Annotated in this window: 71 protein-coding genes; 23 read left to right on the forward strand and 48 right to left on the reverse strand. The window is 44.1% G+C overall.

What is annotated here, in order from left to right; all coding sequences use genetic code 11:
* Nucleotides 1-636: 636 nt before the first annotated feature.
* The 41 genes from Q0135_RS07275 to yajC form a co-directional block, all read right to left on the reverse strand.
* Complete coding sequence (locus Q0135_RS07275) at nt 637-1,947, reverse strand: sugar transferase (protein ID WP_297989507.1); 1,311 nt, start codon at nt 1,945-1,947, stop codon at nt 637-639.
* Between the two features lies 1 nt (nt 1,948).
* The gene (locus Q0135_RS07280; protein ID WP_297989509.1) at nt 1,949-3,313 is read right to left on the reverse strand and encodes a mannose-1-phosphate guanylyltransferase/mannose-6-phosphate isomerase; all 1,365 of its coding nucleotides are present in this window, start codon (nt 3,311-3,313) and stop codon (nt 1,949-1,951) included.
* A complete protein-coding gene (locus Q0135_RS07285; protein ID WP_297989511.1) occupies nt 3,306-4,430 on the reverse strand; it encodes a glycosyltransferase family 4 protein in 1,125 nt (374 codons plus the stop codon). The genes Q0135_RS07280 and Q0135_RS07285 overlap by 8 nt, the downstream gene beginning before the upstream one ends.
* On the reverse strand, nt 4,427-5,530 hold the full coding sequence (locus Q0135_RS07290; RefSeq protein WP_297989513.1) for a glycosyltransferase: 1,104 nt from the start codon (nt 5,528-5,530) through the stop codon (nt 4,427-4,429). The genes Q0135_RS07285 and Q0135_RS07290 overlap by 4 nt, the downstream gene beginning before the upstream one ends.
* Nucleotides 5,527-6,675 carry a glycosyltransferase gene (locus Q0135_RS07295; RefSeq protein WP_297989515.1) on the reverse strand — a complete coding sequence of 383 codons (1,149 nt, stop codon included), beginning with the start codon at nt 6,673-6,675 and terminating at the stop codon, nt 5,527-5,529. The genes Q0135_RS07290 and Q0135_RS07295 overlap by 4 nt, the downstream gene beginning before the upstream one ends.
* Entirely contained in the window at nt 6,668-8,749 is a 2,082-nt protein-coding gene (locus Q0135_RS07300; protein WP_297989516.1) for an alginate lyase family protein, read from the reverse strand. The genes Q0135_RS07295 and Q0135_RS07300 overlap by 8 nt, the downstream gene beginning before the upstream one ends.
* On the reverse strand, nt 8,749-10,038 hold the full coding sequence (locus tag Q0135_RS07305; RefSeq protein ID WP_297989517.1) for a hypothetical protein: 1,290 nt from the start codon (nt 10,036-10,038) through the stop codon (nt 8,749-8,751). Before Q0135_RS07305 ends, Q0135_RS07300 begins: the two co-directional genes overlap by 1 nt.
* A gap of 106 nt (nt 10,039-10,144) precedes the next feature.
* Complete coding sequence (locus Q0135_RS07310; RefSeq protein WP_297989518.1) at nt 10,145-10,843, reverse strand: class I SAM-dependent methyltransferase; 699 nt, start codon at nt 10,841-10,843, stop codon at nt 10,145-10,147.
* Complete coding sequence (locus tag Q0135_RS07315; RefSeq protein WP_297989520.1) at nt 10,833-11,936, reverse strand: hypothetical protein; 1,104 nt, start codon at nt 11,934-11,936, stop codon at nt 10,833-10,835. The genes Q0135_RS07310 and Q0135_RS07315 overlap by 11 nt, the downstream gene beginning before the upstream one ends.
* A complete protein-coding gene (locus tag Q0135_RS07320; protein WP_297989521.1) occupies nt 11,929-12,615 on the reverse strand; it encodes a methyltransferase domain-containing protein in 687 nt (228 codons plus the stop codon). The genes Q0135_RS07315 and Q0135_RS07320 overlap by 8 nt, the downstream gene beginning before the upstream one ends.
* Nucleotides 12,609-13,583: a glycosyltransferase gene (locus Q0135_RS07325; protein WP_297989523.1), complete on the reverse strand. Its 975-nt coding sequence runs from the start codon at nt 13,581-13,583 to the stop codon at nt 12,609-12,611. The genes Q0135_RS07320 and Q0135_RS07325 overlap by 7 nt, the downstream gene beginning before the upstream one ends.
* On the reverse strand, nt 13,580-15,709 hold the full coding sequence (locus Q0135_RS07330) for a bi-domain-containing oxidoreductase (RefSeq protein ID WP_297989530.1): 2,130 nt from the start codon (nt 15,707-15,709) through the stop codon (nt 13,580-13,582). Before Q0135_RS07330 ends, Q0135_RS07325 begins: the two co-directional genes overlap by 4 nt.
* Entirely contained in the window at nt 15,706-16,836 is a 1,131-nt protein-coding gene (locus Q0135_RS07335) for a hypothetical protein (RefSeq protein WP_297989531.1), read from the reverse strand. Before Q0135_RS07335 ends, Q0135_RS07330 begins: the two co-directional genes overlap by 4 nt.
* The gene (locus Q0135_RS11430) at nt 16,829-17,284 is read right to left on the reverse strand and encodes a GtrA family protein (protein WP_367272148.1); all 456 of its coding nucleotides are present in this window, start codon (nt 17,282-17,284) and stop codon (nt 16,829-16,831) included. The genes Q0135_RS07335 and Q0135_RS11430 overlap by 8 nt, the downstream gene beginning before the upstream one ends.
* Entirely contained in the window at nt 17,233-17,919 is a 687-nt protein-coding gene (locus Q0135_RS07340) for a class I SAM-dependent methyltransferase (RefSeq protein WP_297989532.1), read from the reverse strand. Before Q0135_RS07340 ends, Q0135_RS11430 begins: the two co-directional genes overlap by 52 nt.
* Complete coding sequence (locus tag Q0135_RS07345; RefSeq protein WP_297989533.1) at nt 17,906-18,865, reverse strand: glycosyltransferase family 2 protein; 960 nt, start codon at nt 18,863-18,865, stop codon at nt 17,906-17,908. Before Q0135_RS07345 ends, Q0135_RS07340 begins: the two co-directional genes overlap by 14 nt.
* Nucleotides 18,862-20,055: a UDP-N-acetyl-D-mannosamine dehydrogenase gene (wecC, locus tag Q0135_RS07350; RefSeq protein ID WP_297989534.1), complete on the reverse strand. Its 1,194-nt coding sequence runs from the start codon at nt 20,053-20,055 to the stop codon at nt 18,862-18,864. Before wecC ends, Q0135_RS07345 begins: the two co-directional genes overlap by 4 nt.
* On the reverse strand, nt 20,052-21,188 hold the full coding sequence (wecB, locus tag Q0135_RS07355; protein WP_297989535.1) for a non-hydrolyzing UDP-N-acetylglucosamine 2-epimerase: 1,137 nt from the start codon (nt 21,186-21,188) through the stop codon (nt 20,052-20,054). The genes wecC and wecB overlap by 4 nt, the downstream gene beginning before the upstream one ends.
* 140 nt (nt 21,189-21,328) lie before the next feature.
* The gene (gene rfbH, locus Q0135_RS07360; protein WP_297989536.1) at nt 21,329-22,660 is read right to left on the reverse strand and encodes a lipopolysaccharide biosynthesis protein RfbH; all 1,332 of its coding nucleotides are present in this window, start codon (nt 22,658-22,660) and stop codon (nt 21,329-21,331) included.
* A complete protein-coding gene (locus tag Q0135_RS07365; protein ID WP_297989537.1) occupies nt 22,657-23,586 on the reverse strand; it encodes an NAD(P)-dependent oxidoreductase in 930 nt (309 codons plus the stop codon). The genes rfbH and Q0135_RS07365 overlap by 4 nt, the downstream gene beginning before the upstream one ends.
* Nucleotides 23,583-24,368 (reverse strand): aldolase/citrate lyase family protein, encoded by a 786-nt coding sequence (locus Q0135_RS07370; protein WP_297989538.1) that lies wholly within the window; start codon nt 24,366-24,368, stop codon nt 23,583-23,585. The genes Q0135_RS07365 and Q0135_RS07370 overlap by 4 nt, the downstream gene beginning before the upstream one ends.
* A gap of 1 nt (nt 24,369) precedes the next feature.
* Complete coding sequence (locus Q0135_RS07375; protein WP_297989539.1) at nt 24,370-25,098, reverse strand: HAD-IIA family hydrolase; 729 nt, start codon at nt 25,096-25,098, stop codon at nt 24,370-24,372.
* The gene (locus Q0135_RS07380) at nt 25,091-26,881 is read right to left on the reverse strand and encodes a thiamine pyrophosphate-binding protein (protein WP_297989540.1); all 1,791 of its coding nucleotides are present in this window, start codon (nt 26,879-26,881) and stop codon (nt 25,091-25,093) included. Before Q0135_RS07380 ends, Q0135_RS07375 begins: the two co-directional genes overlap by 8 nt.
* Nucleotides 26,878-27,951: a CDP-glucose 4,6-dehydratase gene (rfbG, locus tag Q0135_RS07385; protein WP_297964264.1), complete on the reverse strand. Its 1,074-nt coding sequence runs from the start codon at nt 27,949-27,951 to the stop codon at nt 26,878-26,880. The genes Q0135_RS07380 and rfbG overlap by 4 nt, the downstream gene beginning before the upstream one ends.
* A gap of 11 nt (nt 27,952-27,962) precedes the next feature.
* Nucleotides 27,963-28,736: a glucose-1-phosphate cytidylyltransferase gene (gene rfbF, locus Q0135_RS07390; protein WP_297964260.1), complete on the reverse strand. Its 774-nt coding sequence runs from the start codon at nt 28,734-28,736 to the stop codon at nt 27,963-27,965.
* 11 nt (nt 28,737-28,747) lie between these two features.
* Entirely contained in the window at nt 28,748-29,680 is a 933-nt protein-coding gene (locus Q0135_RS07395) for a glycosyltransferase family 2 protein (protein ID WP_297964258.1), read from the reverse strand.
* A 1-nt stretch (nt 29,681) separates the two neighbouring features.
* Complete coding sequence (locus Q0135_RS07400) at nt 29,682-30,047, reverse strand: GtrA family protein (protein ID WP_297964256.1); 366 nt, start codon at nt 30,045-30,047, stop codon at nt 29,682-29,684.
* Nucleotides 30,040-32,082, reverse strand: a complete 2,043-nt coding sequence (locus Q0135_RS07405) for a glycosyltransferase family 39 protein (RefSeq protein ID WP_297989541.1) — start codon at nt 32,080-32,082, stop codon at nt 30,040-30,042. Before Q0135_RS07405 ends, Q0135_RS07400 begins: the two co-directional genes overlap by 8 nt.
* Complete coding sequence (locus Q0135_RS07410; protein ID WP_297989543.1) at nt 32,075-34,135, reverse strand: glycosyltransferase family 39 protein; 2,061 nt, start codon at nt 34,133-34,135, stop codon at nt 32,075-32,077. The genes Q0135_RS07405 and Q0135_RS07410 overlap by 8 nt, the downstream gene beginning before the upstream one ends.
* A gap of 2 nt (nt 34,136-34,137) precedes the next feature.
* The gene (locus Q0135_RS07415; protein WP_297989545.1) at nt 34,138-34,836 is read right to left on the reverse strand and encodes a 3-methyladenine DNA glycosylase; all 699 of its coding nucleotides are present in this window, start codon (nt 34,834-34,836) and stop codon (nt 34,138-34,140) included.
* Nucleotides 34,833-34,955: a hypothetical protein gene (locus Q0135_RS07420; protein ID WP_297989546.1), complete on the reverse strand. Its 123-nt coding sequence runs from the start codon at nt 34,953-34,955 to the stop codon at nt 34,833-34,835. The genes Q0135_RS07415 and Q0135_RS07420 overlap by 4 nt, the downstream gene beginning before the upstream one ends.
* Nucleotides 34,952-35,935 carry an ATP-binding protein gene (locus Q0135_RS07425; RefSeq protein WP_297989547.1) on the reverse strand — a complete coding sequence of 328 codons (984 nt, stop codon included), beginning with the start codon at nt 35,933-35,935 and terminating at the stop codon, nt 34,952-34,954. The genes Q0135_RS07420 and Q0135_RS07425 overlap by 4 nt, the downstream gene beginning before the upstream one ends.
* The gene (locus Q0135_RS07430) at nt 35,919-38,879 is read right to left on the reverse strand and encodes a DEAD/DEAH box helicase (protein WP_297989549.1); all 2,961 of its coding nucleotides are present in this window, start codon (nt 38,877-38,879) and stop codon (nt 35,919-35,921) included. The genes Q0135_RS07425 and Q0135_RS07430 overlap by 17 nt, the downstream gene beginning before the upstream one ends.
* Nucleotides 38,879-39,772 (reverse strand): M23 family metallopeptidase, encoded by an 894-nt coding sequence (locus Q0135_RS07435; RefSeq protein WP_005872272.1) that lies wholly within the window; start codon nt 39,770-39,772, stop codon nt 38,879-38,881. Before Q0135_RS07435 ends, Q0135_RS07430 begins: the two co-directional genes overlap by 1 nt.
* Nucleotides 39,765-41,408 carry a bifunctional folylpolyglutamate synthase/dihydrofolate synthase gene (locus tag Q0135_RS07440; RefSeq protein WP_297989551.1) on the reverse strand — a complete coding sequence of 548 codons (1,644 nt, stop codon included), beginning with the start codon at nt 41,406-41,408 and terminating at the stop codon, nt 39,765-39,767. Before Q0135_RS07440 ends, Q0135_RS07435 begins: the two co-directional genes overlap by 8 nt.
* Nucleotides 41,389-41,928, reverse strand: a complete 540-nt coding sequence (gene lptE / locus Q0135_RS07445; protein ID WP_177389347.1) for an LPS assembly lipoprotein LptE — start codon at nt 41,926-41,928, stop codon at nt 41,389-41,391. Before lptE ends, Q0135_RS07440 begins: the two co-directional genes overlap by 20 nt.
* A 6-nt stretch (nt 41,929-41,934) precedes the next feature.
* Nucleotides 41,935-44,382, reverse strand: a complete 2,448-nt coding sequence (gene leuS, locus Q0135_RS07450) for a leucine--tRNA ligase (RefSeq protein WP_297989553.1) — start codon at nt 44,380-44,382, stop codon at nt 41,935-41,937.
* 9 nt (nt 44,383-44,391) lie between these two features.
* Entirely contained in the window at nt 44,392-44,733 is a 342-nt protein-coding gene (locus tag Q0135_RS07455) for a DUF6394 family protein (protein ID WP_005872279.1), read from the reverse strand.
* Between the two features lie 9 nt (nt 44,734-44,742).
* The gene (gene secF / locus Q0135_RS07460) at nt 44,743-45,711 is read right to left on the reverse strand and encodes a protein translocase subunit SecF (RefSeq protein ID WP_297879805.1); all 969 of its coding nucleotides are present in this window, start codon (nt 45,709-45,711) and stop codon (nt 44,743-44,745) included.
* Nucleotides 45,695-47,299, reverse strand: coding sequence for a protein translocase subunit SecD (secD, locus tag Q0135_RS07465; RefSeq protein ID WP_297989554.1), 1,605 nt, complete (start codon nt 47,297-47,299; stop codon nt 45,695-45,697). Before secD ends, secF begins: the two co-directional genes overlap by 17 nt.
* A complete protein-coding gene (yajC, locus tag Q0135_RS07470; protein WP_005872282.1) occupies nt 47,289-47,561 on the reverse strand; it encodes a preprotein translocase subunit YajC in 273 nt (90 codons plus the stop codon). The genes secD and yajC overlap by 11 nt, the downstream gene beginning before the upstream one ends.
* On the opposite strand from yajC, the gene Q0135_RS07475 reads away from it, so the two are divergent.
* From Q0135_RS07475 to Q0135_RS07515, 9 genes are all read left to right on the forward strand, one after another.
* Nucleotides 47,537-48,880 (forward strand): apolipoprotein N-acyltransferase, encoded by a 1,344-nt coding sequence (locus tag Q0135_RS07475; protein WP_297989556.1) that lies wholly within the window; start codon nt 47,537-47,539, stop codon nt 48,878-48,880. The genes yajC and Q0135_RS07475 overlap by 25 nt on opposite strands.
* 64 nt (nt 48,881-48,944) lie before the next feature.
* The gene (pyrH, locus tag Q0135_RS07480) at nt 48,945-49,664 is read left to right on the forward strand and encodes a UMP kinase (protein WP_005872284.1); all 720 of its coding nucleotides are present in this window, start codon (nt 48,945-48,947) and stop codon (nt 49,662-49,664) included.
* A 23-nt stretch (nt 49,665-49,687) separates the two neighbouring features.
* Nucleotides 49,688-49,906 carry a DNA-directed RNA polymerase subunit omega gene (locus tag Q0135_RS07485; protein ID WP_291935955.1) on the forward strand — a complete coding sequence of 73 codons (219 nt, stop codon included), beginning with the start codon at nt 49,688-49,690 and terminating at the stop codon, nt 49,904-49,906.
* The gene (locus Q0135_RS07490) at nt 49,884-52,076 is read left to right on the forward strand and encodes a RelA/SpoT family protein (protein WP_297989557.1); all 2,193 of its coding nucleotides are present in this window, start codon (nt 49,884-49,886) and stop codon (nt 52,074-52,076) included. The genes Q0135_RS07485 and Q0135_RS07490 overlap by 23 nt, the downstream gene beginning before the upstream one ends.
* 14 nt (nt 52,077-52,090) lie before the next feature.
* Complete coding sequence (gene tyrS / locus Q0135_RS07495; protein ID WP_297989558.1) at nt 52,091-53,296, forward strand: tyrosine--tRNA ligase; 1,206 nt, start codon at nt 52,091-52,093, stop codon at nt 53,294-53,296.
* Nucleotides 53,296-54,384 (forward strand): nitronate monooxygenase, encoded by a 1,089-nt coding sequence (locus tag Q0135_RS07500; protein ID WP_297989560.1) that lies wholly within the window; start codon nt 53,296-53,298, stop codon nt 54,382-54,384. The genes tyrS and Q0135_RS07500 overlap by 1 nt, the downstream gene beginning before the upstream one ends.
* The gene (locus tag Q0135_RS07505) at nt 54,368-56,167 is read left to right on the forward strand and encodes an N-acetylmuramoyl-L-alanine amidase (RefSeq protein WP_297989561.1); all 1,800 of its coding nucleotides are present in this window, start codon (nt 54,368-54,370) and stop codon (nt 56,165-56,167) included. Before Q0135_RS07500 ends, Q0135_RS07505 begins: the two co-directional genes overlap by 17 nt.
* 633 nt (nt 56,168-56,800) lie before the next feature.
* Complete coding sequence (locus tag Q0135_RS07510; protein ID WP_297989562.1) at nt 56,801-57,469, forward strand: hypothetical protein; 669 nt, start codon at nt 56,801-56,803, stop codon at nt 57,467-57,469.
* The gene (locus Q0135_RS07515) at nt 57,466-57,792 is read left to right on the forward strand and encodes a hypothetical protein (protein WP_297989563.1); all 327 of its coding nucleotides are present in this window, start codon (nt 57,466-57,468) and stop codon (nt 57,790-57,792) included. The genes Q0135_RS07510 and Q0135_RS07515 overlap by 4 nt, the downstream gene beginning before the upstream one ends.
* Nucleotides 57,793-57,896: 104 nt before the next feature.
* Here Q0135_RS07515 and Q0135_RS07520 read toward each other — a convergent pair whose 3' ends face one another.
* Nucleotides 57,897-59,003 (reverse strand): FtsW/RodA/SpoVE family cell cycle protein, encoded by a 1,107-nt coding sequence (locus Q0135_RS07520; RefSeq protein WP_297989564.1) that lies wholly within the window; start codon nt 59,001-59,003, stop codon nt 57,897-57,899.
* A 52-nt stretch (nt 59,004-59,055) separates the two neighbouring features.
* Between Q0135_RS07520 and Q0135_RS07525 the strand changes: the two genes are divergently transcribed.
* From Q0135_RS07525 to Q0135_RS07560, 8 genes are all read left to right on the forward strand, one after another.
* Nucleotides 59,056-60,381, forward strand: coding sequence for an RluA family pseudouridine synthase (locus tag Q0135_RS07525; RefSeq protein WP_297989565.1), 1,326 nt, complete (start codon nt 59,056-59,058; stop codon nt 60,379-60,381).
* A complete protein-coding gene (locus Q0135_RS07530) occupies nt 60,311-60,976 on the forward strand; it encodes a fibronectin type III domain-containing protein (protein WP_297989566.1) in 666 nt (221 codons plus the stop codon). Before Q0135_RS07525 ends, Q0135_RS07530 begins: the two co-directional genes overlap by 71 nt.
* Nucleotides 60,977-60,979: 3 nt before the next feature.
* Complete coding sequence (gene trmB, locus Q0135_RS07535; RefSeq protein ID WP_297989567.1) at nt 60,980-63,178, forward strand: tRNA (guanosine(46)-N7)-methyltransferase TrmB; 2,199 nt, start codon at nt 60,980-60,982, stop codon at nt 63,176-63,178.
* The gene (locus Q0135_RS07540; protein WP_295152369.1) at nt 63,166-63,855 is read left to right on the forward strand and encodes a cell division ATP-binding protein FtsE; all 690 of its coding nucleotides are present in this window, start codon (nt 63,166-63,168) and stop codon (nt 63,853-63,855) included. Before trmB ends, Q0135_RS07540 begins: the two co-directional genes overlap by 13 nt.
* On the forward strand, nt 63,842-64,657 hold the full coding sequence (locus tag Q0135_RS07545; protein WP_297989568.1) for a hypothetical protein: 816 nt from the start codon (nt 63,842-63,844) through the stop codon (nt 64,655-64,657). The genes Q0135_RS07540 and Q0135_RS07545 overlap by 14 nt, the downstream gene beginning before the upstream one ends.
* On the forward strand, nt 64,654-66,036 hold the full coding sequence (locus Q0135_RS07550; RefSeq protein WP_297989569.1) for a peptidoglycan DD-metalloendopeptidase family protein: 1,383 nt from the start codon (nt 64,654-64,656) through the stop codon (nt 66,034-66,036). The genes Q0135_RS07545 and Q0135_RS07550 overlap by 4 nt, the downstream gene beginning before the upstream one ends.
* 546 nt (nt 66,037-66,582) lie before the next feature.
* On the forward strand, nt 66,583-67,383 hold the full coding sequence (locus tag Q0135_RS07555; protein ID WP_297989582.1) for a threonine/serine exporter family protein: 801 nt from the start codon (nt 66,583-66,585) through the stop codon (nt 67,381-67,383).
* A 1-nt stretch (nt 67,384) separates the two neighbouring features.
* A complete protein-coding gene (locus Q0135_RS07560) occupies nt 67,385-67,876 on the forward strand; it encodes a threonine/serine exporter family protein (protein ID WP_297989583.1) in 492 nt (163 codons plus the stop codon).
* Between the two features lie 2 nt (nt 67,877-67,878).
* Here Q0135_RS07560 and Q0135_RS07565 read toward each other — a convergent pair whose 3' ends face one another.
* The 3 genes from Q0135_RS07565 to Q0135_RS07575 all read right to left on the reverse strand — a co-directional run bounded on the left by Q0135_RS07565 (nt 67,879) and on the right by Q0135_RS07575 (nt 70,354).
* A complete protein-coding gene (locus Q0135_RS07565) occupies nt 67,879-68,001 on the reverse strand; it encodes a hypothetical protein (RefSeq protein ID WP_297989570.1) in 123 nt (40 codons plus the stop codon).
* A complete protein-coding gene (locus tag Q0135_RS07570) occupies nt 68,002-69,009 on the reverse strand; it encodes a hypothetical protein (protein ID WP_297989571.1) in 1,008 nt (335 codons plus the stop codon).
* A gap of 184 nt (nt 69,010-69,193) precedes the next feature.
* A complete protein-coding gene (locus Q0135_RS07575) occupies nt 69,194-70,354 on the reverse strand; it encodes a PepSY domain-containing protein (protein WP_297989572.1) in 1,161 nt (386 codons plus the stop codon).
* 463 nt (nt 70,355-70,817) lie between these two features.
* Between Q0135_RS07575 and Q0135_RS07580 the strand changes: the two genes are divergently transcribed.
* Both Q0135_RS07580 and Q0135_RS07585 read left to right on the forward strand, forming a co-directional pair.
* Nucleotides 70,818-73,442, forward strand: coding sequence for a hypothetical protein (locus tag Q0135_RS07580; protein ID WP_297989573.1), 2,625 nt, complete (start codon nt 70,818-70,820; stop codon nt 73,440-73,442).
* Between the two features lie 566 nt (nt 73,443-74,008).
* Nucleotides 74,009-74,902, forward strand: a complete 894-nt coding sequence (locus Q0135_RS07585; RefSeq protein ID WP_297989574.1) for a DMT family transporter — start codon at nt 74,009-74,011, stop codon at nt 74,900-74,902.
* Here Q0135_RS07585 and Q0135_RS07590 read toward each other — a convergent pair.
* Nucleotides 74,863-75,111 (reverse strand): hypothetical protein, encoded by a 249-nt coding sequence (locus tag Q0135_RS07590; protein ID WP_297989575.1) that lies wholly within the window; start codon nt 75,109-75,111, stop codon nt 74,863-74,865. The two genes, Q0135_RS07585 and Q0135_RS07590, sit on opposite strands and share 40 nt — an antisense overlap.
* A 116-nt stretch (nt 75,112-75,227) precedes the next feature.
* On the opposite strand from Q0135_RS07590, the gene Q0135_RS07595 reads away from it, so the two are divergent.
* The 3 genes from Q0135_RS07595 to Q0135_RS07605 all read left to right on the forward strand — a co-directional run bounded on the left by Q0135_RS07595 (nt 75,228) and on the right by Q0135_RS07605 (nt 78,249).
* Complete coding sequence (locus tag Q0135_RS07595; protein WP_297989576.1) at nt 75,228-75,941, forward strand: vWA domain-containing protein; 714 nt, start codon at nt 75,228-75,230, stop codon at nt 75,939-75,941.
* Nucleotides 75,942-76,559: 618 nt separating this feature from the next.
* A complete protein-coding gene (locus Q0135_RS07600; protein WP_297989577.1) occupies nt 76,560-77,666 on the forward strand; it encodes an alanine racemase in 1,107 nt (368 codons plus the stop codon).
* A 142-nt stretch (nt 77,667-77,808) separates the two neighbouring features.
* Entirely contained in the window at nt 77,809-78,249 is a 441-nt protein-coding gene (locus tag Q0135_RS07605; protein ID WP_297989578.1) for a pyrimidine dimer DNA glycosylase/endonuclease V, read from the forward strand.
* A gap of 375 nt (nt 78,250-78,624) precedes the next feature.
* On the opposite strand, the gene Q0135_RS07610 is transcribed toward Q0135_RS07605, so the two are convergent.
* Both Q0135_RS07610 and Q0135_RS07615 read right to left on the reverse strand, forming a co-directional pair.
* Nucleotides 78,625-79,257 (reverse strand): tetratricopeptide repeat protein, encoded by a 633-nt coding sequence (locus Q0135_RS07610; RefSeq protein WP_297989579.1) that lies wholly within the window; start codon nt 79,255-79,257, stop codon nt 78,625-78,627.
* Nucleotides 79,258-79,313: 56 nt separating this feature from the next.
* The gene (locus Q0135_RS07615; protein WP_297989580.1) at nt 79,314-81,941 is read right to left on the reverse strand and encodes a hypothetical protein; all 2,628 of its coding nucleotides are present in this window, start codon (nt 81,939-81,941) and stop codon (nt 79,314-79,316) included.
* Between the two features lie 1,017 nt (nt 81,942-82,958).
* On the opposite strand from Q0135_RS07615, the gene Q0135_RS07620 reads away from it, so the two are divergent.
* The coding region (locus tag Q0135_RS07620) for a hypothetical protein (protein ID WP_297989581.1) at nt 82,959-83,257 on the forward strand (299 nt) is incomplete at its 3' end.

Consider the following 83,257-nt stretch of genomic DNA (forward strand, 5'->3'; position numbering starts at 1 on the left):
GTCGCCATTTAGATCATATGCCTTTAAAGCCTCATATCCATTGGTCGCCTTTTATTCGTAAGTAGTATTTGAGATGGTATGATTACCGAATAGCTCATTTCCATTGTCTATTTTACCGGACGCTATCCCCCTATCCCTCAAACAGATCAAAATTTTATCTGCAAACTGCCCAAATTTTAAAACTCAGCTTTTTGCAATGGGCGATTTAGAATTTTAGAAAGAGCGGTGCGGAAGCGAGGATAAAATTCATCCGCTTTGCGTAAATTTTACGTCGTAGTATTCGAGCAGAAGCGGAAAGCAAAAGTAAAATTTAACGGATAGCGCCACATTTTTATGTGTACTTAAACAATACGATTAACGCTAATACTTTTTCCTAGATACTAGATATTAAAGTTGTCCGCATTAAATTCGCCATCATTTTCGCGTAGTCTTATTTTACGCAAACATGCGATGAAATTTCAAAATTTCAAATTTTACGCCGCAAATTCCTAGCTATTGCCGCGCACTTGTATTGTTATATATGATTTAAATAGTGGCAAATTTAGTCTCGAGCGATTCTAATATCTCGATCGAAGCACTGTATTAAATTTAAAATTTATCTCAAAAAAGAACCTGTCTTAAGGACTCGATAACCGATCAACTTACTCCTTCGCGCGCCAAAACGACTTTGAAGGTTTTTAAGATAATAACGATGTCGTTCCAGATTGACCAGTTTTTCATATACCACGTATCCATGCCCGCCCTGGTCGCAAAATCCACGTCGCTGCGCCCGCTCACCTGCCAAAGCCCCGTAATACCGGGCTTGACGGCGAGTATGAGATCTGCGTATTCGCCCATATCCTTGCGCTCGTATTGCGCGCACGGGCGAGGACCTACGATGCTCATTTCGCCCTTTAGGACGTTGATCAGCTGCGGAAGCTCATCGAGCGAACTTCTGCGCAAAAAATCGCCCAGCTTCGTGATCCGCGGATCGTGCTCGTATTTGTGATATTTTTCAAAATACTCCACCTCTTGCGGATTTTGCTTTAGATACTGAGCTAAAATTTCGTCCCCGTTTTCTTTCATCGAGCGAAATTTCAGGCATCCAAACGGCTTACCGCCGAATCCCATTCTTTGATGCGAAAAAAATATGCGCCCGTCCGGTTCTTTTAGCTTCATCATCAGCGCGATTACGCCGAAAATCGGTACCAGCAAAGGAAGCGCTAAGAAAATTAGCGCCAAATCAAGCCCGCGTTTAAGCGCTAAATTTAGAGGACTTTTCAGAGAATTTCGTATCGCAAAGAGGCTGGTGCGTGATGCAAAAACGCTGTAAATATAGGTCTGCGTGAAGTCGTATGAACGCAGCACGGGGGTGAATAAAATTTCTTTATTTTCCCTGATGTTGCTCTCGATGAGCTCGTTTAAGGCGCTTGCTTCGAGCCTGCTTCCACCGATAAATAGTACGTCGTAATCCCTGCCTAGCGCTCTTACATACCCAAGATATGCGCTTCCTAAAACAGCGCTTTCAAACTCCTCGCCCTCGCCTAAAATTTTCGCCCTCTTTCGCCATAATCCAAATTTAAAAAGCTTCCTTTTCGTTATGAGCTTAAAAATCGGCAAAACCACCGCCATAAAGGCAAAGCTCAAAATAAAGCTGGCGCGCGAAAATTCATAATTGACTTTGATTAAAGCAAGCAGCGCGAGACTTAGCAAAAGCCCCAAGAAGCAGCTTTTTACTAAAATTCTACTCTCGTGCCAAAAATCATACCGCCTCGAATATATCCCCTGATAGAAAAACAAAAATATCATTATGACGTAGGACGGCGCAAAGCCCTGATACCTGCCGATGTCCAGCAGTACGCTATCGCCGTAAAGCAGATTTTTAAGCACCACAGCAAGCCCGAAGCAAAGCCAGATGCCGAAAATATCGACCGCCAAGATTATCAAAACGCAGAGTTGCTTTTTCATCCTAGCTCCTATTAAAATCATCTTGCAGGCGCACGATATCGTCCTCGCCGGTGTAGCTGCCGACTTGAGCTTCGATTAGCACGACGGGAATTTTGCCCTCGTTTGCGAGGCGGTGGACCTCACCCATTCTAATGAATGTCGATTCATTCTCGCGCAGCAAGAAATTCCGCTCGCCCACGGTCACGGTCGCAGTGCCGCTAACGACGATCCAGTGCTCGTTGCGATGATAGTGCTTCTGCAGAGATAGTCGCTTGCCGGGCTTTACGACGATGCGCTTGATCTTGTAGCCGCGCTCATCTTCGAGCACCGTGTAGCTACCCCACGGGCGGTGCGTCGTTACATGCACGCGCGCCAGATCGCTATCTCCGAGCCGCCCTACCACCTGCTTTACCTTTTGGGTAGAGCCTTTTTTGCATATGAGCAGGGCGTCTTTGGTATCGACGATAGCGAGATCCTCGACGTCTATGGCGGCTATCGTGCGGCCCGAGCCGATGATGAGATTGTTTTTGGAATTTAGAGCGATATTTTGCTCGCTTGCAGTGTTGCCGTTCGCGTCTTTAGGCAGTTCGGCGTCTAAACTATCGAAGCTTCCCAGATCGCTCCAGCCGATATCTGCGGGCACGACTTTAGCAAGGCTCGTATGCTCCATAACCGCGTAGTCGATGCTATCTGCAGGGATCTCTTGCATATCGCCTAGTTTAATTCTAATCGGATTTCCCGCGTTAGAATTTTCGTGCGTGCGAACGCAGGCTTCGTAAATTTCGGGGCTGTACGCCTTTAACTCGCTTAAAAATACGCCAGCTTTAAACATAAACATGCCGCTGTTCCAGTAAAAATTCCCCGCCGCTATGTAGCTTTGCGCCGCCACAAGCTCAGGCTTTTCGTGAAATTTTAACACGTCCTCGCCGCTTGCTTCGATATAGCCGTAGCCCGTATTTGCCTCCGTGGGCTTGATACCAAACGTCACCAAAAACCCCTGTTTTGCAAGCTCGCGCGCGCGCAAGACGCTGTTTTTATACGCCGTCTCATTTCTAATTAGATGATCGCTCGGCGTTACGAAAACGATCTCCTCGACCTTTAAGCTCAAACACGCAAGCGCGATCGCAGGAGCCGTGTTTCTGCCGACGGGCTCGAGAAGAAATTTTACGCCGCGCGCGCCCAAGGCCTCAAGCTGATCGAGCGCCAAAAAATACTGCTGCTCGTTCGAGACGACGAGCGTGCTCTCGCATAGCGGAGAGTTTCGCTCGTAGCTCATCATAAAAAGCGAGCGGTCGTCAAAGAGGCGCACGAACTGCTTGGGCATAAGCGTGCGGCTGATGGGCCACAGCCTCGTGCCGCTGCCGCCGCTTAGGATTATATTAGTCATTTAGGCCATCCTTAAATTCATCATATTTTTTCTCGACGTAGCTTTTGATCTCAGCCTCAAAGCGCGCGCGCGAAAATTTTAAAGAATTTTCTCTGATTTTTACAGGCTCAAATTTATCATAATTTTGCTCAAATTTAGCTACGGCGGCGAGCAGTCCCCTTGCATTTTGCTCCATAAAATACAGTCCGCTCTCGCCATCGCGCACCGTCTCGCGGGCGCCGCCACGCCCGAAGCAGATCACCGGCGTACCGCATGCCTGCGCCTCCACCGGCGTAATGCCGAAGTCCTCCTCAGCGGCAAAAACAAACGCCTTTGCCCGCCCCATTAGATCCGTCATCGTTTCATCGCTAGCAAAGCCCAGAAGCTCAACATTTTTACCCGCTTTTGACTTGATTTTTGCCATATCGGGCCCGTCGCCGATGACTAACAGTTTTTTATCCGTCTGCGAAAACGCCTCTACGATGAGATCGATCTTTTTATACGGGACCATGCGCGAGGCGGTGAGGTAAAATTCCTCTTTGGTTTCACGCAGCGTAAATTTATCCACGTCCACGGGCGGATAGATGACGTCGCTGGGCTTGCCGTATGTTTTTTTGATACGGCGCGCGATGTAGCGGCTGTTTGCGACGTAGTGATCCACGCGGTTTGCGGTGCTCGCGTCCCAAAGCCTAATTTTATGTAAAAAATACTTTGCCAGCACGCCCTTTAGACCGCGATCCAGCCCGCTTTCGCGCAAGTACTGATGATACAGATCCCATGCGTAGCGGATCGGCGTGTGCACATATGCGATGTGAAGCTGATTTGAGTGCGTCAGCACCCCCTTTGCGACAGCATGTGAGCTAGATAGCACGACGTCATAGCCACTTAGATCAAACTGCTCGATCGCGAGCGGAAATAGTGGCAAGTAGTTGCGGTATTTGTCCTTTGCAAAGGGCAGCTTCTGGATAAAGCTCGTGTGAGCGTGCTTGCCTTTTAAAATTTTATCTCGATCGGCACCCTTTAAAAAGTCGATGAGGCTGTAAATTTCAAAATCATCCCAGATATTAGTAAAACTCTCAACGCATTTTTCTGCACCCGCATAGGTGCTAAACCAGTCGTGGATAAGGGCTTTTTTCATTGCGACTCCCTAGTTGATCTATTTTCAAATATCTGCTCGTAAATCTTTTCCACTTTACGAATCATAACGCCGATATCAAATTTATCTTTAAAATTTAGCAACGCTTCGGCTTGCATTTTACCGTATATTTTCTCATCGTTTAATAAAATTTCTATATCTCGGCACGCCTGCTGTGCGTCCTCAAACAAAAATCCGCTTTTGCCGTTTTCTACGACTTCGTTATTTCCCACGACGTTTGTCGCCACTATCGGGATACCGAGCGACTGCGCCTCTATGAGCGCATAAGGTAGCCCCTCCCACCTGGAAGTAGACAGATAGACATCCGTAGCGGATAGATACGCGGGCACTTCGTCGGTAAAGCCCGTAAAGATTATATTTGCGCCGTCTTTTTGCGCCATAGATTCAAATTTTGCCCTATCGTTGCCGTCCCCGAGCCACAAAAAAACGATGTTTGAATTATCTTTAAAATTTTTGGCTATCTCGTACGCCAAACTCATATTTTTTTGATATTCAAATCTTGAAATAATGGTAACTACCTTTTTGCCTGACAGATCAAATTTTATCTTGGCATTATCGTCTTTTAAAAGAGCTTTTATGCCGTTATATACGACCTCGCTCTTGCTTTTTTTAAATAATTTAAGCTTTAAACAAACGCTATTTTCGCTATTTGAGACATTTATAAATTTATCGGTAAATAGTGCTAAAAATCGCTCTAAAAAAATATATGCATTTCTTTTCAAAAAACCGTATTCTCCGATATGAACGCCGTGTAAAGTGTGGACTATTTTTAGCCTTGGATTTAAAATTTTAAGTATCCGCGAATAGATGCCAGCACCCTTACCGTGAGAATGAATTATTTTTACATCTTTATCTTTTATGAATTTATTCAGTCCAAGGAGCTTTTTTACGCTAAATTTCCTATGCGGCAGAGCAAATATATCTTTAACCTTTTTTGACTCGTTCCACAGATCATAATAAGGCCTATCTTGCGGACAAGCAAGGTATATCTCTATCTCGCTGGATAAATTATTTATAAGCAGATCGACGTGTTTTGGCCCTCCTCCGTGATCAGCTCTAAGCGTAATAAATAAAATTTTCATTTTTCTTTCTTCGGTGGCAAACTGGCAAGCAACTCCTTAAGTCTGCCTAGCCACGTCATTTTTTCCAGATCAAGAGCTCGTCTCTCTTCTTTGTTTGAAATACAGCTTAAAAACTCCTCTTTATCTCCCGCAAAATGTACATAATTAGCCATATCCTTAATCTGCTCCCACTCTACGCTAACAACTTTTAATCCGCAAGCTAGATACTCATACATCTTTAGCGGATTTATACTATTTACTAAATCAGGATAATCCTTAACATTAAAAGGAATTATACCCACCTGCGAATTATATAAAAACGCAGGAATTTTATTATACGATATAGCTCCCAAAATATGCACGTTTTTTAGCTTCCTAAGCAAGGATAGATCTTTTTGCTCCGGACCTATTATAATAAAACTATAATTTGGCAAATTTTTAGCGCAATAATACACTAAATCCACATCAAACCAATCGTGTATTGCCCCTACGTAAATTACCCTAGGCTCAGAGATATCTTCAAGCTCCTGCGGCAAAGACCTATCGGCGGTCCTAAAAAAATCCAAATCGATACCATTCGGCAGATAGTGCATTTTAGATTTATCTTTTATTTGATCGTATTTTTCTTTTAAATTTTTCGCCGTATAAATGACTGCATTTACCTTATTCGCGATCTTTATCTCGGCGTCAAACTGTGTGTCCGAAACCGCGCCGAAGCCTTTTGAGTAATCAGCTATCCTTAAAATCGATTTTTTATAAGTTATGGTATCTAGCAAAAAACCAAACAATGGGCTATCGAACCACAATATATCAACTTCGCCAAAACCCCGCTTCTTTATAAAATTTAATAAATTTGGATACGTAAAATTTTGCCAATTATTTAAAACAAAATTTGACGATAAAAATGGTCTATTTTGAGGTGTAAAAAGAGAATGTGGAACATAATAAAAAATGCCCCCCGCACTTTCGCCTCCTTTGTTATAAATCCTTTCCCGCTCTTTTAATTCGCTACTATTTGCAAAAATTTTATGTATCGGCGAGATAGGATTTGAGATAAAAAGAACCTCATATCCTAGCTTTTTAAACGCTCTAGCATAATGATGACTGCCGACCTGAAACGGCGAAGTATAGTAATTCGCAACAGCCATTAAAACTTTTTTAGACATTTTTCATCAACCTTCCATACCCATTTGAATAAAACTCAAATTTACTATAATAAAATTCCCTGTTTGCCATATCAATAACCTCCAGCCCGCCCTCTTTTATCTCAAATTTTCTAATAATTTTTACGCCCTTGTATTCTGCGGCTAGGCTTATAAAATTTTCTCCGAAATCCGCCACTTCGCATCTACACTCCGCAAACATTCCAAATAGTCCTATCGCCCCCTCACCCCAACTATTTTGTTCCAAATCGCCTATAATCGGCACGTTGTGTGCCTTGACACTTCTAAATTCATTCCTCCTGCCGGGGATCGGAGTATAAAGATAGGTACCGGGATCCCTCGCTATGTCACGACCATCTATCCACAACTCGTAGCTCAGTTTGTCGTTGTGCGTATGCCCGCCGTGACCCCTTTGCCCGAGCGGCGTAGCGCAGACGGCGAGGTAAAATTTATCTGATTTAAAGATAAAAATCCTGCTGTCTGGATAAAATATATTTTTGATCTCTTGCGAATATGGAATTTTAAATTCCATACTTTTTCGGTGCGGCAGTTCACCGAATTTCACGCCCGAGGCGACCTGTCTTTTGTATGTTTTATCGCCCACTTGCAGCGTGCGCCCCGCAAGAGCTCTCGCAAAACTCCTCTCAAAGCGCATATCATTTTTAAATATCTCATCATCGAAAATTCCGCCCATACAGCTAATTAGCGTGGAGTGGTTTAAGATATTTTCGTCCCAAAAGGGCTCGTCGCTGCCCTCAAAGCCGCTTAAATTTAGATATTTTCGCGCGGCTCGTTCGTTGCTCAAAAACTCGCCGTTTGGGCTAAATTTGAAAAATCTACCGCTGTCGTTATCGCCGAATTGCGGCACTTCACCGTTTGGCTTTGTAATGTCTGCGGTAAATCTGCCGATTTTATACAGCCTGTCCACAAACCACTGCGGCAGCGCGATTTTACCGTCCAAAATTTTAAATTCCTGCTCCTCTAGAGGCAAGAGTTCTGGTTTTTTACGCCAAAGCTTTGCGTCGTAATTTTTTAGCGACGAAATTTTCTCGCTTTTTAGACCCAGTATCAGAGCCGTAGCATACGCCATTAGCTCGCCGCTTAGGCGGTGATAGCTCGTAGAACTCTCGAAATTTCCGCCGTCTTCGTAAAATTCCTTTTTCATTTCGCTAATTACTTCTTGCACGGCAAACGCCAGCCACGCGTCTGTCTCGCCGCCGTCCAAATACGCGCACGCAAACAGCAGGCCCACGATGTCGCTTAGATAGTGATTTGATGTAAGATGCGGCGAATATTCCAGATTATTTACGATATGGAGAGCGTGCTCATAGATGCTATTTGAAAAGGTCTGCCTGAAATTTTGATCCAAAATTCCGCCCTCATCCATCTGGCAAAACATATCGTAAGCAGCCAGCATATTGGCAACTCTAATTCCCACATCCATCGTACAGGTCCAGTTTACGCCCATTCGAGGCGGATTGTTGCGGATAAAATCTAAAATTTGGTTTTTAAATTCCTTTAAATTTTGCTCCTTTAAACTCGGATCCGCCATCGCAAAAATAGCAAGCTGCGGCAGATGCTGCAACCTCGCAAGCTCCCACGGCACCTTTATATCGCTGCCGGGCTTATGGGCTATGCGTTGATCTTTGTACCATTTTTTTTCGCTCCACCGAAAGCCGCTTTTGAAATCCTTCTGCCAATCGATCGGCTCGTAGCCCTCTGGCACATTCGCGGGCGCTGTGACATTCATATCGTATTTGTAGCCCTCAAGCCCGAGCGCCGCGCTATCATAGCTATTTTTTACCCAGCCGCTACCGAGCAGATCAAATTTATGCTCAATGTACATTTTAGATAGATATTTTGCGGCATCCGGATCGATATTTGATACATCTAAATTTTTTATATTTATATAGCTAGTTTTTATGGTCGGAACGTTAAAATTTATGTGAGTATTTTTATTTATAAAATCAATGCGACGTTTGATAAAGTTATTTAAAAAAACAGTTATTTTATTAAATAGCTTTATCAAAACTATGCGAAATGGAGTAGAATATAGTCGCTTTAGATAATATAACATTATGCTTTCCCTATACGCGGACAGCTTTTGTATTCTTTGATTGCCCTAATAGCCAACCAGCTATAAAAAATCAGAGTTAATAGAAATAATAAAACTTCCGATAGCATGTTAAATATTTTAAATATATAAATTATACTAGGAAAGAATAAAAATAACAAATAATAAAAATACCCTAAAAATAATTTTGGATATATTTTTTTGGAAACTATCATATATACAACGAATCTAAAAAATGAAATAACCGCTATACAATATATAAAGAAGTAAAAATCAAAATAATATGCACAAAACAAAAGAGAAGATACGCTTAGCGCTCCTACAAATATCTCCAAATAAGAAAAATAATGACTTTTCCCAGAAATCTGAATATTTAATTCAAGAATTCTCGAAATCAATGTGCAATATCCGCTGAATAAAAATATGAATAGGAAGTGCTGATACTCTATATATTTCTCTCCCGCAAATATATATACGGCATAATATGAGCCCAAAATAAAAATGCACATCATAAATCCATATCCGTTAAAAATTATATTAAGCATCATCTTATAGATTCCGATAAAATTTTTTTCCTTATAAAATTTAAGGACTCTCTGAGAAAAAACTATATAAAGCGGATCAAACATAATATAAATAGTTGATGCGATTTTTTGATAAACCGAAAAAATTCCATTAAATTCTCTATTTAAAAAAACTTTATCAATGATAAATTGCGGGCTTAATGATGATAGGTATGACCCGACAATACCGGGCGCAATTTTTATGGAAAATAAAAAGGAATTTTTTATGATGTGATAATTTACGCCAAACAGCCAACCTTTAATAAAAAAGCTAAAATAACTAACCAGGGAGACAACTGTGCTAGAAAACAACATAGCATATATTATATTGATCGCATTACCCCCTATATCGTAATTTTTTATAATAAAATAAAATATAATTGTTAAGAGTATCTTACTAATTATAATTACTCCATATTGCATATCCTTTTCTTCCAACCTTTTTTGATACTGTATAAGATATATCATGCTATCAGAAAATGACAAAATAGACAAAGCAATAAAAATTTTCCAACTCAATAAATTAAAATAATTTATAATACACAATAACAATATACCCATAATTACATGAGAAAGAAATGTAACATTAACGATGCCGCAAAATAATTTATATCTGGATTCTTCTGTAGAATATTCGTAGTAATATCTTGCGTATCCGGATTTAAATTCTAGCGATAGTAAAAAAGATAAAAATACATATATAGTCATGTACAGTCCATATGCACCCATATCATTCATGCTTAAAGTATGAGCAATATATGAAAAAAATAGTACAGATAAAATTTTTTCAATCATCAAAAAAATAGTATATAAAGATATCGTCTTAAGAAACCTTTTAAGCATTCTCTACTTTCTTAAAAACATAGAAATACCCCAAGGAATTATTTTTATATTTATTTTTAAATACCTTTAATCTACCTATTAGATCTAAAAGTCTAAAAATTACGTTTATCGGCAAGTAAAATATAGGACCCAAAAAGGGTTCTATCCTGAGACTACTTAGTGTATTTCGTATAATTGATATAAAACAAAAGCCTACGTTTGCAAAATCTCCACCATATGTATCATATCTTATAAGTTCTAAATTCACTTTTTTTGCTAGCTTAATCATGGCATTTGGAGCAAATCTAAAAAAATCAAAGGGGGGATTATGTATGCTTGCATTTTGCGCTTCAAGAGCAAAATAATACCCACCATCTTTAAGCACTCTTGAAATTTCATAAAAAGTCTTCTTAATATAAAAAGAATCATCTAAAACAAAAACTGTCATAATTGCATCAAAATTATCATTCTCGCAAGGGATATTTTCAGAGCTACCTATTATATCCGGATTTGCATATTCGCATTCACACACATCAAGACCTACGTAATCAGATTTTTTTAGTAATTTCTTATATGGTTTTTTTCCGCAACCTATATCTAAAATTTTATACTTAGAATCAAAAAAAGAATCTATTGTCGCTATATATTTTATAACGTCTTTTAACAAGAATCTATATCCGGTAATCAAAGAAAAATGTCTGTCAAAATACATCTTTATGTCCCCTATATGTTCCTTCGACCAAATCATTAAAAAGCCATCTATTATTTTTCATAAAGCCTTCATAAATTTCTTTAGTTTGTATGTTTTCTAAGTACCTATGCTTCGAGATAAATGTTAGAAGCATTTTCCAATTACCTTTATATCTTATTTCAAACACTCCGTCTCCCATATCTAAAATATCGGTATTATTATAGCTCTCGTAATAATTAGCACATTCGCTAAAAGTAGCATACCAAACATCTTTATTCCTTAAATAGCCAAAGAGAAAATCTAAAGAATTTATATCATCATAAACATTTGGTGTTTGCCTCTTTCCATCTGGTCTAGCATTCATAAAATGCTCCGCTATACTAATCGCATATCTACTTTTCATCATTTTTTCTATCTTTACGATATTTAGCAAGTGTTTAATTTTACTTTTTATTGCATTTCCTCCATATATAAAAGCATCACCGCTTATATTTGACGGCATTTTTATAATTTTATTATCGCCATACTTCAAAGAAATGTTATTGGTAAAAGGCTTAAAGTCAAAGGACCACCAACGAAATTTTAAGTCAATTAGTCCTCCAACCAAATCCTCTCTGAAACTATAGCACGGAGTCCTTCCTCCCAAAATTTGGTAGCCAAATGTTTTTTTGAAAAGATCTAAATCGTTTTTTATAATATTAAAATATTCGCTCGGAGAATACTGCTCAAATTCTCTGCACCATTTTCTATCCATCAATGTAGCATTTGAATATCCATGATTATGTCCATGGTATGCTATCTCATCAGATCTACCAAGAATAGAATTTAATAGCTTTAAAAAATCATCATTATTGTATATAGATCCAGTTTTACCGTTATCTAAATATGTTGAGTGCGAATTCATTACCAAAAAATATGTAACTCTAATTTCCGGATATTTATTTAATAAATAGTTTACAAAATAATTGTATAGACCTCCATCACCTAATCCAAGATAACCGCAATCACATTGCTCTCTTAAAAAACGTGACTGACATTTTGAATTTGTAATATCGTCTATGCCGAAAATAATGGGGGAGGTTTTATCTAAAAACCATTTCGCTTTACTAATCATCTCTACTCTTTGCTTTAGCAATAAAAAATAGACCGTCATAATTTTGTCTTTTAGTGAACCGGTATACTAATATTCTTTTCAAAATTTTAATATAATCTAAAAAGGATTTTGTCTTAAAAAACATATTTTTGTTTTCTGAGTAATAATAGTCATATTTTTTCTCCACATATCCTTTTCTGTCCAATAATTGCTTTAATGTCTCAAAGCTATACCAACAAACATGCTCTTTATTTAACCATAAATTTTCGAGCTTTCCAGACTTTATTAGTCTAATACGCTCATTAGACCAAGGATTTGGCGTAGTGATGATTAATAATGATTCATCATGCATAAACCTTTTTATACCATCCAGCATTAGGCCAGGATTTTCAATATGCTCAATCAGTTCTCCACATACCACAATATCAAATTTATCTTGATATTCAAGCTTATCCAGTTGAGTAACATCTGCGTAATATGCAATATATCCGTATTTATCTTTCAAAATTTCTACATCTTCTTGCAAATAATCGAAACCGACCAAGGAGCTAGCAACTTCTGCAATTTTACTATGAAGCCAATCGTTGGATTTGATTTTTTGTTCATACAACTTATGCTGTATAAATCCTAGGTGTAAAACTTTTTTATCACAACATATTTTTATTATTTCATCTTTTCTAAAAATCACATTATCTAACATAAAACGTCCTTTACTTTATCACATAAATCATCTAAATTTCTATTTTTAAACAAAATTGTTCCCTCTGGCCTATCACATACATCACTAGCTATCGCAGGGCATTTAAAATATAAAGCCTCTCTAATGCTAAGGGCATCGCCATCGGTATTCGTAGGTCTTATCATTAAACTAGCCTTTTTAAATATAGGCCAAAGCTCTTTTTGCCCAGTCAGAAAATAAAAATTTTCCTCTAAATTTAACTCTTTTATACGCAGATGCATTTTATCTATATACTCCGTATTAACCTTTTCGTTTGCTAGTGCGAAAACAAATCCCAAATTTGGATATACGTTTTTTAGCTTAGCCGTAAGTTCTATGCACATATCAAGTCCGTATAGGTCGGTATTTTTATAAAAAGATATTTGAAATGCGTTTGCCGTTATTATTCGCGTCTTACTTTTTATAAAATCGTAAAAAGATTCTGGGTAGGTAGCTAAAATTTTATCTTCCTCCTCTAACGGCGGCGGCAAAAAAGCATGCTCGATTATAATGCTTTTTGGAATATGCAAATCTCTACTTTTGTAATCGTCTAAAATATGTTTATTAACTACCACCAAAACATCTACGTAATGAAAAAAAACCCTATAAACCAATGCCTTAAATTTAGAAGACTCTTCAAACAACCTTGGATTATGGCTAGTGGCAATTAAATCAAAATTTTTAAAAAGTCTAGCAATCATAAGCATAAAAGCTATCGTTATGCTAAACGAGTGGATATTTATAGCTCGAAATTTTGTCCTACACAATACTGCAAACAAATCGATATATTTTTTAAAACTATTTTTGGACACATCAAATACTTGCGAATTATCTAGCGACTTACTAAGCCTATAAATATAAACCGACACTCCGCCAAGAGGAGGCGGATACGGTCCGATTATTAAAACTTTATCGTATTTTTTAAGCCTATCTTGCACTAACGAACTCATATCAAAAACGAAATCTCCGTCGTCTGCACCATATCCCAAAGCTCTATCGGCCAGTTTTTTTTGCTGCCTTTTAGAGCCCCAAATAGCGCCTCGAGCTCTTCAAGCTGCCCCTTTTGGCTTACGCTCGTTGAAATTTCTTTCAAGCCCACTCCGTATCCTTTTAGGCTTTTATAATCGTCCAAAACGATGCTCTTGCCGTCGAAGTGGATCTCCATAAATTCCTTGCTTAGCTCCTTGCTGCCATTTGCGAAATACTCGATATTTGCCACCGAGCCGTCTTTATATTTTAAGACGATGGATTTATTGTCCTCGGCGCTATATTTTTCATTACTCGGCGTGATAGCTTGCGAAAATACGCTCTCTACTTCGCTACCCGTTAGCGCCGTCATCAGATCTATTATGTGGCACGCTTCGCCCACCATTCTACCGCCGTTTTCATGCACCCAGTGATCCATCGGTATGTAGCCCGCGTTCATTCTATATCTAATTATCATCGGATTTATTCTAGCGCTCGTATGCTTTTTTATCTCCTGCGCATAAGCGCTAAATCGCCTGTTAAATCCCACGAATAAAAGGGGCTTGTCGCCTTCCCCTTCGTAAAATTTCTTTATCTTTTCCAGCTCATCTTTATTCGTCGCAAGCGGCTTTTCTACAAATACGTTTTTGCCCGCTTCAAGCGCCTTTAGAGTAAGCTCCGCATGGCTATCGTGCCTTGTGGAGATGATCACCAGATCAACGTTTTTATCGTTTAAAATATCGTCTAAATTTGAAGTAGCGTAGCTTGCTCCATATTGCTGAGCCACCGCCTTTGCCTTATGTCCGCTTCGGTTCATGATCGCGTAAATTTTATATTTATCCGCAAGCTTTGAGATATTAGGCAGGTGCATCCCGGTAGCAAATCCGCCGACTCCGACGAACGCTACGTTTATCACATCCCTGTTTACTGGCGCGGAACTTATGATGATTTTTTTATCGTGATTTAGATAGCTATCAAGCTCGGCTAAATTTGCCTCGCCGTAATCAAGCAAAACCATAAGCGGCTTATTCTGCGAAGTCTGTAGCGACTCAAACGCCTCCGTTACCTGCTCGATAGGATATTTTGCGTCTATGAGCTTATCCAGCTTGATCAAATTTTCATTTACCAGCCTTAGATACTCGCTCATGTTTCGATTTTCGGTCCATCTTACGTAGCTAAACGGATAATCAAGCCCCTGCTCTTCGTAGCTCTTGTCGTAGCGACCGGGGCCATAGGATGTGGAGATGAGGAAATCAAGCTCCTTTTTATACATATCCTCTCTATTTATCTGCATGCCGGCAACGCCTACAAGCACCACTCTGCCCTTTTTCTTGCACATCTGGAAGCTTTGCGATAGCGGCTCGCTGCTGCTCGTAGCAGCGGTAAATAGCACTCCATCGGCGCCGTATCCGCCGCTCCAAGACGCAACGACGTCTAATAAATCGTCTTTTGACGGGTTTATGACGAGCTCAGCGCCGTACTGCTTAGCTATCTGCAAGCGCCTATCGTCAAAATCGCTGACAGCAACCCTCACGCCTGAAATTTTAAGCATCTGTACCGCAAGAAGCCCTAATATCCCAGCTCCCACGACTACGCAGGTCTCGCCCAGCCTCAGATCGATCCGCCTAACGCCTTGCATCGCTATGCCGCCTAGCGTCACGGTGCAAGCCCGCTCAAAGTCCATATCCTGCGGCATTTTCATAACTAAATTTTTAGGCACGTCTACGTATTCTGCGTGATTCGCAAGCCCTGCACCGGCTGCAGCGACGCGCTCACCGATTTCAAAATTTGAAACGCCCTCTCCGACCGCTATGACGACGCCGCTAAGCGAATAGCCAGTAGGATTTCCGCTATCAAGCTTACCTTTTACCTTCGCATAGACGCTGGCTATGCCGTCGGATTTCACCATATTGATGACTTTTTTTACGTTCTCCGGTTGCTCCAAAGCCCTTCTGATTAGGCTTTTACCGCTATTTGATACGCCGCTTATCTCGGTGCCCGCCGATATGCAGCTATTTACTACTTTTATAAGAACGCATCCCCTTGAAACGCTTGGAGCAGGGATCTGCTCTGCTAAAACCTTACCTTTTTTAACTATTGCTTGTATCACGTTGAAAACCCTTTTTCATTGATATAATTATCTATATAATAGATTGCGAAAATTACGCTAAACGATATAAATCCTATTAGATACTCTATAGAAGGTATAACCAAAAATCCAAAAATCGAATTAAAGCCCAGTGCGCATAAGCACGGAATAAGAAATTCTTTTTTCTTTTTATTTAGTGAGGCACAAAAACAATAAAATCCGATATTTGAAAAAATCAAAAAATATAAAAGCATAACACCGAATTTTGCCCCAAAATTTTGTATCGCAATCATCTTATGTTCTTTAATAAATTTAAATGTTTCATTTTTTAATACCTCTTCATACTCTTTTGATAAATACCCAATACTAGGATCTATCGAATAAACCTTTTGCATAGCTACCTCGTCAAGATAGCGCGGTATATACTCGTTATCCACATATCCTAAACCAACATATACAGAATGCCAAAAAGCATGTTTAGTATTTAAATTAGCATTTTGATTGAGCTCCAACAAATTATAATTAACACTTTTTTCATATATTATATGGAGAATATTGGCAAATAATAAAGTAGCAACTATAAAAAATATATAAAAATATCTTTTTGATATTTTTGAATTTATAATCAAATATACAACTATAAAAAGTATAGTTGGAACAAAAGAATAGGAGCGTATTGAATTTGATATTGCAGAAAAAGCAGATAAAATAAATAGTGCAAGTATTATACTGATTACTTTATTATTATTCATTAAATATAAAAAAATAGGGATAAAAGATGACATAAAATAAAATACTATATAAACATCACCTACTTTATAAACTAGACAAGTAAGTATTAAAGTTACTACTACCGAAATAAATTTGCTCAGTCTTTTTTTTAGAAACAAAAACCAGCCTACACAAAATATCAAAAAACCAAATCCAATAAATAAAACATGAAATACAATAATGATTTCTTCTACATTTAAGTTAAAAATTTTATACATAATCTGTGCAAAATAATATAAACCTTTATCATCCCCTCCTCGTGACAGGTTATCAAAACCATAGTTATAATATGCAATTCCTATAGACCCTGTTTTATCAACGCCATCAATTGCGCATTTTATATCGCTTATCCTTTCTCCCATAATAGTTTTAATCATTTAACATAGCCTTTTTTCTTGGATCACTATGGAAAACCCATTTTTTAGACAGCAAATATCCTATGAAGAAATATATAAAACCTCCAAATATTTGACTAATATACACATTTATATCAAGAAATCGATAAGAGAAGGACATGACAACTAGATTAGAAGCGTACGAAATCCCCATTGAAACTATAAATTTAAATATTTGTAAATTATTCTTCGTTTTATCGTTAAAACTAAAATATTTATTTAAATAGAACGATATAAATATCGAAATAAAATAGCCGATAAAATTGCTTATTTCTGCAACTACCCCAACATAGAGTAAAATAAAAATTATAACATATCCAAATACGGAGTTGATGGCGCCTACACACAAGTACTTCAATAGTGAAATATCGTAGCACATCAAATATGCTTTTTGACAGAGATATAATACTGGCCGCCTAGTGGAAGCCATTTAATAAATTTTTCCAAAAAGGAAAGGCGTTTTAAAATAGGTGGGAAAAATAGTGTATAGGCGCTTGCATTCTTTTTAAATCCGGCCTGCATAAAAATAGTTTGTAATTCCCTTTTTGATAGCAAAACTGCATCATTGTCAAATTCACACGTAGATACCATATACCTTGTAAGCGGATTATACGGATTATGCTCAAAAACTATAACATCACAATTATCGGCAGCTAATTTAAATATGTTTAATGTAATATCATTGCGCAGACTTGGTTCTATATGGTGATATACACCTGCTATAAAAATTACATCAAAACAACCATTATATCTCATTAACTTTTCTTCAGATTCTATAATTGATATCTCTTTATTATTTTGCTTGGCTATTTCCAAACTTTCTTTTGAGATATCAAATCCAAAAATAGACGATTTGCGAAATACTCTTGCTATATACGGCAAATTTCTACCTATACCACAGCCATATTCTAATATTTTTAAATTTTGATTATCTCTTTTTACTATATTACTTAATATTTTTATCTTATATTCTGCGTAATATTTTATATCACCAAAATTCTTATGTTGGTTTTGCATTATAGCATCATAGTCTTTACTGTACTCATCAAAATTAACTTTTTTCATCAATAATATCCTCTATAAAATATCGTGGTCTTCTTTTTGTTTCTTTATAGATTTTACCTATGTATTCACCAATTACACCAAGACACATAAGTTGAATTCCTCCCATAAAGTATATAGGTAAAACAGTAGAGGCCCATCCTTGCACCGTTTTATTAGCAATAACAGAATATAACACACTCCCACCCATTATCAAGCTAACAAAAAAAACGATAAAGCCTATTAGCGTTATCAATCTTAAAGGAACCACGCTAAATGAAGTTATACCGTCCCATGCAAAGGCAAACATCTTTTTTAATGTATATTTTGATTTGCCTGCATACCTGTCTTTAACATCAAAATATATATACTCTGTTTTTAATCCAATTAAAAGAACAAGCCCTCTCAAAAATAAATTGACTTCCTTAAAACTAAGCAGCATTCTAATGGCCTTACTACTAAGCAATCTATAGTCCGCATGGTTTTTAATAATATCCACCCCCATTAAATTCATTAATTTATAAAAGCCTAATGCAGTTGCTCTTTTAAAAAAAGAATCGCACATTCTATCGTTCCTGATGCCGAGTACAACATCGCATCCATTCACGTAAGAATCAGTAAAATGTATCATAGACTTTTCATCTTGTTGCAAATCTGCATCAATAGAAATTAAGCAATCACATTTATGTTCTACATATTCCATTCCCGCCAAAAGAGCATTTTGATGACCTTGATTTTTAGAAAGCCTAATCCCCTTAACAAGCGAATACTGTCTACCTACATATTTAACTATATTCCACGTATTATCTCCACTACCATCATCTATATATAAAATAAAACTATCCTTCTTAATTTTATTTTTACTAATCAAGTCTTCTAACACCACACTTAGTCTTTTTGTAGTTTCATACAAGACCTGTTCTTCATTATAACATGGAACAATAACTGCTAATTTTGGAACCTCTCTCATTTTGCAAAAACTCCGCAAAAATCCAAAACTTCTTTTTCTATTTTTAGTCCTTTAAATTCCTTATGCCCGACTAAAAATACGATAATATCCGAAATTTCAATAGCCTTTTTATAATCCACTATCTCAAAATCTTTGTGAGCCTTGATATTAGGCTCTACAGCGATCACATCGACGCCGTCTGCGATCAGGCGTCTGGTTATATTTAGCGCAGGCGACTCCCGCAAATCGTCGATGTCGGGCTTAAAAGCAAGCCCCATGCACGCGACTTTAGGCTTTCTGCCGTTTTGCAGCTCAAATTTTAAGGCGGCGTTTTTGATTTTTTCAATACACCACTCGGCTTTGTGATCATTGACCTCTCTTGCAGATTTGATCAGCCTTGCTTCGTAGCCGCCCGCGTGCACTATAAACCACGGATCGACCGCTATGCAGTGCCCGCCTACGCCGCAGCCCGGGCTTAAAATATTAACTCGCGGATGACGATTTGCTAGCGAGATAAGCTCCCAGATGTCAATGCCGAATTTATCGCATAAAATGCTAAGTTCGTTTGCAAAGGCTATGTTTACGTCGCGGAAAGAATTCTCGGTAAGCTTTGACATCTCTGCGGTTTTCGCATCGGTCTGTAAAACCTCGCCTTCTACGAATTCCCTATAAAATTCTGCTATCTTTTTAGTAGCAATCTTTGTAGTTCCGCCCACGATTCTATCGTTTTGCGTAAGCTCTTTTAAAATTTTACCTGGCAAAACTCTCTCCGGGCAATGAGCGATATAAATTTTAGAAATATCAACACCGCCATTTTTTAAAATTTCGCCTATCTTTTCGGTAGTACCTATAGGTGAAGTGGATTCTAAAACGACCATATTATCGTCTTTTACATATGGTATTATAGATTTTGCCGCACTTATGACATAATCGATATTTGGCACGTATCCGTCGCGAAAAGGGGTCGGAACAGCTATGATAAAAACGTCTGCGAAATCAGGCTTAACGTCTGCTTTGAAATTTCCGCTTTCTACTGATTTTTTTACAAGCTCCCCAAGCCTTTGCTCTACGATATGAATTTTGCCCTGATTGATCGTATCTACGACGCTCTGTACTATATCAACGCCGTGGATTTTATAACCCCTATTTGCCAAAAGCGCCGCCGTCGGTAGCCCTATATACCCAAGACCTAAGATGCAAACTTTTTTCATAATATTCCTTTTAAAAATTCCAGTATTTTTTTGCAAGCTTTACCGTCGCCATACGGACTTACACTTTTACTCATTTTATCATATTTATCTTTTAAATTTAATAATTTTTGCACCTCTTTTATTATATTTTCGCGCTTGGTGCCGATAAGCTTAACGCATCCTGCTCTTATCCCTTCAGGTCTTTCGGTAGTTTCTCTGATAACTAAAACGGGCTTGCAAAGGCTCGGCGCCTCCTCTTGGATGCCGCCGCTATCTGTTACTATCATATATGACTTGCTCATAAGATAGACGAAACTATCATACTCTAACGGATCAATTAAAAATATATTCGAAATGCCCGATAAAATTTCTCCTACAGGCTTTCTTACATTTGGATTTAAATGCACGGGGTAAACGATGTCGATATTTTCATTTTTTAGCGCTATTTCACGTAAAGCCTCACAAATATTAACAAAGCCTTCTCCGAAATTCTCTCGTCTGTGTCCTGTAACGAGAATAAATTTTCTATCACTAAGCTTATATTTGGAATTTATAAAGGATAAAATTTTATTTTTTAGCAGCTCGTCGTTTTCGATTTTATCTATCGTCCACAAAAGTGCGTCTATGACAGTGTTGCCGCTAACGATTATATTTTTTGAATCTTTGTCTTCTTTTAATAGATTATCTCTTGCGTCGGCAGTCGGCGCGAAGTGATATTTAGCGATGAGCCCCGTCATCTGCCTATTTATCTCTTCAGGAAACGGTGAATAGATATTATGCGTCCTAAGTCCAGCTTCGACATGTGCCACGTCGATCTTTTGATAATACGCCGCTAAAGAAACGGCATAAGTAGTAGTAGTATCTCCATGCACAAACACAATGTCTGGGGTATATTCGCCAAATACATCGCGCATACCAAGCAAAACGCCTGACGTAATATCGTACAGATCCTGCCCTTGCTTCATTAAATTTAGATCAAAATCGGGTTTGATCTCAAAGAATTCCAAAACCTGATCGAGCATCTGCCTGTGCTGCGCCGTAACGCAAACCTTCACTTCAAATTCCGCGTGCTTTTGAAATTCTTTTATCAACAGAGCCATCTTAATGGCTTCCGGGCGCGTTCCAAATACTATTAAAATTTTTCTTTTCGTCATAAACTTCCCTAAATATCGATTTTTTAACCAAATTTATCGCCGTAATTTTAATTAAATTTTGCTATATCGGCGCTTAACCAAATAATGTAGTACTATTTATATTGCATATAGCACTTTAAAATTTTGATATGATTTATATTTTAGCTTCTAGTAGATACGAATCCCCTAACCGTTTTTATAATATACTCTATCTTCTCATCACTCATACCGGGATATACGCCTACCCAGAAACTATCGTTCATTATCTTATCGGTATTTTTTAGCTCGCCTGAAATTTTATAATCTACCCCGCGTTTAAGATCTGCAAATAACGGGTGCTTGATCATATTGCCCGCAAATAAATTTCTTGTTTGCACGCCCACCTTCTCTAGATGCTCACTAAGCTCATTTCTACTAAATTTTACCCCGTCCGCAATCGTCATCATAAAGCCAAACCAGCTAGGCTCGGAATGCGGCTGAGTTTTAACTAAAATAAGCTCCTTTATATCTTTTAAGCCATCATAAAGCTTTTTAAAATTTTGCCTACGACGCTGCACGAAACTAGGGAATTTCTCTATCTGCGCACAACCCACGGCAGCTTGCATATCGGAGGCTTTTAAATTAAATCCGAAGTGCGAATAAACATATTTATGATCGTACCCGAGCGGCAGCTCACCGAATTTCTGCGAAAAGCGCCTGCCGCAAGTATTATCCACGCCGCTCTCGCACCAACAGTCGCGCCCCCAATCGCGCATACTTAGCATAATTTTTTTAAGCAGCGGATTGTTTGTGTATGTAGCACCCCCCTCGCCCATCGTCATATGATGGGGCGGGTAGAAGCTGCTCGTACCTATATCTCCCCATGTACCAGTAGGCTTACCATCATACAGCGAGCCCAGTGCGTCGCAGTTATCCTCGATAAGCCACAAATCGTGCTTATCGCAAAATTCCTTCACGGTTTTTATATTAAAAGGATTTCCTAGGGTGTGAGCTACCATGACGGCTTTCGTTTTTGGACTAAGCGCAAGCTCAAGCTTCGTATGGTCTATGTTAAAATACTCAAGCTCCATATCTACAAAAACTGGAACGGCACCGTATTGCACGATAGGTGCAACTGTCGTAGGAAAACCTGCCGCTACGGTTATAACTTCATCTCCCTTCTTTATGCGGCGCTCTTTTAGAAGCGGCGAGGTAAGCGCAAAAAATGCAAGCAAATTTGCGCTACTTCCGCTATTTACTAAAAACGCCCATTTTACGCCAAGCATTTTGGCAAATTCCTTTTCAAATTTTTTAGAATATGTGCCGTATGTGAGCCAGAAATCAAGCGAACTATCTACTAAATTTACCATTTCGTGCTCATCAAAGACTCTACCTGCGTAATTCACACGGCTTTTGCCGGGTTCAAATTTAGCTCTCTGCACCGGCTCATGAACCAGCCTATAATACTCTTTCGTTTTTTCTAAAATTTCTTGTTTTAATTCTTGAGGGGTCATTTCTTGCCTTTCCAAATTTCATTGATCTTTCCCAAATATGGGTCTTTTTTGATGGTATCTAAGTCTAGGCTAGTAAAATTTTGCTTAAAATATTTATGAATTTTACCGATCGCTTCCGAATGCGGCGTAAGCTTGAATTTATCTTTCATTTCGGATTTTAATAGGCTATTGTCGGAAGTGTATTCGTTATTCAGCCCTTCATTTAGCGCGATTATCTCGGATTTAAAATCGCTCGCCTCATTTACTAGCGCAGCTAGACTAAGTAGATCGATTTTTGTCCCACTGCTTGCGTTGTAAATTTTATGTTGCGCGTCATTTTCTATATAAAATTCCACTACGTTTAACAGGTCATCGACATACATGTAATCAAAAAATACGTTTTGATTGATCGTGATGGGTAGGTGCAGTAGGTTTTTTACTACGGCATTTGTAATAAATTTATAGCGGTAATTCTCCATTTCGCCGTAAATTCCAAATAAACGAAGTTGGATAATGTTATCCGCGCAATCCTCAATATAATGCGATGTGATAGCTTTGTAAAAACCGTATTCATCAAGCGGAAGCGCCTTTTTATAATCATCCTCGCGAGCATTTATTATCGGCTTGTGTTTTCCGTATTCCGCACCGCTTCCAAATGATATGATCTTTGCAACCTTATTTTTTTGCTTAGCAATATTGAAAAAAATCCGCAAATTATACTCAGTCACATTTGTCATATCCAGCGTATCTCGACCGCCGCCACGATTGGCAAGATGGACGATAGTATCGATTTTATGCGCACGGACAAAATCGTCAACTACGCTTTCGTCAGTCAAATTTAGCTCGCTACTTTTTGGAGCAAAAACGTTAAAATTTCCATTTAGCGCAAGACGCTTTTTTAGATGCGACCCGATAAAACCGCTACCGCCCGTGATGAAAAGATTCATCTGTTACTTAGCCTTTTTTCAAGCATTTCGATTCTCTTCTCATCCTCGGACTTGATTCTGTGATAATACCTACGCTTGCTCTTAAGCCAGGCTAATTCAAATTCCACACCGGCTAAAATTCCAGCCTCCATATTATTTATGGCGTCTTTATGATAGACAATCTTTCGCGTTTCGTATTTATCAAGCAGTCCTTTGGAAATGAGATATTTAATAAAATCGCACGACTTCGCGGATATGGCTCCGCCTAGACCGCATTTTAGTCCTTTGGCCCTTGCTTTAGTGTAAATATCTTCGCAATATTTTAACATCTCATCGCTATCTGCAAAATCCCTATTTTTGCCCATCGAACCAGTAAAATCGACCCTACCTATCGTTATGCCGGTTAATGTATTGATATTTTCTAAAGATAAAATATCGTCTAAATTCTCATAGCATGTTATGGTTTCTACATTAATCGCGAATTCTATATCATTACGGTTATCTTCTGCTACAAAGGTATTTATAGCGCCCACGAACTTACTAACGGCAAATTTTGTCTCCGCCATCGGAGCTACGATCCCTTTTACGCCAAGCGTGATAGCATTATACATATCGGTAACAGCTTCTACGCCACCAATCTTCATAATAATAGGCAGATCAATTTTAGAAGTAATATCCTTTAGCCTACAAAGCTCTTCTTGCCTGCTACCTTCATTCTCGTACTCTGCTTTGATCTCAAAAACACCGTATTCGTCTTTAAGTCTTTTAAGAATATCGATCATCTCGTATTCTAAAACATTCATTTTAGCTCCTTAAAATTTTATTCTTAACATCCAGCAATGTAATATTATTGCCAACTAGAATTCCTTTACAATTAAAATTCTTTGCCATAGCCATATCACTTTCTATCCTATCACCTACCACAACGATATGCTGTTTATCAAGCCCCCAATCCTTACATAAAATTTCGAGCATAAAAGGATTTGGCTTTCCTACTATATCCAGCTTAATTTCTTCATCAATACTACCAAGGATTGCACTTAGCATAGCATTGGCACCGGGTCTTAAAAGACCATTTTCTACCGGGAAATTTTTATCTGTATTTGCCACTATTATTCTACGAGATTTTTGTAATGCAATAAGAGCTCTTGATAAAATTTCATAGTTAAAATTTAAATCAAGCCCAATTACCACGGCTTCACAACTATACTCATCCTCGACATTTATATCTGCATTCGTTAATTCACTTTTAAAACCACGACTACCAACTAAAAATATATTTCTTAGATCATTTCTTTGCAAAAATATAGCACTAGCATAAGCTGAGGTATATATTTTATCTACAGTAGTTCTTATACCCATATGAATTAATTTATCTAAAATTTCAACTCTTGTTTTAGTTGAATTATTAGTAAAAAATAAGACATTATAACCATTGGATTGAAGCTCATCTATAGTTTGCAAAGCAAAATCGGCAATTTTACTCCCAAAATAAATAGTCCCGTCTAAGTCAAAAACTACAGCTTTATTCATCTACCGGCTTAATTATCATATTTTTATAAAATTCTTCTCGCGGCAAGAACGGAAACATATCCTCAAGTGGCTTTGAAACCATTTTGCCGTCAGGCTTTATCTTAGACGATAATTTTGGCTCCATTTTTTCAATAGGTGAAAGCATTATTTCGCAAACTACCGTACCTGGTTTGGATAGAATTTCCTCCAACTCCCCTTTTAAATTTAGCTGATTTTCTATCCTGCAGGCTTCAAAGCCATAAACCTCTGCTAATTTTACGATATTAGGAAAGCTGACGCCGCTATCTTTATCTGAGCCTACCTTGTGCCCTTTAAAAAAGTTGTTTTGAGTATTTCTGATAGAAATATAGCCTGCATTATTCAGAACAAAGATTTTGATCGGAAGCTTATTATGAATTATTGTCTGAAGCTCTTGAATATTCATCTGCAAGCTACCTTCACCCGTAACGCAAATCGTATTTTTTTTGCCATTTGCGAAGCAGGCACCGATTGCGGCAGGCAGATCGTATCCCATAGAAGCACAACCCGAATTTACTACCACCTTTTGATTCTCATATAAGCGCAAGCTCTGATAAGATGAAACACATGCCGTACCGTTACCGAATACATAAACTAAATCTCGTTTATGATTAGATAGCACATCGAAGAAATTATATGAATCAACCCACTCTTTTACATTTTGTCTAAAAGGCTCAATCGTAGGATAATTTTTTCTGTAATTTTTGCAAATTTCAAGCCAAAATCCAAAATCCAGCTCGTCTTTCAACGCAGATCGCAAATCCGATATAAAAACCTTCGCATCGGATTTTATCTTAATATCTGCGGCAATAGTTTTTTTGTTTAGTTCGTTTTGGTCGATATCAACTAAAATTTTTTTGGCTTCTCTGCCGAAGAATTCCCAGTTATAGCTGACTGCACGGATATTTAATCTAGCACCTATAGCAATGATGAGATCGGAATTTTGTACGACAAAATTTGCCGCTCTATTGCCAATAGTGCCATATCTACCGAAAAACAGCTCATAGTCATTTCTAACGATATCGTATCTAGCGAAAGTACCGATAACGGGGATTTTTAAAATTTCGATTAGTTTTAGAAATTCTTCGTTAGCGCCGGCAAGCGTTACGCCGTTACCTACAATGATAGCGGGGCGTTTAGCAGCTTTTAACGCATCTAAAACCTGCGGGATTTTTGTGTCAAACTTCGGCGCTTCGGGGATTTCAAATTCTATCAGATCTGCTTCGTCCACCATCGCGCCTTGTATGTCTAGCGGCACATCCAGCCATACGGGTCCGGGTCTGCCGTGCTTAGCCTCATAAATAGCTTTTTGCAGATGAAATTTTATGCTATTTTTATCCGTTATCATTACGGCGTATTTTGTGATAGGTCTTACGATGTCAACGATATTAACCTCTTGATCGCCGAGCTGACGTAAATTTAACTCGGGTTGCGAAGCAATGGTCGTCTGAAATTTCACTTGCCCCGATATGATCATCGTAGGGATCGAATCCACCCAGGCACCGTAAACGCCGGTAATCGCATTCGTTCCGCCGGGGCCTGTGGTAACATACGCGATACCAATCTTATTTGAGACGCGCGCATATCCCTCTGCGGCTATCGCGCAAGCTTGTTCGTGATGGTTACAGACATACTCTAAATTTTCATTTTTGCCAAGCGAATCTATCAGGTGCATATTGCCGCCGCCTGAGACCATAAATACGGTCTTTGCAGTATCTTCGTGTTCGGCTATAAATTTTGCTATAAAATCGCTAACTTTTATCATCGCATCATCTCTTTTACGTAGTCGTTTAAATTTTGTTCGGTATCGATCGCGCCGTTTTCGTAGAAATTTTTATACCATTTTACAGTTTTTTCAAATGCCGTTTCACTATCCCAAACTGGCTTCCAACCAAGCAGCGCATGTGCTTTAGAGCAATCAAGCTTCAACAAATTTGCCTCATGCGGCTGGTTTATGTCGGAGCCGATTTTAAATTCTGTCTTATCCCAATATCGCTTGGCACTCTTTAGTACATCAAGCACCCTAATCGCACCATCATCGCTAGGTCCGAAATTCCATGCACCGCCGAATTCCTTTCGCCCTTCAAGCAACTTTTGCCCTACGAGCAAATATCCGCTAAGCGGCTCGAGTACGTGCTGCCAAGGACGCGTCGCATGCGGATTGCGGATCGTTACCGCTTCATTTTTAGCTGCTGCGCGCATAACGTCGCAAATCAATCTATCTTGCGCCCAGTCTCCGCCGCCTATTACGTTACCTGCGCGACACGTGGCAAGCAGCGTTTGATGCTTTGTGCCGTAATCTTTTTCGTTAAAAAACGAATTTCGATATGAACTAGCCAGAAGATCCGCGCAGCCTTTCGACGAGCTATATGGATCATATCCGCCCATAGGATCGTTCTCACGATAACCCCAAACCCACTCTTTATTTTCATAAGCCTTATCGCTGGTGATATTCACGATCGCGCGAACGCCCGCCTTTCTGCAGGCTTCAAAGACTTTTAATGTGCCTATGACATTGGTTTCGTAGGTTGTTATCGGATCGGCATAAGATGGACGTACGAGCGCCTGAGCGGCAAAGTGAAATACAATGTCGGGTTTATAAGTCGTAAACGCCTCGTCTAATTTAGCAAGATCTCGTATGTCGGCGATTACCTGGATGATATTTAAATTTAAAAGTCCTATATGATTTGGCTCTGTAGGCGCCGGAAGCGAATACCCTATCACTTTTGCACCCAAGCGCTCCAGCCATAAGCTAAGCCATGAGCCCTTAAAACCGGTATGCCCGGTAAGCAAAACTGTTTTGCCATTATAAATTCCGGAGTATAGATCCTGCATATCTTGCATTGCTACCACTTTTTCCACGGAGCGTTGCCGCTATCCCAAATTTTGTTTAACTCGAGCTTATCTCTAAGCGTATCCATCGGCTTCCAAAAGCCGCTATGTTTATATGCTAAAATTTCGCCGTCGTGGGCCAAATTCATAAGCGGCTCTTGCTCAAATATTGTCGCATCTCCATTCGCAATATAGTCAAAAACCTTGGGCTCACATACAAAGAAACCCGCATTGATCCAATTGCCGTCTCCTTTTGGTTTTTCCTTAAACTCATGCACGCGACTTTCGTCATCTATATTTAGCGCTCCAAAGCGACCTTCCGGCTGAACGGAAGTCATAGTAAGCGATTTGCCGTGAGACTTATGAAATTTTACAAGCTCGTGGATATCTATATCACTAACGCCATCTCCATAAGTAAGCAAAAACGGCTCGTCTCCCACTATGCTCTGAGCCCGCTTAATACGACCGCCAGTCATAGTGTTTAGCCCGGTATTTAACAGCGTAACGCTCCAAGGCTCACTAAAATTGCTCAAAACCTCCATTTTGCCATTTTTCAAATCTATAGTCATATCGCTTTGATGCAAAAAATAATTGGCAAAATATTCTTTGATATAGTAGCCTTTATAGCCAAGTAGAATGACGAATTCGTTAAATCCGTACAAACTATAAATTTTCATAATATGCCATAAAATCGGTTTTTCGCCGATCTCTACCATTGGCTTTGGCCTAATGCTCGTCTCTTCGGCAAGCCTAGTACCGAAACCTCCTGCTAGTATTAAAACTTTCATTAAAGCTCCCTTTAATCAAAATTTATTCTTTCTTTTTCAAATACCAATGGGCGATTTAACACTTGTGTATAAATTGCACCGATATATTCGCCTATTATACCGATAAAAAACAAAATTCCAGATGAAACGAATGAAAAAAGTATGATAAGAGGCGCGATGCCCACGCTCATCTCGTCCCAATAAATTAGCTTAAGTATAAAATACACAAGTCCTACTATTATACTTAAAATACCCATTATCATGCCTATAAAAGTCGCGAGCCTAAGTGGCACTTTAGAATTGCAGATTATACCGAGTATCCCCATATCATAAAGCGTGTAGAAGTTATTTTTGGTAACTCCTTTAATTCTTACCGGTTGATCGTAAGGAATTTTGGCTACCTTATAGCCTGCCTCCGCGAGCATTCCGCGAAAAAACGGATATGGATCATGCATCTGCCTAAGAGCCGTTATTACTTTTTTATCAAAAAGCCCAAAACCGGTAAAATTCTTAAAAATCTCGATCTCAGATAGTTTTGATAAGAGCTCGTAATAACACTCTCTGATTTTAAACATCACGCCGCGCTCCTCGCTATCTCGCTTAATAGCCAAAACCAAGTCGTTGCCCTCTTGCCATTTTTCTATAAACTGCGCAATCATCTCGGGCGGATCTTGCAAATCGGCTACGATAGAGATAACAGCATCTCCGTCTGCACCCAAAAGCGCATAGGTTGGCGATTTGATATGCCCGAAGTTTCTGGAATTTACGATGATCTTTAAATTTTTATCATCCTTTGCTAGGCGTTTTAAAATTTCAACCGTCCTATCGGTCGAAGCATTATCAATAAATATATGCTCGTAGGCGTACTCCGAAAATCCTTCCATAACTTTTTTTACGCGCGCATAGACTTCCTCTACATTCTCCTCCTCGTTAAAGCAGGCAGTAACTATACTGATCTTTTTCATATCATCTCCTAAAGACGAAAAATTTATTTAACAAAAATGACACCGCGGCCAGCGGGATCAAAAGCACAAAACCATTTATATACATATTATCAAATCCAAGCCACTTGAAAAGCCATAGAAAAAATATATTTAAAAAATAAGTAATGATGTAAACTAGTATAAATCTAAATATCAGACCGTTATCACTGCTACCGAATACCAGCTTGCCTATAGTTTTAAAGTTAAACAATACGCCTAGTATCGTAGAAAACAATACGGCAAGAGGATAATATAGACCCAAATAGATAAAAAGGGCAAATAGCCCATACCCAAAGGTAGTATTCATGATGCCTACGAGGAGAAACTTGACGGCTTGTCGTTTAATCATAGCTATCATTTCGTCTATAAATATTTATAGTATTAAAATTTGCCTTATCAATCAGCTCAACCCCAAGTTGAGGTAAAATTTCCATTATATTGGCTACATTACCATTCAAGGTTACTATATCCGAATTCCTAATTGTATTATTAATATCTTGCAAAACGGCTCCGTTTCTAGTGATTTGCATAAGATTTACGCCGCTATCCTGTAGCCATAAATAGAACCTTTCATAACTTTGATCGAAAAAGTTACTATTTTGAATTATTACATCTGTTTGAATATTTAAATTTTTAGATGCATTATTAAACATCAGGCTATTGGGTACAACAAAGGAGTTTATAAATTTATATCTACCCTCTTTTACCCATTTATTCATTACCTTATAAAAATCCTCTTGAATAAAATTATCCTTTCTCAAAAGTCTTTTGTTTATATCAAACGCTTTTTTATAGTATTGATATAAAACAATGTTCTCGGTTGGTCTATTTGTAAAATTAATATATTCTTGTTTAATCAGTTTTGTTGGAGTTACATCAAACCATTGCGTTACTAGGTGATATGGTGGAATTTTATCATTTAAAAGATACATTATTGGTAAGTTAAAAAAGTAAAAATCTTTGTCAGATACTGTATTTTTAGGTACATAATCATGAATATAGTCAAAAATATAAGATAATTTCTGATTCATATAAATATTTTTTAAAGGAATATATGAGGTCTCGGATTTGGCCTCGAATACACTACCTTGATAATTTTCAAGCCAGTTATATGGTATTAAAAATTTTACGTATATTATGAAAGATACCATTACAAGCATCCAATAGATCAGTAAAATCCTGGCTATTTTGCGCAAATTTTGATTTAATAAAAAGCTGAATGCCAACCCTGCACACAAAAGAATGCTATTCATATTTAAGGCGATAGTAGTGAAAGTATTACTATAAACTATAGCAGCAGCACAAAAAGTAATGAAAATGTAAATTTTTGATCCAAAAATACTACTGTTTTTATAGAACATAGCAGCAAACATGATATACAAAATCATAGCTATGGAAAAGCTAATATAAGAGATATATTTAATAATATATAATATAACAGTATTATGAAATAAAACAATATAAGTAAGCGCAGTCAGTCCAATAGCTACGATAGTAAATCGAAATAAGATAGTTGTTCTTGCTGCAATTTGTCCTACCAATACATCATATAGATATACAATATTTTTTCTAAAATATGTAAGAATTAGTATTATAAAAAATTCCAACACGCTTATTGTTAATATCCGACTAAGCTCTGGTTCAAAAATAAATCTAGTCGCTACAGTCCATAAGCTTCCCTTTGAATCATTATCTGTTATTGATGAATGATCAAAAGGCATTATGAAATTTATGGATGCAAAGAATATGATAGTAAAGAGTAGTAAAAATCCTATTCTTCTTAAATAATCTTTTACGCTACTAGATATAAAAGCATAAGATACAAAAAGACTAGCAAAAAGAACTAATCCCACATTTTGCTTTATGAAAAAAAGTAGGACTAGAAATAAGATTCCAAGTATTTGATATATAGCACCTTTATTAGAATTCTCATTTTTTATGGATTTTACTAGAAATAATAGAGTAGAAAATTCTATGATGAAGACGTAGGTATGATAATCCTTCGGTATATATGTCTCCATACTAAACCATAAAAAACTAGCAAAAGTGGCTCCTATAGCACTAGCCGGTTTTGAAAAAAACTCCCTCAAAACAGCATAAAGCAAGATTACCTGTATCATTGCAGCTACTACACCGATGCAGGCAAAAGCAAAGAAATTTATCCCGAATATTTTTTGATAAAAGGCATTTATATAGACAAATAACGGAGTCCATGCTAGATAAAAATCTTTATTTATCACCTCTCCCCTATTTACTAAATAAGCATAGGTTTCCCACCAGCCTTCTTGGAGTGAGAAGTAATGGTTAAAGATAAAGAGATGTAGTATTAATATTATGCTCAAGCACAGTATTAATACAAATTTATCTCTAACGGAGCTATTCACTACGATCTCCTTGCTTTTCATATACGTTAATTGTGTTGAAAAAGGTTGCTTCAGTCGGAGCTACTCCTAGAGTTGGAAATACCCTGCACAGATCAACGATACTACCATCCATTTGTAATACATCACCATTTTGCAAACGGTCGTCTTCTTGCTTTGTGCCATTTTGGTCAGTAGCTATTTTTTTATCACGTCTAATAGTAACTAATGTTATACCGTTTCCCTTTAACCACTCCGTAAATTGTGACCTATCCATACCGAAAAATTTTTCATTTTGCAAAATAATCAACATATTTTTAAGAAGATGGTTTTTTTCTTCCTCGACCGGCACATTATCATATGGAACTACAAATGACTTTATAAATTTATATTTCCCTTCCTGCACCCATTGATTCATGGTTTCATGGAAATCAAGCTGTTTAAAAGAGCTTTTAACTTGAAAATTTCGGTGCACAGTAAAGAAAAACGTCTGATATTGATACATAACAACATTTTGTGCAGGAGATTTGACAAATTCATCATATTCTCTAGATATAGCCTTGGATGATGACACATCTAGCCAATGAGTTACTAAATAATACGGTGGAATTTTATTATTCAATAAGTACATTATAGGAAAGTTAAAAAAATAGAAATCTTTTTGGTTTTTAGATTTAGTAGATACATACTTATCAAAATAATCAAAAATATCTGATATTCGTTCATCCATATAAATACCATCTAACTGAGCGTATGAGCTTTTAGAATTGGCGCTAAAGATATCTACCTGAGTATTGAAATTCCAATAATACGGCATTCTTATAGTTGCTAAAAACATAAAAAATATTATTATTAAATGTATATATATAGTAATGTATTTTATTTGTCTTAATCTACTTATATTTATAATAAATGCGCTGGCAAAAGCTATACATATCATATTACCACTCGCCGTAAAAGCATCAGCCAAAGTACCCGAATAAGATATGGCGGCCATGGCTACAATCATAAAGGCATATATCTTTGATGAATTGCCAATTACATCGTTCCTCTTGAAACATATATACAGCAAAAATAGAATAATACCTATTGAAAGAGATATAAAATTCTTTATTTCTATCCCATTACTACTCATCTTAACAAACATGCAATATATTAAAACTATATGCAATATTATTAGCATTAATATACGAAATTCTCTTGTAGTCTTTGTTATAGTCTTTTCGTATAAATTAATATAAATTTCAGCTATTTTTGATCTTATAAGATAAACGATAAGTACAATTACAGATACAATAAGTGAATTTTTTAATATCGTCTGATTTAAAGGATATGTGGCAAATCTAGTAGCCATAGCAAAAAAACTACCTTTAGAATCATTTTCTGTTATAGAAGATAAATTAAATGGTATGATAAAATTCATAATAGCAAAAAATATGGCAGAGATGATAATTAAAAAACTAATTCTTTTTATATAATCTTTAAAACTTGTAGCGACAAAAGCATATGCGACAAACAAACTAGCAAAAAGAACCAAACCCACATTTTGTTTAATGAAAAACAATAAAATACAAAACAAAATTCCAATTATATGATAAATTCTACCCATATTAGAATTGTAATTTTTGATATATTTTATAAAAAATAGTAATGTCAAAAATTCTGTAATATATACATATGTATGGTAATCTTTGGCAATATAAGTACCGCTATTTACATTTAAAAATGTCGCAAAAAGAGCCGCTATAGCACTAGCCGGTTTTGAAAAAAATTCTCTCAAAACCAAATACAATAAAATTACCTGTATCATTGCGGCTACTACGCCGATGCAGGCAAAGGCAAAGAAATTTATTCCAAATATTTTTTGATAAAAGGCATTTATATATACAAATAGCGGAGTCCATGCTAGATAAAAATCTTTATTGATCACTTCTCCTTTATTTACTAAATAAGCATAGGTTTCCCACCAGCCTTCTTGGAGTGAGAAGTAATGGTTAAATATCAGTAAATGTAACGCAAGCGTTATACAAAAGCAAAAAGCAACCATTAAATTTTCTAAAATTTTAGTGTTAAACATATCTACCTCAAATCATTTAAAATTATTTTCGCGCTCTCATCGAAAATTTTACCTTCCAAATGCGCTTTGCAAAATTCTACTATAAGCCCGTGAAATAGTGCATATGCGCCGTTTTCGTTCTCCAGCTTATCTGCTTTTGCCGCCGCATCACAGGGAAGATTAGCAGAATTTACAAACTCATAGATCCGCTCAAATTCCAGCTCGCCAAGCCACGCGCTAAGCTCGTCGTAGCTTTCAAACTCATAGCCCAAAGCCCCGAGCAGCCGCGCCGAGTAACTGTCCGCGACCATCACCGCGCGCTCGCACGCATAGCACAGGATTGCGTCGCAGCTCTCCGCGCCGATCCCTTTGCGCGCTAGCAGCCACTCGCGGCTAACGCCCGATTTAAAACTCTCAAAATCCCCAAAATCCGCGATTATCGCTTTGCAAAGCAAGCTTAAGCGTCTCGCTTTTTGATTATAAAATCCGCTTACTTTGATGATCTCCGCAAGCTCCGCTTCCTCTAACCCGGCGATGCTTTCTAGGCTCAAAAGCCCTTTGCTGCGTAGGTTCTGCAGTGCTGCATCGGCATTGCGCCACGCCGTATTTTGAATCAAAATCGCCCCCACGACCACCTCAAAGCTTCCAAACGCGGGCCACCAGCGAAAATCCTTAATCTTCACGGCGCGAAAAAGCGCGATAAAAAGCTCGGTCGCGCTCATCTCGCGCATCCAAAATTTCTAGCATCGTTTCTAAAATTTCGCGCGGCGGCGATTTTTTGCGTAAGCTCTAGCACGGCGATAAATTTTACGCCAAGTTTAAATTCGCGCGCCGTATTCATCTGCCGCCGCCCTTTAAATTTGCAAAAAATTCCTCGCCAAAGCTCAAGAAAAACTGCTTTGCCGCGCGGCCGCTACGGCTTGCGCGAAGCATCGCAAACTCACGCGCCTTTGCGTGCAGCTCGTCTAAATTTGCAGCAAAGCTTAGGCGAAATTCCGCCGCGTTCATACCTTGTGCAGCCGCAAAATAGGCATCTACGATCCCCAAATACTCCCGCATGCTCCCGCCGTAAAAGCTTAGCTGCAGCCCGAAGCGCTCGCTCAGGCTAATGCGCTCATTCGCCGCGTCGCTTAGGTGCAGCTCGCCGCTACGGATCTGCGCGGCGTCGTTATCGCTTGCGCATTCGCCTACGATGTGGCGGCGGTTGGATGTCGCATACATCAGCACGTTGCGCGGCGCGCGCTCTAAGGATCCTTCTAGCAGCGGCTTTAGGTGCTTGTAGCCGCTCTCGCCGAGCTCAAAGCTCAAGTCGTCGCAAAAGATGATAAATTTAAAATTTATTTCGCGGATCGCGTCGATTATATCCGCGAGATAACTCAGATCGTCTCTACCGATCTCGATGATCTTAAGGCCTTGCGGGATAAATTTAGAAAAAACCGCCTTCGCAAGGCTTGATTTGCCGCAACCGCTCTCGCCCCACAAAAGTGCGTGGTTGGCGCTTGCGCCGCGCAGGAAGGCGTCAGTGTTTTTTATTAGAGCCGATTTTTGGCTCTCTAGCCCCACGAGCGCGTCAATACCCGTGAAATCGATATCACGGACGATCTTTAGCGCCTTTTTGCTCGCGCGAAAGACGGTGGCTTGCACCGTGCGCCAATCAATCGCGCTAAAATCGCTGAAATAAATTTGCTCGCCAGCGCCGCTCTGTGCATTTTTTAGGACGGCTTGCGGCGCTAAATTTAAACCGCTTGCCGCGTCCAAATTTAACTTTTTGCTCCCGCTTTTGCTCGCGCTTTTTTTGATATTTTCATCGCAAGTTCGCATTTTTTAGCTCCCTTCGCAGATAGATTAAAATTTCGCTTATCACGTCGTCATCATCGCGCGTCTGCGCCTTTAATCGCACCTTATCGCCGTTTGCAAGGGTGATCAAGATATTTTCGTCCATGCTCGAAATCACGCGCAAGCCAAGCTTCGTAGCCAAAACCTTGATCATCATCACGTCGATGAATTGCTTGGTGTAGACGTCCGCGCGCCCGAAGCGATCCTCGATCTCGCCGAAAATTTCAAGCACTTCGCTCGCCTCGGCGCACTTGCTAAGCCGCCTGTAAAGATCTAGGCGCAGGCGATCCTCTCTGATAAATTCCGAGTTCAAAAAGGCGTTTACCGAAATTTTGAGCTCCACGCTTGCAGCAGCGCTCTTTCTGTTTAGCAGCTTGCCGATTTCTTCTTCGAGCATCTTTAGATAAAGCGAGTAGCCGATCGCTTCGATATGCCCGCTCTGCGCCTCTCCGAGCAGGTTTCCGCCGCCGCGAATTTCAAGATCGTGATACGCTAGCACCGAGCCGCTGCCCAAAAACGAGTTGCTCTCAAGCGCTACGAGCCGCTTTAGCGCGTCCTGCGTAAGAGCGGTTTTATCCTCGATCAAAAAGTAGCAAAAGCCCTGTTTGTTGCTGCGTCCGACGCGGCCGCGCAGCTGGTGCAGATCGGCGATACCGAATTTATCGGCGTTTTCGATGATGATCGTATTTACGCGCGGCATATGAATGCCGCTTTCTACAATGCTGGTACAAAGCAGCAGATCGTATCCGCCCGCCACAAATTTTAAAATTTCATCCTCCGTCGTTTTCGCGTCGATCTTGGAGTGTAAAATTAGAATTTTAAGGTTCGGCAAAATTTCAAGCAGTTTCTTTTTGGCGTTTTGCATCGTCGCGATGTGGTTATGGACGTAAAAAATCTGCCCGCCGCGTCGCAGCTCGCGCGAGATCGCCTCTTTTATGATCTTTTCGTCCCACTGCTTGACGAAGGTGCGCACGTCCAAGCGGTCCTGCGGCGGACTAAGCAACGTGGAGTAGCTTTTAATCGAGCTTAGCGCCATATTTAGACTGCGCGGTATCGGAGTGGCAGACATACTAAGCAGGTGCGAGGCGGCGCTTTTCTCTTTGAGCCGCTCCTTTTGCTTAACGCCGAATTTATGCTCCTCATCGATGATTATGAGCCCTAAATTTGCGGGGTTTAAATTTAAAAGCGAGTGCGTGCCGACCACGACGATCGCCTCGCCGCTTTGCAGGCGCTTTAAAATTTCACTCTTTTGCCTCGCGCTGCTAAAGCGATCGAGCTTGAAAACGGGAATTTCAAACTCCCTAAAGCGCTCGCTAAGCGTGGTGTAATGCTGCGAGCTAAGCAACGTCGTAGGCACGAAAAACAGCACCGAATGGCCGCTGCGGATGCAGGCAAAGATCGCATTCATCGCAACCTCAGTCTTTCCAAAGCCCACGTCTCCGCTAAGTAGGCGATCCATCACCTTGCCGCTTTGCAGATCCGCCAAAATCGCGCTCACAGCCTTTTGCTGATCGCTCGTGTAGCTAAAACCGCTTGCGCTTAGAAATTTCGCATAATCCGCGCTTTCGTTTTTGATGACGAGCCCCCGCACCAGCTCGCGCTTGGCCGCCAGCGCGATGATCTTTGAAGCGATCGCAAAGAGCTTTTCGCGCACTCGCTCTTTGATTTTTGAAAAGCTCGCCCTGCCCAGATGATCCAAGCTCACCGCGCCGCCGCTTGCGACGTAGCGATCGATCTTATTTAGATACTCTACCGGCAGCAGCAGTTTGTCGCCGCCCTCGTAGAGCAGGGATACAAACTCCTTGCTGCGCCCCATCACCTCGATAAGCTCAAGCCCGTTAAATTTAGCGATACCGTGATCTTCGTGCACGACAAAATCGCCCACGTTTAGCTCATCCAGAGCTAGGCTCGATCTTCGCACGCGCTTTTTAGGCGCCGCTTTGTTTAGCGAAAGGATGATCCGCTCGGCGCTTATTAAATTTACGACGAAATCCTCGCGTAAAATTTCGATATTGCTAAATCCGCCAAGATCAAACGGCGCGAGCAGTGCGTCGTTTCGCGCGATCAGCGTGATAGCCTCGCTGCGATGAAATTCAAAAAATTCCTGCGACGGCGTCACGGCGAGGTCTTTAAATTTACGCGCCGCGGGCAGTACCTCGATCGCGTCTAAAAAATCCAAATTGCGCTCGGAAAAAATTTCATCCTTTTTGATCTCATGCAGCAAGACGCAATCAAACGCGCTCACGTAATCGACGAAGCCCTCGATAAACCAAAACCCGAGCGAGCCCAGATCGCGCGCTAACGCGTCGCTATCCGCGCGCGATATCTTTTCGCTCACACTCTCAAACTCGTCCTCGCTTAAATTTGCTAAAAACGGCGCTATCTCGGTCTGCGTAAGCTCATCTTTTTCGCTTTTTTGCGTCGCAACGTCAAAGCGTCTGATGCTCTCGACCCTCTCGCCGTCGAGTAGAATTCTAACCGCGCTTTCGCTTCCTACCGAAAAAATATCGATGATCTCGCCACGGAAGCTAACCTCGCCTATGCTTTCGACGATATCGCGCACGTCGTATCCCAGGCGTAAAATTTCCTCTTTCAGCTCGCTTAAGTTTAACTCGCTTCCAAATTTTATATTTAGCGGGCGCAGATGGCTTGCGGTGGGGAGTTTGTTTAGAATCGTGCGGACGGGCGAGATTAAAATTTTTTTGCCGCTTGCTTTGTAAAACGCGCTAAGAGCGGTGCTGATACCCGCAAGCTCGCCCATGTAGCTGCGCAGATCCTCGCCAAAGCTCGCTCTAAAATCTGGCAGGCAAAAGGCCGCGTAGCCCATAAATTTAAGCACCTGCTCGCACGCCGCAGCCTCTTTATCGTCCTCGCAGATCAAAAGCTCTTTTTGGTTTTGCAAAAAGTATTCGTAAACCTCGGCTTGCATTATTTAAACCTTTCGATCTGGTGCTGCACGACGTTTGCGATCTCCTGCCACGATACGTTAGGCTCCAAGGTCGAGATATTTTTGAAATTCTGCGCGTTCCAGCTCATAAAATTTGCAGGATCAACGCTTTGAGCTAAAAACCTAACTTCGTAATGCAGGTGCGGGCCGGTACTGTAGCCGGTGTTGCCGCTATAGCCGATGAGATCGCCCTTTTTAACCCAAGAACCGGGCGTTACGACCGCAGAGCTAAGGTGGCCGTAGCGGGTCTCAAAGCCGTAATTGTGTGATAGAATCACTAAAATTCCATATCCGCTGCCACTGCCGCCTGCAAACTGCACGAAGCCCTCTGCCGTCGCAAACACCGGAGTGCCCTCGCTTGCTCGCAAGTCAATGCCGTGGTGCATCCTCATAACGCCGCTGATTGGATGAGTGCGCATCCCAAAAGGGCTAGTGACGCCGCGATACTGCATCGGAAGTCCATTAGGCACAGCGCTAAGAATCGCGCTCGCCGTTTTTTCGCTAGCTGCGATATGCGCGCCGGAGCCCTTTTTACGCTCCTTTTTCATCTCATTCATCGCAAGCATTACCTGGATATCACTATCTAGCCCGCCTCCATCGTCTTCGCGTCCATCCAGCTTGGCAAGCACCTCCTCATTTTTGCCCTCAAGGGCGATATTTTGCTCTTTTAGCGCGAGATTTTCAGCGTATAGGGTTTTGTTTAGCTCTTTTAAATTTGATCGGTCGCTCGCGAGTTTAAAGATCGCAAAAAACAGAACGAGCAGAAAAATTACAAAAAACGCGGATAAAATTTTAAGTTGAAATCTAAAATTTTCGCCAAAATACAGCGTCTTGGTGCCAAAGTGATCGCTTAGGGTAAGTTTAGTTTTAGCCACGGCGCGCCTCAAGCCATAAAATGAAATTTTCTACCAAATGAAACGAGCCGAAAACCAAATACTCCTCGTCCGCTCTAAGCTCGCCGCGAAACGGCGAATGCGGAATTTTAAGCGCGTCAAGCGCACGGGTTATCGCCTCTGCCGCCATTTCGCGATCCGCAACCTCGTAGTTAAAGATCTCCACGCGCTCTACCACGGGCGCTAAAGTCCGCAGCACCGCAGCCACGTCCTTATCGGCAAAAGCATTGTAAATCAGCACGATTTTTTTGCCTCCGTAGATTTCGGTAATTTCGCGGGCTGCTTGCTGCGCCGCAAGCTCGTTGTGCCCGACGTCCACGCGTAAATTTGGCGCCAAAACTTCCATCCTGCCGCGTAAATTTAGAGGCCGCAGCTGTGAAATTTCAAATTTCAAATTTAAAAATTTCATCGCGGCAAGCGCTAGGGCTAAATTTGAAATTTGAAATTTAGGCAGATTATTGTGCGCGCAAAACTCCGCGATCTGCGCTTGCTCGCTCTTGCTTAAAAGCTCTGTTGCAAACCTCAAATGAGTTCCTTTTTGCTCTGCGATCTGCCTTGCGATACGAAGCGGAACCTCGCTCATCTCATCGCTTAAAATCGCCGCTTGCTGCATCGTAATGAGCTTGGTGTGGGCGATCTGCTCTAGATTTTGTCCTAGCATACCCAAATGATCGGTGCCGATCGGTGTAAAAAGCGACAGCGTGCGTCCAAAGCTCGACGTAGCGTCAAACTCGCCACCCATCCCCGCCTCGATCACGCAGTAATCGCAATCCCTAAAAAGCACTGCCGCCGCAAGCGTGAGATACTCGAAATACGACAGGCTATCTTTAAACTCCGCGGGCAAGCTCTCTTGCAAAAACTCATGCGCGAAATCAAGCTCCTCATCCATAGCATCGCGCCCTAGCGAAATGGGAGGCGAGCTTTGAGCGGATTTGGAATTTGATCTTAGCTGAGATTTAAAATTTTGCTCCGGCGAGAAATTGAAATTTTGCTCAGACGTCGATTTGAGATTTTGCGAATTCCATAAATTTTGCGTAGAAGCAGAATTTTGCGTATCGATCGAATTTCGCGCGATGAAATTATGCTTGCTACAAAAATTTTGCGTGGTATAAACGGAGTTCTGCAGGGCGGAATTCTGCTCACCATGCGAATCCTGCATGGTGATAAAATCCTGCGTGGTGGAATTTTGCAAATTAGAAATAGAAATTTGAGAGGCGGAATTTTCTCCGCTCGCAAAATTTTGCATCTTTACGGAATTTTGTTTTTCCGTAAAATTTGACGCCGAAGCGGAATTTTGCTCGTTTTTAAAATTTGAAGCACCTGAATTTAACGCAAAAACGGGGCTTTGCGCGATGTGTCCGCCTAGATAGATGCGCTCGTTGAGCTTAAAAACGTGCGGACTGGTGTAGTGCCCGACGTTAAAGCCCGCTGCGGCGATCGCGTTAGCCAAAAACCGCCCGGTGCTGCCCTTGCCGTTGGTGCCGATGATCTGAATGACATTTCTGAGCGGAATTTTATCTTTAATGGCAGCATATGCCCGCGGGAAGCGCTCGTAGTCGATTTTTTTGTAATAAATCGGACGATTTTGCAAAAATTCTTTAATGCTGCGCCCGCTCAAGTCTGAATCCCCTAATCGCAAGCGCCGAAATAAACTCGTCAAACGCCTGCGCGGAGGCATTTTCGATCGCCTTGTAGCGGTCCTTATCGCTAATGATCGAGCTCGTATCGTAACTATTTTTGACTAGGCGGCTAACTTTAAAATCGTAATCGCCCACGCAATCCTTGCTGAAAACCTCGCCATTTTTAAGCTTGGTGCTAAAATTTACGATGAGATTCGCACGGTAGCTAGTGACATAGCCGAACTGATCGTATGAAAGCTCGCTAAAGCTTAGGCTTTTTATGCTCGCTACTACGATCGTCTGCGCCGAGTTTTTATCCGAAAGGCTCATCCCTAGGCGCTGGACTATACCCTGTCTGATCGCATCTTTGATAGCGACGGTGTTTTGCGGATCAGTTTTGCTCATCATCACATCCACAAATACGCTTCCACTCATCGTCTCTTTCGCGATCCTCGAAACGGGCTTGTAGCCGCATCCGATTAAAAAAATCAAACAAAAAACGGTTAAAACTCTTCTCATCTTCGCCTACTTTATCACCAAATTTACGAGCTTATTTTTGACATAAATTTCTTTTACGATGCTCTTGCCCTCTAACCATTTGGCGCAATTCTGCTTTGCAAGGCTTAAAATTTTGCCCTCGCTTAGGCCCGCATCCGCTTCGAACTCGGCGCGCTTTTTTCCGTTAATCGTGACGGCAAGTTTAATAGTATCGCTTTCGAATACCTCTTCGCAAACTCTCAGCTCGCCGAAATTTCGTCTTTTAAACAGCTTCTCGCTAAGCTCGGCGCAGATGTGCGGCACAATAGGCTCGAGCAAGTTTAAAATCACAAAGTAACCCTCAGTAAATACGTCTTTGTTGCTCTGCGTATTTAGCGCATTTAGCGCCTCCATACACGCGGCGATTAGGGTATTAAAAGCAAAGCTGCTCTCATAAACCTGCTGCGACTTCTTAAGCGCCTCGTAAACTTTGAGGCGGGCGTATTTTTCCTCTTTATTTAAAGCGGCGTGGTCGATCTGCGGAATTTTATCCGTAGCATAAGCGTTTTCGGCGCGATCGTAGAGGCGGCTAAGAAATTTATACGCGCCCTCTACCGCGCTGTCGTTCCACTCAAGCTCCTTTTGCGGCGGCGCGGCAAAAAGTATAAAAAGCCTCGCCGTATCGGCGCCGTAAGTCTCGATAATGTCGTCCGGATCGACGGTGTTTCCTTTGCTTTTGCTCATCTTTGCGCCATCTTTTAGCACCATGCCCTGGGTTAGCAGCCGCTCAAACGGCTCGCTATCGCGCAGATAGCCTATGTCGCGAAGAGCCTTTTGGAAAAATCTCGCATACAAAAGGTGCAGGATCGCGTGCTCGATGCCGCCTATATATTGATCGACGTTCATCCAATAATTCACGCTTTGCTCGTCAAACGCCCGCTGCTGCCACGTCCGCTCGTCGCTTGCGTAGCGCGCGAAATACCACGAGCTTTCAAAAAATGTATCGAGCGTGTCGGTCTCGCGCACCCCGTCGCCGCCGCATTTAGGGCATTTGCAAAACTTCCAGCTAGGATGCGCGTCGAGCGGATTGCCTTTGCCGGTGATCTTAATATCCTGCGGAAGCTCTACGGGCAAATTTGAAATTTCCTCGCTTACCAGCCCGCATTTTGAGCAGTGGATCATCGGGATCGGCGCGCCCCAGTAGCGCTGGCGGCTTACCCCCCAATCGCGCAGTTTAAAATTTACCACGCGGCGTCCGAGCTTTAACTCCTCAAATTTTGAGATAACGGCGCTTTTTGCCTTCTCGCTATCCATGCCGCTAAATTCCGCGGAATTTACCAAAACTCCGCTCTCTACGTAGGCTTTGCCGGCGTCGTGATCGCCGCTTTTAGGAGCGATGCTTTGAATGATCGGCAGGTTAAATTTCTTCGCAAACTCGAAGTCTCTCTCATCGTGCGCAGGCACAGCCATAACCGCACCGCCGCCGTATTCTGCTAGGACGAAATTCGCAGTCCAAACGGGGATTTTTTTGCCGCTTAACGGATGAAGCACGCTGATTCCGAGGCTCACGCCGTCTTTATCGCTTGCTTGGCGCTCACGCGGGCTTTGATTTAAAATTTCTCTCACCTTCGCCGTAGCTTCCACGTCGAGTAAGCCTTCATCCAAAAGCCTCTTTACAACCTCATGCTCCGGCGCAAGCGCCGCGTAGCTCATACCGTAAATCGTATCGGGGCGCGTCGTAAAGACCTTAAAGCCCTCGATGCCGCCAAGTTTGGCGCTGCTTTGCTCGTCAAATTTAAAGCTAAATTCCAAACCCTCGCTGCGTCCGATCCAGTTTTCCTGCATCGTAAGCACCTGAGCGGGCCACTTGCCCTCAAGCTGTTTTAGGCAATCCAAAAGCTCCTGCGCGTAGGCGGTGATTTTTAGGTAGTAGCCAGGCATCTGCTTTTGCACGACCTCATTGCCGCAGCGCCAGCACCTGCCCTCCTCAACCTGCTCGTTGGCAAGAACCGTCTGATCGTGCTCGCACCAATTTACCACGGCGCTTTTTCTGTAGATGAGTCCTTTTTCAAAAAGTTTGATGAAAAATTCCTGCTCCCAGCGCGTGTAAAGCGGATCGGAGGTGGCGAGCATGCGACGCTTTGAGAAGCTAAAGCCCAGGCGGTGCAGCTCGTTTTTCATATAATCGATATTTTCATAGGTCCAAGCTCTGGGATGGGTGCCGTGTTTGATCGCCGCGTTTTCTGCTGGCATGCCGAAGCTGTCAAAGCCGATCGGCTGAAGCACGTTGTATCCGCGCAGCCTGTAGTAGCGGCTCAAAGCGTCGCCGATGCTGTAGTTTCGCACATGCCCCATATGGATGCGGCCGCTTGGATAGGGAAACATCGAAAGGATATATTTTTTAGGCAGGCTATAATCGTCCTTAGGCTCGAAAACCCCTTCATCGTCCCAAATTTTCTGCCATTTAAGCTCAATACTTTTACTATCGTAAGGCATTTTGCGCTCCTAGAATTCGTCTTTGGTTTTTGCCGACTCAATCGCTATTAAAATTAGCGAGAAAAAGTTTGCAAGTAGCGCGCCGATCGCAAGCGAGGTCACGATCGACAAATCTCCCGGCGCTACTACAATCAAAACGAACGCCGGTATGAGATGCAGATCCGCGACGAGCGAGCTTGCAAAAAGCTCAGCTGCTAGCATATTTCGCACGCCTACCTTCAAAAGCGTCGAGACCGCATTTACGCTGGTTGCTATGAAAAGTAAAATTTCATTCTTCTCATACAAAAACCCGCCTATCGTAGTCATACTCATCAGCGCAAAAAATATGTAAATTACCCTTCCCCAGTTCATCTTCTATCCTTACACCGTGCCTTTTTCATACATGGCGCGATTCTTTTCTTTCTCTTTGATACGGCGCTGTTTTTCAGCCAAAAACGCGCGGTACTTCTCGACATTAAATTTAAACAAAATCAGCATTGGAGCAGCTACAAATACGGAGCTGAATGTTCCTGCTATGACGCCTATTAGCATCACGAAGCTAAAACCGTGGATCATCTCGCCGCCCCAAACGAATAAAATCACAATGACGATGAGAGTCGTAAGCGAAGTAAGCAACGTGCGCGATAGCGTATGAGAGATTGATTCGTTTATAACCTCATCAAGCTTAATCGATTTACTATCTTTTACACCTTCTCGAATTCTATCGAAAACAACGATGGTATCGTTAAGCGAGTAGCCCATTATAGTTAGCAGTGCGGCTAGAATTTCAAGGTTGAAATCCACGCCGGCTAAAATCATCGCACCTACGGCAACTACGACGTCGTGCAGATCCGATAGTACGGCTGCAATCGCAAATCTCCACTCAAACCGCAGGGTGATATAAACCAAAATGAGCGCAAACGACACGCATACCGCTAAAATTCCGTTTGTGCGAAGCTCCTCGCCGACTTTAGGACCTACGATATCGACCTTGCGAATGTCGAAATTTCCGCTGCCTTGCAAAATTTTTTGCGCCGCTAAAGCAGGATTATCGCCCAGTTCACTCGCAGCGCCTGAATATCTAATCGTAACTTCTTGATCGCTGCCGAATTCTGTAACGTTGATATTGCCTAAATTTGCCGCCTCGAAGCGTTTTCTGATCTCATCAAGCGGCGCTTTGGCGTCGTATTTAACCTGAATGAGCGTACCACCGCTAAAATCGATACCGTAATTAATGCCCTTAATGAAAAACAGCGCAATAGAGCCTATTATCAAAAAAGCAGAAAGCGCGAAGGTAAAATATCTAAATTTCATAAAATCATAAATTTTACCCTTATCGAACACTTGCATTTGCGCCTCCTCTTACTTTATAACCGAGCCAAAGCGCGGTATTTTTGCTTTTTTCCATCTTATCCATTACTAGCTCAAACATTCCGTGAGTGCCTAAAATAGCCGTTATCATCGACGCTACGATACCGATACTCATCGTGACGGCAAAGCCCTTCACTGGACCCGTGCCGTAAGCATAAAGCGCAGCAGAAGTAATTAGCGTAGTGATATTTGAATCCACGATCGCGCTCATCGCGTTTTCATAGCCTTTATTTATACTTTGGCGGATTGAAACTCCCGTCCTTAGCACCTCTCTAACGCGCTCGTTAATGATGACGTTCGCATCTACCGCCATTCCGATAGTTAGTACGATTCCAGCCATTCCAGGAAGCGTCAAAGTAGCGCCGAATAGCGCCATACAAGCTATCAAAAACAAGATATTCACCGTAAGCGCGATATCGGCAAAAAGTCCCGCTACGCCGTAGTATAAAATCATAAAGATCAAAATCGCAACCGCTGCAAGACTAAGCGCCGCCATACTTTTATCGATGCTATCTTGTCCTAGGCTAGGGCCGATGCTGCGTGTCTCTGAGACTTTAACAGGAGCCAAAAGCGCGCCGCTTCTAAGCGCAATCGCTACGTCGTGCGCCTCCTCGACGCTGAATCCGCCGCTAATCTGACCGCTACCGCCGCCGATGCGCTCGTTTATACGCGGCGCTGAGTAAACCTTGCCGTCAAGCACGATAGCTAGGCGTTTACCGACGTTTTTGCCGGTAAAATCGCCAAAAATTTGAGCGCCTTGAGAGTTCAGCGTAAAATTTATAATCGGCTGGTTGGTGTGCTGATCGAAGGCAACCTTCGCATCGACCAGCATCGCGCCGTCTAAAACCGGAATTTCGTTTATGAGATACTTGTAATTCGGATTTTTAACGTCGGGATAAATCACGTCGCCGTAAGCCCTGGCATCCGCTGCGCTAATAGTCTGCGCGCGATCTTGGCGCACGTCGTCCACCGCCATAAGCTGCAAGTGAGCCGCTTTGGCGATCAGATCCTTGGCGCGCTGCTCATCCGCTGCGTTTTTGACGCCCGGAAGCTCGACCAAAATATAACTCTCGCCCTGCTTTGCTACCGTCGGCTCCGCAAGTCCGAATTGATCTAGGCGGTTTCGGATAGTCTCGACGGCCTGTTCGATCGCGTATTTTTTAGTCGCTTCGACTTCCTCGGGCGTCAGCGTGACGCGGTATTTTTCGCCAGATTTTTGAATGTCTAATCCGCTTGCGGCGCTATGCAAAATCGCATCAAATTTAGAAGCCTCGTCTGCGTCTAAAATTTCAAACTCGAACGAATCGCCTTCCAATTTTAGCCCGTCCATCAGTAGATCATCGCGCTTAGCGGCATAATTGACGCTAGCGGCGATCGATTTGATCTTTGAAACGACCGCCTCGTCGCTTTGAACTTCCAAAAGCATATGCAGGCCGCCTTGCAGATCCAGACCCAAGTTTATCTTGCTTCCCTTTTCGGTCTGAAAGATCGAAGGCGCGGCAAAAATCGCCGAAAAAATCACCGCAGCCAAAAAGATCAGCAGGCGATATGAAATTTTACTGCTCATCTAATTTTCTTGCTACGAATTGTTTATCAAGCTCAACCATGACCTCATCGTTAAGCTTAACTGTGATAAAATCATTGTTTGTTTTCACGACCGTGCATTTTATGCCACCGCTAGTTATGATCTTATCGCCTTTGCCGAGCGCATCGACCATCGCTTTATGATCCTTGGCCTGCTTTTGCTGCGGTCTGATAATCAAAAAATACATAATCGCAAAGATTACGACGATAGGCAGGATTGATGCAAAGAAGTTTCCTTGTTCCATGTGTTTCCTTCATTAGAAATTTAAAAAGTAGCTATTTTACATTAAGTTACATAAATAAAGGCTTTGTTCTTGCCCTTGCGCTTTCAAATTTTATTTTCGTAGAAATTTTAAGCTCTAAATTTGACGGTTTAGTCGCCCTGGCAGCGGAATTTTTCTCGCCTCTGATCGCGATAGCGGCACTTTTTTATCTGCTAAAAGCAAGCAAAGCGGAGTGGTTTTGGTGCGGATTTTTTATCGGCGCGCTGTGGATGCACTGGATCAGTTTCAGCCTGATCTATTTCGATCTTGCGTTTTTAATCCCGCTTGAAATTCTTGGAATTTGCCTCGTTTATGCCTTTATTTTCCGCATCTTTGCGATCTTTGACGCGCCGGTTTTGCGCGCTGCGTGCCTTTTAGCGCTGAAATTTATCCATCCTTTCGGCTTTGATTGGCTAAATTTTGAACTGCTGCTAAGCCATGGAATTTTCAGAGCCGATCTTAGCGCGCTGGCTCTTGTTTTAGCGGGACTTTGCGCAGTTTTGTATCTACGCGGACGAGGCGCGGCGGCTAAGCTTAACGCCTCGATTTTCGCGGCGTTTTTGATCTGCGCGCTGCAATTCGGCCAAAAAGAGCCCGAGCCACTACCGATTAAAATTTCACTCGCAAACACCGATATTTCGCAGCATGACATCTGGGCGAAAGATAAAATTTTATCCGCCGCGTTGGCAAATTTGGCTCGGATTGATGATGCGATCGCAGAGGGACAAGACGCGATAATACTGCCCGAGAGCGCCTTTGCGATGCCGCTAAATTTAGAAAACGTGCTAGTTGGAGCTCTAAAGGAAAAATCGCGCGCAATTACTATCGTAGCGGGCGCAGAAGCGTATGAGAACGGGAAATTTTACAACAGCGCCTATCTTTTTGCAAACGGGGAAATGAGCCGCTTCGATAAGCACATTTTGGTGCCGTTTGGCGAAATGGTGCCGCTGCCGGAATTCGCGCGAAATTTCATCAACCGCGTGCTGCTAGGCGGCGCGACCGATTTTTCCACAGCTAGCGGCTTTAGCGACTACGAGCTTGGCGGGCGAAGCGTAAGAAGCGCTGTTTGCTACGAGGCTACGCGCGCGGAGCTTTACGAGGGCTCGCCCAAATACGTCGTAGCGATCAGCAATAACGGCTGGTTTGTGCCGAGCTACGAGCCCTATTTGCAGCGCCTCATAATCCGCTACTACGCGAGCTTGCACGGTACATTGATCTATCACGCCGTAAACGGCAGTGCTAGCGAGATAATCGCTCCGAAAAAGATCTGGATAAACCGCCTTAAAGATCATCTAAAATAGCCTAAAAAGTTATTTTTAAACGACTTTTGGATAATATTTTAAAATTTTATTAGGAGCTAAATTTATGGCTAAATACAATCGCATACTCGTAAAATTTTCGGGTGAAGCGCTAGCGGGAGAGAACGGCTTTGGGATCGACAGCGAAATTTTAAAATTTATCGCTAAAGAGATCAAGCAGCTCGTAGAGGGCGGCATCGAAGTAGGCATCGTAATCGGCGGCGGCAACATCATTAGAGGCGTAAGCGCCGCGGCTAGCGGTATCATAAAGCGCACCAGCGGCGATCATATGGGTATGCTAGCCACCGTCATAAACGCAATCGCTATGAGAGAAGCGCTGGAATACGCAGGCATGGATGTGCGCGTGCAAAGTGCGATAAAGATGGAAGCGATCTGCGAGACCTTCATCATCGGTCGCGCCAAAAGGCACCTCGAAAAAGGTCGCGTCGTGATCTTTGCCGCAGGCACGGGAAATCCCTTCTTTACGACCGATACTGCGGGCACTCTCCGCGCTATCGAGATCGGAGCCGACGCCATCATCAAAGCCACGAAGGTAATGGGGATCTACGACAAAGATCCGCAAAAATTTAAAGACGCCAAATTGCTTTCCAAAGTCACTTACGACCAAGCCTTGCACGACAATATCAGGGTGATGGACGATACGGCTATCGCACTTGCCAAGGATAATGCGCTTCCGATCATCGTATGCAATATGTTTAAAAGCGGAAATTTATACAAAATCGTCGATGGCGGAGATCTAAGCTCCTGCTCGATCGTAAAAAACTGAAATTTTAAATTTAAGGAGAATTGATGAGAACCGAACAAATTGTAGCTAAGGCCTTAAAAGTAACGGGCGGAGACCGATATAAGCTATCTTTGATGATAAGCAAACGCGCCGAGCAGCTAGCTGCAGGCGAACCGCCGCTGATAGAGAACGTAGATACTCGCAGGATGAAATTTGCCGATATAGCAATCTTGGAACTAGCCGAAGGTAAGATCGCATTAGATGGAATCGTTGACAAGGATTAATGATAACTTCTTAGAAAGTCTTATCGAAGACGTTGTCGATACCAAAGACATTCAAAGCGCCAAGCAGCTGCTTTATAATCTAAAAGAGCCCACTCCGCTGCTAGTGGATGCTATAAATTTATGCATCGCGCAGCATGACGGGCAGTTTCGCAAAAGTGGCGAGCCGTATGCGATCCATCCGATTTTGGTAGCTTGCTTCGTATCTTTTATGGGCGGAGACGACCCAATGGTGATATCTGCGCTACTACACGACGTAGTAGAGGATACAGATTACAGCATCGAGCAGGTTAGACAAAGATTCGGCGACGAAGTAGCCAAAATCGTAGAAGGGCTTACTAAAATCGTAAACATCAGGGAGGATAAGCTGGCTCCATCCGGCGATAGTAACGCCAAGCTACGCACTACCGCGCTTACCTTCCGCAGGATGCTGATGATCTCCATTAACGATCAGCGCGTTTTGGTAGTCAAGCTCTGCGATAGGCTGCACAATATGCTAACCCTAGACGCACTTCGCCCAGATAAGCAAAAACGTATCGGCGAGGAGACGCTTTTGGTTTACGCGCCAATCGCGCACAGGCTTGGAATTTCATCGATCAAAAACGTGCTTGAAGATCTTAGCTTCAAATACGTTATGCCTAAAGAGTACTCGGCGATCGCCGATTACGTCGAGGAGCATAAGCAGCAGCTTCAGATGAGCTTGAGCAAATTTAGCGAAAAGATCAAGGAGTATATGCTTTCAAACGGCTTTAGTGAAGGTAGCTTTGAGATCCAAAAGCGAATGAAACACTACTACTCGATCTTTTTAAAGATGCAGCGCAAAGGAATTTCGATCGAGGAAGTGCTTGATCTTTTGGCTATCCGCATCATCGTGCAAAAGCCGATGGACTGCTATTTGGCTCTTGGCATCATCCATACTAAATTTAATCCGCTCATATCGCGCTTTAAGGATTATATCGCACTGCCGAAGCAAAACGGCTATCAGACGATCCACACGACCGTTTTTAACGAAAGTATGATCGTAGAGGTACAGATCCGCACCTTTGATATGCACAACACCGCGGAATTCGGCGTCGCAGCGCACTGGAAATATAAATATAGCGGCTCAATCAATCCGAAGCTTGATTGGCTAAACGACATCGGCATGCAGGAAGAGGACGACGCCAACGCCGAGGATCTTTACGAATACGCTAAAGACAGCCTCTACGTAGAAGATATCGCCGTGTATTCGCCCAAGGGCGGAATTTTTACATTGCCGCGCGGTGCTACGGCGCTTGATTACGCCTATGAGATACACTCTCAAGTGGGCTTAAAAGCGACCGAGGCCTTTATAAACCGCGTCAAGGTGCCGCTTCTTACGGAGCTTAAAAACGGAGATATCGTTCATATCATCACCGGAAGCGAGCCACACTACCGCTGCAGCTGGCTAAGCTCTGTAAAAACGGGCAAGGCGCGCGCGACGATAAAGGCATTTTGCAAGCAAAAGATCAGAGATATAAATTTTGAAGTAGCGATTAAAATTTTATGCGCGATCTTTACGACGAGTAAGGAGAGCATTCTAAGCTGGCTTGAAAAAGAAAATTTAAGCAAAAAGATTGGCAAAGCTGCCTACGACTCGGTATTTTTAAAAGACGTCGTAAATGCGCTGAAAAAATATCCGCTCAAAGAGAAATTTTTCAATATGAAATTTCGCAGCAAGTATGAGATTGAGAAGCAAAAATTTGACAACATCGTGGTGTATTCAAATTTTAAAATCGACGAGGTTGAGTTTGATTACTGCTGCAACCCAAAGCGCGGTGACGACATCATCGGCTTTCGCAACGGACACGGCGTGACGGTGCATCATAAGCTGTGCGAACGTGCAAGCGAGCTAATCAAAACCGATGAGATGATCTTCGTAAAATGGACGCGCAATGCGCCGCACCGCTACAAGATCATATTAAATTTAGAAAACAAGCGCGGCTCGCTGGCGACGTTTTTGAACTATTTAGTCAAGCTCGAGATCGATCTGGTGTCGATAAGCCTCAACGAAAATAGCGAAACGACGTCGGATTATTTTGAGATTATCATCGAGCTAAACGAAAATTTAGACTCCACGGAGATTAAAGACAAACTCAAAAACCGCTTTAAAATCGTGGATTTCGTATCACTTACGGACGTATATAAAAACTAAATAAGGGAGAGCAAATGGCTGACATTCAAGGCATTATGGAAAATTTTAAGCGCGGCGTCGCGGAAATCATCGGCGAGGAGCAGATTGAGGCGCTGATTAGGCGCTATTACGACAGCGGCGAGGTCTTTTACGTCAAAATCGGCATGGATCCCACTGCTGCGGATCTGCACCTAGGACACGCCGTCGTGCTAAATAAGCTTGCATTTTTGCAAAACCACGGCGCGATCGTGCAATTTCTAATCGGTGATTTTACTGCTCAAATCGGAGATCCTACAGGCAAGAGCGAGACTCGCAAGAAGCTAGCGCGCGAAATCGTGCTTCAAAACGCCAAAACCTACGAGCAGCAGGTCTTTAAAATTCTAAATCCCGCCAAAACCAAGGTGATGTTTAACTCCGAATGGACCAACCGCCTAGGCGCTAGCGGTATGATCGAGCTATCAAGCACTTTCAATGTTGCCCGGATGCTCGAGCGCGACGACTTCGAGAAGCGCTACAAGGCCGAACAGCCGATCAGCATCAGCGAGTTTATGTATCCGCTACTGCAAGGATACGACAGCGTTTGCATGAAATGCGATATAGAATTTGGCGGTACCGATCAGAAATTTAATCTTTTAATGGGTCGCCAGCTACAAAGAATTTATGATGTCGGCAAAGAACAAAGCGTCGTGATGATGCCGCTTTTGGTAGGTACCGACGGCACAAACAAAATGAGCAAAAGCCTTGGTAACTACATCGGCGTAACCGATACGCCGCATGATATGTACGGCAAGGTGATGAGTATCAGCGATGCGTTAATGTGGGATTGGTATAATCTGCTAAGCCAAAAGAGCAGCGAAGATATTGAGCTAATAAAAGGCTTCGTAGCGGATGGCTCGATCCATCCTAAGGCGGTTAAGGAGGAGCTTGCCTCCGAGATCGTCACGCAATTTTATGACGAAAATACCGCCTTTGAGGCCAAGCAGGAATTTGACCGCGTCCACGGTGCTGGCGAGCTCCCTAGCGAGATCAAGGAATATCACGTAAGCTCGCCTGCATGGATCGTAAAAGCGCTAATTAGCTGCAAGCTTGCCGTCTCTAGCTCGGATGCGCGCAGGCTGATAAAATCAAACGCCGTCAGTATCGATCAAAATAAAATTTTAGATGAGCAGCTTCAGCTTAGCTCGGGCGAATACACGCTTCAAGTAGGGAAGAAAAAATTCGCCAAATTAAAGGTGGATTAATGAGTATAAAAATAGGCAAACACGAGATTGCGCACCCGATAATTCAAGGCGGCATGGGACTTGGTATCAGCTGGGACAATCTCGCCGGCAATGTCAGCCTAAACGGCTGTCTAGGCGTCATTAGCTCGGTCGGCACCGGCTATTACGAAAATCTTAAATTTGCCAAAAAATCGCTCGATGGCAGACCATATCAAAGCGAGAATTTTTATAGCAAAGAGGCGCTTTTTACCATCGTGCAAAACGCCCGTAAAATTTGCGGCGATGCGCCTTTGGGGATGAACGTAATGTGTGCGGCGAACGACTACGAGCGCATCGTAAGGGATTCGTGCGAAGCAGGTATCGACATCATCATAAGCGGTGCGGGTCTTCCTACCAATCTGCCGGAATTTACGGCAGATTTCCCGGACGTCGCGCTCGTGCCTATCGTCTCCTCCGCTAAGGCTCTTAAGATCATCGCCAAACGTTGGAAGCAGCGCTACGACAGAATTCCCGACGCCGTAGTGCTCGAAGGTCCTCTTAGCGGCGGGCATCAGGGCTTTACCTACGAGCAGTGTGGCGATCCGGCGTTTGCGCTAGATAATCTAATCCCGCAAGTAAAAGCGGAAATCTCGCAATGGGGCAGCTTCCCGCTATTTGTCGCAGGCGGAATTTGGGATAAAACCGACATCGATCGCGTGAAGTCTTTGGGCGCGGACGGCGTGCAGATGGGTACGCGCTTCATCGGCACCTTTGAATGCGACGCCGCGGAGGAATTTAAGCAGGTGCTTCTTAACGCCAAAAAAGAGGACATCCAGCTTCTAAAATCACCCGTAGGCTATCCCGCGCGCGGCATTCATACCAATCTGCAAGATATGATCGCCGCAGGCACGGCGCCTAAGATCCGCTGTATCAGCAACTGCGTAAGCCCATGCGAGCGCGGCAAAGGCGCTAACGCCGTAGGATACTGCATCGCAGACCGCCTAAGCGACGCGTATCTGGGCAAAACGCAAAGCGGCCTGTTTTTCACGGGTGCCAACGGATGGCGATTAAACGAGATAATATCCGTGAAGGAATTGATAGAAAAACTTATAAATGGCGAAGATAGTTAAAATTTTTCTAATCGCAGCTTTTAGCTGCGTATTGGCGTTTGGAGCTTCGAGTGAGGCGTTTTTTGCGAAATTCGACAAGGATTTCATCGTAGCGACGCCAAATTATAAGCGCTCGCTGCACAAGGAGCTAAAATCGCTTTACCAAGGCGCGTCCGATAAAGAGGTCCGCATCAAAGCGCTAAAGAGGCTGGTTTACAGTTCGAAAAATTTAGGGCTTGATTCCTCGCCTTATGAATCTGCACTAGCCAAATTACAGGGCAAAGCAAGCGATAGCAGCACGAATTCTAAAAAGCTCAAAGATGAAAACGCAAAAAATTCCAAAAGCTCGGACGAGAAAAACGCTTCAAATTTAGCACATAGCCCCAAAGCCTCCGCCTCTAAAAATTCTAAGAATTCAAAAAATTCCACTTCCAAAAATCTTAAAAAGATACGCGCGCCAGAAAAAGCCGATCTAAGCTCCCTATCTAGTGAGGATTTGGAGTTTTTACGCTCGACTAGACCGGTCGGCGCTGACGAGGTCGTAGACGCCCAAGAGGACGATGGCGGCGGGGATGCAACCGCACAAGACGAAGACGATGGCGGCGCGGATCAAAGCAGCGAGCTTAGAAAAAGCAGCGTCAAAAAAGCGGACAAAAACGCCCAGCTTGCGCTAAATTCTCTGCGCGGCGATGGGGATGAGATCGTGCTTGAGTTCAACCGCGATCTAAAGCGCGGCGATTATAAAGATTTTACGATCGCAAGTAGCGATAATTTTCGCTTCGTGATTGATTTTAGCGCGCGGCAAAAATCGCAAAAAACACGGCTTAAAGATAGCTTTGTTAGCGATGTACGCGTCTCGCAGTATAACGACAAGACCGTGCGCATCGTACTTAGTGATCCGAAAGAATTCAACGCAAACGTAGAAATTAACGGCAATATGATGATTTTAAGTACGGCTGAAGGCTTAAAAGCCGCAAAATCCGCGCGCGCAGAAAAAAACAAGGATCAAAAATCAGGGCGCAAGCGCGAACGCGAGCAAGATAGCGAGCCGCAAATCAGCACGATAGATGATGCGCAAGGCGCCAAATCGGTCTCCGTGGCCGCCGGTAAAATTTACAAATCCACTAAAGGCAAGCTCATCGTAATAGATCCGGGTCACGGCGGCAGCGATTCTGGCGCAGTCGGAAACGGGCTAAAGGAAAAAAATGTCGTGCTAGCCACATCCAAAAAGCTCGGTGCGCTGCTTACCAAGCGCGGATATAAGGTGCTTTACACGCGCACCACTGACGTATTTATAAATTTAAGGTCGCGCACCGCTTTCGCCGCTAAAAGAAATGCTGATATGTTTATTTCGATCCACGCAAATGCCGCTCCTAACGCTAGCTCAGCACTTAAAATGAGCGGTGTGGAGACCTTTTTCTTAAGCCCGGCTAGGAGCGAGCGCAGTAAAAACGCCGCCGCACTCGAAAACAGGGGCGATTTGGAGGATATGAACACCTTCTCGAAGCAGACCTTCCTAAATTTTTTAAATCGCGAGAAGATAATATCCTCAAACAAGCTTGCCATCGACATTCAAAGCTATATGCTAAGCTCGGTCAAAAAAAGCTTCTCAAGCAGAGACGGCGGCGTGCGCGAGGCACCATTTTGGGTGTTGGTGGGCGCTACGATGCCCGCGGTGCTCGTGGAGATGGGCTACATCACGCACCCGCAGGAAGGTAAAAATTTAGGCAAAAGCGCCTATCAAGACCGCATCGCCCAAGGTATCGCAAACGGCGTGGACGCGTACTTTCAGAAAAACAAGTGATGAAATTTTACGCGCTGCGCATTTTGCGAGCAAGATAAAATTTTATTTTGGCGCCAAAATTTGCTCCGCAGATATAGTTTAGCTGGCGCGATAGCTCTTGCGGATAAACAGGCGATAAATTTAAAATTTTAAAGCCTGCGGCGCTTACGCGCAAAATTCCGCCCGCGTGCCAAATATTTACTGCGAGCGGGTAAATTTTACGGAGCGTCTTGCGGCGCCACGAGCTAGGGACGCATACGGCTTAGATGCGGAATTTTAACGCGGCTCGGCGTAAAATTTTAAAGCACGTACTTGGCGCTGCTCTACGCAGCAGAGTGCGACTGGCGGTAAAATTTACCGACAAAATCGCATTTAAGTCGCGCGAAAATAGCGATTTTGTCGCGCTAACGCAAGTCGTGTTTCAAACCGCGTCCGCGCAATTAGGATTGCACTTTAAGTCATGAGTATGTGTATCGCTCAAGCCACGCTTAACGGCGCAGTAGCGCCCTAAAATTTCGCGCTATGTCCGCAGGACGCGCGATATTTGCGTAATGCTGCGAACGCGGCAGTTACAGCGTGCCGATGCCTGCGCTGTATATGCATTAAAGGCGCGGCTGAATCGTAAATTTAAAGATAAATTTTAAAAGGTCTGAAATGAAAAAAATCGTATTTTTGATCCTGCTTTTCGCCGCTGTCGCGCTCGCGCTTTACATCACTTCGCGCGTAAATCCGAGCCTTTTTGCCGAAATCAAAGTCCTAGGCGCGCTGCTAAACGCCACGATCTTCGGCGTCGCGCTCATCGCCTTAGCGATCGGCGAAAAGGACGTAGTGCGCTTTCCGTTTCTTACCGCCTCGCTGCTGGCGCTGTTTTCGGGGCTGGTAGAGGGCGTACTGCTCTTCGAGAACCGCTACTACATCGCGATCACGGCGGTGGCGTTCGTCGCCTTCGTCTTTTATCTGCAGATCAAGCACAAAAGATTTTCAAATAAAATTTATAAAAATTCTGCAGACGAAAGCTCTAGAAATTTAGACGGCAACAAGAGCGAAAATTTCAAAGAAAGCGGCGAAATTTCAAATTCTCAAAGCGAGGATGAAATTTTAAATTCTAGTGGCGATCTCGGTGAAAATTTCGCAAGCGGCGCAGATGAAAATTCTACGCATCGCGCCGATGAAAATTCCGACGAAAATTTTAAAATTTTAAACGGCGGCGCGGGCGAAGGCAGCGCGAATGAAAATTCCGCGCAAAATTTCAATCAGAGCGGCAAAAATTCCAAGTTAGGCTCGAACGAAAATTCCGCGCCCGACGCAAGGCGCGATAGATGATCAAATCCGCGTTGATCGCGCTTGCGGTGATATTTTTACTGCTTTTAAATTTAGCCAATCTCTTCGGCATGATAGGCCTAAGCGGGCCGGTGCCTGCGATGATCTGGTTTGCGATCAGCTTCTGCGGGGTTTTTTACCTATACAAATTTTGCGGCGCTAGGCCAGTCGCAGCGCGGATCGGGATCTTTGCCGTGGCTTTCGTGGGCGGATTTTTCACGAGCGTTTTGTACTATGGATTTTTTAATTCGCAAACTTTGGAATTTGCCTTTACATACGCCCTTTTCGCGGTGGTTTTTACGCTCGGTATAGGCGTGATTTTGTAGCGAGCTTTAAAATTTAGCGCCTACTTCAAATTTCACTGCCAGAAGCTCAAAATAAACCTCGCGCGATTTTGTAGAATTTCAAAATTTATCCGCGAACGCCAAATTTACATCCTGATCTTGTAGGTTTTGTAGTTATCCTTCATCCTAAACGTCAGCAAATTTTGCAAAATTCCAAAGAGGATCATAAAGGTGATGAAGCTGCTGCCGCCGTAGCTGAAAAACGGCAGCGGCACGCCCACGACGGGCGCGAAACCTACCACCATCGAGATATTAACGCCTGTATAAATGAAAATAAGCGAGGCAAGCGCGCTCGTAAAGACCCGTATCAGATAGTCGCTTTTGAAATCGTAGTTCAGGCTCAGCAGATGTAGTATCAGCAGCGCATACAGCGCGATCAGCGCAGCAGCCCCTACAAAGCCGAAGCGCTCGATCGTATAAGCGAAGATAAAATCGCTCGTCGCAATCGGCAGAAATTTAAAGTGCGTCTGCGTGGCTTCATCCCTATCCTTGCCGTAGATGCCGCCGTTTCCGATAGCGATGATCGCCTGCTTGACCTGGTAATTAGGCTCCTCGCTGATAAAATCGGCGATGCGCTTTTTCTGATAATCGTGCATGTTTTCGTACAAAATGGGCGAGCTGGCCATAAAAACGATGATCAGCGTAAGCCAAATTTTTTTATTGACGCCGATGATAAAAAGGATCGCAAATCCGGTCAAAAAAAGTATCGCGGCAGTGCCTAGATCGGGCTCTTTAGCGATCAAAACAAAGGGCAGAAGTATGTAAAAACTAAGGCGCAAAAAATCCTTCAGCCCATAGCCGTTTTTCGGCGGCGGATTTTTATGTATAAGATACATCAACATCAGGATAAACGCGGGTTTCATCACCTCGCTGGGCTGCAACGTAAAATGCACGAAAGGGATCTCTAGCCAGCGTCTCGCTCCTAGCTTGCTAACGCCGAAAAAATCGACGCTGAGTAGCAATATGATGTTGATCCAATAAAATATCGGGATCAGATATAAAAATTTGCGTATCGGAAAGAGAAAAAATAGAGTAAAAACGGCAAATCCTACGCCGAAATAAACCACCTGCTTCGAGGACAGCACGTCGTTTGCCTCGCTTATTAAAACGTATGAAAAAACCACTATCGGCACGATCAAAAAAGGTTGAATGAAATCAAAATATGCTAAAATCTTTTTGTCAATTTTAAACAACGCTTAATCCTATTAAAATTTTGACGTAAGAATAGCCAAAAAAGGTATAAATTTGGATAATCTAATAGCACAATGCAGCGAAAGGCTCGACGTTTTTTTAAGCTCGCAGCTCGGAATTTCGCGCAACCAAATATCAAGCTTAATCAAATCCGAAGCGGTCAGAGTGGACGGAGCCGTGCAGACTAAACCCGGCTACAAGCTATCTGCGGGCGAGCTCGTGCACATCGACTACCCCGCGCCCGCGCCGCAACAAATAAGCGCAGAGAGACTAAACTTCGACATTGAAATTTTATACGAGGACGATGATCTGCTCGTGGTAAATAAGCCCGCGGGCCTTACCGTCCATCCCGCCGCAAGCGTCAAAGAGCCCACGCTCGTGGACTGGCTCAAGTCTCGCGGCTATCTGCTTTCCACGCTCGGCGGCGAGCTTCGCGCAGGCATCGTGCACCGCCTGGATAAGCTCACCAGCGGCGCCCTGCTCGTAGCCAAAAACAACGCTGCGCACACCGCGCTATCGGCACAGCTAAGCGATAAGAGCATGGGGCGGATATACCTCGCACTCATCGACCTGCCGCTAAAAGAACCCTGCGTAATCGAGCGCCCGATCGCTCGCAACCCAGCAAACCGCCTAAAAATGGGGATCGTACCCGGCGGACGCAGTGCAAAGAGCGCGTTTTATGAAATTTTAAGCGGAGCGGAACTAAGCGAGCTTCAAAACTCCGCCCAAAAGTGTGATGAAATTTTAAGTACGGGTGCGGACGATGGCACGGCTGCTGGCAAGAGCGCGGGCATGGATGAAATTTTAAACGACTACGCAGGCGCGGATAACGCGGACGAAATTTCAAATAATTGCATGCGGAGCGCGGATAAAATTTCAATCCAAAGCGTAGATAAAATTCCAAGCAGCCGCGCGGACAACGCAGATAAAATTTTAACCGCCAAAATGAGCGCGGATCAAACCCGGGCTGCCCGTCCCGCCGAGAATAAGGCTTTAAATTTTAAAAATCCCGCTCAAAACCAAAACTTGCCGCCGATAAACCTAAAGAGCTTTAATCTCGTCGCGGCAAAGCTCTTCACGGGTCGCACGCATCAGATCCGCGTGCATTTAAGCTCGATAAATCGGCACATTTTGGGCGATCATTTATACGGATTTAAGAGCGAAAACGCTAAAATTAGCAGGATTTTGCTCCATGCCTATTTGCTCTATTTCATCCATCCGCGAAGCGGCAAAGAGGTGAAAATATGCGCGGGCTTGCCGAGCGAATTTCTAAATTTTACGACAAATCAAAAGGTAAAGGATGAAATTTATGAAAAAATTTTACCGACTAACGTTGAGCGCTACTTTAGCGATATTAGCGGGTGGCTGCGCTATGTCTAGCGCGCCTAGTGCAAGCGACGAGAGCCTGCCGCGCGTAGAGGGGATCAGGACGATCGCGAGCGACAATGAGATCGGACTTGAGTGGCCTAGATACGACTCAGATGCCGCCGTGCTGGGCTTTGTCGTTTACCGAGCGCCTGCAAGCGGCGGCGAAGCCAAAAAGATCGCCACCATCGCAGATCCATACTCCACCCACTACGTAGATACGAGGCTGCAGCCGGGCACTTCGTATAAATACACGGTGCGCACATACGGCGCCAAGGGCGTTTCGGCTCCTTCTCCGGTCGCTATCGCAAGCACGGCGAAGATGCTAGAGTCCGTGCCGTTTGCGCAGGCGATCTACGGGCTTCCGGGCCGCGTTAAGATCATCTGGCGTCCGCATCCGGATCTTCGCGTAAGCTCCTATCTCATCGAGCGCCGCCCTAAGGGAGGCGAGTCGTGGAGCACGATTAAAGAGGTTCGCGGCAGACTTAGCGCTGAGTATATCGACAATATCGATTACGGCGAAGGATACGAATACCGCATCACCGTCAAAACCGAAAACGGAGAGCTGTCCAAGCCTGGCCCAGTCATTGCCGCAGCGCAGGCAGAATAAAGCTTGCCGAATTTCATAACCCAAAGCGTGAGCCTGCCGCCGCTGCCGGCTAGATTCGGCGAAGTCGAATTTTTAGAGACGGCGCGCGGCAGAAATTTAACGCTCGTGCGAACCAAAAGCTTTGATAGCGAATTTTTTATCACCCTAAAGCCCAGCGGCGACAAAGTGATAGTAAAGGGCGAAAAGATCACTAAGCCCGCCAAGATCGGTCATCTGCAGCGAGCACTTGAAATTTTTAAAGAGCGCTTCTGCGGGCGGATCATCTCGCAGGCATTTGCTTATAAAGACAGCTCGCTTACCGAAAAAACGCCGCTGATTTTGGACGAGAATGAAATTTTATCCCTCGTAAAAAGCTCTAAATTTAATAAAATTTTCATCGAGATCGGCTTCGGCTCGGGCAGACACCTGCTTCATCAAGCGCGCTCAAATCAAGACGCGCTGCTAATCGGCATTGAAATTTACAAGCCCGCGATCGAACAGGTCGCAAAGCTAGCGATCCGCGAGGGGCTGCAAAACATTGCGCTGATTGCCACCGACGCACGGGTTTTACTAAGCCTGCTTCCCGCAGGCTGCCTGCAGCGCGTATTTTTGCACTTCCCCGTGCCATGGGACGACGCGCCGCACCGCCGCGTCATAAGCGACGAGTTCGCCTCGCAGATCGCACGCACGCTCGGGCGCAGCGGCCGCTTCGAGCTTCGCACCGACAGCGAGGAGTACTTCCTCTACGCGATGCAAAAGCTCTCGCCCTACGTTCAGCGCAAAGCGGGCGAAATTTCGCACTTCAAAAACCGCGACGCCGCCGTAGCGAGCAAATACGAGGATAGATGGCGTAAAATGGATAAAAATATCTACGATCTGATCTACGAGAACAAAACCGCGGGCCAGGGCGAGCCGCAGCAATTTGAGATGGAATTTTTAAAATTTGACGCAGCGGCAATTGCGCGAAATTTTAAAAATTTTACCTTCAAAGGCGAGGATTTTTTCGTGCATTTTGAGGAAATTTTTTATTTTGACGCGCAGAAAGACTTGGACGCGGGCGGGACTTGCGCGGCGGGTAGTGGCATAAATTTTGATGCAGGCAGTGGTTCAAATTTTACCTCAAAAACGAACTCAAATCCTTACGCAAACCTAGATGGCGGTTTTATCTCGTACGAAGCAGGCGCCGACGGCATGTCCGAAGCCATAAATTTAAACGCAATGCGAGGAAAAAATTTAACTAAGCGTACAAGCGTGGATGAAATTTCGTCAGACTGCGGCAAAATTTCAGCTACGACAGCGGGCGATAAAATTTCAACTTGCGCGAACGCCGCGCAAATTCTAAAAAAAGCGAGCGCCGCGCCAAATACAAACCACGCGGATGAAGCGGACGCAAAAGACGGCGTAAATTTAAACGAGGATCGCTTGAGCGCAAACGGCGTAAATTTAGCAAGCGATGTTCCTGTCGCGGTAAGCGCTAAATTTAGCCGCACTGCCCCTGGCGAAAAACGCGCTTTAGCCTGCGAGCAGATCGTAACAAAGCAAGGTACGCAGATAAACAGCGCAGCCGCCTCAAGCGATACACCAAAAGCAAATAACCCGCTCGCAACAATCGACGCAAGCAACGCGCTAAATTCTATCGGCGCAGAGGGGGCGCCTGCAACTATCGACGCGACAGGGGCAGGCAATACACCCACAACGATCGATGCAATAGATGCGAGCAATGCGTTGAATGCGGACGGCTCGTTCGCAGCAGCCCGCACAAACGAAGCAAACGCGGCGCTAAACATAAGCGCAGTACCTTGCAAAAATGAATCGCAAGCTGAATTACAAAATAAGTCAAACCCTATCAAGTCGCAAATCGGTCACCGAAGCGAGCTAAGCCATGACGAGTTGCAAGCCGAACACCAAGGCAAATTAAACCGTGCCGAGCAGCAAGATAAACACCAAAGCAACCTAGAAGGCCGTGCAGAACCGCGAGCCGAACACCAAAGCGAGCTAGACTGCGCAAAGTCACAGCTCAAACAGCAAAGCGAACCAAGTTGCGCCGAGCCGCAGGACGTGCTAATCCTGCTTTCGCTCGGGGCGTTCGACTTTCCGCAGCAATGTTTTATCCGCACAAACGCAAGCGGCACGCGCTACTTTATCCGCCGCCCGCTTCCTACGCGCGAAAACCACGCGGCACATCAAAAAATTTCGGAGATATTTTCACAATGGCAGAGATAACGGACGATTACAACATCATCACCGCAGCGGGCCTCACGCTGGGTTACGAAAAGGCGGGCGCGGTCATCCAAGACGCGAGTTTCGGCATCGGCGCGAAGGACTTCGTCATCATCACGGGCAAGAGCGGCAGCGGCAAATCCACGCTACTTAAATCCTTCTACGGCGGCATCGACATCATCGGCGGTGAGCTGAATGTCTGCCTGTGCGATCTAAAAGGCATCACAAACTCCGATCTGCGCACCCTGCGCCAACGCATCGGCATTATCTTTCAAAACTACCGCCTGATCAACGAATGGACGATCGAGCGCAACATAATGCTTCCGTTAATGATAATGGGCTACAATCAGCAGGTCTGCCAAGACCAAGCCAAAAAGCTACTGCGCCACGTCGAGCTCGGGCATAAGATGGGCAAGTATCCGCTCGAGCTTAGCGGCGGCGAGCAGCAGCGCGTGGCTTTGGCGCGTGCGATGGCGCATAACCCGCGGCTGCTGCTGTGCGACGAGCCTACGGGAAATTTGGACGACTACTCCAGCGCCATTATTTGGAATTTGCTGCGCTCGGCGTGCGAGTCGTGGAACGCCTGCGTCGTCATCGTAACGCACAAAATGCCCGCTACGCTGCGTTTTAGGCACCGACATTTTGAGATTAAGGACGCTAAAGTAAATGAAATCGATTAAAACCCATTTCGGCGTGATCTTTTCGCTCGTCGCGCTGCTTTTTTCCGTGCAGTTTGGAATTTTTATGAGCAATCTAACCAAAAGCTACGAGCGCTCGATCCAAAACGAATACAACATCGTGCTAGTCTCCAAAACTCCGCTCAGCCTGCAAGATGCGCAAAAAGCGGTGCCGAAGATCAGCTCGATTAGCGAAATTTCGACCGCGGGCATCACCGAGCGTCTGAAGGGTAAAATTTCACAAAACGCCTTTGCCGAGCTTAGTAAAAATTTGCCTAAATTTTATAGCGTCAAGCTCGAAAGCTTCCCCGACGCCGCGCAGCTTGCCAAGATTGAGCAGGATCTAAAATCCATAGGCTCGCTTACGCGGGTTGAAATTTTTAAAAAAACTCACGATGAAATTTTTAAAATTTTACTGCTTATCAAAAGCCTTGTTTACGGCTTTGCGTTTCTCATCGTGCTTTTAGGCGTGATGTTAATTCACCGCCAGATGCGTATCTGGGTTTACGAACACAAAGAGCGCATCGAGATCATGGAGCTTTTCGGCGCGTCGTTTCTGATAAAAAGCGGCAAACTCTACCGAATGGCGATAATAGACTCCTTCATCGCCATGCTGATCGTAGCCTGCTTTTACATAGCACTTCCTTCTTGGGAGGTGTTTTCGACCACGCTTAAGGGTATCGGCGATCTACGCACCGCCATAGTGCTGCCTTACGACGCGCTGATCCTTTTAGGCGTGGCTTTAGCGCTATCTATCATCGCGGTAAGTTTTGTGATGCTGCAAATCGGAAATAAACGAGCATGAAAAAGGCTTTTTTAGCGCCGCTTCTTGCGCTGGGGCTTGCCGCGGCTCTTACTTATGCCGCGCCCGCAAAGCAGCAGAGCACGAAGGATAAGATCGCCAAAGCGGGTCAAGAGCTCAAAAGCTCGCAAAAGGAGGGGATGCAGCTCTCGCAAAAGATCGACGAGATCGCTGGCCTTATCGTAAAGGAGCAGGAGGGCTTTAAAAAGCGCGAAGGCGAGATCAAGCAGCTAAGCGACGCGATAGAAGGCCTAAAGGATCAATACGCCGCCGAAGCGCAGGAGCTTGAAAAGCTCAATAGCCAAAACGTCACTCTTCTTAGCGTGCAAAGCGATCTAGAAAGCAAGATCGCAAGCGTGATCTCGCAAGAGCTATCATTTGATCTCATCACCGACGTAAATTCCACCACTACGCCCGATTCTATCGTAGCTAGCGAAATTTTAGAGGGGCTCGGCGTCGTTATGAACGACGAGCTTAAAGGGCTAATCAAAGACTACGAAAATAATCAAAATTTTATCAACGAGCAGAACAAAAAGATCAAATCGATCCAGGCGAGCATGGCGGGCTACGATAAGAAAAAAACCGATCTCAACGCCAAGCAAACCACCCAAAAAGAGAAGCTCGCGCAGATGAAAAAGGACAAAGAGGACTATATCGCGCGCCTGGAGAAGATAAACGACGAGCAAGACGCCATATCTAAGACCCTGCAGGAGCTTAAGATCATCGACGACGCCGAGGAAAAAGCCAAAGCGCAGAAGGAGGAAGCGGCGCGCCAAGCAAAGCTTGAAGCGCAGAAGCAAAAGGAGCGCCAGGCGCGCGAAAAAGAGTACGCCAAAGCAAAGGCGGCTGCCAAAAAGGCAGGCAAGCCCGAACCTGCGCCACCTAGTGAGAGCGAGCCAGAAGTGAGCGAGCCCGCGGATGAGCGCGTAAGCAAGATCAACCAAAAGGTCAAGCAGTACGGCTCTAGCTATCAGTCCTCGCGCGTTAAAAAATACAGCGGAGCCAAGACCGCGGCGCCTTTAAACGGCGCGTATTTGAAGCGAAAATTCGGCAACTACAACGATCCCGTGTATAACATCAAGCTTTTCAACGAAAATATCGTGCTGGGCTCAAACAGCGGCGACACGCAGGTTAAAGCGGTGCTGCCGGGCAAAGTGGTCTTTGCTAAAGAAACCGCCGTGCTCGATAAAGTCGTGATCCTAGAGCATAGCAGCGGTATCCATACGATCTACGCGCATCTAAATCAGATCCCGCCTACCGTGCGTGTCGGCTCCAACGTCAAAAAGGGCTACATCATCGGGCGCATCGGCTCGGATCTGACCTTTGAAGTGACGCAGCAGAACTACCACATCAACCCGCTCGATCTAATCAGCTTGAGGTGAGCCATGGGCGGGGGAAATTCTAAATTTAGCAGATCTTGCGAGGATGCCGAAAGTTTAAATTTAAGCGAGCGGGATTCCAGCTGCGATTTAAATTTAGACGAGCGGAATTCTTTAAAAGGGCAAAATTCCGCCGCTTCAAATTTGAGCGATGAAAGCTCTGCGGCGGCATTAAATTTAAGCGAGCAAAATTCCGCCTCGGCGCTAAATTTAGATAACTCAAATTCCGAAACGACGCCAAATTTAAACAATCAAAATTTTACCGCCGCAAACACTGTCGCCGCATCAAATTTAGATAGCGAGAATTCCGCCACGGGCGCTGCCGCATTAAATTTTAAAAATAAAAATTCCATGGCGACGGACGCCGAAGCGGCATCAAAAACGATGGCAGACGCTGTAAAAACAGAGGCTGCGACGAGCGCCGTAGGAACAAAAACGACGAAAGTGGCGCAAAATACTGTTGCGACGGCGGAGGCAACAGGCGCGGAAACAACACGAAACACTACCGCGCCGGCAAAAACAACGTCAGCAGAAGCGGCGGCGAAAGAAATGCCACCAACAGAAGCAGAAGCGGCGAGGCCGCAGATCCAAGAGCTTACCAATTTTCTTAGCGAATACACCGCCAAGATGCTTAGTATCGGCACTTACACCGCGCGTATCGAGCGCTGCGTGCGCAGGATAGCGGACGCTTACGACTATGAGGCGAGCCTGATGATCTTCGTGCGCCACTTCATCATCAGCGTGATGGACCCCGCGGACAACTCCATCCGCCGTACCTACGTCAAAACGGGCGCTGCGGCGCAGATCAGCTTTGATCTGATCTCGGAGCTAAGTGCGCTTAGCTGGGAAATTTACGACGAGAAAATCCCCCTTACGCGCGCTAAGGCTGCATTTGCAGAAATTTTAGCTTTACAGAAGAAAAGCTTTGCCAAAACTCTCGTTCTGCTCAGCATCGCAAATGCCGCATTCTGCGAGCTTTTCGGCGGTGACGGCGGCGCGATGGCATTAGTTTTTGCGGCTACGGCTTTTGGAATTTGCGCCCGCTATCTGCTTAGCAAGCTCAAAATCAACCTAAAAATCCAATACATCGCGGTTTCGTTCGCAGTCTCTTTCATCGTCTCGCTAGGCGCTCGCTACGGGCTTAGCGCCACGCCCGACGTCGCCGTGGGATCGAGCATACTCTTTTTGATCCCTGGCGTCTGGCTGATCAACTCCGTCTTTGACATCCTAAACGAAAATATGCTCGTAGGCATCAGCAGAGGGCTAAACACGGGGCTTTTGATCATCTGCATCGCGATCGGGCTCTTTCTGACGCTTAGCATCTCAAATTTGGGGCTTGTAAATGTTTGATATAGTGCTTTTGGTATTTAAGGACGCCTGCTTTGCCGCTGTGGCGGGGCTTGGGTTTGCGTATGCGTGCATGCCGCCAAAAAAGACGCTCGCCTTCTCGGCGCTGCTTGCGGCGGTTGCGCATTCGTGCAGGTTTTTGCTGATTCAAAGCCAAATTTTTTCGATCGCCGCCGCGACGCTTTTTGCGTCGTTTCTGATCGGCGTTTTGGGAATGCTCTGCGCCAAGCGCCTCAAGGTGCCCGCAGAGATCATCGCCTTTCCCGCGCTGCTTCCGATGATCCCGGGCATCTACGCCTACAAGGCGGTCTTGGCGCTGTTTTCTTATATCAAAGCCGCAGGCGCGCAGCAGAAGCTCGCTCACCTCATCTCGTTTTTCGATAACGCCCTCGCCACGGTCTCGATCTCGCTGGCGCTCGGCACGGGCGTCTCGATAACGCTGCTAATTTTCTACGAGCAGTCCTTGATGATCACTCGCGGCGCAAGGGGTAAATAGCGCTAAGCAAGAAATTTTAAGCAGGAATTGCGGGTAAATTTAAATTTATTATCTTCGCTAGCGAGGTAAAATTTTATAAATTTACCGCCCTTGCCGCCAAGGCAAAATTTAGTTATATCCGCCATTTATCGCTCCTTATCCAATATTTGTTTTATTGTTTTCTCTTTTTCGTCGTAGTAATATCCCATATAACTCAAAAGCATATTTCTGTAGCCCAAGATATATTTAAAGCTCTTATCTATCAATATGATATAAAAATCATATGTTGCATAATTATCTCTATATTTGAAAGCTATTTTATTGAATGGGCGGCTAGTGTCTATATCGCTATTTTCATAAATTTTATAAGTCATGCAAAATTCTTCCAAATTATTTTTAAAATTTCCATTTTCTTCACCATTAAGTGGTTTATATAAATTAAGAAATAATAAATTTATAGGGATTATGAGCGATGCTTCGATATTATTAATATCTATATTTGGATCTTGTAGATCTATCTTATACTTATAAACTCCATAATTTATTATTGCTTTATTCATGTCGCTTTCGCTAGCAAAATATAGATTGTATCTTAGATCCCCGTTTTCTAAAACCAAACTTTCCTTATCTTCCCAAGGATATACGACTTCGGTTTTAAAAATTTCTTTATCTATATAGGTCTCGGCATCTTGTATCGCTTTGCCGTTTCTACAAATTTTTGAGCCCAAATCCATAAGATAATCTAAATTTAGCCTTTTATCTATCTTGTAAAATTCGCATTTATCATCGGGGCGTTTATCCCCATGACATTTACTATGGACGCGTGTTAAATAATCTTTTAATTCTAGATCTTCAATATCTTCTTCGATGTGAAGATTTTTATATTTCATTCGGATATCATCTATTTTTTTAGCGATTTTTTCTTTAGAAAAGTTTTCGCTTTCATGCATCTTTTTAAGCATACACTTTAACGCTCTATCTTTAAGCTGTATATCCGTAAGATTGCCATCTAGATCGCATACCCATTCATATGGATCGGTTTCAATTTTTTCGGCTGAATTTGGGTATTTATACTCCGCGATAATCGAAAGTATCGCGCACAAAGCGCATATTATTATGATGAAGACCAAGCACAGATAATATCTCGTTTTCAAATTTCGCTCCTAAAATTTTCCGCAATATACCTCACATATACTTAATCTACGATAATTTTAGTATGCCTCAAATATCGTTAAATCAGGGCTTTTCTTGATCCGCTTCGGCAAATTTCATCTCAATGCTTCGTAGGTATTAGGCTCTCTTGCGCGCTCGTCGCACCTCTTGCCGAGAGGGTAAAATTTAGCCGGGCTTTTCTGATTTAAACGCCCTTTTTGCCGTCATATAAAAGCCGCTAAAGATAAAAAGCGCCATACAAAGCGAAACGAGCGACCATAAAATTTTACCCGCGAGCCCAAAAAAATACCCCGTGTGAAGCTGATAGTTCGCATCCTTGAACTCACCCACGGTGATACCCTCCGTCTGCTTCCGCTCCGCGATCTTGCCCGCTTTTAGATCAACGCTCGCGCCTTTTGGACGCGCGGTGGCTGGCGCATCTGGCTCATAATACCTGACGTCGATCTTATCTCCGGCTGCGAGCATTAGGGTAAATTCTTTATACTCTATGCCACTTGATCTAAATATCTCATAAGCCCTCTGCGCGTCGCTAAATTTATACGTAGCGGGCTTTTTGCCCTCCTCTTTAGCAGATGCGGCGGCGTGATCTTTAGAAGCGGCGGCTTTAGGTGCGCTAGCTTGCGGTAAATTTTGCGAACTTACGAAAAGCTTCATCACCGCGTCGTTATACCAGCCGTACGACCAGTTAAGCCCGGTTAAGCAGATAAGCAGGTAAATCACTGCACTTAGCGAACCTAGGCTCGTATGCAGATTGTAAAAAAGAGCGTATTTTTTGAGTTTAAAATTCGGCTTTATAGCCTCGATAAATTTACGCCTAAGCCTTGGGAAATGCAGCCATACGCCGCTTATTACGAGCAGTATCATCGCCACGGCGCTCGCGCCCACGATCTGTTTGCCGATCTCGCCCGCAGTTTTGTTGCCGCTTAGCGCTAAACCCAAATTTCGGTGCAGAGACATCACCGTTAGCACAAAGCCCGTGCCGCGGTCCTTGCCGATGATCTGCGTAGTGTACGGATCGACCAGATATGCATCATTTCTGTTTGCGTAAATGACGAAGGCTTCATCATCGCTTTTGGGCACGACGAGCCTTACGGGCTGTTTAACGCCCGTTTGCTCGCTAAAGCTTTGCAGAATTTTCTCCACGCTTTGCATTTCGCCCGTTTTTTCGACCTTTTTAGAGCCCGCGTTTATTAGCGCCTCAAGCTCGTGCTGATACGACAAAATTGCGCCCGTCACGCCTATAATAAGCAGCGGGATAGAAAAAACGATCGACAAAATAAGATGGATGTTAAATAAAATTTTGTTGCGCTTAAGAAGCGAGCTCATTGTAGATCCTTGTAAATTTTGATTTAGATTCGCAATTATATTGCGCGATTTTAAATATTTTCAAAAGCGAGGAATTGTTGTTTAAATTTAAGCGGCACATTCTAGGAAGCGCGGTGCGGCACAAAAACGGCGAGATCGCAGAGCGCCCAGGCACTTAGCGCAGCGTCATAAACCGCGCGCCGTAGGATTTCAGAGCCAAAATTTAATCCGCCTTTCGCGCGGCAAGATCACGCCGGTGAGGTAAAATTCTAAGCGCGTCCGTCTGCGTAAGACTAGTCCGCCTTTATTTTGAATCGAACATTGATTTTGACTTAAGAAGCCCGAAATTACAATATCGAAATAGTAGTTTTTGACCCATTTTTTGATATAATCGGCATCTAAATTTTAACGAAAAGCGGCCGCCTTGAACGAACAAAGACGCCGCTTTAATATAAATAAATCGGGGACTTATAAAGGAGTTTAGATGATAGATTCTAACGCAAAGAGAAAACGACAATTTACGATATGCTTTGCTATTTTAATGGTTATTCTGCCGCTTGCTTTTTTGTGCATGAAATATATCGATAAAGAGCCCGATGATTTAAAGCAAAGTTCTGCTATCGATCAGCCGACGATGCAGAAAAAAGAGACGAGCAAAGAAAATTTTCAAATTCCGCAAAACAGCGATAAATTTATCGGCAAAAACGACGCAACGATTGAAAAAGATATCGCAAACAACTCCGTTCAAATTCCGTCTATCGATAAAGCATCCGAAAATTCAGAACAAAGCCCAGCTATCGATCAGCACGCGATACCGAAAAAAGAGGCAAGTAAAGAAAAGGTTGAAATTCCACAAAATAGCGGTAAATTTAGTAGCAAGAAAAGCAATAAATTTACGGGCAAAAAAGACGTAACGATATATAAAAAAGATATCATAAATAACTCCGTTCAAATTCCGTTTGAAGTGCGCGATATGATGGTATCTCAGGGCAAAAAGAGGCTATATACTCTCGGGCACGATAGAGACGGTATAAGCGTGATAGATATATCAAATTTAGACCACATAGAGTTGCTCGGGCTTTTTTATTTCCCGGAAGCTAGATATAACGTAGAAAATATCCAAGCGGCCGAGTCAAACGACGGAGAAAGCCTATATGTGGCAAGCCCAAATTTAGGGATTTTACGCCTTGACGTTAGAGACCCTAAAAATATAAAGATCGCGACCAAATTTCAAGCCAAAGGTTTCTCCAAAATAAAACTAAGCGAAAATAACCAACTAGCCTACGTAAAAGCCAAAAACAGTATGGTTATTTTAGATATTTCGTCAGATAATATAAAAATGTTAGGCGAGTTTATAGGTATGGAGACCTTTAATCCGATAGAAAAAGGCGATATCGCCATATATTCGGATAAATACGTTTTTATGTCCGACTTCGCGGGTCTTCATGTACTTGACGTGAGCGATCCGAAAAACATAAAAGAGGTTTATAAACGAGATAATTTCGGAGTCATTATAAATTTACAAATTTCTGCCGATAAAAAATATCTATACGCAAACGAACTTCATACTTTTAATGTTTACAGCATCAAAAACATAGACGATATCGAGCATCTGAATAACTATACCGTTAGTAATAGAATTTATACTTTTGATATCAGCGGGGATGACGAAATAATATATTTGTCTAGAAGCAAAGACGGCTCGGACGATACGGCTTTACCGAGCATAGACGTCTTAGATATTTCCGGCGGATTCGAGCCTACCCGTCTAAAAAGCTATTATATGCCGGAGGCTGATGATGTAAATTCGGCGCTACCTTTAGACGAACGCCGCATGATTATATCTTTGGTGTCCGATTTTAAAGGTTTTATAAGCGTTATAAAAAATAACGATGATACAAATACTTTAACAGAAGAACCCATAAAAAATGAGATAGGAAGCAAAGAGCTAGAGGATTCAAGTAAAAATATAGACAAATCAAAGCCTGTTTGGGATCTGCCTTTTTCTCAAAACGGCTTTTCATCTATCAATATGGCCGTATCTACCGACGACGGATATATATTAGCCGGAGAATACGAAAGCGGTAGAAGTCCCGATCTTTTTATGAAGGTTGATAAGAGCGGGCGCGAAATTTGGAGAAAAATAATCGATAAAAGCTTTATCGGAAGAGGAAATTTAATAGCAGCCCAGATGCAAAGCTACTACGTATTAGGAAACGAAGAGGCGGCTTACATCGTAGATAAGGCGACATATAAAATCTCAAATACGCTTCCTCGCGCCCTAAAACAGATAGCTCCGACGGATAATGATGAATTTGTGGCGTGCGATTATGGAAATAATATATTTAGAATGGATAAAAACGCAAAAATAATCTGGGAGAAACCGATCGACGTTTCGCATCTGCCAGATACTTTTTATAACAGTTACACATATGATAAAACATCCCCGGATAAGCAACCGGAAGTAAAGAAAATTAAAGAACCGAAAGACGGTCTTATAAAGATATTAAAAACGAGTGACGGAGGTTTTATTCTGGTCGTAGAAGAGCTAGGAATTCTTAAATTTAACCCGGACGGAAACCTTATATTTGAAACCAAAATAGATATGCGCGGGTATTTTTTAAAAGATATGATCAAGTGCGACGACGGCTCTATTTTGATGCTATTTGAAACAAGCAATACCGCCGATATTATAAAGCTAAATGGCCGCGGCGAGCTTATAAAAAAATCGACCGTTTATGAAAGTAAAGATTCATTTTATCTAGCCTCTATCGCTAAATACAAGGAAGGCAAATATTTAATAGGGCTTAAGTTATCAAAAGATGATCGCCTGCTGCTTCTTGAAATAAACGGTGAAAATAATGTAACGGATCAAAAATATATAGACAATCTCGGAAAATATGTAACCTTTCATAATCTATTAAATATACCGGACAGGGGCGTGTTGGTCGCGGGACGTAGAACATATACAAAAATAAGACCGCCTGAATATATAGGAGGCAAGCTAGTAAAACTCTCCGACTACCATATAGAAGAAGCCTATATGTTTATAGTAAATTTTCACCAAAAGCTAAGCGAGCAAAATTTTAGCGCCGAAGATAGAGAGTAAAGCACTAAATTAGCGTCTAAATTTAATGAAAGAGCTTTGACGAAATTAGCTACGCCGCGGGATTTATAAGATGGAACATAAAAATAATCAGCATACGCGGCAAAAATAGTAGCTTTAAATTTAAAGCGGGATATTTGTATGCACGAAAAGATATAGATTTTTTGCAAAATTTTATATCGGAAAAGCTCGCTGAAATTTCAAAAGCTAAAGCAAGCAAGATGCCTGGGCTTAATTTAACGCTAAAAATATCTAAATTTTTCCCTAAATCCATAGCCGTGAAAGGTTACGATAAAAAGCGACAAAGCCGTGAAAATTTATGGCAAGTTGCGGCGAAGAGACGTAATGATCGCGCGAGTAGCAGCCGTAAAATGTACGCGTAGCGAAGCGGCGCAATGATTGCGCGTACAAGTGCGCATAAGCCTAAAAGACGAGCCGGGCGTTTAAATTTAGCTCACGATTTTAAAATCCTAAATTCCAAACCGCTCCGTCAAAATCGTCAAAATTTAGCCTATTTTTTACCTAAAATTTCGTAAAATTACGACTTTAAATTTTCAAAAAGGACGCAGATGAATAAAAGTTTGGAATTTAGAGCCGACATCGGGATGGTCTTCGTAGCGATCGCTTTTGGGCTCGGGTATCTGCCCACCTCGCAGGCGCTTGCGAGCAACAACGTCTTCGTGCTGCTATTTTGGCGCTTTTTCGCCGCGAGCATCATCGCAGGCGCGATATTTTTCCCCAAGCTCAAAGCCATAACTTCGCGCGAGATCAAGCACGGCGCGGTACTTAGCCTGTTTTTATTCGCGGGTTTTACGTCGCAGACCTTCGCTTTTAAATTTGCGCAAAGCTCCTCCGTGGCGTTCATCATCGGCCTAAACGTCGCGCTCGTACCCTTCATCGCCGCGGCGCTGTTTAGGCATAAAATTTACTCCTACGCCTACGCGGGCATCGCGCTTGCGATCGCTGGGCTCTATCTCATCGGCGACACGCAGCTAGGCCTGGGCAAGGGTGAAGCGCTGGCGCTAGTCTGCGCGTGCGCGTATTCGTTTCACATCGTGCTGACCAACCGCTTCGTGCAAAGCTGCGACGTAGCGGGCATCGCCTACGTACAGATCCTCTGCTTAAGCGTGCTTTGCTGCTTTGCGACGATCTTTTTTGAGAGGGTTAGCATCGTGCCGGTGATGGATAGAAGCTTTTTCGTCGCGATGGCGGTGATCTGCCTGCTGGGAACGGTTTTTGGCTTTTTTGCGCAGGCCTTGATGCAGAAATACACGACACCCGTAAAAACCGCTCTGTTTTTCACGCTAGAGCCCGTAACGGCGGGCATTATGGGGGTATTCGTGGGCGGCGAGAGGCTAAGCGCGATGCAAATTTTAGGCGCGGCGCTCATCCTCGCGGGCGTTTTGATAAGCGAGATCGGAAGCTACCTCAGCGCAAAACGGAGCAGATCTGCAGAGGCCTGATTTTGCGGCGGCGCAAATTCCATAAATTCCATGCCACGTGGAATTTTGCGCCATAAAATTCCGTGCTGCATAAAATTTGCACGCAGAATTTCGCGCTGTATAAAATTCTGCGTCTTTAAAATTCCACAGCGAAATTCTATGCCGCGCATAATTCTATATCGCGCGGAATTTCGCGGCGTCTCTCGCAAGGATACGTTAAAATTCCGCAACAAAATTTCGTATTAAAATTTACGTAGCAGGGGCGTGCGGAGAAGCTTTAGCGATAAAATTTCATTGCTTAAGCGATACAATAGTAAAATAACGAAATTTTAACAAAGGAGCCCCTATGAAAAAAATCATCCTTCTTGTAGCCGCGCTTGCGGGCATAATGTTTGCCAAAAGTGTAGAGCTAGAGACGCCGCCCGATCATAAAGACGGCGTAAATCACCTGGAATTGGTGCTGATCCTAGATAAATCGGGCTCGATGAGCGGGCTTGAGAGCGATACGATCGGCGGATTTAACTCGATGATAGAAAAGGAGCGCAAAGAGGGCATCGACGCCAGCGTCACGACCGTGCTTTTCGATACGAAATTTAACGTCATCCATGATCGCACGCCGCTTAAGAAGGTCGAAAACCTAACGTCCAAAGAGTACTACGCCGGCGGCAATACCGCGCTACTAGATGCGATCGGCAGCACGATAGCGCGTATCGAGCGAGTACCCGACATCTATGCCAAAAACAATCGCGTGCTTTTCGTCATCATCACCGACGGGATGGAGAACTCAAGCCGCGAATACTCCAAAGCGCAGATTAAGAAGATGATTAGCGACAAGCAGGAAAAATACGACTGGGAATTTATCTTTTTAGGCGCTAATATCGACGCCGCAAGCGAAGCACAAAGCATCGGCATCAGAAGCGAAAACGCCTTAAAATACGAGAATTCCAAAGAGGGCGTGAGTAAAAATTTCGAAGCGGCAGCCGAGATATCCAAAGACGTAGCGACCGACAATAAAGCAAACTCGAAATGGCGCGACAAGGTGCTTCAGGACAAAAAATAGAAAATCACAAAGAGAGGCGCACCAGAAATGAAGTATCGCTGCTAAACGAGCGGCGGTGTGAAAATAGGCGGCGATGTGCAGCGCGCGGCGCAAAACGAGCTTTAGCAAAAAACGCGGGCGACGGCACGGAAACAGAGACAACAGCGCAAAACGGCTAGTGCGTCGGATCGCTTGCCGAAAAATTTAACGCGAATATGCGCCGCAAGAAAAACATAGCGCGCGAGGAATAAAACGGCGTGAAGCGGAGCTAAAAATTCCGCGACCTAGTGGTACGGTGCGCATATTGATTTTTACTCGGCGCACTTTAGAATTTTATTTTGACTTTTTCATGCGCCGCGCGGTATTGCTTTTGCCTACGCTGCTTTGCGCGACACGGAAACGCAAATCTACTCGCCAAATTCAGACGCTTCGCGAAGGGCACCGATTTACACGGCGCGCAAACTGCATTTCGCAGACGAAGCTAAATTTACGACGCGCAAATTCCGCTTTCGCAGGCGGCACGTAAATTTCGCCCTTTGCAAGTCGCGCTAAATTTTAAAATTTAGGCGCTACAAAACTAGCGCAGCTACCAAGCTCGGCTGAATTAAAATTTCGTAAATTTAAAAGAGGAGGAAGCTTATGAGGGTATCGGAGATCGACACGCCGGCGCTGCTGATTGACCGCGAAATCGTGCTTCGCAACCTGCAAAAGATACAAAGCTACGCAGACGCCGCAGGCGTGAGCCTGCGCCCGCACACCAAAACGCACAAAATACCCTATTTCGCGAAGCTGCAAGAAAGCCTCGGTGCTGCGGGCATCACGGTCGCCAAAACGGGCGAAGCCGAGATCATGGCGGCAAATGGGCTGAAAGATATATTTATCGCAAACGAGATCGTGGGTGAGCTAAAATTTCAGCGCATCATTGCGCTTTTGCGCGCGGGGATAAACTTAAGCTTCGGCATCGATAGCATAGAGCAGGTGAGCCTGATAGAGCGCGCCTTTGAGCGCAGCGGCGCGAAGGCCTGCGTGCTTGCCGAGATCAAAGTGGGCGAAAACCGCTCTGGCTTCATAGAAAAGCAGGATTTCGCGGCGTTTATAAAATTTCTAAAAGGCTGTAAAAATATCGAATTCCGCGGCGTGTTCTCCCACGACGGCCACTCCTACAAAGCCGCCGATAAGAGCGAATGCGAGCGCATCCACCTAGCCGCGCAGCGCCGCACGCTGGAGTTTGCGGATATCGCACGCGAGCTGGCTATGCCCGCACGCGTCGTTAGTATCGGCTCGACGCCCTCGCTAATCAACGATTTTGAAATTTTAAAGGGCGTCACCGAGATCCGTCCGGGCACTTATATCTTTATGGATGCCTCGCAGGCGCAGGCTTACGGCGATTATTCGATGAACACCGCAAGCATCCTTACGACCGTCATCAGCAGACCTACGGCGGATCGCATCATCACCGACGTCGGCGCCAAGGGGCTTACGCAGCAAAGGCGCACCGAAGGCTTCACCGCCACGCCCGGGCTCGGGCGCATAAAGGGCACGGATGTGTGGATAAAGGGCGTTTACGACGAGCATGCGATCATCTACGACAGAGCGCTGCGAGACGCCGTACGCGTGGGCGATCGGCTCGAAATTTATCCAAACCACATCTGCCCCGTAGTAAATTTGCACGAGTTCGCCTACCTCGTTAGCGGCGGCGAGGTCGTAGAAAAGATCCCCGTGCTATGCAGAGGCAAGCTGCAATGAGCAGGCAAGCTCAAAGGTGCGGCGAGATAAAATTTAGCCTCTAATCTAGGGCGCGGTCAAATTTAAGACGCGAATATATCACCGCTCAGGCTGCGGCGCAAAGCGCACCGAATTTGATGACGAAATTTAACGAAAGGCGAAAATGAGACTTTGGACGATAAACTTTAAATATCTCGACGCAAAGGGGCTAGTCGCACTTTGGCGCGAGGCGCTGCTAGCTAAAAACGTGCTGGCTGGACTAACTAAGGGCTACAAAAATCACCCGCAGCTTGACCGCTTTTACGCGCATGAAAACGCGCTAGAGGCGGTAAATGCGTATCTGGCGGAAGTTTATGAGGAGGGCCGCACTCGCGGGTATAAATTTGACGCCGCAAAGGTGGGCGAATTTGACGAGCGAAATTTAGCCAAAATAGCCGTCTCTCGCGGGCAGATCAAGTATGAATTCGCCTTTTTGCAAGAGAAGCTAAAATCACGCGATATCAAGGCTTACGAGCGAAATTTAAGTGTAAAAAATATAGAAATCGCGAGTATTTTTAAAGAGGTTGACGGCGGGATAGAGCCGTGGGAAAGGGTTAAAATTTAACGCCGTCTCGCGCGGCAGCGGTGACGAGCATATTCGGCTTATGCGAGCGAGCTTTTCGTATGCGGCGCTGCTTTTAAATTTGTCGGTTTGCCACAAAGCTAAGCTTTGCGTAGCGTCATATAGGATCGCGCGCCGTGCCGCTTCTGCGGCGTCGCACACGCCGCGATTGATCAGCGGCGTAACATGGCGGATCAGCGCTAGCGTCATGATTTTGTCTCCTAAAATACGAGCCCGCTAAGAACTTGCGCCGTTATATTTCCGCTCCCACAGGATACTTGATATTTAGATTTGCACTATTTATGCGAAATCTGCTATGGTTCTTACTCCGTAGCCACGGCGAGCGCGAGGGTCTGCTTCAAAGCATGGATTTGCGGGCTATTTAAGCCTTTCGTAGCTTTCACATGAGCTTTGCCATGCCCTTTCATGCTCCGCTACCGAGCTCATAAATCTATCCTTGCCGCCCAGCTCGCAGGCCTTTTTGTAGTATTCTACGGCTTTAACATTATCTATGCCCTCGTAAAGACGCGCTAAATTTAAGCACGCAAGCCAGCTGTCTGCGATATCCATATCGCAACCGCGCACATAGTAACCTACGCCCTTTATAGCGTCTTTGCGCACGCCTCTGCCTCCGATATACGCAGAGCCTGCGTTACTGCAGCCTATCGCGTGCCCGTCATCGCAGGCTTTGTCAAACAACTCCGCCGCCTTTGCCTCATCGCGCGGCATCCCCTCTCCGCTTTGATACAAAATGCCTAAATTTACGCACGACTCCGCATCGCCGCCTTTGCAAGCTTTGACGTATAACGGCGCAGCCTTTAGCAGATCTTGCGGCACGCCCCAGCCATAATTATAAATCTGCGCCAAGGCCCCGCACAACTTCATATCGCCCTTATCGCAGGATTTTGTAGCCCAGCTTATATCGTCTGCGGTGATTTCAAAATTTTCGGAGAGCGCGAAATTTGCGGAAAGCGCCGCAGCGAATACTAGAATTAAAATTTTATTTTTCATTTTCGTCCTTTTTGGTTTTTAAGATCGCCCGCCAAGCCTAAGGCGCGGATTTACCGTTAAGGCGCAGTTTGATTGCTAGAGTTCGGGTTCGTTCTCGCCTGCTCTTTGCTTTTTAGCGCCTCGTAAATTTCATCGACGCCGCTTAGATTTTGATCCAAAACCTCTCTCGCCTTTTTTAGCGTGCGTGCGCCAAAAATTCCATCCTGCTTCACTCCAATGCTTTTTTGGATATATAAAATTTTATCCTTTTGCATCGCAGCGGAATCCTTAGTCGCCCCGGAAGCGGAATTTGAAGCAGGGCTTTCAGAGCCGCTAGAGCTTGCACTCGTAGAATTTTCGTCTGCAGAATTTACGCCATCACTCGCGGAAGCGGAATTTTCATCCTCAAAAAATGCAGGCATCCACCCTCGCAGCAGCCCTGCTGCGCCGGTTTTCGGCACGTAGCCCGTATTTGCCGCGCCTCCGTAGATTGCGCTAGCTAAAACGGCGCAGAGCAGAGCTTTACAAAAGCGAGCAAACGCCGCGCCGCCTCTGCCGCAGCGATACTCTCGCGGAATTTTACGAGCTTTTACGACGCACCGCACCGCGCTTGCCAGCCACAGCACTCCTCCGCCTAACAGCCCCGCAGCAGCGATTACCGCGCCGCACGCAAGTGCCCAAAAATAATGCTCCGCAAAGATCATCTCGAAGCAGCCCTCGCACGCCAGCGCAGCCGCTGCGGTGAGCGCGCCTCCGCCTATGCACCACACCGCGCGGTCATAGCGTGGGCTTAGCACGCCAAGCGCCCCAGCCATCGCTCCGCCCAAATCGCGAGCGCATTGCTGCGAAATAAAGCCCTCGCAAACGCGCATAATCGCCGCGGCGAAACTCTGCGCGCAATCCTCGCGCAAAGAACGCGGGGAAAAGAATTTCTTTAATCGCGCAAAGGGCGAAATTTTAGAATTTGACGCGGCAGGGCTTTGCGTATTCGCGCGATTTTTAAATTTTGCAGCGGCAAGATTTTCGGAATTTGCGGAATTTATTGCGGCGGAGTCTATGGAATTTGTAGAATTTTGAGCATTTAAGACACTTAAATCTCGGTAATCTCGCTCACTGTGTAATTCGCAAAGATCCTCCGCGGCGCGATCAGAAGTGCCGCTTGAGCCCTCTTGCGAGCCGGCAAAATTAGATCCATTCTGCGCGAAAGCTTCGCTTCCTTGCTGCCTAGCCTCAAAATCGCTGGCAGAATTCTCTCCACCTTCCAAAAGATCCGCCCCTGCAAATTTTATGCCGCCGCTCACTCCTCCTGCGAACCTGCCTTGCTCTCCGCGCAACCCCAAGCGATTATCTTCCGCGCCCATAGAATTTGCCGAAGCGCTCGCGAATTTCGTGCCCGCAAATTTTACGCTCGTGCCGCCCTCGAGATTTTCTTTGCGCGGAGCGTCTTTTGCAAGGCTCAAATCGTCGCGATCAGCCGCGCTGCAGGTAGAATTTACAGAGTTAAAATGCCCGTCCGAGCCGCGCAACTGCTCGAGATTTAGCGTCTCGCCGCGCAGCTTAGCACTAGCTAGGCGCATCGCCGCATCCAGCACAGGCTTTGCGCGAAATAGCGCAAAAAGGCTTTGCGCATCGTCCCGCCCTAGTCTAGCGGGCGCACCGCGCACCGCCGCAAGCTCCGGCGCAAAAACTTCGTCAAAAAAGTTGGGCCTTACGAATGTCACGCCACCGAAGCACGCCGCATCGTAAGCCTTACCGCAGACGGCAAAACTCAAGCGCAAAAAATCATCCTCTGCGCTAAATACCGCTTCGCAGCCGCCCTGCACCGATCGCAGCGAGCTTAGACGAAATAAAAGTCTGCGTACTGCAAAACCTACGCCCTTGCTGCATAAAAACTCCAGTAGCTCGCGCCCGAAAACCTGCGAGCTAGCGCCTATGCTGACGCTCGGGCGGGCATAAACGGATACTTTGCCGATGCGAGTAAAATACCCGCGCCCATCGCAGTGCTCGCAGCGAAAATCGCCCGCACCACCGCACTTTTCGCAGCGCAATCTGCCTGCACCGCCGCAAGCGGGACAAATGCGCGAGCCGCTACCGCCACAACTAGCGCAGGGAATGAAGCGATAGCCCATAGAATTTGACGCAGAACCTGCAGAAAGGCCGCGCGCATGAGTATCTGTAGAGCTTAATGCCGCACGGCTATAGCCGCCGGTGCCCTTGCAATCGGGGCAGATCAAGCGCCCGCGCCCGCCGCAGTTAGCGCACGGCGCCTTGCCTGCGCCTTCGCAGGCTTTGCAGCGCCTCCTGCCCGATCCGCCGCAATACTCGCAACGCAGCTGAACGCTAAAGGGCTTAAAATCGTGAAATTTTATGATCTGATCCGCATTCGTAGCGGCTTTTTGGGGATCTGCACGCAGGCGTAGCATAAAGGCCTCGCTTAGCTCCGCATCTGCGCTTGCCGCGCGCAGGCACTCGCGCGCATGAGCCTCGAACTGTGCGATATCTGCGAAATGCAGCTGAGCGCTCTCGCCGCCATTTATCTGTGAGACGCTAAACTTACCGGCAAAGTCGTAACGCACACCAAGCCGCACGCTAAATCCATAAAACTCGCGATCAAGCTCGCGCAGATCGGCGCCGCCGCTACGCGCTAAAGCCCTGAGCCTAGCGACAAACACCTCTGCAAGCTCCTCTTTATCCAGCTTGTCCATGATCGCTCCTTTCTTGCGGGCGCGCCACAAAGCCACGCCGCATAAATTTTAAAATTCCTTTATTGAAATCCTGCAAATTTTGCATTTCATACAATTATACCGCGAAAGGGAATTTTAAAATTCCAAAATCTCACGCAGAATGGAATTTAGCGCCATTGCGCGCCGTAAAATCTCGCTGCAAATCAAAGCTCTAAAATAGAGCTCGACGCGAAATCTCGCACTGCGGCGCGGCGACGTACATAACTGCCGCAACAAATACGGCGCGAACGGACCGCAAAATGGAGCCGCCCGGCATACGGCGCCCTAGCGGTAGCAGCGGGCATGCAAGCTTTAATTCCGCAGCAGCACATAATTTGGCTCGCGACGATGTACGACACAGCGTAACGCGAAGCAAATTTCACGCTTGCATAAAATTTTAAATTTCACGGCGAGCTCGTACGTACGACATGCAATTTAAAATTTTATGACAGCTATGGCGCGGCGTGCAACGACCTAAAATTCTGCGATAAGCGGCGCGCAAATTTCAATCCCGCGCGACAATCAGGCGACGGGTGCGTGGAGTACAATTTAATTTACGAGCGCATAGCCGACATATTATCGCACAAATTTAGTCACAGCGGGCAGCACGACGCGAAAATTCATGCCGCGACGCAGCGGCTCGTAAAATTTAGCTCTACTGCCGCACAGCTATAGCCGCCTGCGCCTTTGCAAGCAAAGCGGATCAGACGTCCGCGCCCACCGCAGGCGATGCACGGCGGTATGTAAAATTTAATCCGGGCGCCGCAAACCTCCGCCAACATGACTGATCGCACGAGCGTAAAATTTAGCTCGCCTGCCGCATAATTTAACTCGCAGCGGCGTATGTCGCGGCGCAAGCGCGAATTTCAGATTGTGCGGCGATCTGCTGCGCGACCGACGGATTAATTTCACGGTGTGCTCGACATGAAATTTAGAATCTCGTAGCGACACATAACACTGTGCGCAGCCGCGTGAAATTTTGAATTTCACGGCGAGCTTATGCATTATGAAATTTTAAATCTTGCCGCGATGAGCTCGCAAACTCGCGAGCGGCTCGGTTTAAAATCTTGCGCCCAGTTTTTGCGCGGAATTTTGCGAGCAAAATTTCAAATGCCAAACCCACGCAGGTTTCGCGCCGAATTCTGCGTAGAATTTTACGTAGAATTTGATGAAATTTCGCGGGTCGAGATCGGCGCATCGAATAACCCGAATAACCCGAATAACCCGAATAACCCGAATAACCCGAATAACCCGAATAACCCGAATAACCCGAATAACCCGAATAACCCGAATAACCC

This window comes from uncultured Campylobacter sp., assembly GCF_937981295.1.
Classification (GTDB): Bacteria; Campylobacterota; Campylobacteria; order Campylobacterales; family Campylobacteraceae; genus Campylobacter_B.

Bases quoted from the DNA above. Each gene is read 5' to 3' on its own strand.
- Q0135_RS07275 (WP_297989507.1), bottom strand. From the start codon at position 1,947: ATGAAAAAGCAACTCTGCGTTTTGATAATCTTGGCGGTCGATATTTTC.
- Q0135_RS07280 (WP_297989509.1), bottom strand. From the start codon at position 3,313: ATGACTAATATAATCCTAAGCGGCGGCAGCGGCACGAGGCTGTGGCCC.
- Q0135_RS07285 (WP_297989511.1), bottom strand. From the start codon at position 4,430: ATGAAAAAAGCCCTTATCCACGACTGGTTTAGCACCTATGCGGGTGCA.
- Q0135_RS07290 (WP_297989513.1), bottom strand. From the start codon at position 5,530: ATGAAAATTTTATTTATTACGCTTAGAGCTGATCACGGAGGAGGGCCA.
- Q0135_RS07295 (WP_297989515.1), bottom strand. From the start codon at position 6,675: ATGTCTAAAAAAGTTTTAATGGCTGTTGCGAATTACTATACTTCGCCG.
- Q0135_RS07300 (WP_297989516.1), bottom strand. From the start codon at position 8,749: ATGTTATATTATCTAAAGCGACTATATTCTACTCCATTTCGCATAGTT.
- Q0135_RS07305 (WP_297989517.1), bottom strand. From the start codon at position 10,038: ATGGGTGCATATGGACTGTACATGACTATATATGTATTTTTATCTTTT.
- Q0135_RS07310 (WP_297989518.1), bottom strand. From the start codon at position 10,843: ATGTATTTTGACAGACATTTTTCTTTGATTACCGGATATAGATTCTTG.
- Q0135_RS07315 (WP_297989520.1), bottom strand. From the start codon at position 11,936: ATGATTAGTAAAGCGAAATGGTTTTTAGATAAAACCTCCCCCATTATT.
- Q0135_RS07320 (WP_297989521.1), bottom strand. From the start codon at position 12,615: ATGTTAGATAATGTGATTTTTAGAAAAGATGAAATAATAAAAATATGT.
- Q0135_RS07325 (WP_297989523.1), bottom strand. From the start codon at position 13,583: ATGAGTTCGTTAGTGCAAGATAGGCTTAAAAAATACGATAAAGTTTTA.
- Q0135_RS07335 (WP_297989531.1), bottom strand. From the start codon at position 16,836: ATGATTAAAACTATTATGGGAGAAAGGATAAGCGATATAAAATGCGCA.
- Q0135_RS11430 (WP_367272148.1), bottom strand. From the start codon at position 17,284: ATGGCTTCCACTAGGCGGCCAGTATTATATCTCTGTCAAAAAGCATAT.
- Q0135_RS07340 (WP_297989532.1), bottom strand. From the start codon at position 17,919: ATGAAAAAAGTTAATTTTGATGAGTACAGTAAAGACTATGATGCTATA.
- Q0135_RS07345 (WP_297989533.1), bottom strand. From the start codon at position 18,865: ATGAGAGAGGTTCCAAAATTAGCAGTTATTGTTCCATGTTATAATGAA.
- wecC (WP_297989534.1), bottom strand. From the start codon at position 20,055: ATGAAAAAAGTTTGCATCTTAGGTCTTGGGTATATAGGGCTACCGACG.
- wecB (WP_297989535.1), bottom strand. From the start codon at position 21,188: ATGACGAAAAGAAAAATTTTAATAGTATTTGGAACGCGCCCGGAAGCC.
- rfbH (WP_297989536.1), bottom strand. From the start codon at position 22,660: ATGACCCCTCAAGAATTAAAACAAGAAATTTTAGAAAAAACGAAAGAG.
- Q0135_RS07365 (WP_297989537.1), bottom strand. From the start codon at position 23,586: ATGAATCTTTTCATCACGGGCGGTAGCGGTTTTATCGGGTCGCATCTA.
- Q0135_RS07370 (WP_297989538.1), bottom strand. From the start codon at position 24,368: ATGAATGTTTTAGAATACGAGATGATCGATATTCTTAAAAGACTTAAA.
- Q0135_RS07375 (WP_297989539.1), bottom strand. From the start codon at position 25,098: ATGAATAAAGCTGTAGTTTTTGACTTAGACGGGACTATTTATTTTGGG.
- Q0135_RS07380 (WP_297989540.1), bottom strand. From the start codon at position 26,881: ATGATAAAAGTTAGCGATTTTATAGCAAAATTTATAGCCGAACACGAA.
- rfbG (WP_297964264.1), bottom strand. From the start codon at position 27,951: ATGCAGGATCTATACTCCGGAATTTATAATGGCAAAACAGTTTTGCTT.
- rfbF (WP_297964260.1), bottom strand. From the start codon at position 28,736: ATGAAAGTTTTAATACTAGCAGGAGGTTTCGGTACTAGGCTTGCCGAA.
- Q0135_RS07395 (WP_297964258.1), bottom strand. From the start codon at position 29,680: ATGAAAAAGATCAGTATAGTTACTGCCTGCTTTAACGAGGAGGAGAAT.
- Q0135_RS07400 (WP_297964256.1), bottom strand. From the start codon at position 30,047: ATGATTAAACGACAAGCCGTCAAGTTTCTCCTCGTAGGCATCATGAAT.
- Q0135_RS07410 (WP_297989543.1), bottom strand. From the start codon at position 34,135: ATGTTTAACACTAAAATTTTAGAAAATTTAATGGTTGCTTTTTGCTTT.
- Q0135_RS07415 (WP_297989545.1), bottom strand. From the start codon at position 34,836: ATGAGCGCGACCGAGCTTTTTATCGCGCTTTTTCGCGCCGTGAAGATT.
- Q0135_RS07420 (WP_297989546.1), bottom strand. From the start codon at position 34,955: ATGAATACGGCGCGCGAATTTAAACTTGGCGTAAAATTTATCGCCGTG.
- Q0135_RS07425 (WP_297989547.1), bottom strand. From the start codon at position 35,935: ATGCGAACTTGCGATGAAAATATCAAAAAAAGCGCGAGCAAAAGCGGG.
- Q0135_RS07430 (WP_297989549.1), bottom strand. From the start codon at position 38,879: ATGCAAGCCGAGGTTTACGAATACTTTTTGCAAAACCAAAAAGAGCTT.
- lptE (WP_177389347.1), bottom strand. From the start codon at position 41,928: ATGAGAAGAGTTTTAACCGTTTTTTGTTTGATTTTTTTAATCGGATGC.
- leuS (WP_297989553.1), bottom strand. From the start codon at position 44,382: ATGCCTTACGATAGTAAAAGTATTGAGCTTAAATGGCAGAAAATTTGG.
- Q0135_RS07455 (WP_005872279.1), bottom strand. From the start codon at position 44,733: ATGAACTGGGGAAGGGTAATTTACATATTTTTTGCGCTGATGAGTATG.
- secF (WP_297879805.1), bottom strand. From the start codon at position 45,711: ATGCAAGTGTTCGATAAGGGTAAAATTTATGATTTTATGAAATTTAGA.
- secD (WP_297989554.1), bottom strand. From the start codon at position 47,299: ATGAGCAGTAAAATTTCATATCGCCTGCTGATCTTTTTGGCTGCGGTG.
- Q0135_RS07475 (WP_297989556.1), top strand. From the start codon at position 47,537: ATGCAAAGAAGTTTCCTTGTTCCATGTGTTTCCTTCATTAGAAATTTA.
- yajC (WP_005872282.1), bottom strand. From the start codon at position 47,561: ATGGAACAAGGAAACTTCTTTGCATCAATCCTGCCTATCGTCGTAATC.
- pyrH (WP_005872284.1), top strand. From the start codon at position 48,945: ATGGCTAAATACAATCGCATACTCGTAAAATTTTCGGGTGAAGCGCTA.
- Q0135_RS07485 (WP_291935955.1), top strand. From the start codon at position 49,688: ATGAGAACCGAACAAATTGTAGCTAAGGCCTTAAAAGTAACGGGCGGA.
- Q0135_RS07490 (WP_297989557.1), top strand. From the start codon at position 49,884: ATGGAATCGTTGACAAGGATTAATGATAACTTCTTAGAAAGTCTTATC.
- tyrS (WP_297989558.1), top strand. From the start codon at position 52,091: ATGGCTGACATTCAAGGCATTATGGAAAATTTTAAGCGCGGCGTCGCG.
- Q0135_RS07500 (WP_297989560.1), top strand. From the start codon at position 53,296: ATGAGTATAAAAATAGGCAAACACGAGATTGCGCACCCGATAATTCAA.
- Q0135_RS07505 (WP_297989561.1), top strand. From the start codon at position 54,368: ATGGCGAAGATAGTTAAAATTTTTCTAATCGCAGCTTTTAGCTGCGTA.
- Q0135_RS07510 (WP_297989562.1), top strand. From the start codon at position 56,801: ATGAAAAAAATCGTATTTTTGATCCTGCTTTTCGCCGCTGTCGCGCTC.
- Q0135_RS07515 (WP_297989563.1), top strand. From the start codon at position 57,466: ATGATCAAATCCGCGTTGATCGCGCTTGCGGTGATATTTTTACTGCTT.
- Q0135_RS07530 (WP_297989566.1), top strand. From the start codon at position 60,311: ATGAAAAAATTTTACCGACTAACGTTGAGCGCTACTTTAGCGATATTA.
- Q0135_RS07540 (WP_295152369.1), top strand. From the start codon at position 63,166: ATGGCAGAGATAACGGACGATTACAACATCATCACCGCAGCGGGCCTC.
- Q0135_RS07545 (WP_297989568.1), top strand. From the start codon at position 63,842: ATGAAATCGATTAAAACCCATTTCGGCGTGATCTTTTCGCTCGTCGCG.
- Q0135_RS07550 (WP_297989569.1), top strand. From the start codon at position 64,654: ATGAAAAAGGCTTTTTTAGCGCCGCTTCTTGCGCTGGGGCTTGCCGCG.
- Q0135_RS07555 (WP_297989582.1), top strand. From the start codon at position 66,583: ATGCCACCAACAGAAGCAGAAGCGGCGAGGCCGCAGATCCAAGAGCTT.
- Q0135_RS07565 (WP_297989570.1), bottom strand. From the start codon at position 68,001: ATGGCGGATATAACTAAATTTTGCCTTGGCGGCAAGGGCGGTAAATTT.
- Q0135_RS07575 (WP_297989572.1), bottom strand. From the start codon at position 70,354: ATGAGCTCGCTTCTTAAGCGCAACAAAATTTTATTTAACATCCATCTT.
- Q0135_RS07580 (WP_297989573.1), top strand. From the start codon at position 70,818: ATGATAGATTCTAACGCAAAGAGAAAACGACAATTTACGATATGCTTT.
- Q0135_RS07585 (WP_297989574.1), top strand. From the start codon at position 74,009: ATGAATAAAAGTTTGGAATTTAGAGCCGACATCGGGATGGTCTTCGTA.
- Q0135_RS07595 (WP_297989576.1), top strand. From the start codon at position 75,228: ATGAAAAAAATCATCCTTCTTGTAGCCGCGCTTGCGGGCATAATGTTT.
- Q0135_RS07600 (WP_297989577.1), top strand. From the start codon at position 76,560: ATGAGGGTATCGGAGATCGACACGCCGGCGCTGCTGATTGACCGCGAA.
- Q0135_RS07605 (WP_297989578.1), top strand. From the start codon at position 77,809: ATGAGACTTTGGACGATAAACTTTAAATATCTCGACGCAAAGGGGCTA.
- Q0135_RS07610 (WP_297989579.1), bottom strand. From the start codon at position 79,257: ATGAAAAATAAAATTTTAATTCTAGTATTCGCTGCGGCGCTTTCCGCA.
- Q0135_RS07615 (WP_297989580.1), bottom strand. From the start codon at position 81,941: ATGGACAAGCTGGATAAAGAGGAGCTTGCAGAGGTGTTTGTCGCTAGG.